The sequence below is a fragment of the Neolewinella aquimaris genome (assembly GCF_014197245.1).
GTDB lineage: Bacteria > Bacteroidota > Bacteroidia > Chitinophagales > Saprospiraceae > Neolewinella > Neolewinella aquimaris.
Map to the genome: position 1 here is coordinate 1,035,487 of NZ_JACIFF010000001.1, position 95,940 is coordinate 1,131,426.

At 57.5% G+C, this 95,940-nt stretch carries 78 protein-coding genes and 1 tRNA gene (1 of these 79 only partly in view); 34 read left to right on the forward strand and 45 right to left on the reverse strand.

Annotated elements, in window-relative coordinates; translation table 11 throughout:
- The 3 genes from GGR28_RS04140 to msrB form a co-directional block, all read right to left on the reverse strand.
- A protein-coding gene (locus GGR28_RS04140) for a T9SS type A sorting domain-containing protein (protein WP_183494438.1) crosses the window boundary here: on the reverse strand, nucleotides 1-425 show its beginning. Its footprint begins 565 nt before the window's first position; the window shows 425 of its 990 coding nt (coding positions 1-425); its start codon is at nucleotides 423-425; its stop codon lies beyond the left edge, outside the window.
- A gap of 310 nt (nucleotides 426-735) precedes the next feature.
- Nucleotides 736-807 (reverse strand) — tRNA-Arg (locus GGR28_RS04145).
- Nucleotides 808-848: 41 nt separating this feature from the next.
- Nucleotides 849-1,397, reverse strand: coding sequence for a peptide-methionine (R)-S-oxide reductase MsrB (msrB, locus tag GGR28_RS04150; RefSeq protein WP_183494439.1), 549 nt, complete (start codon nucleotides 1,395-1,397; stop codon nucleotides 849-851).
- 122 nt (nucleotides 1,398-1,519) lie between these two features.
- Between msrB and amaB the strand changes: the two genes are divergently transcribed.
- Both amaB and GGR28_RS04160 read left to right on the forward strand, forming a co-directional pair.
- On the forward strand, nucleotides 1,520-3,052 hold the full coding sequence (gene amaB, locus GGR28_RS04155) for an L-piperidine-6-carboxylate dehydrogenase (RefSeq protein WP_183494440.1): 1,533 nt from the start codon (nucleotides 1,520-1,522) through the stop codon (nucleotides 3,050-3,052).
- 2 nt (nucleotides 3,053-3,054) lie between these two features.
- On the forward strand, nucleotides 3,055-4,080 hold the full coding sequence (locus GGR28_RS04160; protein ID WP_183494441.1) for an NAD-dependent epimerase/dehydratase family protein: 1,026 nt from the start codon (nucleotides 3,055-3,057) through the stop codon (nucleotides 4,078-4,080).
- On the opposite strand, the gene GGR28_RS04165 is transcribed toward GGR28_RS04160, so the two are convergent.
- Nucleotides 4,077-6,647: a T9SS type A sorting domain-containing protein gene (locus GGR28_RS04165; protein WP_183494442.1), complete on the reverse strand. Its 2,571-nt coding sequence runs from the start codon at nucleotides 6,645-6,647 to the stop codon at nucleotides 4,077-4,079. The genes GGR28_RS04160 and GGR28_RS04165 overlap by 4 nt on opposite strands.
- A 314-nt stretch (nucleotides 6,648-6,961) precedes the next feature.
- Here GGR28_RS04165 and GGR28_RS04170 point away from each other — a divergent pair, with 314 nt between their 5' ends.
- Nucleotides 6,962-8,293 carry a glycosyltransferase gene (locus tag GGR28_RS04170; RefSeq protein WP_183494443.1) on the forward strand — a complete coding sequence of 444 codons (1,332 nt, stop codon included), beginning with the start codon at nucleotides 6,962-6,964 and terminating at the stop codon, nucleotides 8,291-8,293.
- A 77-nt stretch (nucleotides 8,294-8,370) separates the two neighbouring features.
- On the opposite strand, the gene GGR28_RS04175 is transcribed toward GGR28_RS04170, so the two are convergent.
- Nucleotides 8,371-10,092, reverse strand: a complete 1,722-nt coding sequence (locus GGR28_RS04175) for an amidohydrolase (protein ID WP_246416211.1) — start codon at nucleotides 10,090-10,092, stop codon at nucleotides 8,371-8,373.
- A gap of 128 nt (nucleotides 10,093-10,220) precedes the next feature.
- On the opposite strand from GGR28_RS04175, the gene murA reads away from it, so the two are divergent.
- Both murA and GGR28_RS04185 read left to right on the forward strand, forming a co-directional pair.
- Nucleotides 10,221-11,537, forward strand: coding sequence for a UDP-N-acetylglucosamine 1-carboxyvinyltransferase (gene murA, locus GGR28_RS04180; protein ID WP_183494444.1), 1,317 nt, complete (start codon nucleotides 10,221-10,223; stop codon nucleotides 11,535-11,537).
- Complete coding sequence (locus GGR28_RS04185; RefSeq protein WP_183494445.1) at nucleotides 11,537-11,851, forward strand: DUF4286 family protein; 315 nt, start codon at nucleotides 11,537-11,539, stop codon at nucleotides 11,849-11,851. The genes murA and GGR28_RS04185 overlap by 1 nt, the downstream gene beginning before the upstream one ends.
- Nucleotides 11,852-11,910: 59 nt before the next feature.
- Here the strand turns inward: GGR28_RS04185 and GGR28_RS18870 are convergent, their stop codons facing one another.
- On the reverse strand, nucleotides 11,911-13,176 hold the full coding sequence (locus GGR28_RS18870; protein WP_221233785.1) for an N-acetylmuramoyl-L-alanine amidase: 1,266 nt from the start codon (nucleotides 13,174-13,176) through the stop codon (nucleotides 11,911-11,913).
- A gap of 72 nt (nucleotides 13,177-13,248) precedes the next feature.
- On the opposite strand from GGR28_RS18870, the gene GGR28_RS04195 reads away from it, so the two are divergent.
- Both GGR28_RS04195 and GGR28_RS04200 read left to right on the forward strand, forming a co-directional pair.
- Entirely contained in the window at nucleotides 13,249-13,911 is a 663-nt protein-coding gene (locus GGR28_RS04195; RefSeq protein WP_183494446.1) for a heme exporter protein CcmB, read from the forward strand.
- Between the two features lie 44 nt (nucleotides 13,912-13,955).
- A complete protein-coding gene (locus GGR28_RS04200) occupies nucleotides 13,956-15,359 on the forward strand; it encodes an L-serine ammonia-lyase (protein ID WP_183494447.1) in 1,404 nt (467 codons plus the stop codon).
- A 4-nt stretch (nucleotides 15,360-15,363) separates the two neighbouring features.
- Here GGR28_RS04200 and lptE read toward each other — a convergent pair whose 3' ends face one another.
- The 19 genes from lptE to GGR28_RS04295 form a co-directional block, all read right to left on the reverse strand.
- The gene (gene lptE, locus GGR28_RS04205) at nucleotides 15,364-15,870 is read right to left on the reverse strand and encodes an LPS assembly lipoprotein LptE (protein WP_183494448.1); all 507 of its coding nucleotides are present in this window, start codon (nucleotides 15,868-15,870) and stop codon (nucleotides 15,364-15,366) included.
- 84 nt (nucleotides 15,871-15,954) lie between these two features.
- A complete protein-coding gene (locus GGR28_RS04210) occupies nucleotides 15,955-16,647 on the reverse strand; it encodes a Crp/Fnr family transcriptional regulator (RefSeq protein WP_183494449.1) in 693 nt (230 codons plus the stop codon).
- Nucleotides 16,648-16,803: 156 nt separating this feature from the next.
- Entirely contained in the window at nucleotides 16,804-17,352 is a 549-nt protein-coding gene (locus GGR28_RS04215; protein WP_183494450.1) for an NUDIX domain-containing protein, read from the reverse strand.
- A 24-nt stretch (nucleotides 17,353-17,376) separates the two neighbouring features.
- Complete coding sequence (locus GGR28_RS04220; RefSeq protein ID WP_183494451.1) at nucleotides 17,377-17,745, reverse strand: cupin domain-containing protein; 369 nt, start codon at nucleotides 17,743-17,745, stop codon at nucleotides 17,377-17,379.
- 15 nt (nucleotides 17,746-17,760) lie between these two features.
- Nucleotides 17,761-18,000 (reverse strand): hypothetical protein, encoded by a 240-nt coding sequence (locus GGR28_RS04225; RefSeq protein ID WP_183494452.1) that lies wholly within the window; start codon nucleotides 17,998-18,000, stop codon nucleotides 17,761-17,763.
- A gap of 10 nt (nucleotides 18,001-18,010) precedes the next feature.
- Complete coding sequence (locus tag GGR28_RS04230) at nucleotides 18,011-18,625, reverse strand: DUF420 domain-containing protein (protein ID WP_183494453.1); 615 nt, start codon at nucleotides 18,623-18,625, stop codon at nucleotides 18,011-18,013.
- Nucleotide 18,626: 1 nt separating this feature from the next.
- Nucleotides 18,627-19,271 carry a hypothetical protein gene (locus tag GGR28_RS04235; RefSeq protein ID WP_183494454.1) on the reverse strand — a complete coding sequence of 215 codons (645 nt, stop codon included), beginning with the start codon at nucleotides 19,269-19,271 and terminating at the stop codon, nucleotides 18,627-18,629.
- Between the two features lie 189 nt (nucleotides 19,272-19,460).
- Nucleotides 19,461-19,877 carry a cytochrome C oxidase subunit IV family protein gene (locus tag GGR28_RS04240; protein ID WP_183494455.1) on the reverse strand — a complete coding sequence of 139 codons (417 nt, stop codon included), beginning with the start codon at nucleotides 19,875-19,877 and terminating at the stop codon, nucleotides 19,461-19,463.
- A 65-nt stretch (nucleotides 19,878-19,942) separates the two neighbouring features.
- The gene (locus GGR28_RS04245) at nucleotides 19,943-20,950 is read right to left on the reverse strand and encodes a cytochrome c oxidase subunit 3 (RefSeq protein WP_183494456.1); all 1,008 of its coding nucleotides are present in this window, start codon (nucleotides 20,948-20,950) and stop codon (nucleotides 19,943-19,945) included.
- Between the two features lie 31 nt (nucleotides 20,951-20,981).
- Nucleotides 20,982-21,581 carry a cytochrome c oxidase subunit 3 gene (locus GGR28_RS04250; protein ID WP_183494457.1) on the reverse strand — a complete coding sequence of 200 codons (600 nt, stop codon included), beginning with the start codon at nucleotides 21,579-21,581 and terminating at the stop codon, nucleotides 20,982-20,984.
- The gene (gene cyoE / locus GGR28_RS04255; protein WP_183494458.1) at nucleotides 21,581-22,489 is read right to left on the reverse strand and encodes a heme o synthase; all 909 of its coding nucleotides are present in this window, start codon (nucleotides 22,487-22,489) and stop codon (nucleotides 21,581-21,583) included. Before cyoE ends, GGR28_RS04250 begins: the two co-directional genes overlap by 1 nt.
- A gap of 93 nt (nucleotides 22,490-22,582) precedes the next feature.
- A complete protein-coding gene (locus GGR28_RS04260; RefSeq protein ID WP_183494459.1) occupies nucleotides 22,583-24,439 on the reverse strand; it encodes a cytochrome c oxidase subunit I in 1,857 nt (618 codons plus the stop codon).
- Nucleotides 24,440-24,472: 33 nt separating this feature from the next.
- On the reverse strand, nucleotides 24,473-25,993 hold the full coding sequence (locus GGR28_RS04265; protein ID WP_183494460.1) for an OmpA family protein: 1,521 nt from the start codon (nucleotides 25,991-25,993) through the stop codon (nucleotides 24,473-24,475).
- Between the two features lie 126 nt (nucleotides 25,994-26,119).
- The gene (locus GGR28_RS04270) at nucleotides 26,120-27,781 is read right to left on the reverse strand and encodes a hypothetical protein (RefSeq protein WP_183494461.1); all 1,662 of its coding nucleotides are present in this window, start codon (nucleotides 27,779-27,781) and stop codon (nucleotides 26,120-26,122) included.
- A gap of 56 nt (nucleotides 27,782-27,837) precedes the next feature.
- The gene (locus GGR28_RS04275) at nucleotides 27,838-28,752 is read right to left on the reverse strand and encodes a c-type cytochrome (protein WP_183494462.1); all 915 of its coding nucleotides are present in this window, start codon (nucleotides 28,750-28,752) and stop codon (nucleotides 27,838-27,840) included.
- Between the two features lie 23 nt (nucleotides 28,753-28,775).
- Nucleotides 28,776-29,375 (reverse strand): DUF3341 domain-containing protein, encoded by a 600-nt coding sequence (locus GGR28_RS04280; RefSeq protein ID WP_183494463.1) that lies wholly within the window; start codon nucleotides 29,373-29,375, stop codon nucleotides 28,776-28,778.
- A gap of 22 nt (nucleotides 29,376-29,397) precedes the next feature.
- Nucleotides 29,398-30,897 carry an NrfD/PsrC family molybdoenzyme membrane anchor subunit gene (gene nrfD / locus GGR28_RS04285; RefSeq protein WP_183494464.1) on the reverse strand — a complete coding sequence of 500 codons (1,500 nt, stop codon included), beginning with the start codon at nucleotides 30,895-30,897 and terminating at the stop codon, nucleotides 29,398-29,400.
- Between the two features lie 111 nt (nucleotides 30,898-31,008).
- Entirely contained in the window at nucleotides 31,009-34,545 is a 3,537-nt protein-coding gene (locus tag GGR28_RS04290) for a TAT-variant-translocated molybdopterin oxidoreductase (protein ID WP_183494465.1), read from the reverse strand.
- Between the two features lie 76 nt (nucleotides 34,546-34,621).
- Entirely contained in the window at nucleotides 34,622-36,118 is a 1,497-nt protein-coding gene (locus tag GGR28_RS04295) for a c-type cytochrome (protein WP_183494466.1), read from the reverse strand.
- Nucleotides 36,119-36,334: 216 nt separating this feature from the next.
- Here GGR28_RS04295 and GGR28_RS04300 point away from each other — a divergent pair, with 216 nt between their 5' ends.
- Together GGR28_RS04300 and GGR28_RS04305 are read left to right on the forward strand one after the other, a co-directional pair.
- Nucleotides 36,335-37,396, forward strand: coding sequence for an aldo/keto reductase (locus GGR28_RS04300; RefSeq protein ID WP_246416213.1), 1,062 nt, complete (start codon nucleotides 36,335-36,337; stop codon nucleotides 37,394-37,396).
- A 65-nt stretch (nucleotides 37,397-37,461) separates the two neighbouring features.
- Entirely contained in the window at nucleotides 37,462-38,964 is a 1,503-nt protein-coding gene (locus GGR28_RS04305) for a glycoside hydrolase family 130 protein (protein WP_183494467.1), read from the forward strand.
- 2 nt (nucleotides 38,965-38,966) lie between these two features.
- Here the strand turns inward: GGR28_RS04305 and GGR28_RS04310 are convergent, their stop codons facing one another.
- Both GGR28_RS04310 and GGR28_RS04315 read right to left on the reverse strand, forming a co-directional pair.
- A complete protein-coding gene (locus tag GGR28_RS04310; protein ID WP_221233786.1) occupies nucleotides 38,967-39,965 on the reverse strand; it encodes a glycosyltransferase family 4 protein in 999 nt (332 codons plus the stop codon).
- 8 nt (nucleotides 39,966-39,973) lie between these two features.
- A complete protein-coding gene (locus tag GGR28_RS04315; protein WP_183494469.1) occupies nucleotides 39,974-42,322 on the reverse strand; it encodes a glycosyltransferase family 4 protein in 2,349 nt (782 codons plus the stop codon).
- Nucleotides 42,323-42,602: 280 nt separating this feature from the next.
- Here GGR28_RS04315 and GGR28_RS04320 point away from each other — a divergent pair, with 280 nt between their 5' ends.
- On the forward strand, nucleotides 42,603-43,541 hold the full coding sequence (locus GGR28_RS04320; RefSeq protein ID WP_183494470.1) for a ParB/RepB/Spo0J family partition protein: 939 nt from the start codon (nucleotides 42,603-42,605) through the stop codon (nucleotides 43,539-43,541).
- Nucleotides 43,538-44,182 carry a DUF5683 domain-containing protein gene (locus tag GGR28_RS04325; RefSeq protein ID WP_183494471.1) on the forward strand — a complete coding sequence of 215 codons (645 nt, stop codon included), beginning with the start codon at nucleotides 43,538-43,540 and terminating at the stop codon, nucleotides 44,180-44,182. The genes GGR28_RS04320 and GGR28_RS04325 overlap by 4 nt, the downstream gene beginning before the upstream one ends.
- Here GGR28_RS04325 and hemC read toward each other — a convergent pair.
- The 3 genes from hemC to GGR28_RS04340 all read right to left on the reverse strand — a co-directional run bounded on the left by hemC (nucleotide 44,163) and on the right by GGR28_RS04340 (nucleotide 47,380).
- Entirely contained in the window at nucleotides 44,163-45,059 is an 897-nt protein-coding gene (hemC, locus tag GGR28_RS04330; RefSeq protein WP_183494472.1) for a hydroxymethylbilane synthase, read from the reverse strand. The genes GGR28_RS04325 and hemC overlap by 20 nt on opposite strands.
- Before the next feature lie 167 nt (nucleotides 45,060-45,226).
- Entirely contained in the window at nucleotides 45,227-46,660 is a 1,434-nt protein-coding gene (asnS, locus tag GGR28_RS04335; RefSeq protein ID WP_183494473.1) for an asparagine--tRNA ligase, read from the reverse strand.
- Between the two features lie 39 nt (nucleotides 46,661-46,699).
- The gene (locus tag GGR28_RS04340; RefSeq protein WP_183494474.1) at nucleotides 46,700-47,380 is read right to left on the reverse strand and encodes an endonuclease III domain-containing protein; all 681 of its coding nucleotides are present in this window, start codon (nucleotides 47,378-47,380) and stop codon (nucleotides 46,700-46,702) included.
- A 53-nt stretch (nucleotides 47,381-47,433) separates the two neighbouring features.
- Here GGR28_RS04340 and GGR28_RS04345 point away from each other — a divergent pair, with 53 nt between their 5' ends.
- From GGR28_RS04345 to GGR28_RS04355, 3 genes are read left to right on the forward strand one after another with little or no spacing between them, the layout of a single operon-like run.
- Entirely contained in the window at nucleotides 47,434-48,183 is a 750-nt protein-coding gene (locus GGR28_RS04345; RefSeq protein ID WP_183494475.1) for a sulfite exporter TauE/SafE family protein, read from the forward strand.
- A gap of 7 nt (nucleotides 48,184-48,190) precedes the next feature.
- Nucleotides 48,191-48,427, forward strand: a complete 237-nt coding sequence (locus GGR28_RS04350) for a MoaD/ThiS family protein (RefSeq protein WP_183494476.1) — start codon at nucleotides 48,191-48,193, stop codon at nucleotides 48,425-48,427.
- On the forward strand, nucleotides 48,420-48,854 hold the full coding sequence (locus GGR28_RS04355) for a molybdenum cofactor biosynthesis protein MoaE (protein WP_319936699.1): 435 nt from the start codon (nucleotides 48,420-48,422) through the stop codon (nucleotides 48,852-48,854). Before GGR28_RS04350 ends, GGR28_RS04355 begins: the two co-directional genes overlap by 8 nt.
- 136 nt (nucleotides 48,855-48,990) lie before the next feature.
- On the opposite strand, the gene GGR28_RS04360 is transcribed toward GGR28_RS04355, so the two are convergent.
- Genes GGR28_RS04360 through GGR28_RS04380 form a run of 5 tightly spaced genes read right to left on the reverse strand, consistent with a single transcriptional unit; the run spans nucleotide 48,991 to nucleotide 55,427 of the window.
- Entirely contained in the window at nucleotides 48,991-50,022 is a 1,032-nt protein-coding gene (locus tag GGR28_RS04360; protein WP_183494478.1) for a ThiF family adenylyltransferase, read from the reverse strand.
- On the reverse strand, nucleotides 50,015-50,488 hold the full coding sequence (gene moaC, locus GGR28_RS04365) for a cyclic pyranopterin monophosphate synthase MoaC (protein ID WP_183494479.1): 474 nt from the start codon (nucleotides 50,486-50,488) through the stop codon (nucleotides 50,015-50,017). Before moaC ends, GGR28_RS04360 begins: the two co-directional genes overlap by 8 nt.
- A gap of 10 nt (nucleotides 50,489-50,498) precedes the next feature.
- The gene (gene moaA, locus GGR28_RS04370) at nucleotides 50,499-51,473 is read right to left on the reverse strand and encodes a GTP 3',8-cyclase MoaA (protein ID WP_183494480.1); all 975 of its coding nucleotides are present in this window, start codon (nucleotides 51,471-51,473) and stop codon (nucleotides 50,499-50,501) included.
- A gap of 17 nt (nucleotides 51,474-51,490) precedes the next feature.
- Nucleotides 51,491-54,184, reverse strand: coding sequence for a valine--tRNA ligase (locus GGR28_RS04375; protein ID WP_183494481.1), 2,694 nt, complete (start codon nucleotides 54,182-54,184; stop codon nucleotides 51,491-51,493).
- 49 nt (nucleotides 54,185-54,233) lie between these two features.
- Nucleotides 54,234-55,427 (reverse strand): trans-sulfuration enzyme family protein, encoded by a 1,194-nt coding sequence (locus tag GGR28_RS04380; protein WP_183494482.1) that lies wholly within the window; start codon nucleotides 55,425-55,427, stop codon nucleotides 54,234-54,236.
- A 255-nt stretch (nucleotides 55,428-55,682) separates the two neighbouring features.
- Between GGR28_RS04380 and GGR28_RS04385 the strand changes: the two genes are divergently transcribed.
- Complete coding sequence (locus GGR28_RS04385) at nucleotides 55,683-56,735, forward strand: RluA family pseudouridine synthase (RefSeq protein WP_183494483.1); 1,053 nt, start codon at nucleotides 55,683-55,685, stop codon at nucleotides 56,733-56,735.
- Nucleotides 56,732-57,250 carry a DUF1415 family protein gene (locus tag GGR28_RS04390; protein ID WP_183494484.1) on the forward strand — a complete coding sequence of 173 codons (519 nt, stop codon included), beginning with the start codon at nucleotides 56,732-56,734 and terminating at the stop codon, nucleotides 57,248-57,250. Before GGR28_RS04385 ends, GGR28_RS04390 begins: the two co-directional genes overlap by 4 nt.
- Here the strand turns inward: GGR28_RS04390 and GGR28_RS04395 are convergent.
- Nucleotides 57,237-58,634, reverse strand: coding sequence for a T9SS type A sorting domain-containing protein (locus tag GGR28_RS04395; RefSeq protein WP_183494485.1), 1,398 nt, complete (start codon nucleotides 58,632-58,634; stop codon nucleotides 57,237-57,239). The two genes, GGR28_RS04390 and GGR28_RS04395, sit on opposite strands and share 14 nt — an antisense overlap.
- 143 nt (nucleotides 58,635-58,777) lie before the next feature.
- Nucleotides 58,778-62,434 (reverse strand): Kelch repeat-containing protein, encoded by a 3,657-nt coding sequence (locus tag GGR28_RS04400; protein ID WP_183494486.1) that lies wholly within the window; start codon nucleotides 62,432-62,434, stop codon nucleotides 58,778-58,780.
- A gap of 208 nt (nucleotides 62,435-62,642) precedes the next feature.
- Here GGR28_RS04400 and GGR28_RS04405 point away from each other — a divergent pair, with 208 nt between their 5' ends.
- Nucleotides 62,643-63,671, forward strand: a complete 1,029-nt coding sequence (locus GGR28_RS04405; RefSeq protein WP_183494487.1) for an acyl-CoA reductase — start codon at nucleotides 62,643-62,645, stop codon at nucleotides 63,669-63,671.
- Here GGR28_RS04405 and GGR28_RS04410 read toward each other — a convergent pair.
- Nucleotides 63,658-66,348, reverse strand: coding sequence for a Kelch repeat-containing protein (locus tag GGR28_RS04410; RefSeq protein ID WP_183494488.1), 2,691 nt, complete (start codon nucleotides 66,346-66,348; stop codon nucleotides 63,658-63,660). The two genes, GGR28_RS04405 and GGR28_RS04410, sit on opposite strands and share 14 nt — an antisense overlap.
- Before the next feature lie 176 nt (nucleotides 66,349-66,524).
- Between GGR28_RS04410 and acs the strand changes: the two genes are divergently transcribed.
- Nucleotides 66,525-68,441 carry an acetate--CoA ligase gene (gene acs / locus GGR28_RS04415; protein ID WP_183494489.1) on the forward strand — a complete coding sequence of 639 codons (1,917 nt, stop codon included), beginning with the start codon at nucleotides 66,525-66,527 and terminating at the stop codon, nucleotides 68,439-68,441.
- A gap of 1 nt (nucleotide 68,442) precedes the next feature.
- On the opposite strand, the gene pruA is transcribed toward acs, so the two are convergent.
- Together pruA and GGR28_RS04425 are read right to left on the reverse strand one after the other, a co-directional pair.
- A complete protein-coding gene (gene pruA, locus GGR28_RS04420; protein ID WP_183494490.1) occupies nucleotides 68,443-70,074 on the reverse strand; it encodes an L-glutamate gamma-semialdehyde dehydrogenase in 1,632 nt (543 codons plus the stop codon).
- 70 nt (nucleotides 70,075-70,144) lie between these two features.
- Nucleotides 70,145-71,383 carry a M14 family zinc carboxypeptidase gene (locus tag GGR28_RS04425; RefSeq protein WP_183494491.1) on the reverse strand — a complete coding sequence of 413 codons (1,239 nt, stop codon included), beginning with the start codon at nucleotides 71,381-71,383 and terminating at the stop codon, nucleotides 70,145-70,147.
- 86 nt (nucleotides 71,384-71,469) lie between these two features.
- Between GGR28_RS04425 and GGR28_RS04430 the strand changes: the two genes are divergently transcribed.
- Nucleotides 71,470-73,242 carry a sodium:solute symporter family protein gene (locus GGR28_RS04430; protein WP_183494492.1) on the forward strand — a complete coding sequence of 591 codons (1,773 nt, stop codon included), beginning with the start codon at nucleotides 71,470-71,472 and terminating at the stop codon, nucleotides 73,240-73,242.
- A 3-nt stretch (nucleotides 73,243-73,245) separates the two neighbouring features.
- On the opposite strand, the gene treF is transcribed toward GGR28_RS04430, so the two are convergent.
- Nucleotides 73,246-74,886 (reverse strand): alpha,alpha-trehalase TreF, encoded by a 1,641-nt coding sequence (gene treF, locus GGR28_RS04435; protein WP_183494493.1) that lies wholly within the window; start codon nucleotides 74,884-74,886, stop codon nucleotides 73,246-73,248.
- A gap of 200 nt (nucleotides 74,887-75,086) precedes the next feature.
- On the opposite strand from treF, the gene GGR28_RS04440 reads away from it, so the two are divergent.
- From GGR28_RS04440 to GGR28_RS04450, 3 genes are read left to right on the forward strand one after another with little or no spacing between them, the layout of a single operon-like run.
- Entirely contained in the window at nucleotides 75,087-76,280 is a 1,194-nt protein-coding gene (locus GGR28_RS04440; RefSeq protein WP_221233787.1) for an amidohydrolase family protein, read from the forward strand.
- Nucleotides 76,281-76,322: 42 nt separating this feature from the next.
- The gene (locus GGR28_RS04445; RefSeq protein ID WP_183494494.1) at nucleotides 76,323-76,913 is read left to right on the forward strand and encodes a hypothetical protein; all 591 of its coding nucleotides are present in this window, start codon (nucleotides 76,323-76,325) and stop codon (nucleotides 76,911-76,913) included.
- A 42-nt stretch (nucleotides 76,914-76,955) separates the two neighbouring features.
- On the forward strand, nucleotides 76,956-77,756 hold the full coding sequence (locus tag GGR28_RS04450) for an SDR family oxidoreductase (protein ID WP_183494495.1): 801 nt from the start codon (nucleotides 76,956-76,958) through the stop codon (nucleotides 77,754-77,756).
- Here the strand turns inward: GGR28_RS04450 and GGR28_RS04455 are convergent.
- On the reverse strand, nucleotides 77,729-78,964 hold the full coding sequence (locus GGR28_RS04455) for an O-antigen ligase family protein (RefSeq protein WP_183494496.1): 1,236 nt from the start codon (nucleotides 78,962-78,964) through the stop codon (nucleotides 77,729-77,731). The two genes, GGR28_RS04450 and GGR28_RS04455, sit on opposite strands and share 28 nt — an antisense overlap.
- Before the next feature lie 61 nt (nucleotides 78,965-79,025).
- Between GGR28_RS04455 and pheS the strand changes: the two genes are divergently transcribed.
- Nucleotides 79,026-80,078 (forward strand): phenylalanine--tRNA ligase subunit alpha, encoded by a 1,053-nt coding sequence (pheS, locus tag GGR28_RS04460; protein WP_183494497.1) that lies wholly within the window; start codon nucleotides 79,026-79,028, stop codon nucleotides 80,076-80,078.
- A 127-nt stretch (nucleotides 80,079-80,205) separates the two neighbouring features.
- Here the strand turns inward: pheS and GGR28_RS04465 are convergent, their stop codons facing one another.
- Nucleotides 80,206-81,084, reverse strand: coding sequence for a UbiA-like polyprenyltransferase (locus tag GGR28_RS04465; protein WP_183494498.1), 879 nt, complete (start codon nucleotides 81,082-81,084; stop codon nucleotides 80,206-80,208).
- 109 nt (nucleotides 81,085-81,193) lie between these two features.
- Between GGR28_RS04465 and GGR28_RS04470 the strand changes: the two genes are divergently transcribed.
- The 8 genes from GGR28_RS04470 to GGR28_RS04505 are packed head-to-tail and all read left to right on the forward strand — an operon-like array spanning nucleotide 81,194 to nucleotide 87,777.
- Nucleotides 81,194-82,504 (forward strand): LVIVD repeat-containing protein, encoded by a 1,311-nt coding sequence (locus tag GGR28_RS04470; RefSeq protein WP_183494499.1) that lies wholly within the window; start codon nucleotides 81,194-81,196, stop codon nucleotides 82,502-82,504.
- Nucleotides 82,505-82,526: 22 nt separating this feature from the next.
- Nucleotides 82,527-83,123, forward strand: a complete 597-nt coding sequence (locus GGR28_RS04475) for a hypothetical protein (RefSeq protein ID WP_183494500.1) — start codon at nucleotides 82,527-82,529, stop codon at nucleotides 83,121-83,123.
- Between the two features lie 2 nt (nucleotides 83,124-83,125).
- Nucleotides 83,126-83,677, forward strand: a complete 552-nt coding sequence (locus GGR28_RS04480; RefSeq protein WP_183494501.1) for an RNA polymerase sigma factor — start codon at nucleotides 83,126-83,128, stop codon at nucleotides 83,675-83,677.
- The gene (locus tag GGR28_RS04485) at nucleotides 83,667-84,881 is read left to right on the forward strand and encodes a hypothetical protein (RefSeq protein ID WP_183494502.1); all 1,215 of its coding nucleotides are present in this window, start codon (nucleotides 83,667-83,669) and stop codon (nucleotides 84,879-84,881) included. The genes GGR28_RS04480 and GGR28_RS04485 overlap by 11 nt, the downstream gene beginning before the upstream one ends.
- Before the next feature lie 35 nt (nucleotides 84,882-84,916).
- Nucleotides 84,917-85,318, forward strand: coding sequence for a hypothetical protein (locus tag GGR28_RS04490; RefSeq protein WP_183494503.1), 402 nt, complete (start codon nucleotides 84,917-84,919; stop codon nucleotides 85,316-85,318).
- Nucleotides 85,319-85,359: 41 nt separating this feature from the next.
- Nucleotides 85,360-85,845, forward strand: a complete 486-nt coding sequence (locus tag GGR28_RS04495; RefSeq protein ID WP_183494552.1) for an acyl-CoA thioesterase — start codon at nucleotides 85,360-85,362, stop codon at nucleotides 85,843-85,845.
- A gap of 29 nt (nucleotides 85,846-85,874) precedes the next feature.
- Nucleotides 85,875-86,648 carry an exodeoxyribonuclease III gene (locus GGR28_RS04500; protein ID WP_183494504.1) on the forward strand — a complete coding sequence of 258 codons (774 nt, stop codon included), beginning with the start codon at nucleotides 85,875-85,877 and terminating at the stop codon, nucleotides 86,646-86,648.
- 4 nt (nucleotides 86,649-86,652) lie between these two features.
- A complete protein-coding gene (locus tag GGR28_RS04505; RefSeq protein WP_183494505.1) occupies nucleotides 86,653-87,777 on the forward strand; it encodes a cysteine desulfurase family protein in 1,125 nt (374 codons plus the stop codon).
- 18 nt (nucleotides 87,778-87,795) lie between these two features.
- Here GGR28_RS04505 and GGR28_RS04510 read toward each other — a convergent pair whose 3' ends face one another.
- Together GGR28_RS04510 and GGR28_RS04515 are read right to left on the reverse strand one after the other, a co-directional pair.
- Nucleotides 87,796-89,055, reverse strand: coding sequence for a T9SS type A sorting domain-containing protein (locus tag GGR28_RS04510; RefSeq protein ID WP_183494506.1), 1,260 nt, complete (start codon nucleotides 89,053-89,055; stop codon nucleotides 87,796-87,798).
- Nucleotides 89,056-89,065: 10 nt separating this feature from the next.
- Complete coding sequence (locus GGR28_RS04515; protein WP_183494507.1) at nucleotides 89,066-90,553, reverse strand: formylglycine-generating enzyme family protein; 1,488 nt, start codon at nucleotides 90,551-90,553, stop codon at nucleotides 89,066-89,068.
- Nucleotides 90,554-90,669: 116 nt separating this feature from the next.
- Between GGR28_RS04515 and gatB the strand changes: the two genes are divergently transcribed.
- From gatB to GGR28_RS04530, 3 genes are all read left to right on the forward strand, one after another.
- Entirely contained in the window at nucleotides 90,670-92,112 is a 1,443-nt protein-coding gene (gene gatB, locus GGR28_RS04520) for an Asp-tRNA(Asn)/Glu-tRNA(Gln) amidotransferase subunit GatB (protein WP_221233788.1), read from the forward strand.
- 2 nt (nucleotides 92,113-92,114) lie between these two features.
- The gene (locus tag GGR28_RS04525) at nucleotides 92,115-94,130 is read left to right on the forward strand and encodes a hypothetical protein (protein WP_183494508.1); all 2,016 of its coding nucleotides are present in this window, start codon (nucleotides 92,115-92,117) and stop codon (nucleotides 94,128-94,130) included.
- Nucleotides 94,131-94,200: 70 nt separating this feature from the next.
- Nucleotides 94,201-95,754: a cryptochrome/photolyase family protein gene (locus GGR28_RS04530; protein ID WP_183494509.1), complete on the forward strand. Its 1,554-nt coding sequence runs from the start codon at nucleotides 94,201-94,203 to the stop codon at nucleotides 95,752-95,754.
- Nucleotides 95,755-95,940 lie beyond the last annotated feature (186 nt).

The window sequence follows — 95,940 nt, forward strand, 5'->3', positions numbered from 1 at the left end:
CTATTAGCACCTGCATTCTGGTAAGTAAACCCAACCTGTCCCGTTGCAAGAGCGGTAATTTGCACGTATATTATGCTGTTGCCGGAGAATTCGATTACCTGAGTACCCCCATCAGCCGTGATATTTTGGGGTTGTGAAGTCGTAGTACTGGTAGCCGTAATAACCTCCAGGAGCGCTCCCTCTCCGCTGGAAGCGACGGGATTAAATGTCAGAAACTTCGTATTCGTGCCCGTCAATCTGATACAGCTGCTCACGACCTCACCGACCGTCAAATCCACTTTCACACTCGAAAAGTAGGTGTTCCCATTAGGGTGGTTACCACCGCCGGCGGGCGGGGACTGACATTCGGCAGGAGCTTGTCCGGATAGATTAAGGGACACTCCAATTAGCAGCGCTACGCTGCAGGCGGTTAGAAATCTTCTCATGTGTTCAGTAGTGTTGTAATACGAGCGAACACATCAACAGTCAGACGTCAACCCTGCTGTGACGACATGTTCGTTTAGCCACATAAAGCTAATCGATTATTGTACACCACCATGACTTTAAATAAAAATAATTTGCACGGGGGTTTAAACGTGTTTTTGGGTAGAGCAGTGCACTGATCCGTGGGACAAGGTTTGCCACCGTCGGCCACAATTCCTGGGGCGGTCGCTATCGGCGTTTGGCATGGGTGAACGAGAGCTGAAGGACACGGGTCACTTAGCTCGATCGATTCAGCAGCAAAATGGAAGGAAGTAGCCCCAGCAAGACTCGAACTTGCATTTTCGGTTTAGGAAACCAACGTTCTATCCCTTGAACTATGGGGCTGTGCGCCGGGAATATCCTCCCGGGCGGCGGCAAATATAGGCCTAAAGATCGGCTTCCGGAACGAAGTTGAGCGCGGCACCGTTGATGCAGTACCGGAGTCCGGTAGGCGCGGGGCCGTCGGGAAAGATGTGCCCCTGGTGACCACCACAGCGCGCACAACTCACCTCGGTGCGTTGCATGCCGTAGCGATTATCCGACTCCTCGGTGACGTAGGCCGGGTCGATGGGCTGATAAAAACTAGGCCACCCCGTGCCGGATTCAAACTTGGTGCTGCTGTCGAACAGCGGCAGGCCACAGGCGCGGCAGGCGAATACGCCGGCAGCCTTTATGTCGTTGAGCGGACTCGTGAAACTGCGTTCGGTACCATCTTCCCGGAGAATGTTGTACTCCTCATCGGTCAGCAATTCCTTCCAGTAGGTATCCGGAGTATCAATGGGAACGACCGCTCCCGCTTCGGCGGGCGGGTCGTAGCGGTAGTCCGGCATATCCGGAACCGCAGTCGCACTATCCCCACTGGTCGCAACGGTAGATTGGGAAGTGGAATTACAAGCAAAAACGAAGAGAAGGGCCAGGAGGGCGGTAAAACGCATAGGTAAGGGGGTTATAGTAGGGTAACACTCGAATCTCCGGTCACGGTTCACTCCGGCAGCCTATCCCACACCCGGACATGCCCCGCGCGTATTACCTTCGCTGCTCCTAACCAGCTACGATCATGAACAAAGATTTTCTACACACCCTCGGTCTACAAGACGACAACGACGGCAGCAGTACCGGACAGACCGGTATGCATAATCCGGATGCCCACCTCGTCAGCCGCTCCCCGGTCGACGGCAGCGAGATCGGTCGGGTCAGCGTCACCACCCCCGAGCAGTACGAACAGATCATCGCGAAGGCTCAGGAGGCGTTTCAGTACTGGCGCACCGTGCCCGCACCCCAGCGCGGAGAGATCGTGCGGCAATATGGCGACGCCCTGCGGGCTAATAAGGACGCCCTCGGCCGCCTCGTGAGCTACGAAATGGGCAAAAGCCTCCAGGAAGGATGGGGCGAAGTACAGGAGATGATCGATATCTGCGACTTCGCCGTCGGGCTGAGCCGCCAGCTCTACGGCCTCACCATGCACTCCGAACGGCCCCTCCACCGCATGTACGAACAGTACCACCCGCTGGGCATCGTCGGCATCATCTCCGCCTTTAACTTTCCCGTGGCGGTCTGGAGCTGGAACGCCATGATCGCCATCGTCTGCGGCGACGTGACGGTGTGGAAACCCAGTGAAAAAACGCCCCTCTGCGGCGTCGCCTGCCAAAACATCTGGGCCAAAGTAGCAAAGGACAACGACCTGCCGGAAGGCATCAGTAGCCTGATCAACGGCGACTACACCGTCGGCGAAATGATGACGAAGGACGAACGCGTACCCCTGATCTCCGCCACCGGTTCGACCCGCATGGGCAAGATCGTCGCCCAGACCGTAGCCGCCCGGCTCGGCAAGACCCTGCTTGAGCTCGGCGGAAACAACGCCATCATCATTACCCCCTCCGCCGATATGGACCTGGTGCTTACCGGTGCCCTCTTCGGCGCGGTCGGCACTTGCGGACAGCGGTGCACCAGCACCCGTCGCCTGATCGTCCACGAAAGTCGCTACGATGAAGTACGCGACAAACTCGCCGGCGCCTACGATCAGCTCAGGATCGGCGATCCGCTCGACCAGAACAACCACGTAGGTCCCCTGATCGACACCGACGCCGTAGATACCTACCTAAAGGCGATTGAAGGAATCAAGAACGAAGGGGGCAATCTGATCGTCGCGGGCGGCCGCATCGACGACCTGGGTTCCGATTGTTACGTCAAACCGTGCATCGCCGAAGTCGAGCCGGATAGCGAGATGGCCCGTAAGGAAACGTTCGCCCCCATCCTCTATATGATGAAGTACAGCGACCTACAGGAGGCGATCGATATCCAGAACAGCGTCCCCCAGGGCCTCTCTTCGGCCATCATGACCACCAACATGCGGGAAAGCGAGCGCTTCCTGAGCGCGGCCGGTAGCGACTGCGGAATCGCCAACGTCAACATCGGCACCAGCGGGGCCGAGATCGGTGGTGCATTCGGCGGCGAAAAAGAGACCGGGGGCGGTCGTGAATCCGGCTCCGATAGCTGGAAGGCGTACATGCGCCGGCAGACCAATACCATCAATTACTCTACCGAACTCCCGCTTGCTCAGGGCATTACCTTCGACCTGCAACCCATCTAATTATGCGTTTTCACCTGGTTTCCGGTGGCTGCGGTTTCGTAGGCCGCAACATGGTCAAACGGTTGTACCAAACCACGGCCGATACCATCATCTTCGTCGATAACCTTAGCGTCGGCACCCATCCCTCCACCTGGCTGCACCAACAGCCACAGCGCAAGGATGGCGACTTGGAGGTATTCGGTGAAGGGAGGCTGCTGTTTTTACACCAGGACTTCCGCAAGTTCCTGCGTGACATCATCGACGATCCCGGTTTCATCACGAAGCAGTATGCTCCTAATTTCGAGCGCTTTGCGGACGTCTTTCACTTCGCCGCGATCGTCGGTGGTCGCTCCACCATCGAGGGGGATCCCATGAAGGTGGCCCTGGACCTGAGCATCGACGCCGAGTTTTTCTACTGGATCACCCGCCACCGTCCGGAGCGCACCCTCTACCCTTCCAGTTCGGCGGCCTACCCCATCGACCTGCAGACCGAGGGCGACGCCATCGCGCTCGCCGAATCCGACATCAACTTCAAAAAGATGGGTGAACCGGACATGACCTACGGCTGGTCGAAGCTCACCGGTGAGTTTCTGGCCAAGGTGGCGGCCGAGCACTACGACCTAAAGGTGACCTGCATTCGCCCCTTTTCCGGCTACGGCGAGGATCAGGACCAATCCTACCCCATCCCGGCCATTGCCGCCCGCATTGCCCGGCGCGAGGATCCCGTCGAGGTCTGGGGCACCGGTCGCCAGGGCCGCGACTTCGTCCACATCGACGACGTGCTCGACTGCATTTTCTTCGCCATGGAGCGCGTCACGGACGGCTCCGCCATCAACATCGGCCGCGGCGAACTGCTCTCCTTCATCGACATCATCCACACCATGTGCGACATCGAAGGCTACCAGCCCGAGATCAAACAGCTACTGGACAAGCCCGTCGGCGTGTTCAGTCGTTACTCCAACATGGATAAGGTCCACGCCATGGGCTGGCGGGCCGGCATTTCCGTGAGGGAGGGAATGGAGCGGGTGCTGGAGGCGCAGAAGGGTTAGGGTTGTTTAACGAATTTTGCGATGTATAAAGTACTCGTACGAGTGTCGCTCAATTTGAAAACGTACAAGCCAGCCCTGAGTGCACTTATATCTACCCTACCCTCGCCTAGCTCCTGTAGTAGGCCCTGACGCAGAAGACGTCCGTTTACATCCAACAGCGTATATCTTGCGAGGGGGGACAAATTGTGGTACAGTGGTGCATCAATGCGTATTTCCGTACGCGCCGGATTAGGACTGAAAGCCAAATTAAGCACCCCGGGGCCGGCCGCCAATGAATTCGGCGATCCCTCGACCGCCGAGACCGATATATTGTCGACGCTGATCCCGTCACCCTCACCTACGTACCGCCCTTGACTAAAATCAGCGTCGTCGTACTGTTGTATTCGAACGATTGTCGTACTAGTCAGACTAATTCCGAGACTATCCGCAAGATCGGATAGGTTCAGCGAGATTCTTCTGCGAGTACCGGTGTCGAAGTTTTTGACCATTACGAAAGAGGAGCCTCCATCTACGCTGAGCAAAACCCCGTCCTCTTCATCAATTTCTTCTAGTGAATTAAGCAAATCGAAGGAAAAAACTACGGAATCGTACTCTTGAGGATTGAGATCGAGTAGAATGTCGATGCCAGTTGTGTTGTACACCTTTGCTTCATCACAGCGTTTTCCGAGTAAGTACCGAAATGAGTCTCCGGGGCCGGTACCCTCGTAATATTCTAAACGGACGGTAGGTCGAATTAAACCGGCTTCAATGGACTGTGCTTTGGTCATACCTGCCGCGAGACGCATCCAGGCCGGGAAAACTTCGTCCTCAAAGTCGTAATCAATGGGAGGTCTTTGGTACGTATTGGATGGCTCATAAACCTTTATTTCGTCTATTGCAAACCCATCCGATTCACCGGTATACCTTCCGCCGCTGAAATCTGCGTTGTCTACCTGCTGGAAGCGGATAATAAAACTATCCGAAAGCGCTAATCCGGCTTCTGCGGCTAAGGAACCAACGTCGAGCGGTGGGTGATAGCCGTATCCGGCACACCAATTTTCCGGATCAAAATTCCAAACTTTAACGAACGACTCCCCTGCGTTGTCGCTGAAGTAGATTCCATCCCCAATATCGGTTTCATCGGCAAAGTCATTAATGTAAAAATCTAAGTACACCTTGTCCCGACCACTTAAATTGAGATAAACGTCTAATCCATTTGCAGAATAAGTGGTAGACTGGTCGCAGCGTTTGCCTAGTAAAACACCAAACGAGCCGTTCCTGCCATTCCCCTGCGAGACGTGAAACCGAGCATTCGGGTTTACAAATCCCGTAAAGGGGAGCGCGGTCGAATCCGGATTGCTCCAAGCTACGGATTCACCCATAGTACCGTCCTCGAAGTCGGCAGTAAATGGCACCGTAGCGTAGGTGCGGGACAGTTCATACACCTGAATGTTATCGAGCGCGAATCCGTCTCCCTCACCAACGTAGCGACCTTCACTGAAATCAGCATCGTCAAATTGCTGGAAGCGAACTACTGTTTTATCGGTCAAACTAAGCCCGACCGATTTTGCTAGCCGAGACAGGTTTAGCGGAGGATGGTGGCCCATACCGACACACCAGGTACTAGGATCGAAGGACCATATTTTCGAAAATGAATTTCCACCATCCGTGCTCAGGTATAAACCGTCAGGAATATGGGTTTCATCCCGAAAATTATTGATGTAAAAGTCCAGTATTACATCTTTTTTATCGGCGAGATTGAGGTGTAGGTCCGCCGCGGCAGAGGTAAAGATTGTAGCCTGATCGCACCGTTTGCCTAGTAGAAGGCTGGGAGAATTGTCTACCCCACTATTGACGTGAAGGCCAGCAACCACTGAGGGGAGAGCGGCATCTTCGAATGGAAGCACCGTTTCCACAACGGCGGGAATCTTCCACCACGCCTGTAGGTTCGGCAATTCGAAATCATCCGAAAACGGCAGCGTAGCGTATTCGGTATTGGCTTCAATTACCTCAATATCGTCAAGCGCAAAGCCGTCGCCGTCGCCTGAATATCTACCGCTGGAGAAATCTGCATCGTCGTATTGTTGAAAGCGAATAACAAAATTGTTATTCAGCGTAAGGTTGTTTTCCCTCGCTAACTTGCTAACGTTCAGGGGAGGATGAACACCATATTGATCGCACCACAGTTGTGCCTTAAAATCCCACACCTTGGTGTACGTAGCTCCACCATCGTCACTGAAGTAAATCCCATCCTGCGGATGCGTTTCCTCCCCGAAATCCCTTATTCTGAATTTCAGCAAGACGTCCTGCTTGTTCAGCAGATTGAGTCTAATACCAAATCCATTCCTGGTAAAGTTTCCAGGGGAATCACCACGCTTTCCAATCGCTAGCCCAAACTGCCCCGCACCTATATAGCTACCCTGACCCACAATAATTACCCCATTCTCCCCTTCCAAATTGGGTTCAATCAGGTAAACTGTAGAATCAATCAGACCAAGTTCGAAATCATCCGAAAAAGGCAAGTCTGCCTGGGCCGATAGCAGGAAAAAGGTAGAAAATGCAACGGTGATAGTAAAAAGTGTTCTCATAGCATTCAGTCTTTAATCCGGTTTCCAGTATCCGGATGACGCGGTAGTCAATACCTTAAACTATGATTCGAGAATCGACATTCCTCTGGACAAAGAATTGATTTCTGGTGACCTAAAAACACAAAAACTCGCTGTCACAAACCACAACAGCCATCACTACCAACTGGTAATCAGTCACTTAATATATCATCATCCAGGGGTGAATTTTCCCCCATTGTCGGCAAAATTCTGTTCAAGAATGCTAAATTCCGGCCGATTACCTTTGCTCCCGCGCTCCGCCGCCCTAACACGTCAAGCTTAAAGTACTTCCCCCATTGACCATCATCTGCTTCGGCCCCGGCCCAAAATTCAAGGGCGGCATCTCCAATTACAATACCTCCCTGGCCAAGGCCCTGGACCGGCGGGGCGACTGCGACGTGCACATCGTGAGCTGGACGCAGCAGTACCCGGCCATCGTGCCGCGGGAGTTTGTCGACAAGACCAGCAAGGTGGACCTGCTGGAGGGCACGGACATCAAGGTGCATTACCTCACCAACTACAATAATCCGCTGAGCTGGCAGGAAACCTACCGCCGGATCGTGGACCTGAAACCCGATAAGGTGGTCTTTCAGTGGGCCATCGCCATCCAGGGCCTGCCCATGGGTTACATCGCCCGCAAGCTTAAACGGCACCCCGAGATCGAGGTGGTCTTCGACCTGCACTTCGTCATTCAGAAGGAAAACAGCACCCTCGACCGGCGCTTCACGCGCTACGGCATCTCACCGGCCGACACCTTCATCGCCCACGCCTACAAGACGGTAGACGAGCTCCGGGAGCTCTTCCCCAAGCGTGCGCTGTCCGTAAATGAGGCGGGGACGCGGGAGCAGGGAACGACCACCGTCATCAAGCTCTACCACCCGATCTACGAACTCTTCGCACCACGGGCAGATTTCGACGTAGCAGCATTCAAGGAAAAGCATGGCCTGCGGGAACACGTTTTTCTGTTCTTCGGCTTCATCCGCAAGTACAAGGGACTGCACAACGCCATCAAAGCGTTCGCTAAACTAGCGAAACAGCGCGACGATGTAAGCCTGATCATCTGCGGCGAATCGTTCTGGGATACCCTCAAGGCGGATAAATTCACCACGAAACTCAAGAACGCCACTTTCGGCCTGGCCAAGAAATTGTTCCTCTCGAAAGCCGATGACGAAAGAGCGTACCGCCCACTGGATCTCCTCGAGACCCTCGGCATTCGCGATCGGGTGATGGTCAAAAACGAGTTTGTTGCCAATGAGGAGGTTCACAAGTACTTCCAGGCCAGCGACGCCGTAGTCCTGTTCTACTCCTACGCCACGCCATCGGGCGTCGAAAGCATCAGCTACAATTTCCAACTCCCCGCCGTCGCCACCCGGGTGGGACACTTCCCCGAAACCATCAAGGACGGCTACAACGGCTACCTCGCCAAGCCCGACGACACCGACGACATGGCCCGACAAATGGCCCGCATGATCGACTCCCCCATCCCCCGCGAGAATATTCGGGAAACCACGAAGGAGATGAGCTGGGATAATTACGCCGCCGCACTGGTACAAGGCTGCCTCCCGGCAGCGCGGTACAACGCTGCCTCCGGCAGCGGAAGGACGAAGCTGCCTCCGGCAGCGGAGTAAAACCACTTGCAACTGCAAGTTGCGTCGTACCGCGCTGCCGGAGGCAGCCTTGTACTTTCGCTGCCGGAGGCAGCGTTCTACTGCCGGGAGGCAGCGGTATACCGGTTCCCCTGCACGTAAGTAGCCAGAACCTCAGTGCCTAAGATCTCATCATCACTGCAGGTGAGCAGATTGCGGGAGAGCAGCACGAAATCCGCCTGCATGCCCGGTGCTAGCGTGCCGCGCTCGTCTTCCTGGAAGGCGGCGTAGGCCGGTGCGGCGGTGTAGCTGTGGAGCGCTTCTTCACGGGTCATAGACTGCTCGGGGAAGAAGACGGCTTTACCGTCCGCTCGCGCACGGGTGACGCTTGCGTAGAACGATTCGATGGGGTTGATGTCCTCCACCGGCGCGTCGGTGCCGTTGACGATGACCGCTCCGGCATCAAGCAGACTGCGCCAGGGGTAGGCACCCCCCCGGGCCCGTTCGGTACCGAGGCGGGTTTCGGCGAAGAGGGCATCGGAAGTACAGTGTATGCCCTGCATTGCCGCGATGACCCCGAGTTCGGCGAAGCGGGAAATGTCGTCGGGGTGAAGGTGCTGGGCGTGCTCGATGCGCCAGCGGCGGTCGTCGTCCGGATTGACGTAGCGGGCCATAAGGTCCAGGGTTTCTTGATTCGCGCGATCGCCGATGGCGTGGACGCACAATTGCATGTCGTTGGCAAGGGCCAGCTGGGCGATGCTGTCGACGGTGGCTACTTCGGTCGTATTCTGCCCCGTGAAGCCGGGGTTATCGAAGTAGGGCTCGATCAGCCACGCGCCGTAGCTGCCGAGGGCACCGTCGAGTTCGCTCTTGATGGCCGAGCATTCGAAGCGGTTGCCGTAGTGGGGCAGACCGGCCATGTTGCCCGCCATCTCGTCGTAGGAGTGGCGTAGCATGACCCAGAGGTTGAGGCGCAGACTATCCGCAGCATCCAGTTCTTTGTACCATTCGACTTCCCGGAACTTGGTGCCCGCGTCCTGAAAGGAGGTGATGCCGTTACGCAAACACTCCTCCTCCGCGGCGCGGATGCCGGCCAGCCATTCCTCCTTACGGGATTCAGGGCTCATGGTCTGTACGAAGTTTTGGTAGGCATCGGTGATCAGGTCCATGGCCCGCTCCTCGAATACGCCGGTGGGATCTCCAAGCTCATCACGCAGTACGCGGCCGCCGCGGGGGTCGGGTGTTTCCCGGGATACGCCGGCCAGTTTCATCGCTGCACCGTTGGCAAATAAGGCGTGGCCACTGGCGTGGCGCAGGACGACGGGATTCTGCTGGGTCATTTCGCTGAGCGCATCGTGAACGGGATACCCGCCGATGCTGTGATCGTGGGGTTGGTCCCACTTTTCCTGGTGCCAGCCCCGGCCGGTGATCCAGTCTCCTTCCGGCGTCTCCTCCGCCCGCTCGGCAACCATGGCCACGATCTCCTCCCAGCTGCGGGAACGGAGGAAGTTCAGGTTCCTCAGGCTGCTGCCCAGACCACTGAAGTGGGCGTGCCCCTCGATAAAACCGGGCATCAAAAAATGCCCTTGCGCATCGACGCGTTCGGTAGTGCTGTTTATTTTTCCCGACCAGGCGGAAGTATCGGTACCTACCTCCAGAATAACTCCATCCGCACCGACGAGCATGGCACTGGCCGGCTCAAGGTTTTGGCCGGCCCAGATCTCGGCGTTGTACACCAGCAATGCCGCTTCGTCTGCCTCCGTATCGTTGCTGCCATTACAGGAACACAGGCAGACTACGAGCATCAATACAGCAGGAGAAAAGTAAATGGACAGCTTCATAAACGAGCGAATTGGTAAGGGGCGCGTGATCGGGCTAAAGGTAGCCAACCAAATCACATTGCTATTCCAACCTGCGCTGCACCCGCGACCCCGCAACAACTTCTGCAACCTTCCTTACCTTGCCGCCAATGAATAAGAACGGAACATTTATCGTGGAGGGGGGCCACCGCCTCTCCGGAGAAATCACCCCCCAGGGAGCAAAGAATGAGGCACTACAGATCCTGAGTGCGACGCTGCTAACGGAAGAAACAGTGGTCGTCACCAACCTCCCGGACATCGAAGACGTAAACAAGCTGCTGAGCCTGATCCGGGGACTCGGCGCCGAAGTCGACCGCACCGACCGCCACAGCGTACGGATCACGGCCAAAAATATCGACCTCGATTACGTACTGAGCGCCGAATACGTCCGCGACGCCCAGCGCATCCGGGGATCGGTGATGCTGATCGCGCCCCTGCTTAACCGCTACGGTCGCGCCAGTCTGCCGAAACCGGGGGGAGACAAGATCGGCCGCCGCCGCCTCGATACCCACTTGCTCGGGCTCCAGGCCCTGGGGGCTGACTTCAACTACGACAGCGAGAGGAACATCTACGCCTTCGAGACGGACGGCCTGAAGGGAACCTTCATCCACATGGAGGAGATCAGCGTAACCGGCACCGCCAACGTCCTGATGGCCGCCGTGCTGGCCGAAGGGGAGACGACCATTTACAACGCCGCCTGCGAACCCTACCTGCAGCAGCTCGCCCAGATGCTTAATTCGATGGGGGCAAAGATCGAGGGCATCGGCTCTAATTTGCTCAAGGTGCAGGGCGTAACCCGCCTCGGCGGTTGCGAACACCGGATGCTTCCGGATATGATCGAGGTTGGGAGCTTCATCGGACTGGCGGCCATCACCCAGAGCGACATCACCATCAAGGATGTACGCCTGGATAAGCTCGGCGTCATTCCCCGCACCTTCGAGAAGCTCGGCATCGAACTGGAGTACCTGGGAGACGATATTCGCATCCCACCGCAGGACAATTACGAGGTACAAAACTTCCTCGATGGCGGCATCCTCACCATTTACGATGCGCCCTGGCCCGGTTTCACGCCCGACCTGATGAGCATCGCGCTGGTCACGGCCATTCAGGCCCGGGGATCCGTACTTTTCCACCAGAAGATGTTTGAGAGCCGGCTGTTCTTCGTGGACAAGCTGATCGATATGGGAGCTCAGATCATTCTCTGCGATCCCCACCGGGCCACCGTAATTGGCCTGGATCGCAGAACACCCCTGCGCGGTATTCGCATGACGAGCCCCGATATCCGGGCCGGCGTCAGCCTCCTCATCGCCGCCCTATCGGCCGAAGGCACCAGCCGGATCGACAACATTTACCAGATCGACCGCGGGTACCAGAACATCGACACCAGGCTGCGGGCGCTGGGTGCGCAAATCACAAGGGAAGACTAATGCTGCTATACAACATCACCAACAAGGTCGATCACCACATTCACGATGAGTGGATCGGCTGGATGCAACAGTCGTACATCCCCTACGTCATGGAAAGCGGCGTCTTCGACGACTACAAGTTCAGCCGCCTACTTGGCGTAGATGAATCAGACGGCTTCACCTACGCCCTTCAGTTCACCATCTCCTCGCGGCCGGCCTTCGACATCTACCAGGAAAAGTTCGCCTACGACCACCAGCAACTGCACGACCTCCGCTACAAGGGCAACTTCGTGACCTTCCGCTCCCTCCTCGACGTCATCGATCACGGGCACTAATCAATCCTTCTCCCCCTCAATCCCTCAATCCCTTCTCCCCTTCAATCCCTTATTCCCTTCTAGTCCATCAACCCCAGCAACAACCAGTCCGCCAGCAACTGCCGGTTCTGGTACCGCACGATCCGCTGCTGGTCGCTGGCGTTCGCGATGTTAGCCAGTTCGATGTAGACGCCGCTCGGTTTGGTTTCCCGTAGCATGTGCAGGTCCCGTTCACTCACGGAGCCTTCGTAGCCACGTCCCGGCCGGTACTGGTCGTACTTGGCGCGCAGGGTGCGGTGGATTTTATCGGCGCGGTTGGCTCCGATCAGGTCTCCTTCCGGATAATAGAGAAATACATCGATCTGCTGTCCCCGGTGGCGGCTGTCGATGTGGATGGCAATCATGGTCTGGTCGATGATCCCCTTGGCCAGGTTCTCCTCGTACAGTGCGTTGATGATGTCGGAGCGCTGGAACAAGCGAAGTTTTTGATTGCGCGGCAGGGAGGCTCCCCCCCAGACGGTTTCATCGCGATCGGGGGTGAGGTAAGTGTCGTCGCGAATACCGTCGTTTTCGTCGCGCACGATCATGTACGGGGTACCTCCGTGCTCGAGAATGTTTCGGCAGAGGCGCAGGGCTACGTCGTAGGCGTATTCGTCTTCGGCCAGCAGGTGACCGTTGCGCCGTCCGATGGCGCCGGGATCGGGACCGCCGTGTCCGGCGACGATGTAGTAAATCTTTCCGGCAAGGGCCCGATCGATCAAAGGCACTTCGGCGTGGGCGGGGCCGAAGATGCTGAAGGTCCGCGGGCCGGCGGTAGTGACTTGCTCCGGTACGGCGATGGGATCGCGGTCCTGGCGGCGGTCCTTTACGCGATCCAGTTCTTCCTCGCTGCCGGCGTTCTCTCCGAGGTTCACGATCTCGGGTTGATTGGAGCCCGAGGCCGGTCCTGCGCAGTGGTCGATGTGGTAGGGCAGGTAGAGCACCCGGTCCTTGCGGTAGTCGCGCTCCCGCAGGTTTTCCTGGAGCAGGAGTTCGTTGTATTCCTTGATGGCCACCGCGCGCTCCCAGCTGTCGTTGCCGGTGGTGCTGCGGATGCTGGTGCCGTCGTACGAATAGATCTCTACCGGGAGGCGGTAGAGCCGTCCGACCAGCAGTTTGCTGTTGGTACTAAGGCGGTTCAGGCGTTTGAATTCGTCGATGTTACAGGCGTACTCGATGAGGTGGTAACGGCGCAACAGGGAATAGATGCCATCACCCCGTTGCACTTCCACCATCACGTGCTCGGCGTGCAGGGTGGAACCGAAGGTGAGCAAGAGGATCCAAATAAGTCGGTACGGCAAGGTCATCCAGTCATTTTAAGGGTATGCGGCAGGGACGGAGCAAAGATCGCCAACGGCCGAGCTATCTTTGCCCCCACAATGTCTACCGTCCGGCAAATCTATGAACTCCTACGTTGGGAAGTCAAACTCGAGTGGCGCGACAAGTACGCGCTGGGAAGTGTATTTCTATACGTCGTAGCCACCGTTGTCATTGTGTACCTGGCACTCGGAGACGCCATCGCGGGACAAACGTTCAATGCCCTGTACTGGGTCGTTCTTTTTTTCGGAGCCACGGTAGCCGCCGGTCGCAGTTTTTTGCGGGAGGGAGGTCGGCGCCACCTTTACTATTACACCCTGGCCGATCCGCTGGCCCTGCTCTTCAGCAAGCTCTTCTACAACGTCCTCGTCATTTGGCTCATTAGCCTGCTCACCTTCGGCCTGTTGTCGCTGTTCGCCTCCGCGGTGGTGGTGACCCATCCCCTACCCTTCCTGCTGGCGGTGGTTTTCGGCGGGTTCGGGCTGGCCACCATTCTCACGTTCATTAGTGCACTGGCGGCACGTGCGGGGGGCAATGGTACCCTGATGGCCATTCTTTCTTTTCCCCTGATCGTGCCGCTGCTCAAGCTGATGGTCGATGCCGGCACGTACGGGATCGGCGAGGGCATCAATGATCCGTTCCAGGCGGTGTACCTGACCCTGGCGGTTGATTTGCTCGCCGTAGCGGTGGCCGTCGTGCTGTTTCCCTTTGTGTGGCGCGACTAGTTGGCCTGCCGCAGTGTTACTTCTTAGCCCTTACCCAAACCACCATGTTAGACAGACTAAGCGTATTCGATATTTACAAAATTGGGGTCGGACCCTCCTCTTCCCACACCCTCGGGCCCTGGCGTGCCGCTCTGGACTTCGTCGGAAGTTTGGCGGGGACGCGGGTGCAAAGTATCGGGGTCCAATTGTTCGGCAGTTTGTCCAAAACCGGTATCGGACACGGAACGGACATCGCGGTCGTTTTAGGTATGCAGAGCTATGATCCGGTAACGATCGATACCGCGCGCATCCCCCTGATCCTGGAAACGGTGAAGGCATCCAATACCCTAACCGTCAACGGTCACAGCGTACCCTTTTCCTTCCGTCAGGACATCGTATTTCAACCCACCACCCACCCCGGTCACCCCAATACCCTGATCTTCACCGCCCTGACGGAGGAAGGCGATATCCGCGTATCAACGTACTTCTCCCTCGGCGGTGGCTTCATCGAGCGGGAGGGGGAAACGGCGGCGGCCACCGAGTCGCACAACTTTATTCACGACGTATCGTCGGGAAGAAAGATGATCGACCTTTCGGCCAAATCGGGTAAGTCTATCACCCGTCTGCTGTACGAAAACGAACGGTGCATCTTTACCAGCGAGGAAATTCACCAACGGGTGGAGCGCTTGTTCCAGGTGATGCTGAACTGCGTCTACCGGGGCTGCCATACGGACGGCGTGCTACCGGGCGGCCTCAACGTAAAGCGCCGTGCCGCCGGCCTCAGTCGCAAACTACTCGCCGGCAAGACCCACCCGGACCGAAAGGCCTGGCTGGATGCGATTCGGCGCAGTCCACGCGATTTCTCTACCGTCAACCAGTGGATCAGCTGCTTTGCCCTTGCCGTCAATGAGGAAAATGCGGCACTGGGTCGGGTGGTGACTTCCCCGACCAACGGCGCTTCGGGGGTCATTCCGGCGGTACTGCTTTATCACTACCTATTCGGAAACTTCGGGGAAGATGACCTGCTCCGGTTCTTTCTCAGCAGCGGTCAGATTGGTGCACTCTTCAAGCAGGGGGCCACTATTTCCGCGGCGGTCGGTGGGTGCCAGGCGGAAGTCGGGGTAAGCTCGGCCATGGCTGCAGCGGGGCTTACGGAGGTTCTCGGGGGCAGCACGAAGCAGGTACTGCAGGCTGCGGAGATTGCCATGGAGCACCACCTCGGACTTACCTGCGACCCAGTTGGCGGACTGGTTCAGATACCCTGCATCGAAAGAAACGCTATGGGAGCCATGAAGGCCATCACCGCGGCCAACCTTGCCATGGCTGGAAACGCCAGTAATGCCGTCGTTCACTTCGACGCTGTGGTGGCTACCATGTGGGAAACCGCCCAGTATATGCACACCAAGTTTAAGGAGACGGCGGAAGGTGGGTTGGCAGTAAACGTTTCGGTAGCCCTGCCGGAGTGCTAGTCGGTTACCATTCTCCGGCGAACGCACGGTTGAAAATTTTTTCGTTGATCTGCTCCAGTAGGTACTCCAGCGCGTCATCCTGGACACTGGTGAGGCTTTCTGCGCCGTCGAATTCGTAGAACTCCGAGAAATTGCTCTTCCAGTTTTCCGCCTTGGGGTCGCGCAGGTTGTTGTACTCGATGGCAACCACGATCGTCAGGCGGCTGTCCTTGGCGAAAGCACCTACCTCACCGGCCGGACTGGCCCCTTCCGAAGTAACGCGAAAATCCACTAGCGTGCCCTTAATTTCGATATCGGGATCTTCGTCGGTGATCACCAGTCGGGCTTCGTCGCGCACTTTATCACGCAACGCCTCCGTCAGATCGAGAAAGAGGGTCGGCGGCGCGGTAAGGGCGTTGTTCTTAAAGTTGGGGACGTAGGCGCGCTCGACGCCCTCGGGGATGGATATGCCCCGGAAAGAATAGCACGAAGTGAGCAGGGCGGAAAGCAACAGGAGCAGTAAGTAACGCATGGAGCTTAAACGAAAAAATCCCTCCCGACGTTGCTGCCGGAAGGGATCAAAACTTTTGGGATCATAATGTTTGTTAAACGGGATCTAAGCGGCACTTGCAAGCAGCTCGTCCATGTCGCGAACCAAAATGCGGCCGCGATTAAAGTAGATTAAGTTTTCCTTTCTGAGGTCGTTCAGGACGAGGGTAACGGTCTGGCGGCTCGTACAGGTAATGTTGGCAATATCCTGGTGGGTAAGGCTGTGCTTGAGCAACATTTCGTAGCCAACGCGGCGGCCGCGCTCGGTCACCACCTGGTGCAAAAATCCAACGATACGGCTGCGGGCATCCTTGAAGATCAGGTCTTCCAGTTTGTTTTCCGCGGCGATCATGCGCTTACCGAAGAGGTTGAGTACCTGACGGCTGAGGGTAGGATTACCGAAAAGGATGCGTTGAAAATCGACAACCCGGATCGTGTAGTAGTGTACTTCTTCCTTCAGCGACTGGGCGGTTTCGGTACGGACCGTCTCTCCTACCAGGCTCAACTCACCGAAAATGGCTTCGGGATGAATAAGCTGTTTGATGACCTCCTTGCCTTCGTTGCTGTGGGTACTGATCTTGATGGGACCTTTCTCGAGCAGGTAGATGTGCTCGCTTACTTCTCCGGGCTGGTAAATCACGGAATAGCGAGGCTTCTTTTTAAACTCCATCGTCTCGCTCAGTCGGCGCTTCTCCTCGGTGGAGAGGGCGTCAAATAGATCGAAGTTGTTCAGTAGGTTGATTTTATTTGCAGAATCCATGCGAAAACATTGAGGTTAGGACAAAGACCATTCGGTCAGAAATGACGCCCGCCGACTATTGTCGATGTCCGTCTATTTCCAAGACACCGATCCTGCCGTCTCCCCCTACGGTAAAAGGATATTCTTTTGAAAATTTCTTTCGTCGGCCGGATTGCCCTATTCCTCCCCCATTAAAGCAATCCGCTGTAGGGCCAGGATGCTCAGGGCATCCTTTATGTGGCCGTCGAGCGTCATGGCGATCGCTTCCGACAGGGGCAATTTGCGCAACTTTAGTTGCTCGGTGTCCTCGGGCTCCGCTTCCCGTTGGCTCAATCCGCGGGCCAGGTAAGCCACCCCCCACTCGTCGGTTACGGAGTTGCTGAGGTGAAACTCCATGATGCGGGTCCACTCCTGGGCGACCAGCCCGGTTTCCTCCCGGAGTTCACGTTTAGCGGTTTCGAGGGTATCGGTGCCGACCGGACAGCCGCCTTCCGGAATTTCCCAGCTGTAGGTGCCGAGGGCGTAGCGATACTGACCTACCAAAAAAGTATTGCCCTCATCGTCCACCGGCACGATTCCAATCGCATGGTTTTTGTACTTGACGAGTCCGTAGATCCCATCGTTTCCACCCGGATTCACCACCTCATGGTGTTCCACCCGTATCCAGGGGTTCTCGTACGCTACGGCGGTGGTTTTTGTCGTCCAGGGGTTCTCTTCGGCTTTCATCGCGCAAATGTAGCGGAAGCAACGCTATAGGTGATCGTACGTCCGTACCGTAAGCGGGTGGTCTACTTCCCCCGTGTGTTTAGTTGCGATGGGTTCGAGCAGCACGATCCAGGCTTCCTGACCATCCGCAGTGCGGGGACGGTGTTTAACACCCCGGGGTACGACGTATAGGTCTCCGGGATTGAGGGTGACCGTAGGGCGGTCTTCGAAATCAATGAACAGCGTGCCCCGGTGGATCAGAAATAATTCGTCCTCACCGGCATGGTCGTGCCAGACGAATTCGCCCTGCACTTTTGCAAGCTTTACGGCCTGTCCGTTAAGTTCGGCAATTACCTTGGGAGACCAGTGATCCGTAAACAGGGAGAACTTATAATCGAGGTTGGTGACTGACACGGTCGGGAATGGTATTTAAACGATGTCCTCTTCCTTGCGACGGTTGCGCCACCATATAAACGCCAATGTTCCAACCAGTACATAGGGCATGCCGAGCAAGTAGAGGATGCCCTGATTAAGTCCCTGACCTTCGGTGCCTCCGTTGGCCAGGTTACTTTCCGCGGTGGCACGACACATCGGACACTGGGCCAGGAGGTCGCCGCCGCCAACTAGTAGCAGAGTCATTATAAGGCAGAGGATCAGGACCTTTTTCATAGCATTAAAGTTAAGGATAGTAGGCACTAAGCATCAAGTAAACGACCGGGCCGGTAACTGCCACATAAAACCACAGGGGCCAAACCCACCGGGCCATCTTCCGGTGCAGTATCCAATTGCCCGTTATCGCTCTCACTGTTGTTAACAAAATGAAGGGCAAAAGGATGCCGGCCAGCGTGATGTGGCTAATGAGAATAACCAAGTACCAGGGCCGGGTACCGCTCACCGCGGCTCGCTCCACTTCGGTGAGTACACCGTCCCGATCGGCATCGCCAAACAGCACCTCGGGGGTAGTAAAGTGGTAGGCCACGTAGCACAGCAAAAATATCACGGATAGGCCCAGTGCTACGGCATTAGCGTTGCGGTGACGCACGAATTGGCCTACTTTGACATAGTACAGAGAAAACAACAGGGCAATCGCCGTGATGGCATTGAGCAGTGCGTTTACTCCGGGCAGGAAGCTGACGTCCCAGTCAATGGGCAGATTCACTTCGCGCATGACGAATACCAGAATAAGGACAACCGCGGAGAAAACGTAGGTGGCCGTTTTCAAAATTTTCTCCTTGTCCGGGAAGGTCTGGATTTCCGGGTGGACCTTCGGTGGCGTTGATTGGTCGGAAGCCATACTATAGTTCTTTGCCGCGATCGAGGATGATGTCCTGCTTCGCGGGAAGGGGTATGATGAGAGATATAAGTTGGACTAGACCGATGGTTTCATCGCGCCGGGCAAGGTCATAGTGCTGTACGATAGTGAGGGAACTGTCCACCAATGCAACGATGGGTTGGATGCCGGGAGAATCGTACTCCCCCAACGGCAGCTTGAACGCTTCGGCGGTACGGGCGAATTCCGTCTCGTCCACCCTCAAAAAGCTTATCATCGGGTCTTCGGGCAGGTTATACTTCGCGGAAAATGCCGCAACGGTTTCTTCAGGATCTTGCGCAAGCAGCACAGTAGTGAAGTATAGGTTAGGGCTATCCTTAAATTGCTGGAACAGGCTATCCAGCATGTGGCCGTAAATCCTGGTGCCCGCTTCCTTGGTAGGATCGAGCCAACCGACAACCGTCATGGCACCCCGCAGATCGGGAGGCAGTTCACCACTGACCGCGGTTAACCCCCTTAGGTCGGGCATCTGGCCATAATCTCCCATGGTACGAATGGCGTCGCGGCGGTAGTTGGCTCCGTCGCGCAGGTAAATAAAGGAGACGAGCGGGAAGCCTACCAGGATCAACAAGATCACGCTAAGGTTCAGTATTTGCTTCGGCTTGGCCATTCGAATGGGGGATTGTACTAGGGTAACACGGGCTTGGCGTGCTGGATCACCACTGCGTCTAATATGACGATGGGCTGATGGCGGGTGAGCGTGGAATAGCAAAAGTCCGGAGAGTTTACCTCACCCGGACTTTTACAGTGGTGGAATGCACCGCAGTCAACTGCTGACCTGTACGGTCTCCAGTAGGTGTTAACCCAGGAAGGGAATGACCACTGTCTCCTCGTTCATACCCACATCCTCACCGGAGGGAACGGTGAGTTCGTTCTTATACTGGATTTTCTCACGCTCTTTACGCCAGGCGTCGCCCTCGTTAAAGAATGCGATAAGGGCCCACAGTAGCAGGAAGGTGGGAAGTAGCACGGACATTGCCAATCCCTTCACCTCATAGCCCATGTGCATGAACTCGTAGATGATGAAGTAAGCTTTGTACAGCGAGAGGGCAATGATGAGCAGCGAAGCCACGTAGATGAGGATGCGGATGTTCTCAGCGAACTCCGCCGCCTTCAGGAGGGAAAGAACTACTTCGATCACCGTGACCGCTGCCAGAAGTCCAAGTCCTTTCCAAACGCCGCGTACCGATTCTTCGTAGGTAAGATGTTGGGCCATTGTTGATTAGTTGTTATTCATTGGCGGATGCCAAGGTGGTTTATCGTGGGGTAAGCTAAGGTGTACTAGAGGAGGTAAAATACCAGGAAGACGAAGACCCACACAAGGTCTACAAAGTGCCAGTACAGGCCAATCTTCTCTACCATTTCGTAGCCATTCATCCGGGCGACATACACCCCGCTGCCGGCGTTGATCAGGATGATCAGTAGAAAGATAACACCGGTAGCTACGTGGAAACCGTGAAAGCCCGTGATTCCGAAGAAGAGCGCGCCGAAGGCGGTGGGACCAAACTCCTGCACCCGAACGTACTGTTCGCCATTCTCCTCTATTACGTACTTACGGTGGATAAACCGCTTGGCGGACTGGTCCACCGATCCATCGGGTAGCAAACCATCTACCACGTAACCGGGGTAATCACCGGGTTCCGCGGAGTATTCGAAGCTGTGTTCACCCTCGTGTTCTTCGGCTTCACCGTGGGATGCTCCCGCAAGGTGGAGGAGGTAAGTTTCACCCTCTACCACTTCTTCGTCGGTAACCTCTCCGGTTTCGGGATCGAGGTAATAACCGTTTTCGGTATACGTGCCGAAGGGATTAGTGGTCACCGTCATGTTCTCCTTAGCGATCAGGTTGTTCCACTCCCAAGCCTGACAACCGAGAAAGCCCGCACCACCGAGGACGGTGAGCAGCATCCAGAACACTACCCCCCGCTTGTTTTCACGGGCGCCCTCCTGGACGGCACGCACCATGGTACCGGAACTAACGATCAGGAGGAAGGACATGAACGTCACGAAGATGAGCGGTGCCTGGTCGTTGGGGAACCATTCATTGATCCCGAAGGGCGCCGTAGCAAAGACCCGATCGGGTACGGGCCAACTGGGGCTGCTGAACCGCAGGGCACCGTAGGCGATCAGAAAACCGGCAAAGGTAAACGCATCGGAAAGCAGGAAGTACCACATCATCAGCTTCCCGTAGGAAGTACGGAAGGGCTTGCGGTCACCACCGGCCCAGTCGCTGTTGAGTTCGGGCTTCTTATCCTCGGCAATGATGATGTCCGTATCTCTTTCTTCGGTCATGTCGTGATGATTAGCATTCAAGGTAAAAGATCTAGCGTTGCAGGCTGAGAAATATAATTAAGTAGATCCAGAGAACGTCCACAAAGTGCCAGTAGGTGATCGTCAATTCCAGGCGCAGCTGCCGGGCGGGTGTCTTCCTTAGTCTGATTGCGTAGGCAAAAACCAGGGCGACGGCCAGGGCGGCAATGCCCCCGACTACGTGGAGCGCGTGAAGCCAGCTGATCGCGTAGACGAAATCACCGGCCGGATTAATTTTCAAAGGCACTCCCTGGGCGGCAAGTTCTTCCCAGCCCAGGTATTGCATAACCAGGAAGGCGATTCCCAGGACGAAACTAACCGTAAGCAGGCTCTTGTACGCTACTGCGGCCTCCCGTTTGAAGGCTCGGTAAGCGAAGTGCAAAGTTATACTACTGGCGATGATGACCAAAGTGTTGACATAGAAAATGCCGGGAATCGAAAACTCCAACCAGTTGCCCGCGGCCCGACGCACAATATAGGCGCTCGTGAGGGCAATGAACATCATGACCAGGCTCGCCAAACCGATGTAAAGGACCATCTTCAGGGGGTGGACCTTATTGCGGCGAGTGGCCGCTTCCATTCGTTTATTGATCGTTGTATTTACCGCACTCATCACATCAGCATTTTACCCGCCCAGTAGATCGTGAAGACAAGGGGAAGGTAGGCGAAGGAAAAAAACATCATCCGCAACGCGGTAGACCGTTCCGGTTGCCGTAGGAAGCGCAGCGCGAAACGAAAGAAAAGAAGTCCGAGCGCACTGACCACCAGTGCGGCCCCCAGTGAAGTAGCACCCAGGTAGTAGGGCAGTATGCCCAGGGGAATCAGGATCAGGGAAGCCACGATAGCGTCCCGACCGAGTTGCCGCGCATCTACCCCACCGTCTATTTCCGGTACCAAACGGAACCCGGCCTTGCGGTAATCCGCAAAACCCAGAAAACCGATGGCGTAAAAATGGGGCAGTTGCCAAAAGAACTGTATGGTGAACAGGGTTATACCCAGGGCCGTGATCGAACCCTCGGCGGCAGCGCAACCAATTAGCGCAGGTAGTGCACCCGGGATTGCCCCAACGAGGACGGCTACCGGTCCTACCCGCTTCAACGGAGTATACACGAAGGCGTAACTGATCAGGGACACCATTCCGAGGAAGGCAGTCCAGGGGTTAAACAGGGCGAGGAGCGAAATACCGCCGATACTGGAGAATCCCGCCATCAACAGGGCATCGCTGGTCGTCATTCGCCCTTCGGCAAGTGGCCGCCGGCGGGTCCGTTCCATCTGACTGTCGTAGTCCTTTTCCAGAACTTCGTTTAAGATGTTGGCGGCGGCAGTGGTCAAAAATCCGCCGGACGTAAGCACCGCAATCGCCCACCAGCTTACTCCGCCGGCACCTAGTGCAACGAGGTAAGTCAGCACGGAAGAAAGAACAACCGTAGCGGACAGGCGAAACTTGACGAGGGCCGCCAGGTCACCGATTTTACGGCTTAGTTCCGAGGTATAAACGCTGGTGCTGCTGCTAGCTTTCATGGGGAGGTTAAAAGACAACCCGTAGTCCAAGGCGGCTGGCCTACGAACTACGGGTCGCCAAACGGTACGGTAAGTGCGTACCCAATATGGAGATTAGTGTTCGACGCTTTCCCCTTCCATGGTCGGTTGGACCTGGGAGATAAAGTCGATACCATCTTTGCTGTAGTCGTACGCCCAGCGCTGGACTGTGGGCAGTTTACCGGGCCAGTTGCCGTGGGTGGCTTCGATCGGTGTAGTCCATTCGAGGGTGTTCGCCTGGTACGGGTTCTTCACCATCTGCTTGCGTCCACGCCAGATGCTCCAGAAATAATTGATCACGAAGAGCAGTTGGAAACCGAAGGTGATCAGGGCCGCGATGGTGATGAATTTATTCATCCCGTCGAAGTGTCCGAACGTCTGGAAGCTATCGAAGCTGTAGTAACGTCGGGGGACACCCGCCATACCGAGGTAGTGCATCGGCCAGAACACACAGTACGCACCGATCATCGTACCCCAGAAGTGCAGCTTACCCAGGGTCTCATTCATAAATCTCCCGTAAAGCTTCGGGAACCAATGATAGACTCCGGAATACATGCCGAAGAAGGCAGCAACACCCATTACGATGTGGAAGTGAGCGACTACGAAGTAGGTATCGTGAAGTTGGATGTCCAGCGCGGAGTTACCCAACCAGATTCCCGTCAGACCACCCGAGATGAACATCGACACGAACCCGATGGCAAACAGGCTGGCCGGATTGAACCGAATGTTGCCGCCGTAAAGGGTAGCGATCCAGTTGAACACCTTAACCGCGGAGGGAACCGCAATGATTAGCGTAAAGATCACGAAGAAGTTAGCAATGAAGGGGTTGATGCCCGACATGAACATGTGGTGGGCCCAGACGATGAACGCCAGAAAAGCGATGGCCAGGATCGAAAACACCATCGCTTGGTATCCGAAGATCGGCTTACGGCTGTTGACGGAAAGGACTTCCGACACAATACCGAAGGCCGGTAAAATAATGATGTATACCTCGGGGTGGCCTAGGAACCAGAACAAGTGCTGGTAGAGGATGGGGCTACCCCCAACGTGGTCGAGCGCCGCACCACCGATGTAAATATCACTCAGGTAGAAACTCGTACCGATACCGCGATCAAGCATCATCAGGAAGAAGGCCGAAGTAAGTACCGGGAAGGAAAGCAAACCGAGAATAGCCGTCACGAAGAAGGCCCAGATGGGAAGCGGCAGACGCCACATGCTCATTCCCTTGGTGCGAAGGTTGAGTACCGTGGTGATGTAATTAATGCCGCCGAGGAGAACGGAAACAACGAAGAGCACCAGCGAAATGGTCCACAGCGTCATACCTGCGCCCGATCCGTCCATCGCCTGTGGGAGGGCCGAAAGGGGCGGATAGGCCACCCAGCCTCCCGCAAAAGGACCGGTGCTGAGGAAAAGGGAGGCGAACATGATGGTACCGGAGATAAAGAAAAACCAGTAGCTGAGCATGTTCAACAGCGGAGAGGCCATGTCCCTTGCGCCGATCATCAAGGGGATCAACAGGTTTGAGAAGGTTCCGGAGAGTCCGGCCGTCAGTACGAAGAAGACCAGAATGGTACCGTGCATGGTAACCAGTGCGTAGTAGAAATCTTGTACCAGGACGCCAACGCCGTCGGGACCAATGGAGATCCACTTACCCAGTACGGGCTGCAACCAAGCTAAGCTCTCTTCGGGAAAGCCCAGTTGCATCCGGAATACCAACGACATGGCGCCGCCAATGATGGCCCAAATCATTCCCGTAATCAGGAACTGCTTGGAGATCATTTTGTGATCCTGGCTAAATATATAGTGGGAGACAAAGTTCGACTGGTATTTGTCGCCGTGGTGATGCTCGTGAAAGTGGTCGTCGTACCCAAATTCCTCAATCAGTGCTTCGTCGCTCTGTAACGGGGCCGTCGTCAATACTGCTGTAGCCATGGAGTCTAGATTGTAAAAGGTTATTTGGATAGCTTACTTAGAGGAGTTGTCCGCAAACTGTGGCTCGGACGGATTACCCTTAGTAATATAAAATTCGGTGCGACGGTTGCGTTGACGCCCCTCTTCCGTATCGTTGGTCGTGAGGGGACGATCGGCACCGTAGCCACGGCTGTCGAGACGGCTGTTATCGATACCGGCAGCCGATAAATAATCCCGCACGGCGCGAGCACGAGACTCGCTTAAGGATTGATTGCTGTCCGCCTCACCGGAGTTATCGGTGTGTCCAAGCAGCATCGCGCTCACCTCCTCATTTCCTTCCAGAAACTTGACGGCATCGTCGAGTTGGTACTTGCTTTCTGCGGTCAGGGTTGCTGATCCGGTCTCGAAGGTGACGTAGTCTAGCGTAATGATGTTGTCGTCGTCGCTTTCCGTGGCAAGTGCCCCGTTGATCTGTTGGTTGAACTGATTGCGGCGCTCCTTCACTTCAGCCATAAAGAGGGGATCGTCATCGGTACCCTTGATATTGGCTTCGTAGAAAGACTCCTGCTGACCGTACCACATGTCGAAGTCTTCTTGCTCGAGGATTTCAACCTTGCGGGCCATTGACCAGTGACCGATGCCACACAGCTCGGCACAGGCCAGTTCATAGTTGCGGGTTTCCCAAAGTTGCTGCCCGCCGTCGCTTTCGGGATCGGGAATCTGGTATTCAGGATACTCGGAGAGCTGCTTACGCCACTCCTTGGTGGTTTTGGTAGGCGTGAATACGAAGTAGGTCGGCAGACCGGGGACCGCATCCATTTTGACCCGGAACTGGGGCAGATAAAAGTCATGCAGTACGTCACGAGCGGTAATCCGTACCCGAACTTTTTGGTCGACCGGAAGGGTGACATCGTTCACGAGAATGTCGTCGTGGGTTTTCGGGTCCGTCCAGTCAAGACCCAGTAGGTTGGCACCCGTAATAAGGCGGAAATCCTTGCGACCCAGGAGGCCGTCGGGGCCGGGGTAACGCATCTGCCAGGCAAACTGATAGCCGGTGGCTTCGATTTCCATGTACTGCTCATCGTCCCCAACGTCGGCCATGATCGTATTCCAGGCATCCAGACCTCCGACTACGAGGAAGGTCATGACAATCGCGGGAATTCCGGTCCAGATAAGTTCCACCGTATTGTTGTGGCTGAGGTAGAGAGCCTTGTGTCCTTTGCGGGTACGAAACTTATATGCGTAGTAGAACAGGGCAAAGTTGGTTAGCAGAAAAGCGATGTAGGTTATAGCCAGCGTCCACTTCATCATGGAGTCAATCGCCGAACCGTGCTCCGATGCGGATTCCTGAGGACCAAACCCGAGAATGTAGTTCTTATAGTAATAGGCTGATGCCGTGGTGATCACCAAAAAAAGCACCATAAAGACCAGCAGGCCCTTGCCGGTCGAAGCAACCGAAGTAGCCTCAACTTCTTCGCTACCCCGCAACTGCTTGGCCAGATCACGTACCCGTGCAATCTGCACGATGATCAGCAGAAGTAAGGCGATGCAGAAAAATACAATTAAGGTTGTCATTCCTGTAAATTAGGTTGATAACTCCTACAAACCCAACGGTTTGTTTTGGTTACAAATTTAACGACTACTGCCCGATATGGTTACTAAAGAGCATCTTGTTTAGACTAAGTCCAGATAGCAACTACCCTAGGTGTGGTGGTGGATGCTTTCTTCCAGGTAAGGATCGTGTTTTGGCTCGAGGCGGGCCTTGGTGAGGCTGCTCATGACGAAGTACAAAAAGCCACCTAGGAAGCCCAGAAACGTACCGATTTCCAGCAGTCCGGGAAGGGTATAACCCGACTTGAAGGCCAGAGTATGTCCTTCCTCCAGGTGGCTACCTGCTTCCTCAAGATGACCGATCATTTCCGTGTCTTCCACATACTCTTCCTGAATGAAGTGATTGGGTTCAAACACGTCGACCTCATTGCGGTCCATTATGGCCTCGAATTCCCGGGGGCCTTCCGTACCGTCGCCCGTGGGTGGGCCGCCACGGAAATCGGTAGCAACGGGTACTCCGGCTTCGGGTTGTGCGGCGGTAATTCTCCGACCGGGAGATTCAATTGCGGAACCGGTGGTCGCGTCGGCCGGCTGTAGGTTGGTTCCTTGTTCGAGCTGGGTTGCGTCGGCGTATTTTTCCTCAGGATCAGCTTCCTCATGAATGGCAGCCGCTTCGCCGGCGTGGGTGTCCGTTTCCCCACCGTGATCCATAGTAGCGTGGTCCTCTTCCCCGTGCCCACCTTCGTGGGCGGCCATTTCGACAAGGGTCAGTCGTGCCCCCGGCTTGATCATATTGAAGTAGTCCAGCCAGTGTCCGAAGAAGACGAAGGCGGAAGCGAAAAACAGGGTACCCATCTTGCGCTTTGTATCGTTGCGCATTAGGATGAAGAAGGGCAGAGCGAAGTTGATGCCCAGATTGAGCCAGAACAACACCGGATAATTATCCAATCGCTCCCGGAAATAGATGGTTTCCTCCCCGATGTTGGCGTACCAGATAAGCATATACTGGCTAAACCACAGGTAGGTCCAGAAAATCGAGATGGCGAACAGGTACTTGCCGAGGTCGTGGAAGTGCTCCTCATTGACTCCGAGGTAATAGCCGCGGCTCTTGAGGTAAATGAGCAGCATGATCGTCAGGGCGGTCATGGCAACGAACAGCGAAGCGGTTGCGTACCACGCGAACATCGTAGAGTACCAGTGACTGTCGATGGACATGATCCACTGCCAGATCATAGCGGCGCTGGTAAAGCCGAAGATGGGCAAGAAAATAGCCGCGTACTTTTTGTACCGACGGTAGTAGCTAAAGTCCTTATCTCCCGTATCGTTGTCCTCCGCAATGCTGATGTTGCGCATCTTTCCGAGCAGGAAGTACCACAATCCGACAAACCCGATGGTACCGAAGGTGAACCACCACTTGTTCAGGAAGGACGACTTATGGGTCAGAATAGCATCGCCCAATACGGCGGCCTCGTCGTTCCAGTGGTAAAGGTGAGTGGTATGTGTCCAGATGCCCACGATGATAACTCCCATCAGGAACAAACCGGGGAGCAGGAAGGCGGCAAAGCTTTCCCACACCCGCTTGAACTGGACAAACCAGCCCGCGTAGGCGGTGGTGAAGGCAGCCAGGGCGAATCCAGCCAGGGCGGCAATCCCGAGGAAGAAAACGGAGTTGTGGAGGAAATTGGTCCAGAAACGCATGTGGTGGCCTTCTCCACCATCGGCGAAGTAGCTGAGCACGAGGCAGACCAGACCGACGCCCATCAGTACTAGGTTGGTCGTCTTTGCGCGGGAAGAGAATACAAAGTTCTCCATGAAAGTATTCGATTTTGGGGCGGCAGTGTCGCTCCCCTGGTGTGCGTTGCGGGTGCTTATTTCTTGCGGAGGGTAGACTGAGTGCTGCCGCCCGTAGGGGCTGCGTCACTTATGATCGGACTACCGGGCTCGGTTTCGTCGTCGCTGACCTGGCGGGCCATCGGATCGAAGTCGATCATCGGGGTAGCCACTGCCGGGTCAAAGGTGTTTACCTGCTCGTTGTATTCGGTACCGGTTTCCTTGGCCTGCAGGCTACGGATGTAGTGGATCACCTGCCAGCGCTCCTCGTAGTTCATTTTGTCGGCGTAAGCACCCATGACGTTATATCCGTACATGATTGCGTGGTAGTACCGCTGGTTCGAGGCTTCCAGAAACTCGGGGCGCAGAAAACTCGCCGGAGCGGCCGGATACTTTGCCTGGGGGTTCTGGTCGGTGTCGTAGATGTAGCCTAAGCCGTTACCGGCCTCACCGTGGCAGATCGCGCAGAAGATGTTGTAGAGGTTGGCTCCGCGAACCATGCCCGCATCGGTGATGGGAAAGGGATTAGCGAGATTGTCAGCAATTGCCGCTTCCCGACCTTCCGGCGTGTCTTCGTAGTAATACGGTACGTGGCCGTTGGTAGGAATTGACATCGCGTTCATGTGGTCTCCGTCAACAATGGAGCCACGCATGCTTTCCGCATCGTCAAGATTGGTGGGGGCAAGCATACCGGGAGTGTATGATCCGGCGTACCCACGGGGCACCGTGCCCGCGACGGTATACTTAGGATAGACGAGTTCGCCCAGGGGGATGGTCGAGCGGTCGTTCCAGGTATTGTAGTAGTAATAGTTATACGTATTGGCTTCCACGGCGACCGAGTGTGCCATATCTGGCATATACTCGCTACCGGGGAAATTCTCTTCCGCATCGCTGCAGGCCGTGACGATCACGGCAAAGGCGAGGGAGATGGCCAGGATTCGCAGATTGATCATGCTCATTGTAGTTGTAGGGCGAATTACGCCGGAACCATTTTACGGTGAACGGTTTCGACACCGGTGCGATCGAAGTAGTCGCGAAGTTGATCGACGTCTCCACTGCTCAGATCGGTTACGTCAAAAGCAATGCAGAACTTGTCGTCCGTGATCCGGTCGTGCAGGCGCCGGGGCTCCGCTCCGGGTCCCAGTCCGTTGATAATATAGAAAACGGTTACCATTCCGACGGCAGCAAAGAGTACCGTCAACTCGAACGTGATGGGAATGAAGGCCGGCACGGACCAGTACGGCTTACCCCCGAAGATGATCGGCCAGTCGCGGGTGAACACCCACGTCATAAAGCCAAACCCGAAGAGGCAGCCAATGGTACCGAAAATAAATCCGGCCACGTGGAGGCGGCTTTCCTCCAGTCCGAGCAGTGGATCCAGACCGTGCACCGGGAAGGGGGTATATACGTCATCGATGTCGAGGTGGTCGGCGTTAGCCGCCTTCACCGCGTCGAGGAGCTTCACCTCGTCGTCGTACAAACCGAAGAGGATGTCACGCCCTCCCACGATCGCCTTGCTCTTGTTGTGGGTCACTGCACCCGCGGCCCCGTCCTGTTCAATTCTTATTGTAGCCATAATATTGGTCGCGTTGTGGGTTCTAGTCTAGGGGTTTGTCCTTCTCGCCGTCGATGTCGACGGTACCGCCGGCCTGCAGATCGTTCACTTCCGGAGCAACGGTCTTGCCCTGGTGAACCACCTTGGTGGTATGACCGTGGGCGTGGGCCACTGCATTGGGGCCAATGTACTGGTCACCGGCCGTCTTGAGAATACTCTTGATCTCGGCGATCGCGACGACGGGAGCGACGCGGGTAAAGATCAGGAAGAGGGTAAAGAACAGTCCGAGCGTACCGATGAAGATGCAGATCTCCACCCAGGTCGGGACGTAGTAGCTCCAGCTCGAGGGCAGGTAATCCCGCGCCAGGGTGGTGGCAATAATTACGAAGCGCTCGAACCACATGCCAATGTTTATGAAGATCGACATGAAGAAGGTCCAGAACAGGCTGGTCCGCAGCTTCTTGCTCCAGAAGATCTGGGGCGAAATCACGTTACACAGCATCATTCCGATGTAGCTCCAGTAGTAAGGTCCGAGTACGCGGTTCAGGAAGGCAAATTGCTCGTAAATGTAACCGGAGTACCAGGCGATAAAGAGTTCGGTGAGGTAAGCTACCCCTACAATGGATCCGGTGAGCAGAATGACCTTGTTCATCGACTCGATGTGCTCGATGGTGATGTAGTCTTCCAGGTGCAGCACCTTCCTCGCAATCAGCATAAGGGTAAGCACCATCGCGAAGCCGGAGAAGATGGCCCCCGCAACGAAGTACGGAGGGAAAATCGTGGTGTGCCAGCCCGGAATGACGGAAGTGGCGAAGTCAAAGGATACGATGGTGTGGACCGAGAGTACGAGCGGCGTAGCCAGTCCGGCCAGGATGAGCGAAAGGCTCTCCCACCGCTGCCAGTGCTTGGCCGATCCGTTCCAGCCGAAACTGAAGATGCTGTAGATCTTCTTCCGCAGACCAACCGCCCGGTCACGAACGGTCGCAAGGTCGGGAACCAGACCGGCGTACCAGAACAGTAGGGATACCGTGAAGTAAGTGGAGATGGCAAACACGTCCCACAGCAGGGGGCTGTTGAAGTTTACCCACAGCGGGCCCCGGGTATTGGGGTAAGGGAAGATGAAGATGGCCAACCACAGGCGCCCCATGTGGATGAGTGGAAACTGGCCCGCGCACATTACCGCGAAGATCGTCATGGCTTCCGCCGCCCGGTTAACGCCCGTCCGCCACTTCTGACGGAACAGCAGCAAAATGGCCGAAATCAGCGTACCCGCGTGGCCGATACCGACCCACCACACGAAGTTGGTGATGTCCCAACCCCAGTTGACGGTGCGGTTCAGGTTCCAGGATCCGATACCCACCCAGATCGTCCAGGCAACGCTGAAGGCAAAGAGGCCCAGGCAGATCACGGAGATGATAAAGGTAATCACCCACGAGAGGGAGGGTGCCGTCTCCGTCGGACGACAAATGTCCTCGGTGATCTGGTGGTAGGTCTTATGCCCCGTGATCAGCGGTTGGCGTACCGGTGCTATATGTCCACTCATGAAGTACGTTTTAGGATTTACGCGGTGCGGCGTGGGGCGCTGATTGCTTGACCGGTCGCAGGGTGTAAATCAAATTGCTTTTTGCTGTGGCTTGTTTTATAATTCGTTCGCTTACGCATCCAGTGCTTCAACGGGGTTGTGGACCCGGGCGGCATAGAAAACGGAAGATTGGGTGTTCACCTCCTCGAGCACGAGGTAGTTGAGGGGGTTGTCGAGCTTGCGGCTCACGTCGCCCTGCTGGTGATTGCGGTCACCGAAGGTGATCGCGCCGGTAGGACAGGCGGTCTGGCAGGCGGTCCGCACGTCCGAATCACGCAGCGCGCGCTTTTCGATCTTGGCGGTAAGCTTGCCGGACTGCAGGCGCTGGGCGCAGAAGCTACACTTCTCGATCACGCCACGGCTGCGTACGGTCACGTCGGGGTTCAGCACCATCCGGGTGAGGTTGTCGGCACCGAAGGGCAGTTCCTCTTCGTTAATTTCGGGTTCGTTGCTGCTGAACAGGTCGGCGGTGGTGTAGTCCAGCCAGTTGAACCGGCGCACCTTGTAGGGGCAGTTGTTGGCGCAGTAACGGGTACCGATACAACGGTTGTAGATCATCTGGTTGGCGCCCTCGTCGCTGTGCTGCGATGCGTTTACGGGACAGACGTTCTCGCAGGGTGCGTTGTCGCAGTGCTGGCACATCATTGGCTGATAGACGGCGCGGGGGTTCTCGATGTCACCGTAGAAGTAGCGATCGATACGCAGCCACTTCATTTCGTGGTGACGCCATACCTCGTACTTGCCGACGATGGGGACGTTGTTTTCCGCGACACAGGCTACCTCACAGGCGGCACAGCCGATACAGGCCGTCAGGTCCACGTGCATGGCCCACCAATGCCCCTGGCTGTAGATGTCCTTCGCGTACTCCTCGTAGGGATACAGCGTCTGGTCGTTGAGGTGCTGGGCCTCCGTACGGCGCTCGGCGATTTCTTCCCGCAGGTGGGGCAGTTCGTCAAAGGTGCCCTGGAAAATGATTGACCGCTTGGTCAGGCCTCCCTGCATTCCCTCGCCCAGCTCCATGACGGTAGCCTCGTCGACGTGGAAGGGGTCGAGGTATTCGAGTTGCTCGCCGGTCAGCTCGCCGGCGATCACTTCACGCTCGCCGGTGCGCTTATTGTAGTAGGTTTTTCCCTCCTCGTTCTGGGTGGTCAGCCCCATCGTGTGGTGGTACTGGACGCTGGCGAATTCCTCTTCGGTATCCACTTTACCGGTTACGGCGGCATCGGTGGTGTAGTACTGAACGTATCCGTCCTCATCGACACTCAGCCAGGGATAGACGTTCACGCCTACTCCGTTTCCGAGGCCACTGCCGACGGTTCCGGTAACCGTTCTGCCGAAGCCGATGGCCAAACCGAAGGTACCCGGTTGCTGGCCGAACTGACGTACGACCGTGATCTTCTTCGCCGTGGCGTCGTTACCGGCTACGGTTACGGTCACCTGGTCGGCCTTGCCCTTGTACTCTTCGGGGTTGAGGTCCTTGTAGGAGGTGTAGGAGTTCCCCCCTTCCCAGGATACGGGAATGGTGAGGTAGTTGCCCCATACGGTGCGGGTCACGGGATCGGGGACTTCCAGTAGCCACGGGTTATTGCCGTAGACCCCGTTGCCCATATTGACCGTCTCGAAGAAGGCGATCTCGTTTTCCGTCTCGGCACCCGCGGGTATGCGGCGGCTGGCACCACTTGCATCGAAGCGAACCGGGACGTCGGCGGGAGGCGCGGTCTCGTCGGGCGGGGTCGCAGGTGCAGTGGAAGTTGGCGTACCCCGGTAGGATAAGCCGAAGTCGTTGAGGTATCCGGTAGCGTCGTTGTTGAACACACCGTCGTGGAGGGCGCTGTCCCAGAAGGACCGGAAGGTAGCGAAGCGGGACTGGCTGCCGAAGGCGCCTTCTTCCCAGTTGCGCTTTATGTATTCCATGTAGGGCTGCTCGGCCGTGGCGTCGTAGCGCTCGGTTTCACCGGACCAGATCAACAGACTCTCTCCCTCCTGCCGTGTTCCGTAGCGGTTAACGCTGGCGAAGATGGGAACGATGGAAGGCTGAATCAGGGAGTATACGCCCTGAACGGCTTCGGCATCTCCCCAGCTTTCGAGGTAGTGGTGGGTGGGTGTAACGTACTCACAGAGCTGCGTGGTCTCAGTAGGAACGGTGCTCGTGCTGATGGTCAGCATCCGTCGGAAGCCGGCGGCAATCGGATCTCCTCCGCGGAGGGCCTCATCGGCACGGCCGTCGTTTTCGTCCTTGGCATCGGCCTGTTCGCTCTTGTCGTTGATCTCATCGGCGTCAACTACACCCATTTTGCCGAAATCGGGATCGTTCTTACGCAGGGCGGCGGAGATTTGTCCGGCCCAGGCGTTGTCGAAAGCGGGATTGGCGCCGTCGAGGACGATCAGCGCGTCGACGCTGCCGTTCTCCAGCTCGCCAGCGAGGCGGGCCATGTCCTGGTCGCTACCCTGCCGCTGGAGACTCCAGCGATTGGTCTCGATCGTGCTGCCGTAGCTGCCCAGTGCCTGGTTGATCGCAACGACGAGTTGCTGCTCGTACAAGTTGTTGTTGCCGCTGACGACCAGCGCGGCACCGTTGGCGGCGCGAAGTTCGCGGGCAAGGACATCTATTTTGGCCGAAGCGGCGGCATCCAGACCGGCGGCGGGGCCGCCGCCAACGATGGCGTTGTAGAGTGCCAGTACGGCCTGCGCCTGCTGACTGGGCTTCACCATGATGCGGTTGTCGGCATTCGAGCCCGTAAGGCTCATGTGGCTTTCGATTTGCACGTGGCGCGACATCCGCCTGCCGTCCGTACGGCGGCCGGTAGCGTACTGCCGGGCGTACTCTACGGGGGAAATCCAGGTGCCGAGGAAGTCGGCATTGATTCCGACGATCACATTGGCGTTGTCGAAGCGATAGTGGGGTACCGCGCGGACGCCGAAGGCAGCGTCGTGCGCATCCAGCAGGGCCGAGGATGAAATGGGGTCGTACTGTACGAGTACGGTGTTGCCGGGCATGCGATTTTTGAAATCGCGGATGGCGGTCTTAAGCGATGGGCTGAGGATGGTGTGGGAGAGGATGCGGATCTCACGGCAGTCGGCCAGGCGATCGCTGATTTCTCCGTCAACGATTTCCCAACTGGGATTGTCTGCGTAGCGGCGCGCGCGCTGCACCTTCCCTCCCCTAACGCGGGCGGGTCCGTCGAAGCGACTGGTGTCGTACATCGTCAGCACGCTGGCCTGGGCGCGGGCGCTGGTGCCGCCCTCCGTGATGGGGCTCATGCTGTTGCCCTCAATCTTGATGGGACGTCCTTCCCGGGTTTTTACCAGCACGGGCACGTAGTCTCCACCCTGCACGAAGGTCGAAGCGAAGTAGGTGGCTACGCCCGGCACAATGGTATCCGGCTTGGAAACGTAAGGAATGGCCTTACGTACGGGGATATCACAGGATGCGATGGTGGCGGCGGTCATACCGAAGCCGAGGTACTTCAGGAAGTCCCGACGGGAAGCTTCCAGTTTAGGGTTTTCGATGTGGTCCTGGGCAACCTCGCCGTCGGTGGCCGTCCGGTATTCGGGCGTGCCTTCGAGCTGATCGGTTCCTATCCAGACGTTGTTGACTTGCTTCTTCATTCAACTTTACTTTGGGTTCGGGGAGTACCCGTTCCCGGAGATCCGCCAGGGCGGTAAATTTTAAAATATAAGACCTCTAGTAGTGACAGCGTTGGCAGTTGAGGCCGCCGACGTCCTCAACGGTTACACCGTCGCGAACACCTTCCTTGATTTCCTCGTGGTAGCGTTCATAAGACTTATAGTAGTCGTTGTCCTCAAACTGTACTTCGGTCTCCCGGTGGCAGTTGATACACCATCCCATGCTGAGGGGGCTGTACTGGTACACCACTTCCATTTCCTCCACGGGTCCGTGGCAGTTTTGGCACTTCAGCTTACCGACGGTTACGTGCTGGGCGTGGTTGAAGTAGGCGTGATCGGGGAGGTTGTGGATGCGTGTCCATTCGATGGGACCCGCGATCCGCTCGTCGCCGGTGTATTCGTTGGTGAGGGCGGCGTAGATGCCGTCCCACTGTTCTTCTACTACCTCGTCCACGTCATCGGGGTCACCGCCTTCGCTGATGAAGGTGTTGGCGATCCACTTTTGGTAGATGTCCCGGGCCTGATCATTGGTCATCTGATCGTAGTTCTGAATGTAGGCACCCTCGGAAGGATCCCAGCCGATGGAGGCGAAGATCTTGGTCAGTTCGGCGGTTCCGTACTGGCTACCGACCTGAATGGCGCGGTGGCAGTTCATACAGGTATTGACGGCGGGAATGACGGAATGCTTCGAGCGACGGGCACCGTCGTGACAGTACTGGCACTCGATCTTGTGGATGCCGGCGTGTACCTCGTGGCTAAACTTGATCGGTTGATCGGGCTGGTAGTCCTGCTGGCGGCCGAGGTCGATGGCGTGATTTACGGTAGTGTAACCACCCAGCACGACAAGCACGAAGATGACGAACGCGATCATGCCGCGGCTCGTAAGTACCTGTACCAGTGTCCGGCGGGCGGGAGTGGCGCCCTCCGTCGCGGAGACCATGTACTGTAGGTTGCTCGTGATACGGGCCAGGATCAGTGAGAGCAGAAGCAGTGATACACCCAGGATGATGAACAGCCAGGTGTTGTCGGTTTCTACCTCGGCGGCTACCGCCGGTCCGTTGAGGGTAGAGCCGGGCTTGGCGTAAGTACCGCGGTACATTCCGTCAATGTAGGCCAGCAGGTGCTCGACGTCCGAATTGCTCAAATTCGTAAAGTTGGACATCACCGTGGGCTTCCATGCATTCCAAACGGCGAGGGCCTGAGCACTTTTTCCGGAGCCGATCAGCTTCTGGGACTGTTGTACCCACTCGTAGAGGTGTTCCCGGGGCTCTCCGGCCCAGCGCTCCTCCACCCCACCGAGTGCGGGACCGGTAAGGTTGGCCTTCATGTCTCCGGCGTGGCAGGAGCCACAGACGTTCTCTTTCCAGAGTGCGGCACCAAGGGCGGGATCACCCTCCCCCGCTCCGACGGTGGTAGTGGGCACTTCCGCGGCTGGCTCGGCTACCGCGGCGGCGATAGAGTCGGCCGTAACGTCTTGGGCAAAAGCGCCCCCACTGGACAGGAACAGGGCCAGGATCAGCGGCAGGCACCGATAGGTTTTAGTAAGGTATGTCATTATAATGTTGACATTTAAGGAATTGCGACGTATGCGGGAGAATGCCTCGCTTGTCGGTCGCGCAAAGATACTTTCATGACATTTCTTTAACAAACTTGTTGCGAAACGGAGCTTCCATTTAGATTCTGTCTAAATAGCCCCGCTTCTTCTCGTTTTCACATTGCTCCCGCGCACCCGCCCCGATGAACATTTGGGGTGTGCGACGTTTGTTGCGGCATGAACATAAGAAATTATAAGGCGGCCATGCGGTATAACGAATTTGCTACTACCGGCTGGCCGGTTTCGAAGATCGCCCTGGGTACCATGACGTTCGGTCAGCAAAATAGCGAAGCCGAAGGCCACGAGCAACTCGATTATGCCATGGAGCGGGGCATAAACCTGATCGACACGGCAGAGATGTACTCCGTCCCGCCCCGGGCCGAGACCCAGGGAAGCACCGAACGCATCATCGGAAGCTGGATCAACTCACGGAATAAGCGCGATTCCTTCTACCTGGCAACGAAGATCGCTGGTCCCCTACCGATGGCCCGGCACATCAGGAAAAACCTGGGTTTCGCAAACGGCCAATTGCGGGAAGCGCTCGCGAAGAGCCTGGAACGGTTGCAGACCGACCACGTTGACCTCTACCAATTGCACTGGCCCGAGCGAAGCACCAATTTTTTCGGAACGCGGGGGATAACCGCAAAGGACGATTGGGAGGATAACTTTCTGGACGTCCTCACCCACATGCGGGATCTGATCGAGGAGGGGCTGATCCGCGCCTGGGGGCTGAGCAACGAAACGCCCTGGGGACTGATGCGGGTACTTCACCTGGCGGACGCCCACGGCCTACCCCGCCCGGTAAGTATACAGAATCCCTACAGTCTGCTGGCACGGGGATTCGAAGTAGGCCTGGCGGAGGTGTGTCTGCGGGAAAACATCGCCGGCTTCCCCTATTCTCCCCTGGCAATGGGTAGACTTTCCGGGAAGTACCTACGCAACGAGGACGATGCCAGCAGTCGGCTCAACCAGTTTACGCACTACACCCGGTACAACAGCGACAACAGTCTGGCCGCGACCCGACGGTACGCCGAAGTGGCCGAGCGTCACGGGCTTGACATGGCGCAGATGGCGCTGGCCTTCGTCACGGACCGACCCTTCAATCAGAGCAATATTATCGGTGCTACATCCATTAAACAGTTGAAACAAAACATTGATAGCATCGACTTACAATTGACAAGCGATGTAATCGACGACCTGGAAGCCGTCCAGGCAATGTATCCTAATCCGGCCGTGTAGCGACCACCGATTCACCAACTTACGCCGCGAGTTGTTAGCTTCGCGGCCCATTCATATTTGACTTCATGCAGATACCAATTGAGCGCAAGCCCCTGCGTATGTACGGCGATGCCAGCCGGGTCATTGGCCGCTTTTTCTGGGCGGGAAAAGACCGTGCCTACCAACTGATCGACCGCGTCATTAACCTGGACGACCAGGAAACCCACGACACCCTGATGCGGACCCTGCGTGACTTCGCCCGACGACACCGCAACACCATCGGTATCTACCGCAGGCACCTCAACGCCGCCCTGGAACGGGTACCCGAACAGCGGGAGAAAGTGCTGCTGCTGAGCGAGGAGAAGCAGGCCCTGATCGGTGCCTACTTTACTCACGAGTACAGCATCGAGTCGGCGGCCTTCTTCAATCCCTCCGTCGTACCCGCACTCGATCAGACGGGGCTGGAGCGCGGACAGATGCGCATCGTGATGAGCATGCGTGCCGTGGGCGAGGGCCATACGTCCTCCATCGAGTTCCGTAACATCGTTCTTGACCGGGAAAATAACCCGATCGCCGAGCCGACCAACCAGTTCGTCGGACTGGCCGAGCGCATTTACTACTCGCAGTACACTAAAGAAGCGTTTTCCAAACGGACCCGCGAGCGGGATGAAATCGATCAGGAGATCTTCGATCTGCTCATCCAAGACCTGCCCGACAACTTCAATCACCGCGAGCTCTACGAGCGGTACTGGAAGCTGTGGAACCAGTATCCCGAAGACAGCCGCGAACGCGATCAGCTCAACCACCTGATGACGGTTGCCGATCGCTACTACGAGCTTCAATTTAGCCTCGATACCGACATCAGTGAGCGCGTGCTCTACCCAATGATCGATTTCGAGATGAAGGGAATGGAGGATGCCCGCTTTCTGCAGTTCGTTAACGACGACGGCAGCAAGATCTACTACGGCACCTACACGGCCTACAACGGCAGTCAGATCCGGCCCATGATCATTGAAACGGAAGATTTCTACACCTTCACGATCCGTCCGGTGTACGGCGATGCGGCAGTAAATAAGAACCACGCCATCTTTCCACGAAAGATCAACGGCAAGTACCACGTACTGTGTCGCATCGACGGAATCAACAACTACATCATCAAGAGCGATCGCCTGCAGGTGTGGGACGACGCGGTAAAGATCAGCGAGCCTAAATTCTCCTGGCAGCTTTACCAGGTAGGAAACTGTGGCGCTCCGATCGAGACCGACAAGGGATGGTTGGTAATCACCCACGGCGTAGGACCGATGCGCCGCTATTGCCTCGGGGCCATGTTGCTTGACCTCGACGATCCCTCCATCGTGATTGGGCAGCTAGAGGAACCGCTACTCAGCCCCATGGACGACGAACGGGAGGGTTACGTACCCAACGTAGTGTACAGCTGCGGGAGCATCATCCACAACGGAGAGGTATTCATTCCCTACGGTATATCGGATGAGGCGGCGCGGTTCGCCACGGTGAGTCTGGACACTTTACTGGAAACCTTGCTAGAAAACGGAAGTACGCAGCAATTTTCTACCGGCAGTACAAACTGACGCTACCGATCTAAGATCGTGTTGTACACCTCGATGTAGCCCTCCGTCATGCGTTCGACGCTGAAGCGGTCACGGGCTACCTGAGCGACCTCACCGCGGTCGAGTTGTCCGCACATAGCAACCAATTCGGCGGCTTCCTCTACATTATCGGTAAGGTAACCCGTGCGGCCGTGCTCGATCAGCTCCGGCATTGCTCCACGATTGAAGGCGATGACCGGCGTGCCGGTCATCATGCTTTCGGCCACGCTCAGGCCGAAGGGTTCATCGAAGGAGATGGGGTGAAGCAGGGCAGCGGCACCACCAAGGATGCGGTCGCGTTCGTCAGGTCCGACATTACCGAGGTAGCGCACCTGCTCGTCGTCGATGTGGGGAAGCACTTTTTCCCGGTAGTACTCGTGGTCCTGAATGAGCCCGGCTATAATCAACGGTCGCTTGGCCCGGTGAGCGATGGCAATCGCCTCAGCGGCACCTTTTTCCGGGTGAATGCGGCCGAAGTAGGCCAGGTACTCCTGGGGTTTATAATTGATGGTAAACTGGGAGGTATCGACTCCATTGTATACCGTGGCGATGTAGTCGATGCGGTCGTCCCGATCCGCATCGCTGATGGAGACGTAATCGGTACTGTCGTTGTACCGCTGGTAAACCGGTACGATGTGATCACTGCTGAATCCATGGACGGTTGTGACCATTGGTGTATGGACCAACTGGCTATAACCGAGAGGCATGAAATCAAATTGATTGTGAACGATGTCGAATTTATGTGCTGCTCCCATGACCTGACTAATGTGTAAGTATTCCAGCACCTTAGGGTCCTGGCCTGATTTTTCCGCGTATCCGAACGCCGTTGTCGCGATTAGCTTACCGGCGGTTTTACTCGTTCCGGTAGCAAACAACGTTACGTCGATTCCTTTTTTGACCAACCCTTCCGTAAGGTGGCTGGTCACCTGTTCCCAGGGTCCGTAGGCGGCCGGAGGCGTGGCCCAGGCGATAGGTCCTAACATGGCTACCTTCACCCGAGGGTACCTTCGATCGCATGACCGAATCCGGAAACCGTGGTTTCCGGAAGGGCAAATCCGTTCAGCAGCTTTTTGAGTGCTTTATCACTCGTGATACCGGTCTCATCGCTGCTGTGCTGAGACCATTCATTCGTAAAATTTTCCAATTCGACTCTACTGATGAGGTAGGCGATCAAACTTTCCGCGCCCTGGTTGTGGTTAACTCCACCTTCCATGAGTCCGTCGAAGCATCCCCCCGTTTCCGGGTTGTACATCGAGGTTTTCATGTCGTTTTGACCGGTAAACCAGGCAAATGCCGTACCTAAATGAGCGCAGTGCGGTTGCAGGCCCTGATGACGGCAAGCTTCACTGAATAACAACACCTTGCACATTACATCAACGGGCTGTTGATCGTAACGCGGGCGATCCTCACGGATGACGTACGGGTTACTGCAACCGATGGGACACAACACGCCGTCGACGATGGTCTGTTCGGCTAAGAAAGTGGTCGACTCGATGGCAACCGAGCGGTTCGATTCCTTGCTCAGGTGATTGAGTGACCGGAAGAGTGCCAGAGGCAGGATACCGTTACTGTAAGTTAAGTACTTCTCGAACCAATTCCAATTTTCTTCCCGACTATCGTGATAGTGATTCACAAGACGATTACAGAGCCGATCCAGCAGATCGAGCATGGATTCGTCGGTCGGTTTGAAATCGAGGTAGTACGTCAAGGCAAGGATGCCGTAAGCGACCGTACGGGGGCTGGTCGCCGTATCGAGATGGCCGACGGCACGGATGAATATCTCCTCGAGAATTGCTCGCTGATCCGCGCGGGGCGGGTTTGCCAGGCAGAAGGCGACGCCCCAGAGAGCGCGGCCAAAACTATCTTCCGACCCGTGTTGCTCGAGAAAGCGCCGGTCGTAGCTCATGAAGTTGCGGAAGCTGCCATCCAGATTTTGGGCGTGGAAGATGTAGCTGATGTAGGTATCCGCTAGCCGTTGCAGGATATCGCGGTCCGCGAGTCCAGCCTTACCGAGCATTCCAACCAGGAGAAGGGCACGACCGTTGTCGTCGAGACAGTAGCCCTCGAAGCGATTGGGAATGGCATACTTGGCGTGCTGGAGGATTCCGCAATCATCCGTGAACCGCAGTAAATGGTCGAGCTTTAGGGGAGGCAACTCGCCAAATGTCTTCGTCGTTGCGCTATAGCGGGCGTAAGCGACCTTTGCTTCTCCGAAGACTCTGAGGTACTGTTTACCGATACGGGGCCACAGTAGATCACGTCCGTATGCGGCCGCGCGCTGCCGTAGGCCGTCAAGCTCACTTTCGTTGTCGAATAGCTCGATGATCGTAGTGGCAAGGGCATTGCTGTCGTGGAAGGGAAACAGTTTTCCCCTACCCTCCTGCAGCAGTTCCGTGGCGTGCCAGAATGGAGTGCTTACGATCGCTGCGCCCGCACCCACCGCGTAGGCGAGGGTGCCGCTCGTGATTTGCGCTACGTTGGGATAAGGGACGACATAGATGTCGGCAGCCCGGAGGCAATCGAAAAGTTCTTGCTCGGAAGCGAATTTGCTTACCATCTGTAGATTGTCCCCCACTCCTAACTCGACCGCTAAGTCGATAAGATAGTTTCGGTACTCCTCTCCATTGGACCGCAGGACGTGCGGATGGGTCTTTCCCAAAACTACGTACAGGGTATTGGGAAATTGTTTCACAATTTCCGGGAGCGCTCGAATGGAGGTCTCGATGCCCTTTCCGCGTCCCAGCAGACCAAAAGTGAATAGCACCCGCCGATCGGACCAGCCAAGCTGCTGCCGAATCGTTTCCCGGGGCGCTGATTGTATCACGGGAACGCCGTGTTCGACAACGTGAATTTTCTCAGCACCCACTTCAAATACGGTTTGAAGAAGTTCTTCGGCCAGGCGGGACATAACCACAACCGCCTGCGCGCGCTCCGCAATGCGGCTGAGTACGTCTCGTTGTCCGAAACTAGGTTCCTTTAAAATGGTATGAAACGTCACGATGACGGGAATGCGAAGGCGGTCCAGCAGGTGCATGATGTACACGCCGTCGTCTCCTCCGAAGATGCCGTATTCGTGCTGAAGCACGAGTAGGTCGAATCCGCCGGAATTGAGGTAGTCCGCAGCTTCGCGGTATTCTTTCGGTTCCTGGGGGGCGATCCGTAGGGTGACCTCGTCCGGGTAAGCATGTTCGTCGCTCGGATCTTCCATAGCGATGATTTCGGCATACTCCTTTATTTCGCCGGCACTGAGGTTGCTCAGTATGGCGCGGGCGAGGCTGTTGGTAAAGGTGCCGATACCACAGGCTTTGGGCGGGTAGTTCCCCAGGAAGGCGACTTTCATTTACGGTAGTTAGAAGGACAATTACAAAACAATCGGTAACTGTTCCAACCCAGTTTTTAAGCCCGGAGTTCAGTCAAAAAGCGTCCGCACTGTCGCTAACAAAATGCGTACGTTCCGGCGCGCAAGCAAAACCCTTTGTTTTACTAGCTTCCGTCTACTACAAAAACAAACAAAATCGATGGACATTATTTCGGCTGAGTGGTGCAGAAATCAAAGATTTCGCCGTAACGAGGACCCCGTGCGGCTTTGGTTATCTTTGCGGTTCAGCAAGTAAACAGTTATGGCCAAGAAGTTTAAGGGGGGCAAACCCAGCAGCAGTGATTTGAAGAACAGCCTTAGTAACCTGGGCGGCAGCAATGGCCTGAGCGCCCTATTTCCCGGCCAGCGGCTCGACAAGGCCAGTGAAGAAGAAACGATCAAGACCCTGAGCCGCAACTTTGCCATGTTGCCCATCGACAACATTTCGCCCAATCCCGACCAGCCCCGTCAGGATTTCGAAAAGGAACCCCTGCAGGAGCTCGCCGACAGCATTCGCGTCCACGGCATCATTCAGCCGATGACCGTCCGACACATGGGCGACGGCAGCTACCAGATCATCAGTGGAGAGCGCCGCTACCGGGCTAGTCAGCTGGCGGGCCTGCGCGAAGTACCTGCCTTCATCCGCACGGCCAACGATCAGACCCTGCTGGAGATGGCCCTGATCGAGAACATCCAGCGGGAAGACCTCAATCCGATGGAAGTTGCCTACTCCTACCTCCGGCTGCAGGAAGAATTCGACCTCACCCAGGAGCAACTCGCCAGCCGCGTAGGCAAGAAACGATCGACGATCACCAACTACCTGACCATCCTCAGCACTTCCAACCGGGTGCGGCAGGCCATTAAGGACCGGAAGATCAGCATCGGCGCCGCAAAGACCTTCTCCGGAATCAAGGACATCGGCCAGCAGGAAACCTTTCTCGACGACATCCTCTCCCACCCCAACTGGTCGGTACGCGACATCGAACGGGAAAGCCGGGTGTATAAAAACAAGAACCGGGTATCCCGCGGAACCCCGCCCACGAACGACGACTCCCGCCGCGTGGCCCAGGCATTTGCCGAGTTCTTCGGCACGAAAAAGGTAAAGGTCAAGCTCGACAACCAGGAAGGGCGCTCCGGCACCATCACCCTACGCTTTGAAAGCAAGGAACAGCTCGACCAGTTTTATAAGTCCGTAGAATGAGGCCCGCCAGGACATTATGGTGGGCTACCCTACTTGCCCTGCTGTTGGTCGTAGCCATTGCACCTGCGTCCGCGCAAAATATGCCAACGGATAGTGTGCGTACCCTACAGGACATCAACCGCGGTCCTAAGCGCGCGCTGCTCTGGTCGATCATCCCCGGCGGCGGCCAGGTGTACAATAAAGCATGGTGGAAGGTGCCCCTGGTGTACAGCGGCCTGCTGGGCGTTGTTGCCGTTGCCGACTACAACCAGACGCAGTACCAGCGCTTCGTTACGGCCCTGGAAGCACGGTGCCTCGGGGACGGCAATGTGATCGTCATACCGAATGCGGAATGCATCCCGAAAGAGAGTGAGTTTTCGGTAGATGAGGTGACCTCCCAGGCCCTGGTGACGGCCCGCAACAACGCCAACCGTACGCGGCAAACGGCCTACTTCGGCATTCTCGGCGTGTATATTCTTCAGGCGGTCGAGGCCTTTACCGACGCCCACCTGCGCGACTTCGACATCAGCGATGACCTCAGCATCCGCATTGCACCGACGGTAAGCCCGGGAGGACTGGCGGGTGCCGGACTCACCGTTCCCCTCGGCAGCGGCAAACGAAGAAAGGCGGAAGAAGCACGGGCTAGGCTACTGGCGCGCTAAGTAACTCCTCTACCACTCGTTCGGCGAGGCCGGCGCGGGTTGACTGACTCACCTGTACGCGGCGCAGGGGATCGGAAGCGGTGGGGGCGTAAGAAGCCCATACGTGATAATTGCCCAATTGATCCTTTTCGCAGTACACCCCGAGGGGCATGGAGCAACCGCCCTGCATAAGGTTAAGGACCGTCCGTTCGACATTGGTGCATTCTCCCACGATCGGGTGGTGCAGCAGCGACAGTTTCTTGCGCATTTCAATGTCCTCCTCCCGGGTCTGCACGGCCATCACGCCCTGTCCGGGTGCGGGCACAAATTCACGGGGGGACGTGCGTACTACCGTCATTTCACTCAAGTCCAGGTCAAGCCTTTCCAGCCCGGCCGCTGCCAGTACCACGGCGTCAAGCTCTCCGGAAAGTGCCTTCTTCATTCGGGTAGGGACGTTTCCGCGAATGTCTACGGGAAGCAGGCCGGGATGAAGGTCCTTCAGGATGGCCTTGCGCCGGTTGCTGCTGGTACCGATGGTCGCCCCTTCCGGCAGACTGAAGGGCATGCCGGAGGTCGCCCGGTCCTTGTGGATCAGCACCACGTCCTCCACGGAAGCCCGGTAGCTTAGCGCGGCCAGGACCAGTCCTTCCGGCTGGTTGGTTGGCAGATCCTTCAGGCTGTGCACGGCGCAGTCGATGCGTCCTTCGAGTAGCGCGTCCTCAATTTCCTTCGTAAAGAACCCCTTCCCCTCCAGCTTATCGAAGCCGAGGTGCTGAACCCGGTCGCCCTGTGTCTTGATGATCTCGAGCTCCGAGGCAATGCCGTGGCGGCTGAGTTCTTCCTGTACGAAGTGGGCTTGCCAGAGGGCGAGGCGGGAACCGCGGGTGCCTATTCTCATGGGAGGGTGGGTTGTTGGGGTATTTAGTTGTTGATTTGCGGGCGTTGGAGGCATTGTAGGCGAGGTGGTGAAGGGGTAAATTGATGTATTGATCTCAGTGAAGCCACAAAGGAAGACGATAATTCACCCCCCTTATTCAATAACCCAACAACTCAACAACTGTCAGTTTAAAACTGTGCCAAACGGGGAGCCCGCGGAAAAGGAATCACGTCGCGAATATTCCCCATGCCGGTAATGAACTGTACGATGCGCTCGAAGCCGAGGCCGAAACCGGCGTGGGGGCACCCTCCGAAGGTGCGGAGCTGGAGGTACCAGTCCAGTTCGTCGGCGTGAACGTCCATTTCTTGCATGCGTTGCCGGAGTTTATCCTCCCGCTCCTCGCGCTGGCTTCCACCGATGACCTCACCGATGTAGGGAAACAGCACATCCATGGCGGCCACGGTCTTGCCGTCTTCGTTCTGCCGCATGTAGAATGCCTTGATGTCTTTGGGGTAGTCGCGCACGATCACGGGCCGCTCGAAGTGCTTCTCTACCAGGTAGCGCTCGTGTTCCGCCTGCAGGTCGGCGCCCCAGGAAAGGGGGAACTCGAATTTGCCCTTCTTGTACGTTTTACTCCGGATCAAGATGTCCAAAGCTTCGGTGTAGGTCACCCGGGCAAACTCGTTGGCTACGACAAACTTGAGGGTATCGACCAGCCCCATCGGTCGACGGTCGGTCGCCTTCATGTTCTTCTCCAACTCCTGGATGCGATCGTCGAGGAATTTCAGGTCTTCAGCGTAATGCTCCAGGCAGTAGTTGATAAGGTACTTGACGAAGTCTTCGGCCAGATCCATGTCGTTGTCCAGGTCGGCGAAGGCGATCTCCGGCTCGATCATCCAGAATTCGGCGAGGTGACGGCTGGTGTTGCTGTTCTCCGCCCGAAAGGTCGGACCGAAGGTGTACACCTTGCCGAGCGCGAGGGCCCCGATCTCCGCCTGCAGCTGTCCGCTTACCGTGAGGTTGGTGGGCTTGCCGAAGAAATCCTGGTCGTAATCGATCTTTCCGTCCTCGGTTTTCGGTGGGTTTACGGGATCCAGCACCGATACGCGAAACATCTCCCCGGCTCCCTCGGCGTCGTTGCCGGTGATGATGGGCGTGTGCAGGTAGTAGTAGCCGCGGTCGTTGAAGTACTTGTTGACGGCGTACGCTACCCCGTGCCGCACCCGGAAGACCGAACTAAAGGTGTTGGTGCGCATGCGAAATTGCGCATTGTCCCGCAGGAACTCCATGCTCTGCTTCTTGGGCTGGAGGGGATACTTGCTCAGGTCGTTGGCACCATAAATAGTAAGATCGGTAGCCAGTACTTCGACAGCCTGCCCGCTGCCCTGACTTTCGGCCAGGGTGCCGGTGACGCCGACGCAGGCGTGAAATCCGATCTGACGCAGGGTCGCTTCGTCAAACTGATCGCCGTCGACGACAACTTGCAGAGTTTCCGGGCCGGAGCCGTCGTTGAGCACCATGAACCGATTGCCCCGCCAGGCGCGGACCCAGCCCATAACGGTGACTTCCTGGCCGATGGGCGGTTGCTGAAGTAGCGCCTTAATTTCCTGGCGAACGATCATACTGCTATATTTTGGCGGGCAAAGATAGAATTTAACGGGCTAGTCCCCGGCCGGATACGGACAGTATTCGCGGATCACGCAGCGATGACAATCCGGTGACCGCCAGTGGCACACCCGCTGCCCGTGACGCATGAATCCCTGGTGGGAATCGTACACCCGCTGCCCGTCCCATTCCGGCGGAATGTAATCCTGCAGGATCGTGGCGGATTTCTCCAGGCTGGCCTTCGGAGGTACGATTTCCAGCCGTTGCGCAACCCGCTGGTGGTGGATATCGACGACCAGGGCCGGCATCCTCAGTCGACTAAAACTCAGCACCGCCGCGCTCGTTTTTGCCCCCACTCCTGGAATAACTTCCAGCCAGTCGCGCGCTTCCCGGACGGACAGATCAGCGAGGAAGTCCAGCGACAATACCCCCTCCCTACGCTCCCTGACGTTACGCAGGGCCGCCTGGATCCGGGGGGCTTTCACTTCGGGATAGGTGACAGCAGCAATGGCCCGCTCTACCCGATCGGTGGGTGCATCGATCACCTCTTCCCAGGTGGGCAGTTCTTCCTGTAACCGTTGGTAGGCCGAGCGGGTGACCGCGTTCTTCGTGCGGTGCGAGAGCAGCGATCCGACCAGTTCGCTTACCGGATCCCGGTAACTGAACGGTATGAAGGGTGCGCCGTACTCCTTGCACAACAGTTCATCGATCAGCAGGGCTCTTTCGGCGTCGGTCATGGTGGTATTATGTTGCTACCTTGGACCAAAGTTTGCTGCCGACCTAAGCTCCCTTGGAATATCTCTGGCTCTTCGTGGCTTTTTTCTTCATTGCCCTGCTGTATTCCTCCGCCGGTTTCGGGGGTGGGAGCAGTTACCTGGCCATCCTTACCCTGTCGGGTTTGCCGACGGGTGCCATTCGTCCCATTGCACTCATCTGCAACTTGGGGGTGACGGGCGGGTCTACCCTTGCCTTCGCACGGGCGGGCGTCACACCGTGGCGAAGGGCGCTTCCCCTGGTCCTGGCCAGCATGCCGACGGCCTTTCTCGGTGGGCGCGTACAGCTGCCGCGTCAGGACTACCTGCTTCTGCTGGGCGCGTTGCTTTTGCTTGCGGCATTACTAATGCTGCTGCGGCGACCCCTTGCGGAGGGAAGTAAACCACTGGGCGGGGGCGCAGGTGCAGTGGCTATTGGCATCGGTGCCCTGGTTGGCTTTGTTTCCGGAGTGGTAGGCATCGGTGGCGGCATTTTTCTTTCCCCGGTACTGTTCCTTAGTCGGTGGGCACCGGCGCGGCAAATCGCGGCAACCACCAGCCTGTTTATTGCCCTGAATTCACTGGCCGGGCTATCGGGACAATTGAGCGTCGGCATCCGAATCGACTATGTGCTCACCGGCATGCTGCTCGTAGCGGTAGTAGCCGGCGGACAACTCGGCACGCGAATTACCCTGACCCGTCTGTCCCCCCAGCTTATCCAAAAAATCGCTGCCGTGCTCATCCTTTTGGTGGGTGCAAGGTTAGTATGGATGAACTGGTCATTTTAACCGAGCGATGAGAATATTGTGTTTTGGCATTGCACGCGAAATAGCGGGAGGCCCCGGGCTGCAGCTCGATGGCATTGTCGGTAAATCCGTACGCGAACTCCGAATGGCACTGATGCGTGAATTCCCGGGCTTCGCCGACCTCACCGACTTCGCCGTTGCCCGCAACGAGGTCTATGCCACCGACGAGGAGATCATTGCCGCCGGTGACGAAGTCGTCATTATACCCCCCGTCTCCGGTGGATGAGTTCAGCGGCACCATAGACGTAGCGCTCAGCGACCACCCCCTCGAGCTGGACACCTGCTACCGCTTCGTGCAGCACCCGTCCTGTGGCGGACTGTGCTTGTTCGTCGGCACCATCCGCGACCTGAACCTCGGCCATACGGTCACCCACCTGGAATTCGACGCCTACGACGGTATGGCAATCAAGGAAATGCGTAAGCTCGCACTTGCCGCCCGCGATACATTCGATCTTCAAGCCGTCTCCCTCCACCACCGCAAGGGCGATCTGGAAATCGGTGACGTGGCGGTCATTATTGCGGTCAGCAGTGTCCACCGCGCCGCTGCCTTCGCCGGCTGCGAATGGATCATCGACGAGCTGAAAAAAACCGTCCCCATCTGGAAAAAGGAATTCCGGGAAGACGGCAGCCACTGGCTGAATGCGAGGCCGTAACCCTCATCGGCCGACCGACGTAGGAGGTTCGTCCGCCGAGTGCGGGAGAGAGCATGACCTAACTGATTTACGAAGGAGAAGATGAAGCGGATTGGTGGAGTCGGCGGACGAGCCTCGTGCCTCGGTCGGCCGACGACTAGGATATACCCTTAATACCCCCCCGTAAACTCACTACATCAACCGCCGGCTCCGCCTTGCGCAACTGGGCGGCGAGAACCAGGCTCAGTTTTCCGGAATTGCAGTAGAGGAGGTAGCGGCCACCGGGTGACATCAGTTCGCGGCAGTGACCGAAGGGGTTGCGGGAATCCAGGCGAACGACTCCGGTCGGTAGTTCCGGTTCGCGGGTTTCGGTGAGCATGCTGAAGATGCCGTCGTAGCCGGGGGGCGTAAGTGTATCGGCGTCAATCTCTAATTCGTTGCGGGCAAGCTGCCGGTGGGCACCCCAGGGTGCGGCGATGGGCTTACTGTAGGTCTTCTGCAGCTTTACCCGGTGCTGGGTATTGTCAAGGGCGTTGTAAGTGAGTAGCCGCTCGATCGGCGGATTACCAATACCGAGGAGGTAGCACAGGGCCGCATTTGCCTGCAGCATGGCGACAATGCCGACCGCAGTAGGCAGCACCCCGGCCGTGGCGCAGTCCGGGAGAGAGGGATCGGGCTCGGCGTAGAGATCCCGCAGGTTGATCCCGCCAACCGCGTTGGGAAAGAGCGCAACGTAACCGGCATAGGCCTGGGCGGCCGCATAGACCAGGGGAATTTCTAGCGCAACGCAGGCGTCATTGAGAAGATGCTTGGTAAGCGCATCGTCGGTGCAATCGAGTACTAAGGTTGCGCCGGATAGTAACCGACGAATATTCTTTGCGTCCACATAGCTCGCTACCTCGTCAATGGTGATTTCCGTATTCAGTCTACGTAAATGACCGGCAAGTTGGTAAGCCTTGCTACCGGGCTGTGCGGGATCGAAGAACACTTGACGGTGTAGATTGGTAATGTCGGGTCGGTCGCCGTCCACGAGCCGAAGCTGCCCCACTCCCGCACCGGCCAGGTACGCCGCCGCCGGGCTACCGAGTCCCCCACAGCCCACCACGACCACCCGCGCGGCAGCCAGTTTTGCCTGCCCGTCGGGGCCGACTTCCGGTAGGACAGTCTGTCTTTGGTAACGTTCAGCCACGATCGAAATCACTCTTTCCGCCCCGCTTGGTCAGCAGCTGCAGGTTCTGAATACAGATATCGTGGGATAGTGCTTTGCACATATCGTAAATGGTCAGGGCAGCTACGCTGGCGCCGTGGAGGGCCTCCATTTCGACGCCGGTTTTTCCCTCCGTCTTTACGGTGCAGGTGATGTACAGGGCGTTATCCCCCACTTCATCCACCGTCACCTTACAGCCATTGATTGGGAGTGGATGACAGAGCGGAATCACCGACCACGTTTGCTTTACGGCCATGGTAGCGGCGATGATCGCGGTCTGGGTGACGGACCCCTTTTTGGTACTGAAGTCAGCGTCCCGCAGATGTTTCATTATTTCAGCACCGACTATCACCCGCGCCTCGGCGGTTGCCGTTCGTTGGGTAATTTGTTTGTCTCCAACATCGACCATCGCTGGCCGTCCGTCCGCGTCGAGGTGAGTAAATGCCATATCGTTTCGTTTAGCCGCCGATGCTGGTCATGCTGGCGAAAATGTTTCCCTGCTGCTCGCGCCGTTCCGTCTCGTGACCCGTTGCGTACTTTCCGTGTACGTAAGCCCGGATCAGGTCGACCAAATCCTCCCGACCGATCCCACTACGCAGCAGGGGCAGCAATTCCAATCCCTTGGTGGAGTAGAGGCAGTTGAGCATGGTACCCCGCGGCGTCAACCGCAACCGATCGCAACTGCCGCAGAGGCTACGGCTGTAGGCCGGAATGATACCAATCTTACCGCTATACCCCGGAATCCTAAAACCCACGGAGCTGCCCCCGCGCCCGGTATCCTGCTCGAGATCGGGATGGGCCGCGCGAATTCGCTCGAGCATGTCGGTGTAGGACAGGAATACGTCGTGGTTGCCGTCGTCGTCGTTAAAGGGCATGGTCTCGATGAAGCGAATGTCTACGGCATTGTTCCGCGTCAGTTCCACGAAGTCGAGCAGCTCGTCGTCGTTCTGTCCCCGCATGACCACGACGTTGATTTTGACCGGGTACCCGCGGCGCAGCAGTTCCGTAAGGGCCGCTCGGGTAGCTTCGTACTCATCGCGGCGCGTGATGGCGAAGAAGCGATCCGAACGCAGGGTGTCCAAACTTAAGTTGTAGTGGGTGAGGCCCGCCACCGCGAGCTCATCGAGGTACTTCGGCAGCAGTACGCCATTGGTGGTCATGGCCAGGGTCGGAAACAGGTGGCCGAGTCCACGAACGAGCACCGGCAGATCCCGGCGGACGAGCGGCTCGCCGCCCGTCAGTCGGACCTTCTCAATTCCCAGATCGGCCAGTACTTCACAGAGGTAAAGGATCTCGTCGTAATCGAGCAGCGCGGAGCGCGGTGCAAAATCGATGCCTTCCGCGGGCATGCAGTACCGACAGCGGAGGTTACAGCGGTCGGTGACCGCCAGCCGCAGGTAGCGAAGTTGCCTGCCGTGTTGGTCGATGAGCATACCGTAAAGGTACGGCTTTAGCCCAGCATCTTTTCCAGACTGGCAATCTTGGCCCGGGCGTCCTCGCCCTTCTTCTTTTCCAGGGCTACGACCGCCTCCGGTGCGTTGGCTACGAAGCGCTCGTTCCCCAGTTTCTTCTCTACCGACTTTAAAAAGCCGCGCAACCGGTCGATCTCTTCCTGGTTTTTGGCCCGCTCGGCCTCCAGGTCCACGGATTCGTTCAGCAGGAGGTAGGCCGTATCGTTCTGCATCAGGAAGGGAAGGCCGTTAGCGGGTGCGTCATCGACCAAGTCGACCGAACCAAGTACGCCTGCTTTTTGCAGAAATTCAGCGGCACCTGCGGACCCGCCCAACAGTGCTTCGCTGGTTTGACTGCGCTTGACGGCCAGGGTGAGCTTTTCCCCGTGGGAGATTCCGCGCTGGTTGCGCACGTCGCGCAGGTGGCTGACGGCGTCCTGTAGTGCCCCAAAGCGTTGCAGCAAATTAGCGTCGAACTCCTCGGCTACGGGCCAGGATGCTACCACGCAGTCTTCCCCTTCCTTCCGGTGACGAAGCTGGTGCCACACCTCCTCGGTAATGAAGGGCATGAAGGGATGGAGCAATATCATCATACGCTCGAATACGGAGATGGCGGCGTCGTAGGTGACCCGGCTGATGGTCCCGTCGGCGGGCTTGATGGCCTCGAGGTACCAGCTGCAGAAGTCGGACCAGATCAGGCGGTAAAGCGTGACCATCGCCTCGCTCAGGCGATATTCCGCGATCAGGCGGTCTACCTCGGTGATTGTCGCATTAAGCTTTGCTTCGATCCATTCGGTAGCCAATCGGGCGGCCGGGTCCGGATCACGGTCCGCCACTTCAAAGCTCTGAATGAGGCGGTTGGCGTTGAAGATCTTGTTGCAAAACTTGCGGCCCTGCTCACAAAGTTGGCTCTGATTGAGCACCTCGCCGTCCTGGATCGGGGCATCAAAAACGATGTCGTTGCCGGCCGCCGCGCTGGAGAGCATCCCGTACCGGACACCGTCCGCTCCGTAATTTTTGAGCAGTTCGAGCGCATCCGGGCTGTTGCCCAGCGATTTGGACATTTTACGGCGCTTTTCGTCGCGGACCATCCCGGTAAAATACACGTCGCGGAAGGGCTGGCGACCGTGCTCCTCGACAAATTCCTTGCCCAGCAGATCTTCGCTGAATTCGTAGCCGGCCATGATCATGCGGGCGACCCAGAAGAACATGATGTCCCAGCCGGTGACGAGGTCGTTGGTCGGATAGTAGTAGCGCAGATCGGTCTTGTCCTCGCCGAAGCCGTCAAATACCGACATCGGCCAGAGCCAGCTGGAAAACCAGGTGTCGAGGACGTCCTCGTCCTGCTGCAGGTCCGACATCTTGAGTCCCGGGTGGTGATGCTGCGCTTCCTTTAACGCCTCTTCGGCGGTCTCGGCGACGTACACCTCGTCGCCGTGGTACCAGGCCGGGATGCGCTGTCCCCACCAGAGCTGGCGGCTGATGCACCAGTCGCGCACGTTCTCCTCGTTCAGCCACGAGCGGTACATGTTGCTCATGGACTCGGGGTGAAACCGAACTTCACCCGAGTCGACCGCGCGCAGGGCGGTGGCGGCCGTTTCCTTCATCTTCATGAACCACTGGAGGGTGAGCCGCGGCTCCACGATGGCGTTGGTGCGTTCGCTGCGACCGACTTTGGTGCGGTACTGCTCGATCTTGACCAGGTCGCCGCTTTCCTTGAGTAGCTTGATGATCTCGACGCGGGCCTCGAAGCGATCGAGCCCTACGGCAAACTGCGCCAGTTCGTTCAGCTTACCGTCCGCCGTGATGGTATCGATGACGTCCAGTCCGTACTTCTGTCCGAGCTCGTAGTCGTTGGGGTCGTGGGCGGGCGTGATCTTGAGTGCTCCGGTTCCGAATTCCGGGTCGACGTAATCATCTGGAATCACCGGCACGACGCGATTTACCAGGGGCACAATGACTTTTCTGCCGTGAAACTTCTTGTAGCGTTCATCCTCGGGGTGAACCGCCAGGGCGGTATCCGCCATGATGGTTTCCGGCCGACTGGTGGCAATGGTGAGGTAGGTGTCGTCGGTGCCTTCCATCCGGTAGCGGACGTGGTATAGGTTGCCGTTCTCTTCGGTGTGGATGACTTCCTCGTTACTGAGGACGGTCTGGGCTTCGGGGTCCCAGTTGGTCATCCGTTTGCTGCGGTACAGTTTATCCCGTTTGTACAGCTTGACGAAAACCTTGATGACGGCTTCGTACATTTTAGGCTCCATGGTGAAGCGGGTGCGCGACCAGTCGCAACTTGCCCCCAATTGCTGCAACTGTTGCAGGATAATGCCCCCAAATTCATCTTTCCACGCAAAGGCGTGCTTCATAAACTCCTCACGGCCGATGTCGGATTTCTTGATCCCCTGCTCCCTTAATCTCTTCACCACCTTAGCTTCCGTAGCGATACTGGCGTGGTCCGTACCGGGGACCCAGCAGGCGTTTTTTCCGCTCAGGCGGGCCTTACGCACCAGAACGTCCTGAATCGTGATGTTCAGCATATGACCCATGTGCAGCACCCCGGTTACGTTCGGCGGGGGGATGAGCAGGGTGTAGGGTTCCCGCTCGTCGGGTTCGCTGCGGAAGTAGTCGTGGTCCATCCAGTAGGCGTACCACTTCTTTTCGACCTCGCTGCTGTTATAGGTGTGTTTGACGGACATTGTTGGCGCTTTTGGGAGGACAAAAGTACGGCGGCGCGGGGGGATTGCCCTACGCCTTGGTCGCCGCCAGCGCCTGGTCGATGTCTTCGATAATATCCTCGACGTCCTCGATGCCTACGCTGAGTCGGATCAGGGCGTCGGTGATGCCGTGGCTGAGCCTGATCTCGCGGGGTATTCCCCGGTGGCTCATGGTTGCCGGGTGGAGAACCAGGGTGTCGACGTCGCCGAGGGTGGGCGTAAGGGTGCAGAATTTTAGCTGATTCATAAACCGTTTTCCCATCTCCAGCCCTCCCTTCAGTTCAAAACTGAGCATGCCCCCGTGTAATTTCATCTGCTTGCCGATGGTCGCACAGTCGGTATGGTCGGGGAGGCCCGGATAGTGGACCCGGGCCACGTGCTCGTGTTTCAGCAGGTGTTCCGCGACCCGAAGTGCGTTGTCCGAGTGCCGCTCCATCCGCAGGGGCAGTGTCTTCAGACCATTGAGCACGAGCCAGGCATCCCAGGGATTGCCGCTTCCTCCGTAAAGTCGGTATATCGGCTTAAGCTTCTCCTCGAAGAATTCCTGATCGCGGCAGACGATTGCCCCGGCGATACCGGTACCGTGACCGTTCATGTACTTCGTCGTACTGTGGACTACGATATCCGCCCCCAGCAAGAGGGGCTGCTGGATGATCGGTGTGGCAAAGGTGTTATCGACCACCAGCAGTGCTCCGTAGTGGTGCGCCAGGTCGGCGATGTACGCCAGGTCGGCGCAGCGTAGGGTCGGATTAGAGGGGGTTTCCAGGTACACCACCGCTATTTCAGGGTGTTCGGTGAGCTTGTCCTCCACTTCTTCGCAGTTGCGGATGTCGGCGTCAATCCGACCGATGCCCTGCGCGGCCAGCTGGTCGATGAGGCTGCTGCTGCCGCCGTACAGGTCACCGTGAGTCAGAATTTTGCTCCCCGGCCCGCAGAGGGCAATTAGGGTAGTAGCGATGGCCGCCATTCCACTGGCGCAGAACAGGCCGTAACCCGGTTCTTCCAGCCCGTACCCTTCGAGGGCGGCGATCTTGGCCGCCGCCGCATCGACGGTGGGGTTTCCGAAGCGGCCGTAGAGGTGCCCCGGTACAGATCCGTCGAAAATGCTCATTCCCTGTTCGATGGACTCGAAAACGAAGCTGGAAGCAGCGACTAGGGGTACTTGGTGCGGCGGATTAAAGGTAGGAACGGCGGGGTCTCGCGTAGCTAGACTAGATAATTTCATAGGGAAATTTAGTCGTTAGTAGTCGACTATTCGCCGGTGTGTGGCCGAAAGTGGACTAGTTGGTAATTGGTGGTTTAAAACGAACGCGATCTGGGGTAAATATATCAGTTCCCCACCGGACTGACCACCCTTAATCATCTCCACCTACTGAACGCCGCGATATGGCATACCGATTCGACGGCGGCATCCACAACCCGTCGCCAAGTAAACCTTACGACTACCACCCGCGCTACGCTTAATCGTTACCTTTGCGGCATGGAAGATGAGGACGAAAACGAGGAGCTGTTTGAGGTGCAGGAAATCTTGGTCGACCCCAAGCAATCGCCGGTACGGATCGACAAATTCGTCACCGACCGACTGCCGCGGGTCAGCCGCAACCGGGTGCAGAACGGCATCCGTTCGGGAAGCATCCTAGTCGATGGCCAGCAGGTGAAGCCCAACCACCGCCTGTCTCCCGGAGAGCTCATTACCGTGATCGTACCCCGCCACGAGGGCGCGGAGGAAGGGCTGGTCGCTCAGGACATCCCCCTGGACATCCGCTACGAGGACGATGCCCTCATGATCGTCCACAAACCACCCGGCATGGTCGTGCACCCCGGCGTAGGCAATCCTTCCGGTACCCTCGTTAACGCGCTGGCTTTCTACCTCAACAAGGAGGACATCCCCGTTTTGCCCGGCAACGACCCCGACCGGGTAGGCCTGGTGCACCGGATCGACAAGGATACTTCCGGACTGCTCGTGATCGCTAAGACCGACGAAGCGATGAGCCACCTCGCCCGCCAATTCTTCGATCACTCGATCGACCGCACCTACCAGGCCATCGTCTGGGGAGCGCCGGACCCCACGGAAGGTACCATCGACCGAAACATCGGTCGCCACCCCCGCATCCGCCAGAACTACACGGTATTCGACGAGGAAGAGGAGGGCAAACACGCCATCACCCACTACCACACGCTGGAAGACCTGTACTACGTAAGCCTCACCGAGCTTAAGCTCGAAACGGGACGTACCCACCAGATTCGGGTACACATGAAGAGCATCGGAAACCCGGTGTTTCAGGACGAGAAGTACGGCGGAAACCGCATCGTAAAGGGCACGGTGTACAGCAAGTTCAAGACCTTCGTCGAGCGCTGCTTCGAGCTATGTCCCCGCCAGGCCCTACACGCCAAAAGCATTGGGTTTATCCACCCAACGACCCGCGAGTACGTGCATTTCGATAGCGATTTGCCGGACGACATGCAGGCGGCCCTCGATCGGTGGCGGGGCTACGTCGGTCACCGCCGGCTGAATAATCTGCTGGAGGAATGAGTCCGGAAGAGGCCGCTACCCTCGCCTGGGTCAGGGATTTCGTCGTTCGCCTTAACCTCTGTCCCTTCGCCGCCGCCCCCCTCCGCCAGAACCGGGTGGTATGCAACACGTGCAGGGACACAGAACCCGAAGCAGCCTTTCACTGGGCGGGAACGCAGGTGCAGGGCCAATTGAATAAGCCGGCCGATCAGGTAGAAACCACCTTGCTACTCTTTCCCGACGTCCTGGCCGAATTCGATGACTTTATGGGTTTCGTCGGTGCCATCGAGCAGCTGTTAGAGGACAGCGGAGCAGACGGATTCGTGCAACTCGCGCACTTCCATCCGGAATACCAATTTGCGGGCGAGCGGGAGAACGATGCCGCTAACGCGACGAATCGTTCTCCCTACCCTACCGTACAATTGCTGCGCGTGAGCAGCGTAGCCGAAGCAACCCGGGTGTACCCGGACATTGCTTCCATTCCGGAACGGAATGTAGCGTTGCTCCGAAAACTTTCAGCTTCTACTGACGAATGAACGGACGGCTGACTACTCCATCTACCGAAACAATCAACAGGCGGTAATAACCCATGGGCAGATTTGCAACGTCCAGTTCGTCGGCAAGAATTTCGCTCGTCTTCACGTAGCTCATCTGCCGGATGTTACGGCCGGTGATGTCGACCAAGTTCACGCTTACCGCTCCGCGGGTGGGCGCATTCAGGTTGAAATTTAAGCTGTGCTTTACCGGATTGGGGAATATGTCCAGGCTAGCGATTAGATCCAGCGAGGGACGGGTCGGCGTGGTAGAATTTTCCTGGCAGTTGAGGGCAAACTTTCCGAAGCCGGTGGGTAGTTCGGCGCTGCGACCCAGGTGTATTTTGTCGAGCTTAGTACCGGACTCACGCTTGACTACCGTGATCGTGTGGGAGCCGCTGTTGAGGTTGAAGGAAGTGGCGTTTCCACCAACGTTGACCTGACGCCACTCGAATCCGTCGGTAAGCAAATCAGCACCTCCGAGTTCGTTGGAAAAGTTGATCCACTCTCCGTCGTCGACCCTGACCCAGAACGAGTTCTTTCCCTTATCGGGGGTATTCATCAGGAAGTCCAGGTAATAATCTCCGGCCTGGGATACTTCCGTTTCGAAGACTACCCGGTCGCCCTCGGCATCGTCGCCCGGTTCGGTCAGCAGGTTCGGACCGGTAGGGGTAAGGTAGCCGGAGTTGGATGTCTCCGTATCAACCGTGTAAGACCAGGCTGCGCCCAGTGTCCCGCATTCTCCCTCGATCCACGCTTCGTCCGCACAAGCTTCGGGATAAGCGGTACAGTCCGTTTCCTCGTCGCAATTTATCGCGGACGTTTTGGTACCGTTGGGCGACTGGCGGAGGCTACTCAGGTAAACCTTATCCAGCTTCGTGTTCGGTTCGCGGAAAGCGAAGTCGATCGTGGCGACCCCTTCGGGGATGAGGAAAGGACTTTCGATAACTTCCCGCCACGTCCATTCGTTGCGGTAGCGGAGTCGGTTGAACCACTTGACCCATTCGCCGTCGTTGATTCTGACCCAGTAGGAGTCTTCCGCTCCGGAGGAGGACAGTACCCTACCCCACAGGTGGTAGCGATTTTCCTGCTGCACGTTCACGGTGAAGCGAACCCGATTCTCCGGGATGTCATCGGGCGCCTCGCTCAGGCTGCTGAATCCGGGTTTGATGACCACGTAAGATTCTCCGCTGGCCGTTTCGTCGGCGTTGGTTTCCCAGTTTTCGCCGACTTCGCCACACTCCGCCTCCAGGTATACTGCGAAGGGAAGCGTTAGTTGCTCACCCGAAGACTGGGCCGAAATAGAAGTAGAGAAGAGAAAAAGTAGTGAAAGTAAGGTTGCCGGCGAAAAGAACCACCGGCGGTTCGGAAGGTAGATGTGTGTCATAGAGTGTAATATGTTGTAACAAGGTAGTGAAAGTAATTCCCGGTAGCACGGAATTCTTCGGGCAAAACAACATATTTTTCTTCAATGTTCGAAAACTTAATGGGTGTACGCAGGCTGACGTACAGATCAGCGATTGATTTTAACTAGTTTTTGATGAAGGGTTTGCTGTGACTTTCGGAGGCAACCATCGTGTGTAAACTGTACATCCCGGGCGGTAGGTCATTTACGTTAATACTGCCCCGTAGTTCCCCGAACTGGGAGAGATAGGTGTTCACACTAACCCTGCGCCCATTTTGATCCCTTACAATCACCGTTACCGGTCCAGTTATTTGCGTCAGAAGACTGAAGTTCACCTCCTGACCGGCGGGGTTCGGAAACACCTCAAGCATCGTTGCGAGTGGTTCGGACCCGACAGATTGGGTACCCCACGCTTGTCCGGGAGCTAATGAGCCTACGGACCCCGAGCAGTCTTCCACGACGGGGCCGGGCCCTACTGGCCATTCGGGGTTCTGACGCAGCACGAGTTTGTCGAACTGCGTTTTGATTTCTCGTTTAGCCACGGTAATCAGGTGACTACCCGGACTAAGCGAAAAGGAAATGGGCCGAGTATCGTCATTCACTCGTCGCCACTCAAAGCCAGTGGTGAGCATATTCAGCCCGCTGGTTTCCTTCCAGAACTTGACCCAATCGCCGTCGTCGACCCGTATCCAGAAGGAGTTCGAACTGTTGTCCGCTGCATTAAGGCGCAGAAATAGGTAATACGTTCCACCGGCAAGATCTCCCGTTCTAAATTGCAACTGGTGAGCGGTATTTTCCAGCTCCGTCCCGGTAAAATCGCTTACACCCGTAGCGTAGATGTACCGACCATTTGCCGCGGTAGGTGCCTGGGCTATCTGCCATGATATTTCCGAATTGTGACACTCCGCCTCCGCCCAGTATTCCGTAGGGCAGTCGGCGTCCGCGCAGGGGGCTGTTTCAATGGGTGGAGAACATGCAATCCCCTCGCCGCCTAATCCAGTGGGTTGTTCGTCGCCGTTGGTCAGGTAGATCTTGTCTAGGTGAATCCCCGCCTCCCGGTAGGCCAGTTCTATGCTTACTTCTCCGGCGGGTAGTTTATGCGGACCTCCGGGTACTTTTCTCCAGTCGAATTTACCGTCCGTGATCAGTTGGCGGTCCCACTTGATCCACTTTCCACCATTGATCCGCAGCCAAAATGAATCCCCGTCCGGACTAGTCGCACGCACTCTCCCGTAAAGGTGAAATTCCCCCGGCGAGGTCAACTCCTGGGTAAAAATGATGGTGCTACCCGCCTGGTTGGTCGGCGGGGTCTTTTTAGACGCCAGACCGGCAACCGGGGTTACGAAAGCTCCATTACTGGCCAGATCAGCTGGTTTGCGGAGCCACTTATCTCCGAGCGTAGCACATTCGGCCTCCATCCAGTAAGCTTCAAGGGCGGGAATATTCGGTGGCGTAGCTTCTTCTTCTTCTTCTTCTTCTTCTTCTTCCGTCGGTTTCACTTCCTCCTGGCCTTCTACGGTAAACTCAATCCTGAGTTCTGCGGGTTCGTATCCGGGGGCGGTGGCGGTAAGGGTGTGGTGGTACTTGCCATTGGGAAGCTCCTTAGCGTCGACCGATAGTGCGATCTCCGTAAAGGATTCCCGGGCTGTACCCTGCAGTCCGTCGACCCTAAGCCAGGGGGGCACAGTGGCCGCGTCAATGGTATAGTTCACTTCCTCTTCCGCACTATAATTTATCAGGAGTACCCGAGTTTCTGCTGCCTCCTCGGCTCCGGATTGCCATTCTGCCGGATAAAAACCTAACTCCCGGGTGACATTGGGGCCAAAGTAAGTAGCCCGCACTTCGGTACGCGGCACATTGACGGCTACCTCGCCACCTACCATCACGAAAAGAATTTCCCCATGGATCCGGGCACCCGGAGCGATAAGTCGTAGGGGAAGTTTAAGGTCCTTCAACTCCTTCCACTTATCCTTATCGGGATCATATTCCCACACTTCCTGAGATTCTTCCCCCTGCCCCCCCAGGGAATACAATTTTTTATTGTAGCTGAAGGTGCTCGGCTCGGTGTGCGACTGGACTTCAGGCAGGTCCGCGAGCCGCTCCCAGGAGTCGGTAAGGGGATCGTAGACATGCACGAGTTTCAGGTTTTTACCCTTGTTACACGCGTCGTGGTCGTGCTGTCCTCCGACAGTGTATAGTTTTCCCCCGTACACCACCGTGCCGAAGTGATTGCGGGCCATTGGCATGGGTGAAGTGGTACTGTAATCTTGCCAACCCAGGTCCGGTCTGTCGAGGTCATATACCCAGTGGTCATCGACGTCACAGCCTCCATTCTCGTCGAAGCCACCCACGTAGTGCAGTTTGTTTCCGATGTGGGCCAATCCACCAGCCCCGATGCGCACGGGCATGCGGGGTCCCTCGCTCCAGCGATCGTTCGTGATGTTGTACAGCCACACTTCATCGGTGACCCGCCCGGGGTGACTTCCAATGCGACCTCCGGCAAGCCATACTACGTCCTCGACCAGTGCGATGGCGGTATGAGTCACCACGTCCTCCGCGGCCACCGGCAAGGGGGCAAGCGGTGTCCAGCGATTGGTAACGGGATTGTATTTTTCATTGTGGGCCTGGGCCCGTAACCCGTTATCAAACCCATTAAAGTGGTAGAACTCGCCCCGGTAAGTGATCATTTGTCCCTCCGCACGGCGGTGATCGGCCGAGCCCAGAACCGTCCAGTCTTCGTAGCGGTGCAACGCTTGTTCGCTAAGGCTAAAAAACTCCACGAAGGGCAGCTCGGGTGCTATGCGCTCATTCTGGCCACCCGGTGAACCGGCAGCCACGTACACCCTATCTTCAAAAACTACGGCCTGGGTGGCGTGACGTCCCATGATCATCTCCCGCAACGCCTCCCATTTACCCGAAGTGGGATTCAGCAGGAAAGCCGAGGTGCGCGCACGCTTGTGGTCCCCGGTCATGCCGCCCATCACCATGAGTTTACCGTCGATCACCGCCGTTACTGTCCCACTGCCCGGGGCAGGTAGCGGAGCGGGCAACTCGGGAGCGGTCAACCATTCACCCTTTTCGAAGTCGAACACGTCCACCGCCGATTCCAAGTCACCAAACAGCCCGCTGGTGGCAGTCAGGGACGACCGGCCGCCCCCGGCCAGGTAGAGCCGATCTCCGATGACCTCAGCCGTGAAGTGATCGCGCGAACGGGGGGCATCCGGTAGTTCGGTCCATTTGCCCGTTTTTGGGTTAAACCGATCCATCCAGGCAACCGCTCCACCACCGTGTCCGTTCTGGTTTCCGCCAATTACGTAGAGCTGGTCGTTGTACACCGCAACTCCACAGGAACCTCTCTGGCGGCCCGTTGGCATTTCTCCCAAGGTGGTCAGCGCATCCTTTTCCGGATCATAAACCAGGACATGCTTATAGGCGAATTCAGCCGGATGATGACCCGAAAGCGCGCCTACGATATAGATCTTGCCCCGGTAGGAGCGTGCCTGAAAATGGTGAATGTTGTTAAGTGACGACTTCGTGTTTTTCCATTTTCGCTTCTCCGGGTCAAAGCGCTGGATGGGAGTTTTGCCGTAGCCCCCCAGCAAAAAAGCTTCATCGCCGACCCGAACGAAGGCACCGTCGCTGCGCATCTTGGGCGTATCTCCGGTCGATGCAAGGTGATACCACTCTCCAGCGTGTTGCGCGGACAGGGAAAAAGCAATTAGGATAACGCACAGGAATAGGAGGAACCGCAGGCGGCTCGCGCTTGGAATCATGGTGGGCATACAGTGTATTGTTGTATCAAATGTGTCTCCAAGGAAATATACTAGCTTTTATTGAGATTTCAACAATCTCTCCGACAAGGCTAGCGGGAACCCCAACGACGACCGCGTAAACCATGTGGCCGGAAAAACGTACCCTTGCCATAGTGATCCCGTTCGGTGGCGCGGCCCAAACCCGCACCGCCGGCAAGCGGTAAAATATGCACAGTTAATGACCCTGGACGACCGAATTTCAATCCTGCTGCGGCTCGCCCGCCACCTTAACTCGGATGAGGACGAGTTCCTCACCGCGCTGATGAAACGGACGGAGTTTAACAACAACTGGCTTACCTTAGCGAACCAGCAACGCGCGCTGCGTGCCGTAATCGACGAGTTCCTTCAGGAGAATAAGTTGCGCGAGTGGCTCTCGGATTATCCCATCGCTGCACCTGCGTTCCCGCCCAAAAAGACGGTTGGCCTCGTTCTGGCCGGCAACATTCCGCTCGTCGGACTGCACGACGTATTCTCGGTATTCCTTGCCGGTCACCGCGCGCAGATCAAACTCAGCAGTAAGGATCCCTACGTGCTACCCTACCTGCTCCAGCTGCTGGCCAAGTACGACGCGCGTGTGGAGGCCTACTTTACTATCGCAGAGCACCTTCACGGCTTCGACGCCATCGTGGCTACCGGAAGCAACAATAGTTCGCGATACTTCGAGGCATACTTCGGTAAGTACCCCCACATCATCCGACGCAACCGCAACGCCGTAGCCGTACTCACCGGCCACGAAACGGAGGAGGAACTGGAACGCTTAGGCGATGACGTATTCGCTTATTTTGGATTGGGCTGCCGTAACGTGTCGAAAATTTACGTCCCAAGGGGGTACGATTTCGATCCCCTCCTGGAACATTTTCACGAGTGGAAGGGCTACCAAAACCACGTGAAGTGGAAGAACAACTTTGACTACAATTTCGCCCTGCTGACCCTCAACAAGGAGCCATTTTACCACAACGGGGCGATCATTTTGCGGGAGTCCGAGCAACTGGCCTCCCACATTTCGGGGCTCTACTTCTCGTATTACAACAGCTTAGGGGCGGTGACGCAGGAGCTACGTGAGCGGGAAAGCGAGCTGCAATTGGTAGTAGCCCGGCCGGGCTTGCTCGATGTGCCGACGTTCGACTTCGGGCAGGCGCAGCGGCCGGGACTAGGGGATTACGCGGACGGGGTGGACACCATGGCCTTTCTGGCTACCGGCTTTTAAGCAGGGTTGTACCGATCCGTTCCGTATCCAAGATCAAATTGAGGTAGTAGAGTCCGGCGGGCAGTGCGGATAAGTCGAGCTGGTCGGAAAGCTGCTCGCCAACCTTGTCGTACGTTCTGACCTCCAGCAGTTGCCCGCTTACGTTCGTCAGTCGGAGTTCTACCCTTCCTTCGCTCGTGCCTTCCAGATCGAAGCGGAACCGATCGGTAACCGGATTAGGGTATACCTCCAACCAGTTTTGCGCATTGACCTCCTCGGTGCGGACCAGGAAGTTAGACCTTGCTGCAAGCTGATTGATGCAATTGGTCGGCGCGCCGCCCAGACCCGTGGGCGTGGTCGCGCTCTTTCCGAGGTGCACCTTGTCGAGCATCGTACCCGCCTCCCGGTTGGCAATCGTGATGGTGTGGCTACCCGCCGCCAGGGCGAATGAGATCGGACGGGTGTCGTCGTTGACTTGCTTCCACTCGAATCCGTTGGTGAGCATGTTGCTTCCGTCCGTGTTCTTCCAGAATTTGATCCAGTTGCCTCCGTCCACCTTTACCCAGAGGGAGTTAGTGCTGTTGTCGGGCGCATTGATGCGGCAGTACAAATAATAGGTGCCCGACTCGGAGAGCGTTGTTGTGAACGAGATGTCTTCTGAATTGGGTGGCCGATTGGGGGCGACAAACTGGTGGGAACCGCGGAAATACCGGTACTTACTGCCTGCGGCGGCAGCACTCTCGCCCGTTGCCCAGCCGCTACCGGCGGGAGCACACTCTGCTTCCCCCCAGAACGCTGCGTCACCTGAAGTTGGTGGCGGCGGCGGCGGCGGTGGCGGTGGCGGCGGCGGTGGTGGCGGGGCACTACCGCAGCCCGGGTCACTACCCGCCAGGCCGGACGGCATTTCGCTGTGGGAGGTCAGGAGTATTTTATCGAGTTTCATCCCATCCTCGCGGTAGGCGATTTCCAGGGTCGCCCGACCGGCGGGCAGGTTGAACGGGCTCTCGGGTGCCCGTCGCCAACTGAACCCCGCACCGTAGGTGGTCAGGCCTCTATACCAAACGATCCATTCTCCACCATTGAGCCGAAACCAGAACGAATCGTCGGAGGTGGTGGGTGCATCGGCGCGGGCGAAAAACTGGTACTGGTCCGCACGCGGAAGATCGAATTCAAACGATACGTGGTTGGCCGGGGGATTGCCGGGTACGCTACCGGTACTGTTCATTCCCGGCTTGATGTTGATGTATTCTCCATTGGAGGCCGTGGAGTGTTTGCCCGTCACCCAGTTGGTACCGACGTTTGCACATTCGGCTTCCCGAAAGGCGAAGTAGGGTTGGGGCGTACTCCCCTCCTGACCGACGGTGAACGATACGTCAAGCGTCGCCGGCTGATATCCGTTGGCGGTTGCACGTAGCGTATAGCGGTAGCTGCCGGCAGAAAGTCCGAGCGGGTTTACCGTGACTTCCACCTCACCAAAAGACTCTCGTACCGTTCCACTCGCCCGGTCGATGGTTAGCCACGCCGGGAGATCCGAAGTTTGGATGGTGTACCTCACCTCATCTTCCGCACTGTAGTTGGACAAGATAATTTCTGACTTTCTCACTTCCTTGCCCGTAGTGTTCAGGACAGCGGGGTGAAAGCCGAGTTTTTTGGTTTCATTAGGCCGAAAGGTCTTGACCCTGGTAGCAGCGCGGGCTTGGTTTACCGCGATCTCACCGCCGCCCATCACGATGAGGTTGCCGTTATACACTTTAGCTCCTGGAGCGATCAGGCGCAGTGGCAGGGTCATATCATCGAGGATCCGCCAGCTGTTAACCGCCGGATCGTACTCGGCTACTTTGGCACTCTCCTGGCCCTGTCCTCCGAGCGAATAGATCTTTCCGTTGTAGGCGAAGGTGCTTGGCTCAATGTGCGACTGTACGTGGGGGAAGTCGGCAAGTCGCTCCCAGGTATCCGTGAAGGGATCGTAGCGGTGGACGTAGGTCATGTTCTTACCCTTCTGGCATCCTTCGTGTCCGTGCTGGCCGGCGATCGCGTACAATTTACCCCCCAGGGTCACCGTACCAAAGTGATTCCTGGCCAGCGGCATGGGGGAGGTAGCGGTAAAATCTTGCCACCCCCGGTCGGGGTGGTCCAGGTCATACACCCAGTGATCATCAACGTCGCAGGCCGATCGGTAGTCGAACCCACCAAAGTAGTGGACCGACCGGCCCAGGCGGGCCATCCCACCGCCACCACCCCGCGCGGGGAGGGATGGCCCCAGGCTCCACCGATCGGTGGGTACGTCGTAGACCCATATCTGGTCCGTGGTGTGGTAGCCGACGTTCCCCGACCGGCCACCGGCCAACCATATCTGGTCGCCGACCACGGTAATGGCCGTATGCGTAAACCCGCCGAAGGAGCCGTCGGGTTTGTTCGGGATGGAGCTCAGCGTCGTCCAGGTGTTGGTGGCAGGATTGTATTTTTCGTTTACGTTCAGAAACCGGACATTGGAGGTAAACCCGTTGAAGTAGTAGAATTCGCCACGGTAACTGATCATAGCACCCTCCGCGCGGGGATAGGGCGACTGATTGATCACTTTCCAGCTTGGGTAGTCTCCGGCTGCGGAAGACTGGCCGGCTAAATTACCGGAAGCCAATTGTGTCAGGACGGCAAAAAGCACGATGAAGCGCAGGGGAAAGGGTAAGGGTATTCCCATAGGGTAGGCATTAATAGGTGTAGGTGTAAAATAGGTGTGAATACTATACTCTAATATCGGAAAGGATTCTAATATATGAGCAATATTTCATAAGTATTTATTGAATCCTTCCTCCTCTATTAAATCTGCCGGCCCTTACGCTCCAACTCATATATTGGCAACCTAAACTCCCCCTCATGCAGTCAGTCGATCTCCCCAAGAAAATTAATAGCTTTCGTGCCTACCAGGATACGTACCAACGCAGCGTCTCCGACCCCGAGGGGTTCTGGGCGGAACAAGCCGAAACCTTTCACTGGCACCAAAAGTGGGATCGCGTCCTGGACTGGGACTTTAGCAAGCCTAAGGTGGAGTGGTTTGGGGGCGGAACCCTGAACATTACCGAAAATTGTTTGGACCGCCACCTGGAGTCGCGGGGCGACCAGACGGCCATCCTTTACGAGCCCAACGAACCCGGTGGGGAAGTGATCAACCTGACCTACCGCCAGCTCCATGCGGAAGTTTGCAAGGTCGGAAACGCCCTTCGCTCCTTGGGCATCGGTAAGGGAGACCGCATATGTTTCTACATGCCCATGGTACCCGAACTGGCCATTTCGGTGCTGGCCTGCGCCCGGATCGGAGCGATTCATTCGGTGGTATTTGCGGGATTCAGTGCCCAGGCACTGGCCGACCGGGTAAATGATGCTAACTGTAAAATCATTGTCTGTTCGGATTACAATCGCCGGGGCAATAAAAACATTCCCGTGAAGGAGGTGGTGGACGATGCCATTGCCCTGGGTTGCCCGTCCGTAGAAATCGTTCTGGTCCATAAAAACACGGGGGAAACGGTGGCCTGGAACGATAAATTGGATGTATGGTACCACCACCGGGTCGACGAACAGCCGCTGACCTGCGCGCCGGAAGTCATGAATGCTGAGGACGTACTGTTTATTCTATACACCTCCGGGAGTACCGGTAAGCCGAAGGGGGTGGTGCATACGTGCGGCGGATATATGGTATACACTGCCTACAGCTTCCTGAATGTGTTCCAGTACGAGCCGGGCGACGTTTACTGGTGTACGGCCGATATCGGCTGGATTACGGGGCACAGCTACATTCTGTACGGCCCGCTCCTGTGCGGCGCCACGACCCTCATGTTCGAAGGCGTGCCGACCTACCCCGATGCGAGCAGGTTCTGGCAGGTGTGCGCCAAGCACCGGGTGAATCAGTTCTATACCGCACCGACCGCCATCCGCGCCCTTATGGCCCGGGGGAATAAGTTCGTAGAGGGCCACGACCTCAGCGACCTGAAGGTAATCGGCTCGGTCGGGGAACCCATTAACGAGGAGGCCTGGGAATGGTACCACGAGCACGTGGGTAAGGGCAAGGTACCCGTCGTTGATACCTGGTGGCAAACCGAAACCGGCGGCATGATGATCTCCGGGCTGGGCGGATTGAGTCCGCAAAAACCCACCTTTGCCGGTTATCCCCTCCCGGGAATCCAGATGGCGCTGGTAGATAAGAATACCGGCGAAGAGCTCATGGGGAACCCCGAAAGCGGCCTGCTCTGCGTAAAGTTTCCGTGGCCCAGCATCCTGCGGACGACCTGGGGAGATCACGAGCGCTGTCGCACTACCTACTTCACCACCGTAGCGGGCATGTACTTTACCGGTGATGGTGCCCGCCGCGATGCCGACGGGATGTACCGCATTGTCGGTCGCGTCGACGACGTCATCAACGTCAGCGGTCACCGCATGGGTACCGCTGAGGTCGAAAACGCAATCAACGAGCACGAAGGCGTGATCGAGTCGGCAGTGGTAGGATATCCCCACGAAATCAAGGGTCAGGGCATCTATGCCTACGTGATCGTTGCCGACAACGTGGCCCACGACGATGCGCTCCGGGAGGAGATCATCGCAATGGTCCGTCAGGAAATCGGCCCAATCGCGAAGCCCGATAAAATTCAGTTCGTCAGCGAACTGCCCAAAACCCGCTCGGGCAAGATCATGCGCCGCATCCTCCGCAAGGTCGCCGCCGGTGAGGTAGACCAACTGGGTGACACCTCTACCCTGCTGAACCCCGAGGCGGTACAGGAAGTGATCGACGGGGTGGTGTGATCTACTCGCCCAGGAAGGGGTAGCGGTGATCGACGGGGGGATCAAAATTTTCCTTAATCAGGCGCGGGCTGATCCAGCGGTGGAGGTTCAGGGCACTACCGGCCTTGTCGTTGGTTCCGGAGGCACGGGCGCCGCCGAAGGGCTGCTGTCCGACCACCGCACCGGTGGGTTTATCGTTGATGTAAAAGTTGCCGGCTGCGTTGCGTAGCGCTTTGGAGGCGTGCTCGATTACGCCGCGGTCGGTGGCGAACACTGCGCCGGTGAGTGCATACGGCGAGGTGGTATCCACCAGGTGCAGGGTCTTTTCCCAGTCTTCGTCTTCGTAGACGTAGATGGTGATTACCGGCCCGAAGAGCTCCTCCTCCATCGTTACGTAGTGGGGATCTTTGGTGAGCAGTACGGTGGGCTCAATGAAGTAGCCGTCGGACTTATCGAAGTTACCGCCGGTAACGATTTCTACATCGGCGTCTTCCTTGGCATCAGCAATATATTTGGTGATGCGGTCGAAGGCGCGCTCGTCGATGACGGCGTTGACGAAGTTACCAAAGTCTTCTACCGTTCCCATCTTCAGGCTGCCGGTCTTTTCGACCACGTGCTCCTTAATGGCCGGCCAGAGGGATGCCGGGAGGTAAGCGCGGGAAGCCGCGGAACACTTCTGGCCCTGAAACTCGAAGGCGCCCCGTACGATTGCAACCGCCACTTGTTCCGGATCGCTGGACGGGTGAACGGCGATAAAATCCTTTCCGCCCGTTTCACCCACGATGCGGGGATAGGTTTTGTAGCCCGAGATGTTGTTGCCGATCTCCCGCCACAACTCCTGGAAAACCTTGGTACTCCCGGTAAAGTGGAGTCCGGCAAAATCGGGGTGTTTGAATACGATGTCGCCCACTGCGGGTCCATCGGTGTAGATGAGGTTGATCACGCCCTTCGGCAGTCCGGCAGCTTCGAAGAGTTCCATGATGACGACGGCCGAGTAGATCTGGGTTTCGGCGGGCTTCCACACTACGGTATTTCCACACAGTGCCGGGGCAGCGGGCAGGTTGGCGGCAATGCTCGTAAAATTGAAGGGGGTGATGGCCAGCACGAATCCTTCCAGTGCCCGGTATTCGAGCCGGTTCCAGGTGCCGGGGGGCGAGTGAAGGGGTTGGTCGCGGTAAATCTCCTGCAAGAAGTAGGCGTTGAAGCGGAAAAAATCGCAGAGCTCGGCAACCGCGTCGATCTCCGATTGGTAGGCGTTCTTGCTCTGCCCCAGCATGGTTGCGGCATTCATCCGTGCGCGGAAGGGGCCGGCCAGCAGATCGGCTGCACGCAAAAAGACGGCGGCGCGCTGTTGCCACGGCAGGGCTTCCCAGGTGGGCTTGGCGGCGAGTGCGGCATCGATGGCGCGGTGGACGTGCTCGGTGGTACCGCGGTAAAAATGGCCGAGGGTGAAGGCTGTTTCGTGGGGTGGGTGAACGGCGACTTTCTCACCGTCAAGGATCCGCTCGCCGTTGATGAAGGCGGGCAATTCCCGTTCTGCTACCCTTGCCTCTTTGATGGCCTGCTTCAACTCCTCGCGTTCCGGGCTGCCGGGTGCGTAGCTGAGTACGGGTTCGTTGTAGGGGATGTCGATATTGAATATTGCGTCGGACATGGGGATTGGTTGGTTAGGAGCACCAAAGGTAGCAAGGCAAGTTGAAGGTCAGCGGCGTGGCGGTGTTCCCCTACTTTTTCCGTGCGGAGTTGAACGTGGGAATCCGTTCGAGGGCAACTTCCAGCGAGTAGCGCTCCTTGTCGCGCAGGGTTACGATTACCTGCCGCGTCCGGTAGCCGCTGGCGGAAATGAGCATGCGGTAGGTACCGGGGGCCAGGTAGCGGTAGAAATCTCCGGTGCGCCATTCACTGTAGACCGACGACCGCATCTCGTCGTGACCGGGAATGGTGATGTGGGCGCGCAGCGGCTTACCGGTGATGCGGTCGGTCACGATTCCGTGGACGCCGTATCGCGCTTCGTTTAAATAATTCAGCAAAGCCCCGCGGATGGACGTCCACAGTTCGGGCAGTTCCCGGGCGGGGAAGCGCTTTACGTTGGTGATTTCAACCGTCGCCTCCCGGGTGTGGTGGTAGTAGTTCATGTAATCCTGGCGGGATCCGGCGATGGGGTACCAATCGTGGCCGTTGGTCACGCCATTGGCCCGGTCCTTAAAGTAATTTCCGTTTTGGCTGTCCCGTTGGGCGGTTAGTGCGAACTCCCGGCTAACGCTACGCCACCAGTCGGTATCGGGGTGGCGGCTGCGGTAGGTGTCCCAGGGATAATTGAACAGTTCGGCCCCGCCGTGGAAGTTGATCGCAAGGTCGAACCCGTGGTGGGCGGCCGCCCGCATAAAAATGCGCGTTTCCGGTTGGTGATCGTTGCCGTCGGGAAACTGTCCGTCGTCGGGATCCGGGTAGTTGCGGTTCAGGTCAACGCCGAGCGCATTGCCCCGGCGGCTGTTGGCCAGACTGTGGTCGCCGCCGGCGTAGGCACCATCGGGGTTAGCGAGGGGGTTGATGTAAAGGACGGCTTCCCGGAGCAGGCCGCCTCGATCGTTGGTTAGGAGGTCTTCGGCGAGGCGGAGCAACACCCAGTACCCGGCCAGCTCATCGCCGTGCATGGCGGCCGTACACAGCACCTGCGGACGCGCCCGCTCGTACTGCACGCCCTGCGTCATTTTCAGGGCGAGGATTTTACGTCCCGATGGCAGGGTACCCCACACTTCCACCCGGCAGCGATCGGGGTGCCGACGCGCCAGTTCGTACATGATGCGCTCGTAATGGTCGTAGGTGGGGTAGGCATCTTCCGGCACGAGGCGATCGCTGCGGCAGTCGAATTCATTTACCGTGCGCAGTGGATCGCTCTGCGCCGCAAGCCAAGCTGAACTTCCTGTCAGCAGGAAGCAAAGTATGGGTAAAATCAATTTCACTGTGGTAAGGTACCTCGCTCGGGGAGCATTTGTTGTGTATTGCAGCGAAACAATACTACCTTAACCGCGCACTCCCAACATATAGTATGCAGCTTACCTCCCTCGACTGGATCATCGTATTTATCTTTTTCGCCGTTACCCTCGCCATCGGGCTCTGGGCCAGTCGGGATTCAGGAAAATCCACCCAGGAATTCTTTCTTTCCGGTCGCAACATGCCCTGGTGGCTCCTCGGCGTATCCATGGTGGCCACCACCTTTTCGGCCGATACGCCCAACCTGGTCACCGACATCGTTCGTAAGCAGGGGGTGGCCGGTAACTGGGCCTGGTGGGCCTTCCTGCTGACGGGTATGCTCACGGTGTTTGTCTACGCCCGCCTGTGGAGCCGTTCGGGAGTAATGACCGATCTGGAGTTCTACGAACTCCGTTACGCTGGTGCTCCCGCCCGCTTCCTGCGGCAGTTTCGGGCCATCTACCTGGGCGTGTTCTTCAACATTATGATCATGGCCACGGTCTGCCTGGCGGGCATCAAGATCGCCGGCGTGCTGCTGGACATCGATCCGATTACGACGGTCGCCCTGGTGTCGGTGGTTACCGTAATTTATTCCGCGCTGGGTGGACTTAAGGGCGTGATCCTGACCGATTTCGTACAGTTCATTTTCGCCATGGCCGGAGCGATCTGGGCCGCTTACGTCATAGTAAATCTGCCGGAAGTAGGCGGACTGGAAGCCCTACTTGCCCACCCCGAGGTAAACTCTCAGTTGGACCTGATCCCTGATTTCGACAACCCGTCGGTCTACGTCCCACTCTTCGTGGTACCCATCGCGGTGCAGTGGTGGAGCGTTTGGTACCCCGGTGCCGAGCCGGGTGGCGGCGGCTACGTAGCCCAACGGATGCTGGCCGCGAAGAGTGAAAATCACGCCGTTGGTGCCACCTTGCTCTTCAATGTTTTTCACTACGCCCTACGCCCCTGGCCCTGGATTCTCATTGCGCTTTGTTCGATCGTGATTTTTCCGGATCTCGACAGCATTGCCGCAGCATTTCCTAACGTAGCGCCCAGCGTGATTAACGACGACCTGGCCTACCCCGCCATGCTGAGTCACCTACCGACGGGGCTGCTCGGCCTGGTCATCGCCTCCCTGATCGCGGCCCTGATGTCGACCCTCAGCACCCACCTTAACTGGGGCTCCAGCTATGTGGTACACGACTGGTACCACCGCTTCATCAATCCCGACGCCTCCGAGGACCGCCTCGTGCTCATTGGTCGCATCAGCACGGTGGCCCTTATGGTGCTGGCGGCCGTGTTCGCCCTCGCCCTTACGAATGCGCTGCAGGCCTTCAACATTCTACTGCAAATCGGTGCCGGTACGGGGTTGATCTTCATCCTCCGCTGGTTCTGGTGGCGCATCAACGCATATACCGAGATTGCCGGGATGTTCATCTCCTTTGCCGTAGCGCTCTTCCTTGAATTCGGGTGGGAGCCCGCGGGCTTTCCCGGGCTACTCGATTACCAAAAACTGATCACCGGTATCGCACTGACCACGGTGGGCTGGGTGACCGTAACCCTGATGACCCGGCCGACGGAAATGGCGACCCTCCAGAACTTCTACGCGACAACCCGGCCGGGCGGCCCGGGATGGGACCCGGTGGTTCGCAGCATGCCCGAGACCATCGATGCACGGGACGACGGACAGCTGCCCCTGCGTATTCTGGCCATGCTGGTGGGTGCGATCACCGTTTATTCTACGCTATTCGCGACCGGATTCTACCTGTATGCCAACCTCAGCGGCGCGCTAACGGCTCTGGTGGTTGCTCTCGTCGGAGCGGGCACCCTGCTCTACATTTGGCGGAAGCTGCGGTAAGATCTACTCTCCGCGGCTCGCGTCGTCGACGGCTTCCTGCGCCATGCGGAGGTATACGCCATTGGTCCAGCCGAAGCCATCCTGTCGGGGGTAGCCGCCGCCCCCTTTTGCTTCTACGCTGATTTCCTCGACGTTGTACATCTGGACCAGCTTATTCAGCTTTTCATAGACTTTCTCGTTGTTGTCCATCCAACGCCTGCGAATGGTGGAAGCAAGTTCATTGGCACCGTAGCGCTTCATGCCGTCGTAGGCCATCCACTGCAGCGGCGGCCATCCGTTGGGGCTGTCAAACTTAAAACCGGTGGTATTCAGCGTCGTACGTAGTCCGCCGGCGGCAAGGAAGGATGACTTCAGTCGCCGGACAACCGGCGGGGTGTGATCCTGATCGGCCAGGCCGACAAAGAAGGGGTAGATACCCGCCAGGCTGAGGTAGCCGGTGGGTCGGCCGGTGGTCCAGTTGAGGTCTTCGTACCACTTGGTCGACTCATTCCAGAGATACTTCTCCACGGCACGCTTGCGCCGCTCGGCGCGTTGGGTCCAGGCGTTCTTTTCCGGGATTAGCTCGGAGTGCTCGGCAATGGTAGCCTCCAGGTGATAGAGAAGGGAGTTGAGGTCGGGGGGGACAATCTCCGTGGTGTTTATCGTGGAGATATTCCGACCGTCCGCAAACCACCGGCCGCTGAAATTCCAGCCGGATTCGATGCAACTCCTCAGTTCGTGGGCCACCGTCTGGCTGTCGCGTTCGCTCTCGCGGATGATGGCGAGGTCTTCCCGGTAGCTCTCGGCGCGGGGGCGGTGTCCCGCGTCGTAGTACCGGTTAAGCAGTACGCTATCGGCCATCCACACGACGTGTTTTACCGCGCGGTTTTCGGGACCGACCTCGGTCTCGCCGTCCATCCAGAAACGGTGCTCCGCCTTTAGCTGATCGAGGAATTCGGTGTACACGCCATCCCCTTCAATATTGGCGAGCACATCCACCATGAAGGAGAAAAAGGGGGGTTGGGACCGCGTCAGGTAGTACGTCCGGTTGCCGTTGGGGATGAACCCTAAATTATCGATGAGGTATGCGAAGTTTTCCACCATATCCCGCACCGTGGCGACCTCGCCGGCCGTCGCGAAGCCGAGCATGGTGAAGTAGGAATCCCAGTAGTACACTTCGCGGAATCGCCCACCAGGAACGAAGTAGTTTTCCGGCAGTACGATCAGACTGCCCGCTCCCCCTTCGTCGCTTCCGGCCTCGCGGGTCAGCACCGGCCAGAGGGCATTTATGTGGCCCACGATCCCGCGGTCCCCCCTACTGGCAAAATTATTAGAGGTATTGATCGGTGGAGCGAAATTCTCAGTTACGAACGATTCCAGGTTGAAGGAGTCCGTTCCTTTTTGCTCCGCGTAATCCGCCATGATTGCCGCCGCGGTACGCCGGGGAATCATATCGACGAAGGTTTTGCTCTCCTCAAACAACTGCTCCATTTGCACCCGGCGGAAGAGCTCGCCGAACAAAATATCCGGAGGCTCCAGCTGGTCAGCAAGAATGGTGTCGGGTCGAATAGTGACGGTTCTGGGTCCGTCGTTGGCCTCCGGGGCATTTGGGTTATCGGTGCAACCCAGCAGGAGGGTCAAAATCGCAAAAGCGAAGTAGCGCATGGGCCGAAAGATATTAAATTTAGCGGTGCGCTACCTCGTCCTGCTACTTTTACTTTCGCCGACCGCTTGTCCCGGAGGGCAGGTCACCCCCGGCCCGACTCGTTCATTCCGTTGCCACTAGCTACCTATGCCGGCAGCACGGGCACGACCGACCGGAGAAGCGGGAGAGGCCTAACTTCGCCCGCTCAATTCAGCACATTATGCCCGCCTACACCGCCGATTACGTTTTCCCCGTGAGCTCCGCCCCCATTGCCAACGGGATCGTGGAAACCGACGCTAGCGGTACGATCATTCGGGTGAGTGACCCGGCTTCGGCTGGATTCACTGCACCTGCGTCCCCGCCGGAAAAGGTGACGGGCGTATTGATTCCCGGCTTCGTCAACGCGCACTGTCACCTGGAACTGAGTCACTTAAAGGGCAAGAGCGCGACCGGAAAAACACTGCTGCCCTTCCTCGTCGATGTCGTCACGATGCGGGACGTGCCGCAGGCGGAAATCGACGCGGCCATCGCGGAACAGGACCGCCTCATGTGGGAACGGGGCATTCAGGCGGTGGGCGACATTTGCAACAAGCTCGACACCGCGGAGGTCAAGCGCAACAGCCCGATCCGCTACTATAATTTCGTGGAGATGTTCGACTTCCTGCAGCCCGACCGGGCGGAAGCCAGTTTCGATCAGTACGTTCCGGTTCACAGCGGACAACCCTCGCCCAAAAGTGCCGTCCCCCACTCTCCCTATACGGTCAGTGAACCCCTGTACGCCAGCATCAACGCGCTTAACCGGGGTACGGAAACGGTCAGCATTCATAACCAGGAAACATTGGCGGAGGACGAGCTTTTCCTGACCGGTGACGGAGATTTTCGAGCCTTCTTCGAGGGTTTTGGAGCCACGCTGGACCACTTTCGCGCACCCGGTACCCCCTCCATTTTTCACGCCATGCAGCACATGGATCCCCGCAAACGGACACTCTTCGTGCACAACACGCTGACTACCGAAGAGGCCATTTTCGCCGCCCGAGCGTGGGGAGAAAACGGCGTATACTGGGCCACCTGTCCCAACGCCAACCTATACATCGAAAATCGCCTCCCCCGTTACGAACGGTTTTTGCGTACCGACGCGAAGGTGTGTATCGGTACCGACAGCCTCACCTCCAACTGGCAGCTCGACGTCCTCGATGAGCTGCGCACCATATCACGCTACCAGAGCTTCATTCCCTTCCCTACCCTCCTGCGCTGGGCCACCCTGAACGGCGCCGAGGCCCTGCAATTCGACGCTGAGTTCGGCAGTCTCGAGGTAGGCAAGCGGCCCGGATTGCTGGCACTACGGGACCTGGAAGGCGACGAACCGGCCAACTTCAGTATCGGGGCGGGCACGCGGGTGCAACGGCTGTCGTAGACGTGCAAACAACCTCGGTGCGTGCCACGGTGTCTTTATGGTATGCTAAGAATTCTGTGTTTCCTGTTTACCGCTTCCGTAGTTGCCCAGTCCCCCATGCTGGATGCTACGGCCGGCCCGGTCAAAAGCTGGGAAGCGGATCACCGCTGGGAAACCATCGACGACATCGACGGACGTTTCCGCATCGAAACACCGGGCCCCTTCGAACACAAGATCGACACCCTGGAGACCGCGATGGGGCAGCAGGCCTTTCATACCTACTTCTTCAAGGTGCCGGAAATCGACCGGGCGGAGAACCTGATCTATGTGCTGAGTTACGTCGATTACCCCACCGGGGCGGTGCACCAGGATAGCACCGAACTCGTGGGTGAATTCTTAGCTTCCACCGAGGAGGCAGCAGCCGAGGCCCTGCGGGGCGAGGTGGTGTACGCTACCGAGCGGGAAGTACTCGGCTATCCCGGGCGCATCTGGCGAATCGACTATAAAGACGGAGAAGCGAGCGCCCGCACCCTCGCTTTCGTGATCGGCAACCGCTACTACGAGCTCAAAACCTTTTCGCTGACGGGCCGGGGACTGAGTGATTCCTCCGACCGCTTCTTCCGCAGTTACCGGTATCTGGGGGGACCCCGGTAGCGAACCGCCCCGGCGTAGCCACGTTCAAGCGCAAACTACCGTATGGAAATCAATTTGAAGGGACAAACGGCGATCGTAACCGGTTCCAGCACCGGACTCGGCCGCGCCTGTGCCATGGGCCTCGCCGACGAGGGAATGAACGTCGTAATCAACTACCACAGCAGCAAGGTGGAGGCGGAAGATGCCGTCAGTGAAATCCAGCAGCGGGGCGGGCAGGCCATCGCCGTACAGGCCGACGTATCGAAGGAAGACGACGTCGAACGGCTCTTCCAAACCTGTCTGGATACCTTCGGCCACTTGGATGTACTCGTCAGCAACGCCGGCCTACAGTCCGATGCCGCGTTCACCGAGATGACCCTCGCACAGTGGAATAAGGTGATCAGCGTAGACCTGACCGGCCAGTTTCTTGCCTGCCGCGCCGCCGCCCGAATTTTTAAGAAGCAGGGGGTTCACGAGCACGGTCGGGCAGCGGGAAAGATCATCTGCATGAGCAGCGTTCACGACGAAATTCCCTGGGCTGGCCACGTCAACTACGCGACCGCCAAGGGCGGAGTGAAAATGATGATGGAAAGCCTGGCACAGGAACTGGCGGCCGATAAGATCCGGGTAAATTCCATCTCCCCGGGTGCAATCCAGACGGACATCAACCGGGAAGCCTGGGAAACCGAAGAGGCCCTCGATAAATTGCTTACCCTGATTCCCTACGGCCGCATCGGAGAACCTGAGGATGTAGCGAATCTTTGCGTGTTCCTGGCCAGCGACGTCAGCGATTACATCACCGGTACCACCGTGTACGTCGACGGGGGCATGATGCTCTACCCCGGTTTTCGGTTCGGCGGATAGCCCAGCAACAGCAGGGTAACCGTAAATAGGGATACGCCCACCGAGCTTTCCAGCGTATTCTCCACCAGGCAGCTGAGCAGAAATACCGTCCATACGCCAAAGAAGGCCGGATCGCGCCACCTGCCGTCGCCGAAACCGATGAGCAGAAAACAGCCTACGGTGATCGCGAAGCCCAGCAGGCCACTACCGGCCAGGGCACTAACGAATTGATTGTGCGGTCGTTTGCCCGGTGTACCGGGCAGGCGGTCCGCGTAGATCCGATCCATTTCCATCCGCAAGTTCCCCGGTCCGACCCCCAGCACCGGATGTTTCCGCCAGAGCTCTAGTCCGAACTTGATGCTGGTCAGCCGGCCTTCGTCGGAATACTCCAGGGCATCCTTGTTCGGGTCGCGGTGGAGGAGTTCGTAGCGCATGTACTGCAACTTGGTACGAAAGGAAGGTACGGTCAGGTACGCCAGGGTGGGGATCGCGACGGCAACGAGCAATCCGTAGACGAGGTAGCGATAGCTGCCCTGGCGTACGGAGGTCCAGACCAGGACCACGCCACAACCAGCATAAGCGGCGACCAAGCCAGAACGCACCGCCAGCAGGTGTAGTCCCGCGAGCAGAAACAGCGAAAGCGCCAGCAGTACCCGGTCCCGGTAGCGAAACCATCCCTCGAGGCCGATAACCGTAGCAATGGCAACCAGTAAACTGAAGCGAATGTGGTTTTCCCGGGGTACGGGCATGGGTTTTCCCTGACCGATCAGCTCATTGATGGCCCCAAAGTGAAGGGCGTAGTTGAGCAGCACACCAGTAAGCACCACAGCGATAAAGACAAGCACTGCCCGGCGACCGATTTGCCCGAGCCGAATGAATCCCGACCGGTCGAAGGCAATTGCCGCCCAGGCGAAGGGGAGAATGAGCAGGGGAAGTTTGATGCGTAATCGCTCCAGGAGGTAGGGCCAGTCTTCCGTCTGTGGTATCCCGACAATCAACAGCAGGTAAAGGCCCGTGAGCCCCCAGTAGAGGGAACTTTGCAGAAGAAGGGGGAAGCCGCGTCGCCAGTCGGGATTCAGTCCCCGGTCCCGCCCGAGCACGAGTAACAGCGCAGTAAGGATGATGCCGATCGAAAGCACGACGGGTGAGAACACCATTCCCACGAAAATGCCGGCCAGGGTGATCACCAGCAATATTCTCCGCAGGGCGTTGTCCGGGTCGGGCCTCATGGTGGCAAGATACCCTTGCTACCGCCGACGTTTCTATCTTCGCCCCCCAAATTGCCGACCCATGGATGTATTCGAACGCGTCAACCAGCTGATCGCCGAAATCGAGGCCGCTACCGCCACTTCTCCGGCGGAGGTGGAGGAATTCCGTATTCGTTACCTGGGTACCAAGAATGTTCTCAAGCCCCTAATGGGCGAGATGCGCAACCTTCCCGCCGACCGGAGGCGCGACTTCGGCCAGTTGGTCAATCGAGCCAAGGAAGTCGCCCAGGAAAAGTTTGATGCCCTGAGTGCCGCGGCCACCTCGGCGGAAACCGAGCGGGAAGGCCAGGACATCGACCTGACTGCCCCCGGTGAGCCGCTTCCCCTCGGAAGTCGTCACCCCATCTCGCTCACCATGCGGCGTATCGTTTCGATCTTCGAACGCATCGGCTTTGCGGTAGCGGAGGGCCCGGAAGTCGAGGACGACTGGCACAACTTCTCGGCCATGAACACCCCCGAGGATCATCCGGCCCGGGATATGCAGGACACCTTTTACGTCGCCGCCGGCCTACCCGCCGGCCCCGATAATGCCGCCATGCTGCTGCGCACCCACACCAGCTCGGTGCAGGCCCGGACTATGGAAAATCAGCAGCCGCCGATTCGGATCATCGCCCCGGGCAGGGTGTACCGCAACGAAACCATCAGCGCGCGCAGCCATGCGCAATTTCACCAGGTGGAAGGCCTCTACATCGCGGAGAAGGTGAGCTTTGCCGACATGAAGGCCACGCTGCTCCACTTCGCCCGGGAGATGTACGGTGAACAGACCAAAATCCGGCTGCGGCCCAGCTACTTCCCCTTCACCGAGCCCAGCGCGGAAATGGACATCTGGTGGGGACTGGAAACCGAACACGACCACCGCATCACCAAGGGCACCGGCTGGCTCGAAATTATGGGCTGCGGCATGGTCGACCCCCAGGTACTTCTTAACTGCGGGATCGACCCCGAGAAGTATAGCGGTTACGCTTTTGGCATGGGCATCGAGCGGCAGGCCATGTTGCTGTACAACATTACCGATATCCGGCTGATGTTTGAGAACGATGTTCGGTTTTTGCGGCAGTTTGCTTCCGTCCTGTAGCGTCCACTTCAGTGGACACGCTGCTTTGCCGTTTTTTATAACAGCGGGACGGCTAAAGGCCGTCGCTACTTTCATGGACACGCTGCTTTTCCGTTTTTTATAACAGCTTGACGGCTGAAGGCCGTCGCTACACGTAAATATCAAGAATGGAGACCACTCCAAAGGCCACGCTCGCCACCCCGTTCGTGGTAAAGAAGGCAAGGTTAACCCGGCTCAGATCGCCCGGCCTGATGAGGGTATGCTGGTAGGCCAGTAGGCACAGAAATACCAGTCCACCGACTAGGGTAAGTACGCCAAACTCCGGATACAGCCGGTACTGAAGCACCAGGGCGTAAATCAGGACAGCGGAACAGGCAAAGTGGATCAATCGGCCCAACCGCAGGGCATTTACCGTTCCCAACCTCACGGGAATGGAGTAAAGCCGTTCCTCCCGGTCGAAATGCTCATCCTGCAGGGCATAGACGATGTCGAAGCCCGAAACCCAGAGCAGCACTACCACCCCGTAGAGAACGGGTAGTAAAGCCCACTCCGCAGTCACGGCCAGATACGCACCGATGGGCGCCAGGGCGAGTCCCAGACCGAGTACGAAGTGACAGAGGTAGGTGAAGCGTTTGGTGTAGCTGTAGCCGAGAACGACGAGCAAGGCCACCGGCGAGAACAGTAAACATAGCGTATTAAGCAATCCCGCCGTGCCGATGAAGAGCAACCCGTTCAGGACGACAAAAGCAAGGGCGGCCCGGGCCGAAATGATGCCGGCAGGAATTTCCCGTACGGCAGTGCGTGGATTTTTAAGGTCAATCTTGCGATCCAGCCACCGGTTGAACGCCATGGCCGCCGAACGCGCGAACACCATACACAGGATCACCAACAGCAGGTTTCGCCAACTCAGGACCCCCTGATCCAGCGTAGCCAGGAAGAACCCCAGCAGCGCGAAGGGAAGGGCGAACACCGTATGCGAGAACTTTACGAGAGAGAAAAAAGCACCGGCCCGCTGAATGGTCGTCATAAATTGCGCTGAACTGATCGTATGGTGTAAAAGCCATACGGACAAAATTGTTGCCCCCCCGACCAACGTCGCCCGCTCCCCCACCGTCTGACCCCACAAATACCCAACGATGAAACATATTCTCCACCTATGCGGACTGGCGATTCTGCTTACCGGCTGCCTCAGCGACGAATGCCAGGACGAAATCACCTACCAGTCCTACACGCCGATCATCGTCTCCGCCGCAGACTGGCGGTTGGATGAATTTGCTACCGCCCCCGCTTCGGACATCTGCGATCCAAGCGGTTTTTACGTCTACGGCAATTACCTGTTTGTCCTGGACCGCAACGAAGGTCTCCACATCATCGACAATACGGACAACGCCAATCCCCGCCCCGTTAAATTCCTGCAAATACCCGGCGGACAGGGCATTGCGGCACGCAACTCCATCCTGTACGTGAACCAGTACGTAGACCTGCTCGCCTTCGACATCAGCGATCCGGCGGACCCGGAGTTTCTGAGTCGCACGAAGAACGTATTCGAGCTCTACAGCACCTTTTCCACCAATCTGGTCCACGACGGCGATGTGGTGGTCGGCTACACCGAAGGAACGGAGTCCGTAACGGTAGACTGCAACTCACCTTTCTACAATCAGGGTTGGTACCTAGAGGACGACGTTCTGTTTGCTGCCGAGCGCGCCCAAGTGAATAACTTCTCGACCGCCAACGGCGACTTTGCCGCCATGCAGGCCGGAGGCACACCCGAAACCGTCGGCACCGGCGGCAGCCTGGCCCGGTTTACCATCAGCAAGGGTACGCTATACGCGGTGGACGATAACTCCCTGCGCACCTTCTCCCTGGCCAAAGCGGACCAACCGGAATTCGTTGGTACGAGCCAGCTGGGCTGGGGCATCGAGACCATTTTCCCCTACGGCGACGAGCTTTACATCGGAGCCAATAACGGCATGCACATCTACAGCATCGACAGCCCCCACGATCCGCAGTATCTGTCCACCTTCCAGCACGTGCGCAGCTGTGATCCGGTGATCGTTCAGAATGACATCGCCTACGTCACGATGTGGGGCGGCAGCAATTGCGGCGATCAGGGCGACCGCCTCATGGTCGTAGATGTAGAGGACCCGAGCGATCCCCAACTGCTACAGGAAATTCCGATGGTAAACAGCCATGGTTTGGGTATCGATGGAGACCGACTGTTCCTCTGTTCGGCAACCGATGGCATCAGGGTATATTCGGTGACACCCGAAGGACTGCTCAACGAGGAAGTGCACCAGGCCACCGGTTTCAATGCGATGGACGTGATTGTCCGCCCCGTACAGAACGAGCTGATCGTGTTCGGATGGGAGACCAACGGGATAAAGCAGTACGACTACTCAGACGACGGAATACTCACGGCAGTCAGCGACTTATCGGTTTGTGACTAATTTTCTACCACTCCACGTCACCATGATGAGATACCTCACGATAGTACTCCTGCTCGCACTCGGTCTGCCGCTGACTGCCCAAACCGACTCCGGACCCGACCGGTGGTACGGACACCAACTCACTACTTCCGTGGGGATGGCACAAAACAGCGGCATGCGCGGCTCCTTCTGGGGTACGGAAGAATTCACGCAGAACTACCTGAGCATGGGAGTGGAGTACCACCTGATCGTGCCCCTACGATCGTTCACCGTCGGGATCGGTCCGGGACTGGCAGTCATGGACGGGCGGCGCAGGGAACGAGCGGCCTCACTGACGGGCCTGGTCGAATACCGGCTGGGCCAGGGACGCGTACGAACGGTCGGTCGCCTCACGGGAGGAATAAATTTACCGGTCGGCCACCGGGATCAACCCCTCGAATCCCGGTCGCTCGGCACCGTACTTCACCCGTCGGTGGGCATCGTGCTTACTCCGCCCGGCGGACACTGGGGAAGCCTGCTCTTCGACGTCGGATACCGCTTTACGGAAATGACCCTGAGCACTACGAACGCCGTTCAACAACGAAGCGACCGTGAAGTAACCTACCGGCGACTGACGTTCACGACCGGAATAAGATTTTAGCGTTGGAAGAAAGCACGGACCGAACATTGGTGGAGGAATGCATCCGGGGCGATCGCCGCGCCCAGGAGCTGTTTTACCGCAAGTACGCCCCCGTGGCGCTGGCGGTGTGCCGGCGGTACGCACCGGGACGTGAGGAGGCGATGGACCTGCTCAACGGCGGCATGATGAAAGTCTTCGAAAAGCTCGCTCAGTTCCGCTGGGAAGGCAGCCTCGAAGGCTGGGTGAAGCGGCTGGTCTTCAACGCTACCATTGACCAGTTCCGTAAGCAACGGCGGCGGCCGACCCTCGAGATCGCCGACTGGGACCAACCCACGGAAGACAGCATCACCCACCGGCTGTATGCCGACGACCTCTGCCGCATGATCGATCTCTTACCGGAAACCAGCAAGGAGGTGTTCTGGCTATTTGCCGTGGAGGGGTACAGCCACGCCGAGATCGCCGCCAAACTTCACTTCAGCGAGGGCAACAGCCGCTGGCACCTCAATAAGGCACGGCAGTTGCTGCGCGAAAAACTTAACCAAGCATCCCATAATCAGAACCGTTATGCCGGATAGGAACGAACAAAACTGGACCCCGGACGAGGCCTTCTGGAACGAAGCCTGGACGGACATGAACGGACGGCTCGCCCGTCGCAAGCGGCGGAGGTTCCTTCCCTTTCTCTGGCTGCTCTTGCCCGCTCTTTTGGCGGGGTCGCTGGTGCTGTGGAATCAGCCAACCGAGCTTGCTGCCCCTACGCAAAGCAGCGCCATTCCTCAAGCGTCTATCGTAGAGGAAAAGCCGGAAAAAGCGAGCAGTGTAGCACCCGTATCCGACTTGCTCGACCAAGGTGATCCGGCCCCCTCCCCAAGTACTTCGCTTTACGAGACGCCTAGCACAGTACCGGGAGCCACTACGGGTGAACGCATTGCTCCTGCGCTCTCCGCCCCCGGTGTAACGACGGAAAAAACTTCCCCACGCGAAGCGTATTTGGCGGTAACGGAGATCCCGACCCTGGGTCCCCAATTTCTCGACGTGCCCTTACTCCTGCCCCGGATCGGGTTGCTGCTGGCGACGCCGGAGATCGAGTGCCCGCCGGTCCGAACGTTTACGGTGACCCTCGGTACTAACCTACACACCCAGAGCTGGAAACCGGGTGGTTTTGCGGAAATCGGCTACCGCATCGGCGGGGGAAAATGGAGCATTCCGGTGGGGATCCGCTACCGGTATGCCCGGAGAAGTTTCACCATCGCGGAATCGCTCTACGAAAACGCCCTGGAGGATATGTTTACCAGTGGTTCGGCGCAGCCCCCCGCAAACTTCTCCTCCAGCTCCCTGCGCGCCGCCTTTGCCGAGAGTGGGTTTGACGTGATACGGTCGCACGAGATCGAGCTGCGTGGCGGACTGGGACGAAGCTTCGGCAGCTGTGGCAAGCTCTACCTGAGTGGGGGCGCGGGCATTGGCTACTTGGTATCGGGGGAAGGTCCCGTGCTCTATTCTCGGTCCGATGGAAGCGCAACGATGTTCGCGGTAGCGGAGGAGCGTTTCGGTTCATCCAGCATGTTGGATGCTTCGAATGTCGCACCTAACGCCGGTTACAATCCAGTGATCACCACTGTAAACCGGTTCAACACCAGCGTGTGGCTGAGGGGCGATCTGTTGCTCGGAAAGCGATACGGCCTCACCGTGGGCGTGAGCCGGTATTTTAGTCAGTTCTACCGCGACGGGGTCATTGACGTAGAACGTACGAGATTGGAATTGGGGCTTAGTAGACGGCTCTAAAATTCCTATCTTTGCGCGCCAATTGCGCATTCACCATGAGAAAAGACATCACACTGCCCGAAGTAACCGACGTGGCCGTCGCGGTGATCCCCCGACAAGATGCCGGAGAAGATCTCTGGGATACCTACCTGATTAACTTACGTGACGAGTCGCTGGAAAATATCCTGATCACCAGTCAGGGCTACGGAAGCGTGGAGGGTGTCGATAAGACGACCACCGTACTACGCCATTTTCATCAGACGCTGGGTGCGGGCGAGTCGATCAAAATCGAGCCCATTCAGCCCACTCTATTCGGCATTACCAACGAGTACTGGGTCAGCTTCAACAGCAACGGGCAGATGCTCGATAAGCGCTACGTGTTCAAGGCGAATACCATCAGCCGGGAAGGCCTCACGGAGGTGCCCGTCGTGGAGCGCCCGGGAATCGTGCTGCAGTGAGCCGCCCCGCGCCCAAGCGGGTAGCCGAAAGCTCCACCACCATGTCGGAGCTCGTGATGCCCAACGACACCAACCCTCAGGGCAACCTGATGGGCGGCAATATGCTGCGGTGGATGGACATCTGTTGCGCCATCTGCGCCGGCAAGCACTGCGCCAAGCCGGTGGTCACGGCCAGCGTTGATAACGTAGCCTTCCAGAGCGCGATCAAGAACGGGGAGGTGATCACCCTGGAAGCCAACGTGACCCGGGCCTTCAATACGAGCATCGAGGTGTACGTCGAAGTATTCGCCGCCACGATGCAGGGCACCCACCCCCGCCGCACCCACCACGCCTTCTTTACCTTCGTAGCCCTGGACCGCGACAACGGCTCTCCCGTCCCCGTTCCGGAACTCCTGCCGCTCACCGACATCGAGCAACAACGCTACGAGGCCGCACTGAATCGGCGGGAGCTGCGCCTCGTACTTGCCGGTCGCCTCAAGCCCGAACAGGCCGGCCAGTTGCAGGAATTGTTTCGCCAGCAGGCCTGATTTTACCTAACCTTCACACCACCACCGCTTTGAATATCGTGACCTACAACGTCAATGGCATCCGCGCCGCCCTCCGTAAGGGACTGGCCGAATGGGCGGCCACCACCGATATCGACGTATTGTGCGTGCAGGAAACGAAGGCGCATCCGGAACAGGTCGACCTGGAGGAATTGGAAGCGGTCGGGTTTCGCCACGCCGCCTGGCACAGCGCGACTAGCAAGAAGGGGTACAGCGGCGTACTGACCCTCAGTAAGGTGGCACCCGATCTGGTGGTCCAGGGCTGCCAACTCGACGTGTACGACTGTGAGGGACGGGTCATTCGCACCGACTTCGGCGACATCACCATCCTAAACTGTTACTTCCCCAACGGTGGACAAGGTGATCACCGTCAGGAATATAAGTATCGCTTCCTCGATGATTTTCTCGACTTTGTACTCGAGCTGCAGAAGACCCGGCCGAACCTGATCGTAGTGGGGGACTACAACATCGCCCATCAAGAGATCGACCTCCACGCCCCGAAGCGCAACGAGAATACCACCGGCTTTTTGCCCGACGAGCGGCGCTGGATGACCAAGTGGTTCGAGCGCACCGGCTTCGTGGATGCGTTTCGCCACCTCCACCCCGATACCATAGCCTACAGCTGGTGGAGCTACCGGGCCAATGCGCGCAACAACAACAAGGGCTGGCGCATTGATTACCACAGCCTCAACCCCGAGCTTGCCGAACGCATCGTTTCGGTGGCGCACTTACCCGACGTCCTGCACTCCGATCACTGTCCGATCCTGCTGCAATTAACCCCCTGACCGCGTGAAACGAATTTTTCTCGACAACGCCGCTACCACCCCGCTCGATCCGGAAGTCATGGCTGCCATGACCGAAGTCATGTCCGGCACCTACGGCAATCCCTCCAGCATCCACGCCGAAGGACGCAAGGCCCGCAGCCTCATCGAAGCCGCCCGCAAGACGGTGGCCAATTACCTGAACTGCAGCATCGGGGAGATCTTCTTCACTTCCGGAGGTACCGAAGCCAACAACATGGCGCTGAAGAACGCGGTGCGCGATCTCGGCGTGACCCGCATCATCTCCTCTCCCCTCGAGCATCACTGCGTACTGCATAGCCTCGATGCCATCCGGGCCACCGGCGCGGCACGGGTGGAAATGGTCCGTATCGACGAACGCGGGCACGTAGATCTGGAGGACCTGCGGAAGAAATTAGCGGAAGAAGGCGGAAAAACGCTGGTCAGCCTCATGCATTCCAACAATGAAATCGGCAATTTGCTGCCGCTCGAAGCGGTAGCGGAACTGTGCGGGGACGCAGGTGCAATGTTTCACTGCGATACCGTGCAAACCATTGGCTATTTCCCCATCGACCTGGACCGTACCAGGGTTAGTTTTCTCTCTGGTTCCGCCCACAAGTTTTACGGTCCCAAGGGAGTTGGCTTCGTGTACGTAAACAGCGATAACATCATTCGGCCGTACCTCGACGGCGGTGCCCAGGAACGGAATATGCGGGGGGGTACCGAGAACATTTACGGTATTGTAGGACTGGCCAGGGCGCTCGAAATAGCAGCTGCCGAACGCGAGGCCCGGATGGCCGAAATGTGGGAGATCAAGCGGTATTTTATCGAGCAGCTGAAGTCAGTTTATCCGCAAGTGGCCTTCAACGGCGATACCGAAAACAGCCACTGCAAGGTGCTCTCCGTCAGCTTCCCGGAATCACCCAAGGGGGACCTGCTCCTGATGAACCTGGATCTGGCCGGCATTTCCGCCAGTGGGGGATCGGCCTGCTCCAGCGGTATCGACGTGGGGAGCCACGTCGTCGGTCACCTCCACCCCGATTCGAAGCGCCACACGATCCGTTTTTCCTTCAGCCACCACAATACGCGAGAAGAAGTGGATGCCGTGGTGAGTAAGCTAGGCGGAATGCTATAGGGGGCCACTGCCCTTAACCTATTGCACGAGAAGTATTTTCGCTTGCTGGCCTTCTGCCCCGTGCGATGCCCGAATCAGGTATGAACCCGGCACTAGCCTACTGCTAAGTTCGATGAGCTGGGCCCGATCTTCGTCGTGCTGGTACTTTTGTTGGAACAATTGCCGGCCGGAGGCATCGTAGACTTCGATCGTGAGTTGACCTCCCGCCGCAATTCCGCTCGTTTGTACACTGAAGTGCCTGCCGGTATTCGGATTAGGGAAGAGGGTGAACGTCCAGTCAGACGATTGAGCATACCGTACCTCTACGAGATGGGACAGACTGATCGCACCGTCGAAGTCCGTGGTTTGCAGCCGGTAGAAGGAGGTACCGGAATAGGGCTCGTTGTCGTGCAATTCGTAGAAAAGCCGTTCTCCGGGTGCCGAAGTTCCCGCTGCCGGCGTGGTGCCGACGGTGGAAAAAGCGTGCCCGTCGACCGTCTTTTCGATGGTGAAAAAATCCGTACCGACTTCGTCTTCCGTGACCCACTTGACCAGTACGTACTGCTCTTCCGGTATAGCGTCGAAACTGACCAGCGTCAGCGGAAGCGGGACGACGCCGAAGAAATAATTGGCGTGAAAGCCCGAGCCTCCCCCTCCGCCGTACACGATCGCCATATTCAAACCGCTCACGGTGGCCGAGTACGTTTGGTGATCGGCACCATCTCCGGGTCCTCCAACAAAGATTTCGAGTAGCAAGGTGCCGTTCAGTAAGAAGTTGGCGGTAAGGTGGTCAAAGCCGTCGCCGTCGCCTCCCGCAAACATGCTGGCGAGGGTCCCTCCCGCTAGCGTGCCCACCGCAGTCTCCCGGCTGAACCCGTCGCCGTCCCCGCCCGCAAAGGCCACCTGAATATCGGCTCCGGACAGGGTGATGTGCACGGTCTGCCGATCAAAGCCGTCGCCACCGCCGCCGGAAAATACCGCGTCGAGATTCATTCCGGTCAGCGAGAAGGTACCCGGTTCGTGATCGAAGCCGTCGGCGGGCCCACCCGAATAAAGGCCGGAAAGGGATGCTCCGGATAACGTGACCGTGTAGTGGTCGGTACCGAAACCGTCTCCGGCGCCGCCGGTGTAAACGGCCCTGACTCCTGCGGGCAGGCCGTCGAACGTGAGCTGAACTACTCCTCCGGTAAAGAAGCCGTCTCCCGACCCGCCGGCAAACTGCGCGGATAGGTGGCCTGAAGTAAGGAGGTAGGCCAGGCAGGCCAGCCAGTGAAGGGTGCGGCGTAAGTGGGTGAGCATGAGCACGTATTTAATTGGCACTCCTTACACCACGAAAACCGAGTCGCGTATTGGAACCGGTAAGGACGGTAGCCGCATCGTTGCGATCGGACAAGCGCAGGTAGATGGCGGCGTTTGCGTGGCTGCCGCCGCGGTATCCCAGTCCCACGTTGGTCGTAGGCCAGGTAGCTACGTTGTGCAAGCCTGGACCGGTGATCTCTCCATCTCCGTGAGCACCGTTAAACGCCCGTCCTTCCGGATTACCTACACTTACCACGCGTTCGTAGAGGTTCCCGGAGAGTTCCATGATCCCGTAGTAGCTGCCTCCGGTTTCTTCCCGGTTTGCATTGGTGGCACTGGCCGCAAATATGCCCACGCGTAGCGGCCCGGAAAACGGCGGAGTGGTCAGTGAGAATTGTGCGTTTCCGGTCCCTACTCCAAGGCCGGACAACTGCTCCGTGGGTAGCCCGTCGTTCAGTAACGCATAGGGGGCGCCATGAATGTTAGCCGTGCCCCAGGCGAACTCGCTCTGGATCGGATCGGCGGGTCCGCGGCCGGCCTTTTCGAATTCCAGTTCCGTCATGGGCCGCAGACCCGCCCAGTCGAGGTAGGCCAGGGCGATCTGATTGGATACATAATTCAGGGGCAAGTCGGGTAGGGATGTGGTCGCATTCCCGGTTTCGTCCCAGGCAACGCCGTTGCGAGCTGACACGTTATCGGAATTCTTCCCTTCGGACCCGGTGACGTCGAGGGCCAGGCGCTGGGTTTGCGTCAGGGTATTGAAAAAGGCGACGTACTGGGCCTGGGAAGTTTCGTACTTCGCGCAGTAAAATCCGTCGTACCCCTTGGGGAAAGTCGCGGGAATGGGACCGAGCTGATCACCAGAAGTCACCCCGCCCCCATTGGGAGGGTAATACAGGCTGCCAACCGAGTTGTTGACGTTGATCTGATCTTCCGAATCGATAAGGTAGGGGGAGCGGATTAGGGGGACGGCACCGACGCTGTAAAACTCCCCGTTCTCCAGGGTAGCCGCATTCAGAATATTCCCCCCCGTACCCAATGAAAAAGGCGACGGTGGGACGTATACCATCTCCAGGGCGAAGACTTGCACGTCGACTACCGCGTTGTCGTCCACGCCGTCTATGCCGTAGTCCCATACGAGTTGTATGTCCTGATAGGCGACGTCGCCACTGCCGTCTCCGCTGCGGTAGACGAACGCGCCCAGGTTATCAACTTCCTGTACAGATGCTCCACCGGGACTAGTGCCCACGCCAGCGATGTTCGCGTGACGCCAGGGGCCTCCACCTACGCGGTATTTGATGATCACCCAGGCGGCGTCGTAGTTGGCCGGACCGACGCTGATACGCCAGGAGTTTTCCCACGACAAGTCAAATTGAACGGTGGTTTCTCCGGCGCCTACGTTCTGGTCGGTAAGTACGATGTTGGAAACCGCAATGTTATTGGCCGGTAGGGCGGTGAAGGTGAACAACACCATCGAGAATAGGAGTAAATTGTTCATAGTGATTGGTTTGCGTGAGCGAAGTGATGCATCTATGCGATTTATAATTAGGCAGGCACTAACGTTACGCCTCAGGGTGAAAAACCTATCTTCGCCGCATCCTAAATCATTCCTCCTTGAGTTACGAGACCACCATTGGCCTGGAAACCCACGTTCAGTTGGCTACCGTGTCCAAGGCATTCTGCGGAGACCGCAACGAATTCGGTGCCGAGCCCAACCGCCACATCAGCGAAGTGAGCCTCGGATACCCCGGCACCCTACCCTTTCTGAATGAGCGGCAGGTGGAGTTTGCGGTGCGGCTGGGTCTGGCCCTCGGGAGTAAGATCAACCGCCGCAGCACCTTCGACCGCAAGAACTACTTCTACGCCGATCTACCCAAGGGCTACCAGATCACCCAGGACGACCGACCGATCTGCGTAGGTGGAGCGCTTCCGATCCGTACGGCATCGCAGCAGTATGCAGCAGGTGCGCCTACGGTCCGCGTACAGCTCCACCACATTCACATGGAGGAAGACGCGGGAAAGTCCATCCACGCGGCTGGGGAAGCGTTCAGCCGGGTCGACCTCAACCGGGCGGGCACGCCGCTACTGGAAGTGGTGACCGAGCCCGACCTGCACAGCGCAGAGGAGGTCGACGCCTTCATGAGCGGCATGCGCCAATTGGTGCGGTGGCTCGAGATCAGCGACGGCAACATGGAGGAGGGAAGCCTGCGCTGCGACGTAAACGTCAGCGTAAGGAAGCAGGGACAGGCCGAACTGGGCACCCGCTGCGAGATCAAAAACATGAACTCAATGCGCTTCGCCCGGCGCGCCATCGCCTACGAAGTAGACCGCCAGATCGCACTGCTCGAAAAAGGAGAGTCCGTAATGCAACAGACCCGGCAGTTCGACCCGCAGTCGGGTACTACCTCCGCACTTCGGGAAAAGGAGAACGCCCACGATTACCGGTACTTTCCCGATCCCGACCTACCGCCCGTGGTCCTGACCGATGCGTACGTGCAGACGTTGCGGGATACGCTCGGTATTCTTCCCTGGGAGGCCTATACTGAATTACTCGCCCTGGGGCTAGACCCCGACGATGCGGCGCTGATCGGAGAAGAAAAGCACCACTACCTCTCCTTCGTCCGCTACGCCCGCGCCTCCCCCGCGGTCCCGGAACTGGCCAAGTTGTGGGTGAACCGGGTACTGCCTTTTCTGCAACAGAGGGAGCTCGGACTCGAGCCGGAGCAGTTCGCTACGCTGCAAACGCTCATTGCCGACGGTGAAGTAAGCGCGGCCAATGCCGCCTCGCGGTTGCTGACCGACCTGCTGGAAAACCCGGGCGACGTGCGCCAGCGTGCGGTCGATCTGGGACTTATCCAGAATACAGATACGGATTTCCTGAAGCACATCGCCCGGGAAGTCATCGGCGCAAATCCCGATAAGGCCAACGCTTACCGGAAGGGCAAGAAGGGGCTGATAGGATTTTTTATGGGTGAGGTAATGAAGAAAAGTGGCGGCAGCGCCGAACCCAAGGAAACGCAGGCACTTCTGCGCGGGCTGTTAGAGGAAACAACGTAAGCATGATAAACAATTACGCCGAATACCAGATCTGGTGGAGGGAGGTGGGACACCACGCCCTCGCGGATTACACAGAGGGAAAGACGTCCTGCGTAGTCGGCTTGTCTCCCCAACGGGCGCTTGAGTACTCCGCCGTAGAGATAACTAGCATCCTGCACGGGCGTCTCGGGACTAAGGTCTTTCAGCAGGCACTAAATCCGAAAAACTCGATAGAGAGTCACCTCGCAAATCGGCGGGACGGCAACTGGTTAAAATCCTGCAATACCGTTGGGATCAACGTCCGGACCATCGGCAGTTTCTGGAACGTGCTGAAGTATGCCCTCACGCTGCCGGATCACATTCGGGGAATTCACCTGCTTCCGATCTGGGAGCCCGGCGTGGTGGGCAGCCTGTATGGTATGGCAAGCTGGAACCTCAACTGGGAGTTCCTCGACGGAGAAGCTCTGCGCATGTTTCCCCAACTACGTTCTCTGGAGAATCAGCTAAAAGTTACCATCAACCTGCTACACGCCATGGGCAAGGTGGTGGGTATGGATGTCATCCCGCACACCGATCGCTACGGTGAGATGGTGCTGGCCAATCCGTCGTACTTCGAGTGGTTGCGCCGCGACGACCTTACCATCACGGACCACCGGGAAAACCTTCACGAAGACGTGGAGATCGCCATACTGGATTGGCTGAAACTTACGGACCCCCACAAAGATTTTGACCCCCGTCACTTTTTTTACGAGCGCCCGGAAGCGGACCGGCTTGTAGAACTGTTCGGTGCACCGGGAGATTACGACCTGCGGGTGGAACGAAGGGTCAATCTGGTCGATTACCTCTACCACCAGGGGCTGGAGTCCGTGCCGGCTACGATGGCCCCACCCTACCGCGGGCTCGAGGTAGACCCCTCCGACCAGGCGCTCACCATCGATGATGCGGGGCACCGGTGGCGCGACTATCGCATCACTAAACCCGAGAGCATGAGCCGGGTATTCGGGCCGCTGACGCGATACAAATTTTACGGACGCCGCGACGATAATCGGGATTGGGCCATCGACTTCGACCGACCGCGTAAGCAGGTGTGGGACTACTTCACCGAGAAGTACGCCGAACAGTGCGCGAAGTTTGGTTTCGACTTCATGCGCGGCGATATGTCGCACGTGCAGATGCGCCCCGAGGGAGTACCGCAGGAGATCGGACCTTATTACGACCCATTACGGGCCGTAAAACTGCGGATCGCCGAAGACCGACCCCACTTTGCTTACTTCGCCGAAAGCTTCCTTGCCCCTCCCGGCGTGATGGCGTACGGCGATGAAGTGGAGCACCTTGTCGCTTCTGAGGCAGACGTCACCTTAGGCGACCTGCAGAGTGAAGTACCGGGTACCGAACGTTTTCAGCACCTGCTGACGACCTACCTCGAGATCGCCGAGACAACGGAAGTGACCCCGGCCTTTACCATCATTACGGGAGATAAGGACGATCCCCGCTTCGATCATTTTCACCACCACGGTGAGATTGCACGACTCTTTACCGGCTTCTTCCTGGGCAAGCTACCCGCCTATTTCTCCCTCGGGTTTGAATTGCGCGACCGCCACTTCGAGCCGGCGCCCAATGAAAAGTACACGAAACTGTACGTGTTCCAGGAACGTACCGGTCCTAAGGCAACCAACGGACGGTGGCAGTGGGGCAGCAATTTCACGTTACTCCGGGAGATGCACAAACTGCACCGTTTTGCCGAAAACATACTGCCGAAATTAAATGGCGCACCGGATAAGGTGCCGGCTCCTACCGTCGGTTCGGACGGCCTTGTCTGTTGGACGAGGGCGGATGCCGCGGGAGTCGAAGCTTATCTTTTCGTGGTCAATTTTGCGGCGCAGGATCGACCGGTGAATATTTCGCTGGATCCGGCATTTAGTCGGGCAAACCTCCTCTTTGCCCTGCCCGAAGCCCAACCCGCTGAGCTGACGTTCTCCGGCGATCTGTCGCTTGGCGTAATCGCACCGGGTGGGGTACGTTGTTACCAACTGCACTGAACGGGTCGTAATTGGCCTGCTCCTGCGGACCCGCCCAAAACCGGATGCGGGTCGGGCAAGTTAGAGGGGCATGCAGCGCTCCCCTACCTACTCCCGCGTTCGCCTTATTCTGGGCGATCAATTGAACATTAACCATTCCTGGTTCGCGCAGCCGGATGAGGATACCGTGTACGGCATCTTCGAAACCTACTCGGAAGCTACCTATTGCGAGCACCATATTCAGAAGATCACCGGTTTTTTTCTGGCGATGCGGGCATTCGCCGAAGCCTTACGCGCAGGGGGACATGAGGTGCACTACCGTACGCTGGACGAAACGAGAAAAGCTGGCCTGAACTCCATTACCGAAAATGTGGCTGACCTGATGCAATCCGTTGGCGCTCATGAGTTCGAGTACCAGTATCCGGATGAGTGGAGATTAGATCAGGAGTTGCTTTCATTTTCGGAAAAAGTTGGAGGAGTAGTTTTTGATACGGAGCACTTTTTGTCTACCCGGGACGACGTCGCGCAGCTTTTCGAGGGGAAGCAGACGTACCTGATGGAAACCTTCTACCGGGAAATGCGCCGCCGCCATCATGTGCTGATGGACGCGAACGGGGAACCCGCCACGGGGCAGTGGAACTACGACCAGGAAAACCGGGGGGCCTTACCGAAGGAGATCAGCTTCCCCGCCGCTAGCACGTTCGTGCGCGACGCGAGTGATGTGGTCGCAATGGTAGAGCGGCACGGTATTCAGACGATGGGCCGGATGCAGGACAATGTTTTCACCTACCCCGTGACGCGGGACGAGTGTCTGGAGGCGCTGGCCGACTTTTGCACCAACCGCCTGCCCTACTTCGGCACCTACCAGGATGCAATGACCGTACACCATCCGTTGTTGTACCACGCTAACCTGAGTTTTGCCATGAACACCAAACTGCTCTCGCCCCGCGAGGTGATCGATGCGGCGATTGCGGCCTGGCGGGACGATCCGAACGGCATCTCGTTTAACCAGGTGGAGGGATTCGTGCGGCAGATCATCGGCTGGCGGGAGTACATGCGGGGAGTGTACTGGGCCCAGATGCCGGAGTTCGAGCACACGAACAGCCTGGGGCACGAGGCGAAGTTGCCGCGGTGGTACTGGACCGGCGATACGAAGATGAACTGCCTGTCCCACGCCGTTAACCAGAGTCTCGATTTAGCTTACGCCCACCACATTCAGCGGCTCATGATTACGGGCAACTTCGCCCTCATCCTGGGTGCTCACCCGGACGAGGTGGATGCCTGGTACCTGGGCGTTTACATTGATGCGATTCAGTGGGTCGAGATCACCAATACGCGGGGAATGAGCCAGCGGGCCGACGGCGGCCTGATTGCGACCAAGCCCTACTGCAGCAGCGCCAACTACATCAATAAGATGAGCGATTACTGCAAGGGTTGCCACTACGATCCGAAGCAGCGTACCGGCGAGCGGGCCTGTCCCTTCAATAGCCTGTACTGGGATTTTCTGGACCGCCACCGCGAGCGGTTCTCCGGCAACTTCCGCATGAAGATGATGTACCGGGCCTGGGAGCGCAAGGGGTCGGAGGAGCAGGTAGCGATCCTGGAGCGGGCGGCGTGGGTGAAGGAGCACGTGGAGGAGTTGTGATGTCGCTAGATTACTCGGTTACAGTAATCCTTTCCGACATATTTTCATTTTCTTACCTTACCGATCTGAAATTATTCGAAGGTGCTAGAACCAGCAGTTCCCCGGGTAAGGTGTACACGTAAGGTGAATAAAGAATCTTCTTCCGCGCTGTAAGCTCATTTCCCTACGTGGAGTAGTTTAGTTGCA

Coding starts and splice junctions, on each gene's coding strand:
- msrB (WP_183494439.1), bottom strand. CDS start 1,397: ATGCGTTTTACCGCCCTCCTGGCCCTTCTCTTCGTTTTTGCTTGTAAT.
- amaB (WP_183494440.1), top strand. CDS start 1,520: ATGAACAAAGATTTTCTACACACCCTCGGTCTACAAGACGACAACGAC.
- GGR28_RS04160 (WP_183494441.1), top strand. CDS start 3,055: ATGCGTTTTCACCTGGTTTCCGGTGGCTGCGGTTTCGTAGGCCGCAAC.
- GGR28_RS04165 (WP_183494442.1), bottom strand. CDS start 6,647: ATGAGAACACTTTTTACTATCACCGTTGCATTTTCTACCTTTTTCCTG.
- GGR28_RS04175 (WP_246416211.1), bottom strand. CDS start 10,092: ATGAAGCTGTCCATTTACTTTTCTCCTGCTGTATTGATGCTCGTAGTC.
- murA (WP_183494444.1), top strand. CDS start 10,221: ATGAATAAGAACGGAACATTTATCGTGGAGGGGGGCCACCGCCTCTCC.
- GGR28_RS04185 (WP_183494445.1), top strand. CDS start 11,537: ATGCTGCTATACAACATCACCAACAAGGTCGATCACCACATTCACGAT.
- GGR28_RS18870 (WP_221233785.1), bottom strand. CDS start 13,176: ATGACCTTGCCGTACCGACTTATTTGGATCCTCTTGCTCACCTTCGGT.
- GGR28_RS04195 (WP_183494446.1), top strand. CDS start 13,249: ATGTCTACCGTCCGGCAAATCTATGAACTCCTACGTTGGGAAGTCAAA.
- GGR28_RS04200 (WP_183494447.1), top strand. CDS start 13,956: ATGTTAGACAGACTAAGCGTATTCGATATTTACAAAATTGGGGTCGGA.
- lptE (WP_183494448.1), bottom strand. CDS start 15,870: ATGCGTTACTTACTGCTCCTGTTGCTTTCCGCCCTGCTCACTTCGTGC.
- GGR28_RS04210 (WP_183494449.1), bottom strand. CDS start 16,647: ATGGATTCTGCAAATAAAATCAACCTACTGAACAACTTCGATCTATTT.
- GGR28_RS04215 (WP_183494450.1), bottom strand. CDS start 17,352: ATGAAAGCCGAAGAGAACCCCTGGACGACAAAAACCACCGCCGTAGCG.
- GGR28_RS04225 (WP_183494452.1), bottom strand. CDS start 18,000: ATGAAAAAGGTCCTGATCCTCTGCCTTATAATGACTCTGCTACTAGTT.
- GGR28_RS04230 (WP_183494453.1), bottom strand. CDS start 18,625: ATGGCTTCCGACCAATCAACGCCACCGAAGGTCCACCCGGAAATCCAG.
- GGR28_RS04235 (WP_183494454.1), bottom strand. CDS start 19,271: ATGGCCAAGCCGAAGCAAATACTGAACCTTAGCGTGATCTTGTTGATC.
- GGR28_RS04240 (WP_183494455.1), bottom strand. CDS start 19,877: ATGGCCCAACATCTTACCTACGAAGAATCGGTACGCGGCGTTTGGAAA.
- GGR28_RS04245 (WP_183494456.1), bottom strand. CDS start 20,950: ATGACCGAAGAAAGAGATACGGACATCATCATTGCCGAGGATAAGAAG.
- GGR28_RS04250 (WP_183494457.1), bottom strand. CDS start 21,581: ATGAGTGCGGTAAATACAACGATCAATAAACGAATGGAAGCGGCCACT.
- cyoE (WP_183494458.1), bottom strand. CDS start 22,489: ATGAAAGCTAGCAGCAGCACCAGCGTTTATACCTCGGAACTAAGCCGT.
- GGR28_RS04260 (WP_183494459.1), bottom strand. CDS start 24,439: ATGGCTACAGCAGTATTGACGACGGCCCCGTTACAGAGCGACGAAGCA.
- GGR28_RS04265 (WP_183494460.1), bottom strand. CDS start 25,993: ATGACAACCTTAATTGTATTTTTCTGCATCGCCTTACTTCTGCTGATC.
- GGR28_RS04270 (WP_183494461.1), bottom strand. CDS start 27,781: ATGGAGAACTTTGTATTCTCTTCCCGCGCAAAGACGACCAACCTAGTA.
- GGR28_RS04275 (WP_183494462.1), bottom strand. CDS start 28,752: ATGATCAATCTGCGAATCCTGGCCATCTCCCTCGCCTTTGCCGTGATC.
- GGR28_RS04280 (WP_183494463.1), bottom strand. CDS start 29,375: ATGGCTACAATAAGAATTGAACAGGACGGGGCCGCGGGTGCAGTGACC.
- nrfD (WP_183494464.1), bottom strand. CDS start 30,897: ATGAGTGGACATATAGCACCGGTACGCCAACCGCTGATCACGGGGCAT.
- GGR28_RS04290 (WP_183494465.1), bottom strand. CDS start 34,545: ATGAAGAAGCAAGTCAACAACGTCTGGATAGGAACCGATCAGCTCGAA.
- GGR28_RS04295 (WP_183494466.1), bottom strand. CDS start 36,118: ATGACATACCTTACTAAAACCTATCGGTGCCTGCCGCTGATCCTGGCC.
- GGR28_RS04300 (WP_246416213.1), top strand. CDS start 36,335: ATGAACATAAGAAATTATAAGGCGGCCATGCGGTATAACGAATTTGCT.
- GGR28_RS04305 (WP_183494467.1), top strand. CDS start 37,462: ATGCAGATACCAATTGAGCGCAAGCCCCTGCGTATGTACGGCGATGCC.
- GGR28_RS04310 (WP_221233786.1), bottom strand. CDS start 39,965: ATGTTAGGACCTATCGCCTGGGCCACGCCTCCGGCCGCCTACGGACCC.
- GGR28_RS04315 (WP_183494469.1), bottom strand. CDS start 42,322: ATGAAAGTCGCCTTCCTGGGGAACTACCCGCCCAAAGCCTGTGGTATC.
- GGR28_RS04320 (WP_183494470.1), top strand. CDS start 42,603: ATGGCCAAGAAGTTTAAGGGGGGCAAACCCAGCAGCAGTGATTTGAAG.
- GGR28_RS04325 (WP_183494471.1), top strand. CDS start 43,538: ATGAGGCCCGCCAGGACATTATGGTGGGCTACCCTACTTGCCCTGCTG.
- hemC (WP_183494472.1), bottom strand. CDS start 45,059: ATGAGAATAGGCACCCGCGGTTCCCGCCTCGCCCTCTGGCAAGCCCAC.
- asnS (WP_183494473.1), bottom strand. CDS start 46,660: ATGATCGTTCGCCAGGAAATTAAGGCGCTACTTCAGCAACCGCCCATC.
- GGR28_RS04340 (WP_183494474.1), bottom strand. CDS start 47,380: ATGACCGACGCCGAAAGAGCCCTGCTGATCGATGAACTGTTGTGCAAG.
- GGR28_RS04350 (WP_183494476.1), top strand. CDS start 48,191: ATGAGAATATTGTGTTTTGGCATTGCACGCGAAATAGCGGGAGGCCCC.
- moaC (WP_183494479.1), bottom strand. CDS start 50,488: ATGGCATTTACTCACCTCGACGCGGACGGACGGCCAGCGATGGTCGAT.
- moaA (WP_183494480.1), bottom strand. CDS start 51,473: ATGCTCATCGACCAACACGGCAGGCAACTTCGCTACCTGCGGCTGGCG.
- GGR28_RS04375 (WP_183494481.1), bottom strand. CDS start 54,184: ATGTCCGTCAAACACACCTATAACAGCAGCGAGGTCGAAAAGAAGTGG.
- GGR28_RS04380 (WP_183494482.1), bottom strand. CDS start 55,427: ATGAAATTATCTAGTCTAGCTACGCGAGACCCCGCCGTTCCTACCTTT.
- GGR28_RS04385 (WP_183494483.1), top strand. CDS start 55,683: ATGGAAGATGAGGACGAAAACGAGGAGCTGTTTGAGGTGCAGGAAATC.
- GGR28_RS04390 (WP_183494484.1), top strand. CDS start 56,732: ATGAGTCCGGAAGAGGCCGCTACCCTCGCCTGGGTCAGGGATTTCGTC.
- GGR28_RS04395 (WP_183494485.1), bottom strand. CDS start 58,634: ATGACACACATCTACCTTCCGAACCGCCGGTGGTTCTTTTCGCCGGCA.
- GGR28_RS04400 (WP_183494486.1), bottom strand. CDS start 62,434: ATGCCCACCATGATTCCAAGCGCGAGCCGCCTGCGGTTCCTCCTATTC.
- GGR28_RS04405 (WP_183494487.1), top strand. CDS start 62,643: ATGACCCTGGACGACCGAATTTCAATCCTGCTGCGGCTCGCCCGCCAC.
- GGR28_RS04410 (WP_183494488.1), bottom strand. CDS start 66,348: ATGGGAATACCCTTACCCTTTCCCCTGCGCTTCATCGTGCTTTTTGCC.
- acs (WP_183494489.1), top strand. CDS start 66,525: ATGCAGTCAGTCGATCTCCCCAAGAAAATTAATAGCTTTCGTGCCTAC.
- pruA (WP_183494490.1), bottom strand. CDS start 70,074: ATGTCCGACGCAATATTCAATATCGACATCCCCTACAACGAACCCGTA.
- GGR28_RS04430 (WP_183494492.1), top strand. CDS start 71,470: ATGCAGCTTACCTCCCTCGACTGGATCATCGTATTTATCTTTTTCGCC.
- treF (WP_183494493.1), bottom strand. CDS start 74,886: ATGCGCTACTTCGCTTTTGCGATTTTGACCCTCCTGCTGGGTTGCACC.
- GGR28_RS04440 (WP_221233787.1), top strand. CDS start 75,087: ATGCCCGCCTACACCGCCGATTACGTTTTCCCCGTGAGCTCCGCCCCC.
- GGR28_RS04445 (WP_183494494.1), top strand. CDS start 76,323: ATGCTAAGAATTCTGTGTTTCCTGTTTACCGCTTCCGTAGTTGCCCAG.
- GGR28_RS04450 (WP_183494495.1), top strand. CDS start 76,956: ATGGAAATCAATTTGAAGGGACAAACGGCGATCGTAACCGGTTCCAGC.
- GGR28_RS04455 (WP_183494496.1), bottom strand. CDS start 78,964: ATGAGGCCCGACCCGGACAACGCCCTGCGGAGAATATTGCTGGTGATC.
- pheS (WP_183494497.1), top strand. CDS start 79,026: ATGGATGTATTCGAACGCGTCAACCAGCTGATCGCCGAAATCGAGGCC.
- GGR28_RS04465 (WP_183494498.1), bottom strand. CDS start 81,084: ATGACGACCATTCAGCGGGCCGGTGCTTTTTTCTCTCTCGTAAAGTTC.
- GGR28_RS04470 (WP_183494499.1), top strand. CDS start 81,194: ATGAAACATATTCTCCACCTATGCGGACTGGCGATTCTGCTTACCGGC.
- GGR28_RS04475 (WP_183494500.1), top strand. CDS start 82,527: ATGATGAGATACCTCACGATAGTACTCCTGCTCGCACTCGGTCTGCCG.
- GGR28_RS04485 (WP_183494502.1), top strand. CDS start 83,667: ATGCCGGATAGGAACGAACAAAACTGGACCCCGGACGAGGCCTTCTGG.
- GGR28_RS04490 (WP_183494503.1), top strand. CDS start 84,917: ATGAGAAAAGACATCACACTGCCCGAAGTAACCGACGTGGCCGTCGCG.
- GGR28_RS04495 (WP_183494552.1), top strand. CDS start 85,360: ATGTCGGAGCTCGTGATGCCCAACGACACCAACCCTCAGGGCAACCTG.
- GGR28_RS04510 (WP_183494506.1), bottom strand. CDS start 89,055: ATGCTCACCCACTTACGCCGCACCCTTCACTGGCTGGCCTGCCTGGCC.
- GGR28_RS04515 (WP_183494507.1), bottom strand. CDS start 90,553: ATGAACAATTTACTCCTATTCTCGATGGTGTTGTTCACCTTCACCGCC.
- GGR28_RS04525 (WP_183494508.1), top strand. CDS start 92,115: ATGATAAACAATTACGCCGAATACCAGATCTGGTGGAGGGAGGTGGGA.
- GGR28_RS04530 (WP_183494509.1), top strand. CDS start 94,201: ATGCAGCGCTCCCCTACCTACTCCCGCGTTCGCCTTATTCTGGGCGAT.